This is a genomic window from Pedobacter sp. 22163, assembly GCF_052045595.1.
Classification (GTDB): domain Bacteria; phylum Bacteroidota; class Bacteroidia; order Sphingobacteriales; family Sphingobacteriaceae; genus Pedobacter.
In genome coordinates, this window is record NZ_JBQEPM010000003.1 from 402,533 (window position 1) to 517,875 (window position 115,343).

The following is a 115,343-nucleotide window of genomic DNA, read 5'->3' on the forward strand; positions in this document are numbered from 1 at the left end:
AACCACGGCCTTGTGCTTCTTTAGCATAATTAAACATCCGTTCTGGTGTTCTGTGGGCAGAAACAACCATAATTTCATAGTTTATTCCAAATTCTTTTAATACATCAGCAGCATCTTGCATAACAGGTAAATCTGATTTGCTACCCATGATAATTCCAACTAATGCCGAATTTGAATTTCCTTGACTCATATCTATTTTATTTCTTTTTTAACTTCTTTTAAACTTTTTGTATTTCAACCTTTTTAGTTTCCCCTTCAGGGGGCTAGGGGGCTTATGCTACTACCTTTAATGTTTTTTGTACAAAACGTGCTTTTTCTATAGCTTTTTCTCTATCGATATCTACAATGGTTACATGGCCCATCTTGCGGAAAGGTTTTGTGTATTTCTTTCCATATAGGTGAACAAAAACACCGTCAATCGCCAATATTTTTTCCAGATTTTCATATTTAGCCACACCTTCGAAGCCTTTTTCGCCAAGTAGATTAATCATAATGGCATTGGTAATACTCGTGGTATCGCCAAGTGGCAAATTATAAATAGAACGTAAATGTTGTTCGAACTGAGAAACATAATTACCCTCAATAGTTTGATGGCCACTATTGTGCGGACGAGGGGCCACCTCGTTAACCAGCAACTCTCCATCTTTGCAAATAAACATTTCTACCGCTAAAATCCCGGTGATGTTCATTGCTGAGGCAATATTTTTTGCAATGTTTTCTGCTTTTTGTTGTAAGCTTTCTGCAAAAGTTGAGGGCGAAATTAAAAATTCAACCAAATTGGCCTCTGGATTAAATTCCATTTCTACCATCGGGAAAGTTTTCATATCACCATTGGCATTACGGGCAACGATTACGGCTACTTCTTTTTCAAAATCGACCAGTTTCTCTATAATACAAGGTGCGTCAAAAGCTTTATCCAGATCGGCAGCATTGTTGATTTTCATCACACCCTTGCCATCGTAACCATCTTTACGCAGTTTTAAAATGTATGGAAATGGGATACTACTGTTCTGCATATCTTCCTTAGTGTTTACAATCTGGAAAGGAGAGCTTGGGATATCGTTTTCTTTAAAAAACTGTTTTTGTACGCCTTTATCCTGGATTAAACGGATCACCCTCGATTGTGGAAAAACCTTTTTGCCTTCTTTTTCAAGCTGCTCAAGCGCGTCGATATTTACTTTTTCAATTTCAATGGTAATGATATCGGCTTTCTTTCCAAAAGCGTAAACGGTGTCAAAATCGGTAATTGAGCCATTTTCGAAGTAATTAGAGATGTGTTTGCAAGGGGCATCAGGATCTGGGTCTAAAACTAATGTGGTTACATTGTAATTGATTGCTTGTTGAATGAGCATTCTGCCCAATTGTCCGCCACCTAAAATACCTAATTTTAATTCGCTAATCTGTTTTGCCATGCGCTTGAAAATAATGCTACTTTTGTGCAAAAGTAACCATAATAAATTTTATTGATGAATGCTGATGCAATAATTATTGGTGCAGGTGCTTGCGGATTGATGTGTGCGGTGCAGGCAGGCTATCTGGGCAAGAAAGTGATTGTGCTCGAAAAAAATGAAAAACCCGGTGCCAAAATTTTAATTTCGGGTGGAGGCCGCTGCAATTATACGAACCAATTTGCATCAGCTGAGCAGTTTATATCAGCAAATCCACATTTTATCAAATCTGCTTTCACGCAGTGGACAGTTGACGATACCATTAGCTTCTTTGAAACTTACGGTATAACAGGCAAAGAAAAAACTTTAGGCCAATTATTTCCTGATGATAAAAATGCCAAAGATGTTGTTGAGGTTTTTACATCCGTTTGCGAAGATTTAGGCCAGGAAATTAGGTGTAACGCAGATGTAAAGGATATTGAAATATTGCCGAAAGGCTTTAAAGTAAGTTATGAGAAAAATGGTAAAACCGTGGTTTTAACTGCCGAAAAGTTGGTGATTACTACTGGAGGTTTACCCATCCCAAAAATGGGCGCTACGGATTTTGCCCTACGCTTTGCGAGAAAAAATGATCTAAAAATCATTGAAACAGCTCCAGCTTTGGTTCCATTAACCATTACAGGTAAGGATGAAGAATGGTTTGCACAACTTTCGGGTAATTCTGTTTTTTGCGAAGTAAGCAATGATGAGATTTCGTTCGAAGAAAATATTCTTTTTACCCACTGGGGGTTAAGCGGGCCTGCCATTTTGCAGATTTCTTCTTTTTGGAGAAGGGGTGAAACAGTTAACCTGAATCTATTACCTCATCAGGATATTGTAGTATTATTGGATGAGGAAAGAAAAACGAATGGCAAAACTTTATTGTCGACGCTGTTAAACCGGATTTATACCAAGAAGTTTACCGATGCATTAGGCAAGTTTTTACCTTTAAGCAAACCTGTAGCGGCATTAACAAAATCAGAAATTGATTTAATTGAGCAAACCATTCATCACTTTAAGGTTAAACCTGCAGGTGATAAAGGTTATGATAAAGCTGAAGTAATGCGCGGTGGAATTGATACCAACGAAATATCTTCTAAAACTTTAGCATGTAAAAAGATTCCGAATCTGTTTTTTGGTGGCGAATGTCTGGATGTAACCGGCTGGTTGGGGGGGTATAATTTTCAATGGGCATGGGCAAGCGGTTTTGTAATTGCACAGCATATTTAAGATTATAGACCTGTAAGATTATTCTACCTGCTCTACTTAGATGTGCTCAGGTGACTAAGGTGGTCAATATTGTTTTGGAAATGTTTGGTAGGCGCTCTTCGGATAGTGCAGCCCTGCTATCGTTTCAAGTCCTCACTCGTTCCTCGCTCCGGTCTTTCCACTTTATCAGGTTTATTTAACCTAAAACAGCGGTTCTTAGGGGGCAAACTAAAAAAACCTTGCAGGCTTAAAACCTGCGAGGTTTGTTTTGCTACAAATAAACATTCGGCATAATTTCCCATGCCCATGGCTTTTTAAAGGTTTTGAATGTTCTGAGCTGCGAAAAATATAAAACCTCACTTGTTTTTCGGTTAGCAATATCCCTTCTGTGCAGATTACCGATAGTAGTAAATAACTCACGCGTTTTGAAATCGTAAACCCTTTCGGTCATATCGCCGCTATTCTGATTAAAGTACAGATTGATCGCACTCGTTAAAAACCAGTCTTTATTTTCGAATTTAAATGTATACCCCAGTTCCCAGCGCCATTCGGAACCACCCTGGAAACGAAGGTAGAGTTGTTGATCTTTAATGGCAATTTGCTGTAACGGATCACCCAGTTTACCACCTTCTTCCGAACGTAAAATGAAATCATTATTTTGGGTTGATAAGCTAAAAACCCCAGTCGATTTATCTTTAAAAAAGATAGCCAATATCCTGGGTTTTTGTGTTTCTTTTATGATATCTGTATTATTATCGCCATAAACACGGGTTTCGTCAATAGATTTATTAAACTCAAAAACTACCGCCAGATCGTCTGAGGTATCGTTATTTAAATCGCCGCGAACCTGATCGATAATCGTCCAGTTTGCAGGCGTAAATTGTTCAGCAGAAGCCCCACGCGCTTTAATTTTAGGGAATACAAATGTTTTTTGTGCAAAGCTGATTTGCACACAGAGCATCAGGATGTAAAAACAAAAAACTTTCATTCAGGTAGAAAACGTGTTGATGTAGGATTAAAACGTTTGACTTGATGTTTTAGTTTGCCTTGTTGCGAGGTATGAAGCAATCTAATTTAATGAAAACCAAATTCCTGCTTTTCTAATCATAAAGTCGTTTCTTACAGCGTTTACCAATAATCTTTAAAATTCCCTTACTTTTGCACAAAACAATTCCCTTTGAAAACCGAGATATTTGCCATTACACCGCCATTTACCCAACTGAATACCCCATATCCAGCAACGGCATATATAAAAGGTTTTCTTAATACCAAAAATATAAGTGCCAAACAGGCCGATCTAGGCATTGAGGTTATTTTGGAATTATTCTCTAAAAAAGGGCTGCAAGATTTATTCAATCGTACTGAGGGAAGTTTAAGTATTGATGATCCAAAAAGCGACAATGCTAAACGTATTTTTGCATTACAAGATGAATATTTAAAAACCATTGATGCTGTAATTGCATTTTTACAGGGTAAAAATCCAACTTTGGCTTTGCAGATCTGTAGTGATGATTTTCTGCCACAAGCTTCGCGTTTTTCGCAATTAGAAGAGTTGGATTGGGCTTTTGGCGCAATGGGTACGCAGGATAAAGCGAAACATTTGGCTACACTTTATCTTGAAGACATATCTGATTACATCGTAGAGTGTGTTGATGAAAATTTCGGTTTTAGCCGTTATGCAGAACGTTTAGGCAGAAGCGCTAATTCCTTTGATGAGCTGTACGATGCTTTGCATAAGGAACCAACCTACATTGACGAAATCCTGATTTCGGTTCTAAAAGAGAAAATTGAAACCGCCCAGCCTAAATTGTTCCTGATTTCTGTTCCTTTTCCAGGTAATTTGTATAGTGCTTTCCGCTGTGCACAATGGATCAAGGCCAATCACCCCGAAATCAAAATTTCTATGGGCGGTGGTTTCCCGAATACAGAGTTAAGATCATTATCGGATACAAGGGTTTTTGAATTCTTTGATTACATTACCTTAGATGACGGCGAATTACCAATTGAGCTTTTACATCAAAATATTACACATCCGATTCCTGTTGAAGCCCATTTTTATAAAAGGACTTTCCTGCTCGAAAACGATAAGGTGGTTTACCGTAACGATGCCTTTAGAAATGATTATAAGCAGGCTGATGTTGGTACGCCAGATTATACAGGTTTGTTATTAGATCAATATATTTCGGTAATTGAAATCGTTAACCCCATGCACCGCATGTGGAGTGATGGGCGATGGAACAAACTCACAATGGCACATGGCTGCTATTGGGGAAAATGTACTTTTTGCGACATTTCGCTCGATTATATCAAAGTCTACGAACCTGTTGCCGCCAAATTGATTGTAGATCGAATTGAAGATTTGTATGAAAAAACCGGGCAAAATGGCTTTCACTTTGTTGATGAGGCTGCACCGCCCGCTTTAATGCGTGAGGTAGCTTTGGAAATCATCAGAAGAAAGTTAGCGGTTACCTGGTGGACAAACATCCGTTTTGAAAAAAGCTTCACCCAAGACCTATGTTTATTGTTAAAGGCTTCGGGTTGTATTGCCGTTTCGGGCGGACTGGAAGTTGCCTCAGATCGTTTGTTAAAGCTGATTGATAAGGGCGTAACGGTAGAACAAGTGGCTAAGGTTACCCGCAATTTCACCGAAGCCGGAATTATGGTGCATGCTTATTTAATGTATGGGTATCCTACACAAACGGTACAGGAAACGATAGATAGTTTAGAGATGGTACGCCAGTTGTTTGAAGTTGGGATATTACAATCTGGCTTTTGGCACCAATTTGCCATGACGGCACATAGTCCGGTAGGGATGTATCCGGAAAAATTTGGGGTGGTAAAAGACACTGAAGTGATCGGCACTTTTGCCAATAACGATATCAATTATACCGATAAAACAGGCATCGACCATAATAAATTCAGTTTCGGGCTGAAAAAGTCACTCTTCAATTTTATGCATGGTATCTGTTTTGATTACGAACTGCAGGATTGGTTTGATTTTAAAATCCCAAGAACTAAAATTCCAGCCGATTTTATTGAAACGGCTTTAAATGATAAAGATCAGTTTAATACGAAACCTACCGCAAAAGTAGTTTGGATAGGAGGAAAGCCTTCTACCGAGTATTTTACCAAATCGAAAAAGGGTAATACCTGGGAAATGGCATCATTAACTTTTCACGATAAAAAAGAGACCTTTACAGTACAAACGAATAAAAAGGAAGGAGCCTGGCTTACTTCTGTTTTAGATAAAGTTTCTATCTCAAACGAAAAAGTTTACACTTTTCAAGAGGTTAAAGCCGATTTTGAACAAGAAATGGAAAATTTCGAGCTGTTCTGGTATTCTAAACCAATCAACACGCTTCGAGAATACGGTTTGTTGGTGCTATAATTTTTGCTTACGCTCGTTTCCAACGAGCGTAAAATATTTTGACGATTAAATCGTCATTCTATCGCTGCACTCGTTAGAAACGAGTGCAAACATTATTTTACTACATCTTCATTTTAAAATGCATCAGGAAATAAATGATGCAGATTAATATAATCGAATTTAAGATCAGTAATAACCACGAAACAATAGATTTCCGGTCTTTCATTACTGCTATAAAAGATGTGATGTAAGCCATTGCAATTAGCACCAGGAATAAGTTTACAGTCTGGATACCCAAAATAGAATATCCGTCGTATGAAAAAACGAGTGCACTTAGCGCTAAGAATACAACTGAGGCGGTAGTATAGCGTTTATTCGGTTTCATGTTCTGCGCTTTAAGATTATTTATTCTTTTCAATATCCTTTAATACCCAATCCATTTCGAGATCTCTTTTTGCCAGATAATCAACTAAAGTATAGTTAACTTTTACATCGGGCATTACCCCACGACCAATTGTTGTAGATGGCAGTGGTAAATTAAAAGGTACGAGACCAATACTGTAGGTAACTCCTGTATTTTTTAGTTTGCCGTTAAAATAAGTTCCTGCATTAATGTTATTTCTCCCACCTCCGGTTTCTTCGCCAATTAAAATCCCCCTTTGAGATAAGGCCAATGTGTTGGCAAATATACTAGCTGCTGAAAATGTTCCACCGTTTATTAATATGTAAAGCTTGTTTTTATAAGCATTGTTAAAAGGAATCAGGTTTCCATAAGCATTTTTATTAAATTCCTTAACATATTTGATTTGCTTTTTTCTGTTGCTATCCAATGTGGGTAATAACATTCCTTTAATCAATTCATGTGGAAATTGAATAGGCTTAATGGATTTATTAATGAAGAATTTTAAGAAATGGCACATTAAAAAAATATCCCCTCCTGTATTGTTCCTTAAATCAAGGATTAGGTTTTGAGTTTTAGATAACGTATTATTAAATAGGTCTACATCATACTGTTCCATCTTAGCTGTAAAAGTGTTCACTTTTAAATATGCAGTATGGGTATCCAGTTTTTTATAGTTCAAAAATTGAGATTTATTGTTTGTTTGCAGTTTACTGGTTTGTAACGCATTTTTAATATCATATGGTTTACCAATCAGATAGGCACTGTCGATATGATCGCCATTTTGAAACACCATTTTCAGGCTGTCCTTATTTTTGAAAATGCGCCAAACGTTATCCAGATTTCCATAATTCAAAAAGTAATATTTGAATGTGTTGTTATAACCATCTGAAAAAGAATTTTGTAAAGCAGTTTTAATAATATCTACTGCTTTAATATTATTGATGCTAACGATTTCTGATCCAGCGCCTAGATTTTTGTTTAAGCTCCTATTTTCTGTCAGAAAGATTTTATCTTTTATAAATTTCAAGCTCAGTTGATCAAATGGCGAGGAGTAGGGCTTGCCATATTTAAGATAATCGCTTTCAGTTAATTTTGCTGGTTCGAAAAAATCAATCTTTAAATGTCCGTCCCCAATTTGGCTCAAAACAGGTAATAGATGCTGGTATAGGGCTGCTGATGTTAAAGGTTGGTGAATAGCTGATTTAAGGCTATCGATCTTAAAATCAAGTTCTCCTTTTTTAATGTATTGATAAAGTTTGAGGTGATGTTTTGTTAAATCAGCATATAATTGATCAATGTCTTTCCTAACTTCGGAGACAGCGTGTTTTTCCTCTAATTGATGATATAAATATTGGGCTTTTGAGATATTAACCAGTAAGCAAAGAAATATTAATGTACAACAATATCTCATAACGTTAATAATCTATTTTTATATTTTCAACCACATAAGGAATGTAAGACCATTTAAGCTTATATGTACTCATATATAAGCTTAAATGGCCAAAAATGGTTTTAACAGTTACGCTATAATAGTTTAATCACAATGCGGAACAGTAAAAGTCCAGGTTTCTGATTCTCCGTTTGGAATAATATAGCCATTTCCTCTGATATTCTCGAACCACAATTTACCTCTAAGTTTTTCTCTGGTTCCTACTTCATTTAAGGTCGCACTATCATAAAGTCGACCATTGATCATTACATATTTAATTTTCTCCGAATTACGGATATCATCTAAAGGATTGGCGTCCATGATCACCATATCAGCCAGTTTTCCAACTTCTAGTGAACCGATTTCTTTGCTCATCCCTAAATAACTTGCACCGTTTAATGTTGCGGCCCTGATGGCTTGCATTGGCGTAAAGCCACCCTGAACAAACATCCAAAGTTCCCAATGTGCACCTAAACCCTGAATCTGCCCGTGTGCGCCAAGATTAACTTTTGAACCGCCATCTGCAATTTGTTTAGCAGCCTTGGCAATGTCGATATGGTTATAATCGCTGTACTCAGAGGTTGTTCTCCGTCTTGCTCTGGCATCAATAATCGAACGCGGCGTGTAGGTCATTAATTTTTCGTTCTCCCAAACATTGGTTCTGTCGTACCAATAATTTTCGCCCCATTGCCCCCCGTAAGCCACAATTAAAGTAGGTGTATAAGCCACATCGGTATTGTTCCAAAGCGTGGTAACATCTTTATAAACCGGTATAACAGGAATACTATGTTCGATTCCAGTATGTCCATCGGCAACCATATTCATGTTGGTGAAAAAAGTAGAGCCACCTTCAGGTACAACCTCCATATTTAACTGTCTGGCTGCTTCTAAAATCTGTTGACGCTGCTCTCTACGCGGTTGATTATACGATTTTACTGAAAATGCACCAACTGCCTTTAACCTGCGCAGATTAGCCAAAGCATCATCTAAGCTATTAATCACCACTTTAAAATCACCGTCAGCACCATATAAAATACCACCGGTTGAATAAACTCTCGGACCAACCATTCTACCAGCTTTAAGCATTTCGCTCTGGCTAAAAACCATTTCTGTATTGCTTGATGGATCGTGCGAAGTGGTTACACCAAAAGCCAGATTGGCCATATAACTCCAATCGCTCTGTGGTGTTATCCCATCAGGACTTGTACGCAAATGTGCGTGAACATCAACAATGCCCGGCATAATGGTTTTACCATTAACATCAATTACTTTGGCGTTGGCCGGAATGCTTACTGCATCTGTTTTTCCTATTGCCGTAATTTTATTTCCATCGGTAATGATGGTTCCATTTTCAATAACTTCGTCACCTTTCATCGAGATAATCCTTGCGCCTTTCAACGCCACTATTCCGGTAGGGATATCAGATTTTAAAACCAGATTGATGTCAATAGAAGATGCTTCGGTTTTCGGTGTACTTCCATCAAAGTTGAAAGCATTATTTACATCAACGGTAAAATATTTTGGCCCTAAGGTCCAATGTAAGCTTTTACTATCGGCGCTCCATTGAATATATGTTCCGCCATCGGTAGTCACTTTTGTAACCGGAATGGCTTTATTACCTGCCGATGCATCCTGTGCCGTACCAATATTGATCATTGGTGTGATGTAAACGTTAAATAATTCGTTAAATGCTACCCACTTGTTATCTGGGCTGATGACAAACTGATTTGCATACTGAGAAGTAAAGTGTGTTCTTTCGTTCGCCCCATTTAAATCGATACTTTTTAATGCTTTTTTGTCATTTGTATAACTCTGGAAATAAATGCGGGTATCGGTATTATTAAACTGTGGACGGATTCCATTATCTAAAATCAAAGTTTTAGCACCACCATTGGCTGGCATCATAAAAATACCTGTTCCGCGGCCATAGTTATAACCTAAAACATCGTTACCACTTCCTTTTCTGAAAACGATTTTATCGCCTTTTGTTGAGTATTGAGGAGAATAATAAAAACCTTTTTCATCAGTTAACATAATGGTTTTTCCTGATTTTACATCTGTACGCTTTATTGCCCCACGTAATTCATCGCTCCAGGTGGTATAAACAACATATTTTCCATCGGGACTAAAAGCAGGTTCAAATTCGAAATCCAATCCGTTGGTTAACCTTTCTGGTGTTCCTGCTGGTAATTCTTGTTTGTATAAGTATCCTGCGGCATTAAAGACAATTATTTTTCCATCAGGCGAAGTGGTTAATTGTCTTAACATTTTTGCCGAAAATTCGTTGCTGAAAACCTGTTGCTCAAAATGCAATGCTTTTTGTACGGTTTGAATGGTGTTCGCCTGAAAAGGAATAGTGCTGTTAATCAGTGTACCGATTTCTATTTTTCTGATCTTTCCTTTTGCATAGAAAACGATGCTTTTGCTATCTGGAGTCCAGGCAAAATTTGGATAAACACCGAAAATAGCCCAGGTTTCCTGCTGATCATGAGATAAATCTTCATTAACCGGCCATTCTTCACCAGTCTTCAGGTTCTGAACATATAAAGTAGATTTTAACCTTACACGCTTTACAAAAGCTATTAAATTTCCATCTGGAGAAACTTGCGGGCGACAGGCGCCACCTTGCTCATTGATCAAAGTGCTTAATTTTCCTGTTGTTAAATCCAGTTGACGGATGGCATAAATAGTCCCGTTAGGATCTTTGCTATATTCGAAATTAGGACCTGGACTCACATCTTCACTAAAGTAAACATATTTGCCATCTGGCGAAACGTTAGGTTCACCTGCGTCTTGCTGATCGTTTTTACGTTTGGTTAATTGCACGCCATCTCCACCGTTTATACTATACATCCACATTTCGCCGGCGCCTAAGGAGCGGCTTGCGGTAAAGTGTTTTCTGGCCACTAGGTATTCGCTATTTGGCATCCAGGTGGCATTATTCAATAACCTGAAACTCTCTTTGGTAACCTGTTTTTTGCCAGAACCATCACGGTTCATAATCCATATATTATCGCCACCACTTTTATCGCTGGTGTAAGAAATATATTTTCCGTTAGGACTAAAACGGGGTTGAACATCCCAGGCAATACCACCACTAATTAGTTTTGCAACTCCACCGCTAATCGGCATCACATAAATATCGCCAAGTAAATCAAAGGCAATTTCCTGTCCATCGGCACTTACATCGAGGTTCATCCAGGTGCCTTCATCAGTATTTAAGGTAAAGTTTTTTGTGGTGCCCTGGTATTTTTCTATATCCCATTTTTTCTCTTGGGCGTTTGAACTAAAAAATAATAGGGAAAGAGCGGATAGAAAATAGAGGTGTTTCATCAAATTTTTGATTAATTGTGGCGCAATTTAGCAATATCAACAGCTTTTTTATAGTTTTGATACCGCCGATTTATGACAGCAATAGAGATTTTACAAAAATATTGGGGACATCAAGCTTTTAGGCCTTTACAGGAAGATATTATTTCCTCGGTTTTAGAAGGAAAAGACAGTTTAGCATTATTGCCTACAGGGGGTGGTAAATCGATCTGTTTTCAGGTTCCTGCTTTGGTTAAAGAGGGGATTTGCATTGTAGTTTCGCCTTTAATCGCGCTGATGAAGGATCAGGTAGAGAACCTGAAATCGAAGGGGATTGAAGCCATTGCCATTTATGCGGGAATGGGTAAACGCGAAATCGATATCCTGCTGGATAACTGTATTTACGGAAAAATCAAATTTCTCTATTTATCTCCGGAGCGTTTGTTGTCGGATTTAGTGCGGGTTCGCATTTCGTACATGAATGTAAATTTAATTGCCGTAGATGAAGCGCATTGCATTTCGCAGTGGGGTTACGATTTTCGTCCGCCATACCAACAAATCGCAAAACTCCGCGAAATCCTTCCAGATGTTCCGGTTTTAGCACTTACAGCAACTGCTACTGAGTTTGTGCGGAAAGATATTGTAGAAAAACTGGAAATGAAAGACCCACAGGTTTTTGTTAAAAGTTTTGCCAGAGATAATTTAAGTTATGTGGTTTTTGGCAATGAAGATAAATACAAAAAGCTGATTGATATTTGCCAGAAGGTGAAAGGTACAGGTTTGGTTTATGTACGTAATCGCAGAGAGACTGCTGAAGTAGCCAATTTCATCAACCGGAACCAGATTAAAGCCGATTTTTACCACGCCGGATTAGAGCGTGATGTACGTTTTTTAAAACAAGAAGAATGGAAAAATAACAAAACCCGGATTATGGTAGCTACAAATGCTTTCGGGATGGGAATTGATAAAGCAGACGTTCGTTTTGTGGTGCATTTAGATTTACCCGAAAGTTTAGAGGCCTATTACCAGGAAGCTGGTAGGGCAGGGCGCGACGAAAAACGAAGTTACGCTGTTCTTCTAGCTAATCAATCCGATGTTTTGGGCTTAGAATCCAGGTATCTTGATAGTTTTCCTTCTCCGGATGAGATCAGGAAAACTTATCACTACCTCGGTAATTATTTTCAATTGGCATTTGGTGCAGGCGAAGGTTTAACTTTTACTTTTGATGTAGCTGATTTTTGTAAACGGTTTAATATTAGTGTTTTAAAAACAATTTCTGCTTTGAAGTTTTTAGAACACGATGGCTACCTCACCTTATCTGAAAGTGTTTTTCTACCATCAAGAATGATGTTTATTGCCAGTCATGAAGACATTTACCGTTTTCAGATTGAAAATAAAGCTTACGACGGCATTATAAAAACCATTCTGCGTTCGCATGGTGGCGCTTTCGACGGTTTTGTTAAGATTAATGAAGCCGATTTGGCCAAGAAAACAGGTTTGTCGTATAAAGAAATTGTTGCACTGCTTAATAAATTGCAGGCCATCGAGTTACTTACTTATACGCAGCAAACCGATCAGCCGCAATTGCAATACATTAGGTCGAGAGTAGATATGGACCATTTCGATCTCGACGTGAAATACCTCGAACTGAGAAAGGAAATCCTACATAAACAGATTAACGCAGTGGTAGCTTACGCTTCATCAAATTTGTGCAGGAGTATTCAGCTACTCCATTATTTCGACGAACTTCATGCTATAAAATGTGGGGTATGCGATGTTTGTCTGGCAGAGAAAAGAGCCGAAAATCAGAGTCAGATGGAAGAGGAAATTGAATTTGAGATCGTTTCTTTACTGCAACAACAACCTTTAAGCCTTGATGATCTGGTAACAAATATTAAAAATGGCGCAGAAGCTAAAAGGATTGATGCCATAAGAGAATTATTAGATGCCGGTAAGATTAAAACTGATGGGAAGAAATATTATCTTTAGATGTGAGATGTGAGATGTGAGATGTGAGATGTGAGATGTGAGATGTGAGATGTGAGATGTGAGATGTGAGATGTGAGATGTGAGATGTGAGAAAATGCCAATCAAGTTACCAATAAAATACTAGTTTTGTAATGAACTATTTAATCTGTGCAATCAAACAATCAGTATAATCTTCCGCGAAGCGAAAAAACAAATGATAACAAAAAACAATAAGAAAACCATCCGTTCGTGGGCATTTTTCGATTGGGCAAACTCTGCCTATAACTTAGTCATCACTTCTACCATTTTTCCAGCTTATTATACCATTATTACCACCACTAAAGAACATGGTGATAAAGTGGAGTTCTTTGGCCGGACCTTTGTAAATACTTCACTTTCCAATTACGCCTTATCGTTTGCTTATCTGATTATGGCCTTTGCTTTGCCAATGCTTTCATCAATTGCCGATAGAAGAGGAAATAAAAAGTCGTTTATGAAATTCTTTACCTACGTTGGTGGAGCGGCCTGTATCGGTTTATATTTCTTCAAGTTAGATACGCTCGAAATGAGTATCATTTTGTTTGCATTAGCCGCAATGGGTTATATCGGTGGGGTATTATTCAGCAACTCTTATCTGCCTGAAATCGCAACCGAAGAGCATCAGGATCGCGTGAGTGCACAAGGTTTTTCCTATGGTTACATTGGTTCGGTTTTACTTCAACTGATTTGTTTCCTATTTGTGCTAAAGCCAGAATGGTTTGGTATTATTGATGCTTCATTTCCGCCAAGGTTATCATTTTTATTAGTTGGCTTATGGTGGATCGGTTTCTCTCAGATTCCTTTTTCAGCACTTCCAAACGGAACACCTCAGCGCGATAAAGTAAAAACGAATATCCTTAAAGATGGCTTTAGCGAATTATCGAAAGTTTGGGCGCAGGTTAAACAAATGAGGATTTTAAAAGGATTTTTGGTTTCTTTCTTTTTCTATTCTATGGGCGTACAAACCATTATGCTTGCTGCTGCTGGTTTCGCTGAAAAAACGTTAAAACTAGGAACCGCAAAATTGATTGCGGTGATATTGATCATTCAGCTTGTTGCTATTCCGGGCGCCATGCTCATGTCTTATTTAGCTAAAAAAATAGGAAATATAAACGTATTGATTATGGTAGTTGTAGTATGGATAGGCTGTTGCGTTTTTGGCTATTACATCACTAGCGAATATCAATTTTACTCATTGGCCGCAATTGTAGGTTTGATTATGGGCGGAATCCAATCTCTATCACGTTCTACCTATTCTAAATATTTACCGGTTGATACAAAAGATAGCACCTCATTTTTCAGTTTTTACGATGTAACAGAAAAACTTGCGATTGTAATTGGCCTTTTCAGTTTTGCTTACATTGAAGATTTAACCGGAAATATTCGATACTCAATTATCGCTTTGGCATCATTTTTTATTGTTGGATTAGTTCTTTTAGTGCTTCTAAGAAAAAACGAACATAAAGAATCGCTAAAATTGTAAGTTTGCAGTCGTTAAGAATATTATGAAAGTAGAATTATTTGTGCCTTGTTTTGTAGATCAGTTATATCCTGAAACCGCTTTTAATACGCTAAGGTTATTAGAAAAATCGGGATGTACCGTAACCTACAATTCAAAACAAACCTGTTGTGGGCAACCTGCGTATAATGCTGGTTATTGGGATGAGGCAAAGGAAGTGGGTACAAAATTTTTAAACGATTTTACCGAAAATACTTATGTTGTAGCACCTTCAGCATCGTGTGTAGGCATGGTGAAAGGTGGGTTTAACGATCTGTTTACCAATACCATTGTACACAACAAATGCCGGAGTTTGCAATCGAATATATGGGAGCTTTCTGATTTCCTGGTAAACGTAGCCAAAAGAGATTATTTCGGTGCTGAATTGGAAGGAAAAGCCGTTTACCACGATTCGTGTAGCGCCTTACGTGAATGCAAAATCAAAGATGAACCCCGCCAGTTGCTTTCTAAAGTACACGGCTTGGAAATGATCGAAATGGAAGATACCGATATGTGCTGTGGCTTTGGTGGAACATTTGCGGTTAAATTCGATGCCATTTCATCTGCAATGGCCGAGCAGAAAGTTAATCATGCGCTGGCACAACAGGCAGATTACATCATTTCGACCGATTTATCCTGCCTTTTACATCTTCAGGGGTATATTGAGAAAAATAACCTTGCGATTAAAACCATGCACATCGCCGATGTATTGTGTAATGGCTGGCTGGAAAGTACAGAATATTAACCCCCAGCCCCTAAAGGGGAGTAATTATCCGTGGCTGGCTTGTACTGACTAGTGTAAAATAAACCAGACCGACAGCGTTATCCCGATTTAAGGATCAATATTAAATTAAGGTGTTTTTATCGGGATTAAGCAAAGGGCGGGACTGTGGTAGCCAAAGAACTACAGGCACTGCTTTTCTAATAAAAGGATTTAGGCATTGTAATATTTAAATTACTTTCATCTTAAATCTACGTTTAAAGGATCTAATCGTGATCTTTAACACAATTTAACACGCTTTACATTACAATCTACAATATCTTTGTTAAACCTTTTTAAGGCTTTCGTATCTAACAAACAAAACAAAATCGTAATGAAAAAAATATTCTTCGCTTTACTGGGCGTTTTATCAATTGCATCAATTGCAGATGCACAGCAGAAAAAAACTTCAGGAGCCATACAATTTGAAAATATTATCGATCCGGCAGCTATGGCTTCGGCAAGCGGTATCCAGCTAACCGATCAGATGAAAGCCAGAATGCCCTCATCTAGTAAAAGCAACTTCGAGTTGTTGTTTACGGCTACAAATGCAAGTTATATGCCAGTTGAAGAAACTGAAGACAGTAATGGAGCAGGTGGTGGCGGTGGCGGCATGGGGCGTATGATGATGCGTTTTGGTGGTGGCGGTGGTAACAGAGAATACTATTATACCTTTGCAGATAAAGGACTAACAGAGGTTTTTGACCTGAACGATACCACTTATTACATGCCGAGTAAATTAACTTTATCTACTTCTGGACCAATAGGTTCTATGAGAGTGGGCGGTAGAAATCCTAATGATACCACTAAAGCAAAACCAGCTCCGGCACCAACAATTGAAGTGGTTAAAACAGATTCTACTAAACAGATTATCGGTTTTACCTGTCACCAGGCGATTATAAGATCTACAAGGGCGATAAAAATCCTGGATATGGATAAAAACGTAGTAGAAGAAACCAAAATCTGGTATACAAAAGATTTGGGCTTCGACTTTTCTCCAAACCCAAATATGTGGACAGAAGGTGCTGTTTTAGCGATTGAAGGCAGAGGTAACAGCTCAATTGCCAAAAGCATCGAGTATAGAAATGTAAGCACAAAAGATGTAACCGCACCTAAAAAAGCAAAACTGATCACTGCTGAAGAGTATAAAACTAAAATGGAGAACATGATGAAACGTTTTAGACAGAACAGACCTGGTGGCGGTGGCCAGATCAGATCATTTGGTATGAATTAATTCATTCTGTGAGACTTCCGAAGTTTGTGCTTTAGGCCAGCAGCAGGCCAACTTCTGAATTCTTATAATAAAGCCCTGAAGGTATAAGCTTTCAGGGCTTTTTTTGTATCATTTTTGAAATGGTTGGCTTTAGTTTTTGCATCTAAACTGAGAATAACTATTATTGGAGTTTGAATATAACCTAGCCAAAAGTGATTACAGCCGAGAACAAAACAAATTTATTAGCAACCAAGCAACATTTCGAAATTTTAGACGGACTACGGGGCTTAGCGGCCATTGTGGTGGTAATTTATCACTTTATGGAAATCGCGATTACCGATTACAATAAGAATTTTCTTTCGCATGGTTTCCTCGCAGTCGATTTCTTTTTCTGTTTATCCGGTTTTGTAATTGCCTATGCTTATGATAGCCGTGCACCACATATAGGGATTACACAGTTCTTTAAATTAAGACTTATCCGTTTGCATCCCCTGGTTGTGATTGGCTCTATTTTGGGCTTATTAACCTTTTTGTTTGATCCTTTCAGTAATTTTTACCCAGTTTATGGCTTTGGGAAAACAGCTTTATTGTTTTTAGCTTCAGCATTTCTGATTCCTTATCCGCTTATGCCAGAGCGTTATACCAATCTGTTCTGTTTAAATGCACCAGCCTGGTCGTTATTTTGGGAATACGTTGCCAATATTTTCTATATCCTTGTGCTTTGCAGATTAAATAAAAAAGTACTACCGCTATTGGTTTTACTAGGTGCAATAGGCATTTGTTATATAGCTTTGAAAGTTCCCAACGGCAATTTAGGCGGGGGTTGGGGTGGACAAAATTTCTGGGATGGGGGCGTGAGGGTGCTTTATTCTTTCTCGGCTGGAATGTTGGTTTATCGTTTCAACTGGATCATTAAAAATAAACTTGGTTTCTTGGGTTTGAGCCTGCTCTTGCTTGTAGCCTTCCTGTTTCCTTATGCAGATGCTTATAACTGGATTACCGAACCAATAATTGTATTGTTTTATTTCCCGCTTTTGGTAGCTTTGGGGGCCGGGGCAACATTAAATCATGGCTCTAAAGATATCTGCAAACTATCTGGCGGTATATCTTACCCGTTATATATGACCCATTATCCGTTTGTATGGGTATTTCTTACCTATGTGGCAGTTGTAAAGCCAACAATGTCGACGCTATGGGTGGTTATTCCTGTTTCGGTAATAGTTTTAATAGTTTTGGCTTATCTTATTATGAGATTTATCGATATTCCATTGCGTAAATACCTGAAACAAAAATTTTTAAAAGATAACTGGATATGAAATTTTTAAAGATTGCTTTGTTCTTCTTTTCATTTGGTTTACTGTTTAGCTGCAAATCCACAGATGATTATGCATATAACGAAAAAGTAACTTCAATTTTTTTAAGTCAGATGAAGCAGATCGATGAAACAGATAGTGTTTTCAAAGATACTTCGAAGGTGTATGCAAAAGGCTTTCCTGATTCTATTTTCCTGTCGCACAAGGCTGATAATCTCATCAACAATTCAAAAATAGATCTTCTTGATGTCGCACGTCTGAAACCAACTAAAGCGGCGGCAAGATTTAACGAAGGTGTAATACAATACCTCACTGCCATAAACGATTATGGTAAAACAGCAAAGGAAATGCTGCATGTAAAAGCCATTGAAGAAAAGCGAAAACACTATAACTTGCTGGCCGTTAAATATGAAAAACTGAATACCTATCCCGATCAGTTACTGGCCATACAGAAAGTTTATCTGCAAGAAGCAGGACTACAACCAAAGTAGAATTTTAAGTAGCAGTATTAAATAGCAGGATAAATTTCGTACCTTTGCACAAAATAAAATCACATTGTAAGTGATCTTTAAAACTTTTTATTTAAAATTTAAATCATAGTTGTAGATGATTAACATTACTTTACCTGACGGTTCTGTCCGTCAGTATGAAAAGGGCACTTCTGCCCACCAAATTGCATTGTCAATTTCCGAAGGTTTAGCCCGTAACGTATTAGCCGTTGAGGTTAATGGCGAAGTTTGGGATTCAACAAGACCGATCGAATCTGATTCATCAGTGAAATTATTAACCTGGAATGATACTGCCGGAAAATCGACTTTTTGGCATTCATCAGCTCACTTAATGGCTGAGGCTTTAGAAGCACTTTATCCGGGTACCAAATTTGGTATCGGCCCAGCAATTGAAACTGGTTTTTATTATGATGTAGACTTTGGCGACCGTGAATTTTCTTCGGATGATTTCAAAGCCATCGAAACCAAAATGATCGAACTGGCTAAGCAAAAGGAAACTTTTGTACGCGAAAGTGTGAGCAAAGCTGATGCGGTAAAATACTTTACTGAAAAAGGCGACGAGTATAAACTGGATTTAATTGACGGCCTGGAAGATGGTAAAATTACTTTCTATACCCAAGGTTCATTTACCGATTTATGCCGTGGTCCACATATTCCGAATACTGGTTTTGTGAAAGCAGTAAAACTGATGAATGTGGCTGGTGCTTACTGGCGCGGCGATGAAACCAAAAAACAGTTAACCCGTATTTATGGTGTAACTTTTCCTAAGGCGAGCGAGCTTACTGAATATCTTTTAATGATTGAGGAAGCAAAAAAACGCGATCACCGTAAATTAGGGAAAGAGCTGGAGCTATTTGCTTTCTCAGAAAAAGTAGGCATGGGCTTGCCATTGTGGTTGCCTAAAGGAACTGCTTTGCGCGAGCGTTTAGTGAACTTTTTAACTAAAGCACAGGCTAAAGCGGGTTACGAGCAAGTAGTAACACCACATATCGGACACAAAAATTTATATGTAACCTCAGGTCACTGGGAAAAATACGGAAAAGATTCGTTCCAACCGATTAAAACGCCACAAGAAGGAGAGGAGTTTTTCTTAAAACCGATGAACTGCCCTCACCACTGTGAGATTTACAAAACAAAACCTCGTTCTTACAAAGATCTTCCGGTTCGTTTTGCAGAGTTTGGCACGGTTTACCGTTACGAACAAAGTGGCGAATTACATGGTTTAACCCGTGTACGTGGCTTTACTCAAGATGATGCACACTTATTCTGTATGCCAGAACAGGTGAAAGAAGAGTTTAAAAAAGTAATCGATTTAGTGCTTTATGTATTTAAATCATTAGGTTTTGATAACTATATTGCTCAGGTTTCATTAAGAGACCCGGAGAACAAATCGAAATATATTGGTTCTGACGAAAATTGGAGACTATCTGAAAATGCCATTATCGAAGCAGCTGCAGAAAAAGGCTTAAATACTGTTGTAGAATATGGCGAAGCCGCTTTCTATGGTCCTAAGCTTGATTTTATGGTGAAAGATGCTTTAGGTAGAAAATGGCAGTTAGGTACTATTCAGGTTGATTATAACCTACCAGAGCGTTTCGAATTGGAATACACCGGTAGCGATAACCAGAAGCACAGACCGGTAATGATCCACCGTGCACCATTTGGTTCATTGGAAAGATTTATTGCTGTTTTGATTGAACATTGTGCCGGAAACTTCCCATTATGGTTAAGTCCGGAGCAATTTATTGTTCTTCCTATTTCAGAAAAATATGAAGAATATGCAAAAAAAGTTTTAGATGAACTAAATAATTCCGATATTCGCGGGCTGATTGACTTTCGTGATGAGAAAATCGGTCGCAAAATACGCGATTCGGAAGTTAAAAAGATCCCATACATGCTCATTATCGGTGATAAGGAAATGGCAGAAGGAAAAGTTTCTGTCCGCAAACATGGTGAGGGAGATTTAGGCGAAATGACGTTGGAAGAGTTCAACAATTTATTAAGAAAAGAAATAACAGTTTAAATTAAATAGTACAAATTTGGCATTAGGAAGACCAGGATTTAACAGGGGACCACGTCCGCCTTTTAAGAAAAAAGAAGCAGAGCATAACATTAATCAGTATATTAAATCGCCCGAAGTGCGTTTAGCTGGCGATAATGTTGAACCGGGGATTTATCCTTTGGCGAAAGCTTTGGCACTTGCTGATGAACTGGAATTGGATTTGGTAGAAATATCTCCAAATGCCGTACCACCAGTTTGTAGAATTATTGATTACAGTAAATTTGTTTACGAGCAAAAGAAAAAGCAGAAAGAAATTAAAGCTAATGCGAAACAAACTGTAATTAAGGAGATCCGTTTTGGTCCTAACACCAACGATCACGATTTCCAGTTTAAATTGAAGCATGCAGTAAGCTTTTTAGAGAACGGTGAGAAAGTTAGAGCTTACGTGCATTTTAAAGGTAGAGCAATTGTTTACAAAGAGCAGGGAGAAATTTTATTGTTAAAATTCGCTCAGGCTTTAGAAGATGTAGGAAAAGTAGAGTTGTTACCTAAGTTAGAAGGTAAACGTATGTTCCTAACAGTTGCGCCTAAAGTAGCAAAAAAATAAAAATAGGTTTATAAATTAAAAAACAGGTTATGCCAAAAATGAAAACCAATTCCAGTGCTAAAAAGCGTTTTTCGCTTACTGGAACAGGTAAAATCAAAAGAAACAACGCATACAAAAGTCACATCTTAACAAAGATGAGTACTAAACGTAAACGTGCCTTAGGTCAAGCAAGTATCGTATCTGATGCTGATATGGGTAACGTTAAACGTATGCTTTGTATCGGAAAGTAATTTATTAATTCACCAGGTATCAGGCTTTAAGTTTCCGGTTAAACGGAACGCCGCTTGCCAAAAAACAACAACAACATGCCACGTTCGGTAAACGCAGTAGCTTCGAGAAGAAGAAGAAAAAAAATCCTTAATCTAGCCAAAGGCTATTGGGGAGCAAGAAGTAAGGTTTATACTGTTGCTAAAAACACAGTAGAAAAAGGTTTGCAATATGCATACCGTGACCGTAAAGTTAAGAAAAGAGAATTCCGCGGATTATGGATCCAACGTATTAATGCAGGTGCTCGTCAGCACGGTATTTCTTACTCTCAATTAATTGGTAAACTAGCTTCTAAAGAAATCGGTTTAAACCGTAAAGTATTGGCTGATTTAGCAATGAATCACCCAGAGGCTTTCAAAGCTGTAATTGATGCAGTAAAATAGAAATTTTCGCTTAGGCGATAATCATATTTAAAAAAGGTCCCGATGTAAATCGGGACCTTTTTTTGTTGTTTGGTTTTAAAAAAATCTAATATAAACCCAATTCTGCAAGACTGGCAAACTGTTGACCATCATGTGCAGATTTAGCAATAATTTTGTAATAAAGGAAGGTTTGTGCAGAAGCAAAATCAAAGTATTGTACTCCACTAATGTTTTTTGCTACATAGTTACCTTGTGAAGTGAAATTGACACCATCTGTACTGGTTAAGATTTCGAAATCTTTAACGGCCCTGCTTAAGCTGCTGCGTTGCAATAAACTTACGCCACTAGCTGTTTTAGAGGTGGTTCCTACTTTAATTACCACATTGTGCGGGTATGAAGTAGCCGATGTTCTCCAGCGTGAATGCCAAATGGTAGTCGCATTGCCATCAATTAAACTTGAGGCTTTGCCATCAGAGCTTTCTTCTGAGCTAAATGAAGCAATACTCCATCCTGTTTTGCTTAACTCATTTTTGGTAGAGAAGTTGAGTACAGGTAAGCCTCCTGAAAAAGTATAAGCATAAATCTGTTCGGTTACGGTTCCATTGTCGTGTACCAGTTTAACTTTTAGTTCGTATGGAATACCATCAGCTTTTTCCTGCAAATCCGCAATTGGCATTACAACCCTAAAACTATCTGTACCTATCTTTTTCGATTCCCACGTAATGGCATTATAATCCTTATTTACACCAGTACCCTCATTATTTACGTTAGGGTCGTTATAATACAGAATGCTGGTTACGTTGCCCGTAGAAGTAAATTTCCCTGATACCACTATAGAAGCCAAAGTGCTGGAGTAGCTGGCGTATATTTTATTAATGCTGCTGGTTACCGAACCGTAATAGGTGCTAGCGTTATTATTGAAAACCTGATTGGCATTTAAAATAGCCGCATCTGCAGCGGTTAAAAATGTAGGGCTTTTTCCTAAAGTTCCATTGCCGCCCCACATTAAGGCCATGCCCAGAGTTGAATTTTCAGAAACTTTCTGCCTGTTGTGCGGTAAATTTAATCCGTGGCCAAGCTCATGTACCATGCCTCCGAACCAAACACTAAAGCGATCGCCAACAGTAGTGCTTAAGCCAAGATTTGCAATGTCCATTTCTTCATAATCCAACGCGTAACACCATCTGCCTGTACCATAAAACGGACCTCCGCTTGGTGTACCATTCGAACCGATAGAATACCTTGGAATAATAATCAAAGTATGATCGCTGGTTTTATCTGCGGGGTGCGCAGCGAAATAAGCGTTTATTTCGCTTGCAACTGCCCCGCTACCTCCAGAGTATGGGTAACTCGCTTTTGGCAATGTTCCTCTAATGGTTAGGATTTTTACATTTCCTGCGCCATCATCAGCAAGGCCAAATGTTTTATTGCCATAACCATTGCGGTTCATTTCTTGTTTGTACCAATCTTGTGTCCATAATAGAAGATCGCTCAATCTTTTTCTATAACCCGCAAGGGTATCGAGGTCGTTAGGCACAAAATACACAATGTTTACATTGCGGCTTTGGGTAACAATGTTGGTTGTTGCCAGTTTTTTGTTAATGGAAAAGGTTTTTTCCGCTGGTTGTAATACTTCGGCTTTTTTACAAGATAGGGCAAACAGGCAGGCACAGAATAGACCTGTTAAAAGTAGACTGTTTTTTTTCATACGATAATTTTAGGTTTAGGGTTGATAATATTTGGAATTGGTTGTTGTTGCTTTTTATATGCTGCGCTCAGCCTCTTACCTAATCTTGTCGATTTTAATACGAAGATTATACCACCATAATTTGCCAATCTTGGCCACTGTTCCAAACCTTAAAAAGAGCGTATTGTAAATAGATTTTTACCCTATCTGGATTTAAGTTACAAACAAACTTATACAGTAGACTGAATTAAAACAGCGCAAACGTTTGTGTGGGATGAATGTAATAAGCTTGAATGATGAAGTAGAGGTGCAGTTTGGCCAGGTTCTAGGGCTATTTAATTAGTTATTTAAAATGACCTTAAAAATTTATTACGCGCAAACGTTTGATCGGCTTGTATTGAGCAAAGATGCTTGAGTAAGTTTAGGTTTACAGCTGGCAAATGTGAGGGATAGCTTTAAGAGTAAGATCAGCTATAGCCAATTACTGTAGATTAACTGCAGGTCTTATAGAACAGTTTTTAACTTAAGCTGTAGAGTGGGTGTGTATGGAGGGTATGAAAAGCGACTTGATGTGAAATCTCGGGTCGCTTTACATTTTTCTTTAACTTTGGTCATCAGTTTCTGCGTCTGGTGCATTCTTTTTAACCGATTCGATACCATTATCTCTGGCCGAAGTACTTTCGTATATTTCGCTGGAGCCAATAATCTGGCCATTTGTAGCCTTTAAACTAAAATGGTACTTGCCGTTAGTTGAGGTCTTCTTCTCAAATTTAGAATCATCCTGCGCATTCTTTTTAACAGATTCGATTCCATTTTCGCAGCTTGATTTGGCCGAATAGCCTTCACTGGTTAAAATGGTTTGACCATTGCTCGCTTTAAGATTAAACCGGAATTCACCGTTCGATCTTTTGGTAATTACAAATTTTCCCATGGGTCTGATTTTGGTTTATTTAATTTGGTTAGTATTTTACCTTATTAATAAGTAGATGGTATTCCTAAAGTTACTAAAGTCTGATTCAATTGCAATGAGCAAACAAGAGAATTAATGATAATTTAACCCAGGCTATTGGTGAATTTCATGCGGATGCCGCTCTGAAAGTTTTGGATAATTTTAAAAATTTCGATCAAGGTTACTTTTTCAATTTTGGTTAAACTATCAATTTCGATAAAGTTATTGGGTGCCGCCTGATCATTGATAATCAGATTAGCCTGATGTTTCAATCTCAAGCCCATCAAGTAATAATAAGACTGTGAAAGTTCGTTAAACTGCTCTTCGCTAAAAACACCAAGTTCTCTTAAGGCCTTTAAACGTTCACCTGTATTCTCTTTTTGGAAAATCCTGTTCTGTAAGGCATAAACTCTTGCCAGATCTACAATAGGGGTCATGGCTGTTTTAATATCGAATACCTCTTTTTTATGGATTTTTTGTGTTCTTATATTTCTAAAGTAGGTGAGCGGTGGCTCATAGAGTAAGGCATTTTTGGCCAGGTATACGTAGAATTTTTCGATAGGCTTTTGCAGTTCTTCATCAACAAAAGCCCGTAAACTTTCCATAATGGCTAAATCGCCATAAATGGCTCTGCAATCAAAAAATGCAGCAAATTTTACGGCAGCCTCGGGTAAAGCTTCTTCTATCCAGTTTTTATAATTGTATTTCCAGTGTGATAGCGAATGCGTCCAGTTTGGATTAGTGGCCATATAATCCCCATCGCAGTATACAAAGCCAACATAATTTAATTTATCCGAAACCTGAGTGGCTATGTCTAGAAAATAAGAACGTACAGCAGCTCTTTTATCTTCTCCGGTATCTTCGTAAATAATGGCATTATCCTGATCGGTTTTTAAGCTAAGCTCTTTTCTGCCTTCGCTACCTAAAACCATAAATACGAATTTTGCAGGTGGCGGACCAAGTTTAGCAATCACCTCTTCAATAATTTTAAAGGAAATGGTATCGGCAATAGTAGTTACCACCTCATTTACAATTTTCGAATGCACGCCTCTAGCCAGTAGCTGAGACACAATGCCAGGCACTTTTTGCCATTTTAATTTTAAATCGCTGGTATTTACAGCTGATTTTACTGATTGGATAAAAACTAATGGAGATTCGGCCTGCTCGCTTAAAAGGCGGTTCCTGCTTAAAAAGCCAACGTAATTGCCATTGTCGTTTACCAATAAATAGCGCGACTTTTTACTGAACATCATCAATATCGCCTCATATACATAAGCATCAGGAGTTATGGTAATAATATTGGTATCCATAACTTCGTCAATCGGCAAATTTGAATTCAGTTGTTTGGCAATTACATTATCCCTTAAAGTAATATCGGTTACGAAACCCAGATAAACATCCTGATCATTTTTAATAAAGAGGCAACTGGTTTTCTGTTCTGACATTTTAATTGCAGCTTCAAAAATAGGTGTGCCCGGGCTGCAACTTACTATCTTTTTGAAAGTAATGTCTCCAATACGAGCGGTATAAATTTGATCAGCTAGTTTATCTTCCATTAAAAAATCCCTGTAAAATTCTCTTAAACGAAAAATCTTTTGTCTTTTTCTTTTCCAGGTTAAAAGTATGTTCCTGATGGTAGGCTGAAGTTAAGCTAATTTTACCTGTTTTTAAAAGATGAAAGAAAATCTTTGCCGTGTTTAGTGTATCAGATAAAGCATTGTGCGTATTTTCGGGTGCTTCATTAAATAAAATGGTATAAAATTTATCCAGCTTTAAATGACTGATTACTGTATTGGTGATATAAGGTGCGCTTGCCTTCATCGTACAGAAAAAAGCCAGGTTTTTAAAAATGTTTTCCTTTCCGATGCGGTATAATTCTACATTCACCATATGATAATCAAGCTCAATAAAATGCCCGATGACCAAAGGCTGGTATTTTCCGATGTCTTCAGAAAACTGTAGCATAACCTTTTCTTTGCTCTCTCCATGTGTATGCAGATATTCAGGGGTAATTTTGTGGATTTTTAATGCAGCCTTATCAATAGTGAAATCGGTATTTTTGATATAATGATTTTCCCGCTTAATTTCCTGATACGATTGATCATAAATAATCCAGGCAATTTGGACAATATGAGGCCAGTTCCTTTCTTTAGAATAGGGCGCCGTCCAATTTTTAGGCAGACCTGAAGTTTCGGTATCAACAACGAGGAAGTATTCTTGCAATTTTAAAGTGGTTAGATGAACTATTTCAAAGGTAATTATTTAACAATATAAACTGTAATTATTCATATATCCTTTAATAAAGACGATTGTTAAATAAAACGTTTTTTATTTGTTAAAGTGAAAGATTAACACTTATTTGGTATTAAAATTTAATTAAAATATGCGCTCTCTTTTATTTAGCTCCTTAGCCTGTATATTGTGCCTTAGTTCTGCTTTTGCCCAGGAAAAGCTCGGAGAAAACATGCATTTCAAAAAACTTGATAATGGTTTAGAAGTGCTGGTGGTTGTAGACCGGACCGTGCCGCTGGTTACCATTGAAATGGCCTGCAGAAACGGTTCTTTTACCGAAACCGACGAATTTAACGGCTTAAGTCATCTTTACGAGCATTTATTCTTTAAGGCTAACAAAGATTATCCCGATTTCGAACGTTTAAATTCGAGAATGAACGATCTGGATATCAATTCGAATGCCACTACGCGAGAAGAAGTGGTTAATTATTTTTTTACGCTTCCTGCCGCTAATTTAAAACCCGGATTAACTTTAATGAATTCTTCTATCCGTTATCCAAAATTCATAAAAGAAGATATGGCTTTGGAAAATGAAGTTGTAAATGCCGAGTTTACAAGGCACGAATCTAGTCCGGTATTTGCTTTGATAGAGGCCAACTCACGACATATGTGGGGCGCAAATTATTCCCGTAAAAATGTAATCGGTAGCCATGAGGTAATTTTATCAGCTACTCCATCAAAAATGGATTCCATTAAAAATAAATATTACTGGCCAAATAATTCAGTTCTGGTAATTGCCGGTGATGTTAAAGTTGATGACGCTTTTAGTTATGTAAATTCTGTCTTTGGAAGCTGGAAACGATCGCCGGTTGATCCTTTTGTGAAATGGCCAATCCCTGAATTTAAACCGCTTCAAAAAAACGATTATTATTTTGTTGAATCGAATAAAAGCCCTGTTCCATTTATGCTGTTTAGTTGGCATGGTCCAGATACCAGAAATGATATTCCGGCCACATATGCAGCTGATGTTTTTTCTTTCATCGTGAATCAAAACGGTTCTAAAATGAAACAGGCGCTTATTAATTCAGGATTAGCCCAACAGGCAGATGTGAATTATTATACGCAAAAATATACCGGCCCTATTAGTTTAATGGTGAGTCCTAATCCGACAAAAATAAATGAATGTTACCAGGAGGTACTAAAGCAAATTTCGCTATGGGCCAATGAAGATTATTTATCTGATCTTCAGATTGAAAGAGCCAAAAGATTATTATCTATAGAACAGGTGGAAAGGAGAGAGGTTACTTCTGATTATGCACATTTACTTTCGTTTTGGTGGGCTTCGGCATCAATTGATTATTATACGCACTATGAAGAAAATGTAAATAAAGTAACAAGAAAGGATTTACTCGATTATGTACGTAAGTATATTAAAGATAAACCTTATTGCGCTGGCCTGATGATGGATAAAGCAGGTATGAATGAAGTGAAGCCAGAAACATTTTTTAAATCTTCCAAATAACCTAACGCTCGATGAAAAGATTCATATTTTTTATAAACTTTATCTTAGTTTTTCACATTGCCAACGCGCAAACCAAAGCCATTTCATTTGATGTGAATGGTTTAAAGGTGATTTTAAAGTCTACCCAGAAGGAAACGGTTAGTATGAGCATGTTTTTTAAAGGCGGCGTAATGAATTATAATGCCGAAAGAGCAGGGATTGAAAACCTGGCTTTGGCATCTGCGGCTACCTGTGGTACTAAAAATTACAGCGTTGTCGATTATCAGGAGCTGGCTGATGAATACGGAATTGATATTGCTGGTTCATCTACAACTGATTATGGTACCATTAGCATGGATTGTATTTCTAAATATCTTGACCAAGGCTGGAAACTTTTTTCGGATGCCGTAATTAATCCGGCTTTTGATAAAACAGAGTTTCAAACCACTAAAGAACGGATGATTACGGGTATTTATCATAGTCAGTCTGATCCTGAAACAAGGATTGAGCAATTGAGTATGGAAAGCATGTTTAAAGATTCACCTTACAGCATCAATCCATTGGGTACAAGCAAAACCGTAGGTGGTTTTACTGCCGAAATGGTGAGTAATTATTATCATAATGAATTGTTGAACAAGAATAAAATGTTCTTGGTCGTAGCCGGAAACATTACAAAGGAAGAACTTGAAAAGAAAATTCAAGCTTCTTTCAGCGACCTTAAAGGAAAAGCTTACACGCCACCAGTTTACGATCGTAAAACTTTAACAGGTGAGCATCTGGTAATCGAACAAAGAGATATTGCCACGAATTACATGAGTTGTATTATGAATGCCCCAACCATGACGAATGCCGATTATTATGCTTTTGTGCTAACCATTAACGCATTAAGTGGTAGTATGAATTATGAGCTGAGAACTAAACTGGGTTTATCATACGCGCCAGGTGCAACCGTTAAGGTACAACAGATTCCATATACTTCTATGTTTGTAAGTACTACTCAACCTAAAAAAGCTTTTAAAGCGATGATTACGGTATACAACAACATTAAAGAAGGAAAGTATGGTGAACGTTATCTTGAGGCATTAAAGAAAGAACATCGCGATAGATACTACAGGCATCAGGAAAGCGCAAGTTCGATTGTGGAAGATTTAGGTGAAGCTGAAGTACTTGGCGATTATAGTATTACCGAGAATATGGTAGCCAATTTTAACAAGGTAAGCTTGCAGAATATGAAAGATTCTTTCGGGAAATATTTGAAAGGTGCCATTTGGATATACTTAGGTGATGAACAGGTAGGTAGGGCAGCTTTTCAGTAACAGTGTTCGCCATTGCGAGGAGGAACGACGAAGCAATCTTATAAGATAGATTTAAAAGATTGCTTCGCCGGCTGAAAAAGCCTTCTGATAGTGGCGATAAAGCTGGTTCGTTCTATTGTTAGTGAGGTCAGATGTTACCATCTGACCTAATAAGGTTTGAATTTGAAATTCTTCAATTGCCATTTTTGTTCATTGAATTTAGATTTGCTCATAGTCAGATGGTAACATCTGACTACACAACTATAATCATGAAAAAGCGTTGTCAACTTTCTAGCGAAAAAGCTACTAAAAGTTGACAACACAAAATGCCATTACTTACTAATCAACAAAAAGGCCACAGCAGCTAATACCGAGCCGATTATGGGGCCAACAATAGGTACCCAGGCATAACCCCAGTCGCTACTTCCTTTCCCTTTCATTGGGATTAAAAAGTGAATAATCCTGGGGCCCAAATCTCTTGCCGGGTTAATAGCGTACCCGGTGGTTCCGCCTAAAGCCAAACCAATTACCCACACCAAAAACGCTACCGGGATGGCGCCCATTGAGCCTAATCCAATAGGAGTAACCGTTTCTTTAGTACCCATACTGGCATCAGTAAAATAAAAGATCACAAAGATTAAAACGAAAGTGCCAATAATTTCTGATATCAAATTTGACGACATATTTCTGATGGCTGGAGCGGTTGCAAAAGGAGCAGCTTTTAAACCCTGGTCATCTGTGGCATCGAAATGATCTTTGTAAATAAGCCAAACCAGGAAAGATCCTGTCATGGCGCCAGCCAGTTGTGCGATAACATAAAATGGCACCAACGCCCAGCTGAAGCCTTTTCCGATGGCAAGTCCGAGGGTTACAATTGGATTTAAATGCGCTCCACTGTACGGCCCGGCTACAACAACCCCTACAAATACGGCAAGTGCCCAAGCAGTTGTAATTACAATCCAACCACTATTGTTGCCTTTGGTACCTTTAAGTACTACGTTAGCTACTACACCATTTCCTAAAAGAATCATTAGTGCAGTACCAATAAATTCTGCGAGATATACATTCATATAATTAAATTCTTATCCGATTAAATTTGTCCAATTAGTCTTCTGCATTTACCCTGGCTGCTTTTATTGCTCTATTCCAGCCCTTTATTCTTTCCGCATTATCAATTCCTTTCTCAGCAACAAAAGTTTTGTTGATTTTCCATTGCGAGCGGATCTGATCTATACTTTTCCAGAAACCTGTGGCTAATCCGGCCAGGTATGCAGCACCAATAGCAGTAACTTCGGTTACATCGGGTCTGATTACTTTACAGTTTAACAAATCGGCCTGAAACTGCATCAATAAATCGTTAGCTGTAGCACCACCATCTACTCTTAATTCGGCAATATTTACGCCCGCATCTGCTTCCATAGCTTTTAAAACATCCATGGTTTGATAGGCAATACTTTCTAAGGCTGCCCTTGCAATATGCGATTTGTTTGTACCGCGGGTTAATCCTGTTATGGTACCACGGGCATGTTGGTCCCAATGCGGTGCACCTAAGCCTGCAAAAGCAGGAACAACATAAACCCCATCGGTATCTTTTACTTTTTTAGCCAAGGTTTCTACATCTGCTGATTTAGAAATGAGCCCCATTTCATCTCGAAGCCATTGTACAACCGCACCACCAATAAAAATACTGCCTTCTAAAGCGTAATTTACCTCACCATTAATCTGCCAGGCAATAGTAGTTAATAGATTATTGGCTGATATTTTTGGCTTCGACCCGATATTCATCAGCATAAAACAGCCAGTACCATAGGTGTTTTTTACCATCCCGATTTCGGTGCACATCTGCCCGAATAAAGCAGATTGCTGATCGCCGGCTATACCTGCAATAGGAATTTTTGCTGCCAGTATGCGTCCTGCGGTTTCTCCATAAACTTCGCTTGATGATTTTACTTCAGGGAGCATGGCTTTCGGTATCGAAAAGAGCTCAAGCAATTCGTCGTCCCAGCTTAGGGTGTGGATGTTGTAAAGCATCGTTCGTGATGCATTACTGACATCGGTTACATGTTTTTCGCCTGCTGTTAATTTCCATATTAACCAGGTATCGATGGTTCCGAAGGCAAGTTTTCCGGCTTCCGCTTTTTCCCTTGCCCCGGCAACATTTTCTAAGATCCACCTGGCTTTAGTAGCCGAGAAATAGGAGTCTATAATCAGTCCTGTTTTTTCTTGTATTTTACTGGCCAGTCCTTGTGCTTTAATTTCATCGCAATAGGCAGAAGTACGCCTGTCTTGCCAAACAATGGCATTGTAAATCGGTTGTCCGGTTTCTTTATCCCAAACCACAGTGGTTTCCCGCTGATTGGTAATGCCAATAGAATCGATATCGCCTACGGTTAAGCCTGCTTTAACAATCACTTCTGTTACAACAGCCAATTGTGTCGACCAGATTTCCATTGGATCGTGCTCTACCCAGCCGGCTTTGGGATAAATCTGTGTGAATTCTCGTTGTGCAATGGCAACAATTTCGCCATTGTGATTAAAAATAATTGCTCTCGAACTTGTGGTTCCCTGATCGATAGACAAGATGTATTTACTCATAATTAGGAATTTGGTTATTGGCTAAAGCCGATTCGATTATTTTAGGTGTTGAATGATAAATATAACCATCGGCTAATTTATTAAAAGTTTCGATTTGGTTAATTTCCCAGTTTTTATCAGCAGATAATTCTTTGGCCAAGAGCGAAGCTACTCTAGGTGCCATATCTTTGGCAGCCTGTGCATTAATAAACAGTATCCTTAATCTTCTGCTTAAAATATCTTCTACGGTTTCGGCCATTTCGTTTCGTGCAGACCAAATTACTTCAGCTTCTATATAAGGAAATGCAGGATGTAATTTATTGCCAAGACTTGGATCTTGTGCCATTAAAGCTTCAATTTTACTGCGATCCGATCCATAGATAGCCAAATGACTATCTGTAGCAGTGGTTAAACTACCATGTATACTTAAATTTTGGGTTACACATGCTTTCGATTCCAAACCAGCATGAGTAATGGCTAAATCAACGGTTTCTTCTGCCATTCGGCGATAGGTGGTCCATTTACCACCTGTAATGGTAATCAATCCTTTTGCAGAAACAATAAGTTTATGGTCTCTGCTAATTTCTTTTGTACTATTTCCATCTCCATTGGTAGGAGCGGCCAATGGGCGTAAACCTGAGAATACGCTTAAGATATCTTTTTCCATGGGTTTGCGGTTAAAATAACCCGCTGCTGTACTCATAATAAAATCTACCTCTTCTTTTAATGCCCTGGGTTCTAAGCTATGTTCGTTTAACGGAGTGTCTGTTGTGCCCACCAGTAAATGTTCATGCCATGGAACGGCAAACAAAACACGTCCATCAGAGGTTTTCGGGATCATTAAAGCCGATTCGCTGTTTAAAAAGCTTTTGTCAAGCACTACATGTACCCCCTGGCTGGGGCGTACCATTTTTTTTGAATCCGGGTTATTCATTTGAAGGATGTCATCCACAAACACGCCAGTTGCATTAATTACTATTTTGCCAATATATTTAGCTGTTATCCCGGTTATGGTGTCTTCTGTTTCAATGCCCGTAACTACGTCGCCGCTTTTTAACAAGCCGGTTACCTTTGTATAGTTCAATAATGAAGCACCGTTTTCAATAGCAGTTTGTGCAATGTTTATCGCTAAACGGGCGTCATCAAACTTTCCATCGTAATACCTGATACTTCCTTTTAACCCCTTTTCTTTAATGCCGGGAATCATGGTTAAGGTTTCTTTTTTAGAGAAAAACTTAGATTTGCCGAAGCTATATTTGCCTGCCAACCAATCGTAAAGCGTAAGTCCGGTTAAATATTTTATAACAGAGAACCAATCGTAACAGGGAATCAGAAATTCTTCTTTATTTACCAGGTGCTTTGCGTTTTGTTGTAATAAACCACGTTCTTTTAAGGCATGTTTAACTAAACCGATATCGCCCTGTGCCAGGTAGCGAACGCCACCATGTACCAGTTTAGTACTCCGGCTAGAAGTTCCTTTAGCAAAATCTGATTGTTCAACCAATAAAGTTTTAAAGCCCCGGCTCGCAGCATCCAATGCAGTACCTAAACCTGTGGCACCTCCACCAATAATAATGAAGTCCCAATTTATGTTTTCTGTTAGGTGGTGCGGGTGTAATCTTTCCATTTAGATTTATAAAAATAATAAAACGAAACAATACGCAATTATAAGAAATCATAATCGAAATAATATAATATGTGTGTTAAAAATTTATTAAATATTTGTGCAAAATATTTTAAAGAATGTTTTTATTGCTAATTTGCAGCACGCTAATTAAATATACTATGATGAATTTGGCTGAGAGGCACCAGTTTATATTAAGTCGCCTGCAACGTGATCAATACATAAATGTAGTCGATTTATGTAAGGAGTTGAAAGTTTCGTCTGTAACAATAAGAAAGGACTTAAAACTACTTGAAGATAAGAGCCTGTTGTTTAGGACTCATGGTGGGGCTACAGTAAATAATCCATACACGGTAGACCGCCCGGTTAATGAGAAAGAGAAAATACAATCTACAGAAAAGAACAAAATAGGTATTGCTGCTGCAGCATTGCTAAATGACAATGATTCTATCGTTATTGCATCGGGAACTACAGTGCTTTATTTTGCCAAGAATATTGCGCCAGCAACAAACTTAACCGTTGTAACTTCTGCATTAAATGTAGCGCTCGAATTAATGCGCGAACCTAGTATTGAAGTAATACAATTAGGTGGATTGCTTAGGAAAAGTTCTTCATCGGTAATGGGTGCTTATGCAGAACAGGTTTTGCAGGATTTTTATTTTAATAAACTATTTTTAGGTGTTGATGGGATTGATCTTGATTTTGGATTAACCACTACTAACGCCATGGAAGCACATTTAAACCGCAAAATGATCGGTGCATCACAAAAAACGATTGTACTTGCAGATTCTACTAAATTTGGGAAAAGAGGCTTCGGTAAGATATGTGGATTAGAAGAAATTGATCATATTATTACCGATAAAGGAATTTCTGAACAAATTGTTAAACATTTAGAGAGTTTGGGTGTTACTGTTACTATCGTATAGCGCATTCCACGCGAACGGTATAATCCAAACATTATAATTTGAACATGGAAAGAAAACGAATACACATTTTAGAGGATGATCAGGAGATCAGAAACGTTATTGAAATTCTATTAAAAGATGAGGGTTTCGAATTACAGCTTTCATCATCATTTGCTGAGTTAAAGAAAAATATCCAGGATGCGATGCCTGATCTTTTTTTACTTGATGTAATGTTACCAGATGGAAACGGAGCAGAAATTTGTGAAGATTTAAAGACTGATATTTTTACTAAACACATCCCAATTATCGTAATGTCTGCACAGAATAATAGCGAACAGAAAGCTATTGATGCATTTGCTGATGATTATATCAGTAAACCTTTTGATATTTATGATGTTTTGGAGCGTATTAATGCACAGCTGAAGCGAAGCGCTGAAAATAAAACGAAAGTTTAATTAAAAATTAAGCGTAATAAAAAAGGGAAACATTAACGTTTCCCTTTTTTTATGGATAGGTTTTATTAGCTCTGTTTTACATCTTGTGCTTTGTTGAACATCACAAAACGTTTAGAATCGCCAACGCGTTGAGCTACTGTTGCATTTGAAACAATGGCGTAATCTTCAGTATTCTTGTTTATAAAAACGCCTGCGCCAATAATATTATGAGTACCAATGGTTATATCTTCTTTTACCGCAGAATTGATTCCTAAAAAAGAGTTGCGACCAATAGTTACATTTCCCGCCAGGATATTGCCCGATAATAAAACATTGTTTTCTATCGTAGAGTGATGACCTATCCGCGCGCCGATAAGCATGCAATTATTGCCAATGCTTACAAAAGGCTGTATGTCGCAGCACTGGTCAATAAAAGTATTGTGTCCAAATACCAAATCAGGCCACACGTTGGCTTTCGATGAAATATAATTTGCAAAACTATAACCAGATTCGCTTACCCTTTGGTACACACTTTCCCTGGCACTGTTTCTACCAATGGCAATATGCATTTTATGGCTTTCTGGAGGAAAATCTTTAATCACCTGGGTGAGACTTAAAATGGGTAATCCTAATAGCATACTTCCTGCAGGAGGTACATACGTATCATCAACACAAAAGGCAACAACATTATAGTCGCTGTCATTCATAAAGGAGTAACAGATAAACTCGGCCATTTTTCCAGTTCCATAAATAATAACTTTCATATTTAATTCTTGTTTTTAGGTTTCTAACGAATTTATGCATAAAACAGGCTTCTAAACCTTTTTAAAGCATACTGTACATATTTTGCTAATTCCTGTTTACAGCTTCACAGTTGCGCATTTTTTTACTTTTTGCGCTGTTTTAAAGAGATATTGCATTTATATGTTAATCGTTTTATCTGATTTGATCGCCAAGAACATACCATTATTAAGGAAAGCCCGATCGTGTTAAGCAGAATGTATTTTTAGATAATTAGAAATGTGTTGTAAAACAGCTTGCACAGAATATGCGAAGTATGGCTTGATCATGGGTTGGCTAGGAAAAAATAATCAGCTGAGCAGTGAATCCAACCTCGGTAATCGGCTGCTTTTCTTTAAAATTTTATAAAAATCATTTTATACCCCTGATAAATTGTAGTATTAAATAGCTTTTTTAAATGTTAAAACATTTTCTGATGTTTTTTGAGTTTTACTGATTAAGATTTTACCAAAAAACAGGCTTTTATGAGTAAAAATACTAGCAAAATATTATACAAGTTACGCGTTGTAAAATTCACAAATGATGTGCAATTTATGAGCACTGTATTTAAAATACTGTGCATGCTGGTCATATTTTATACAATTTAAATACAACCCCAACCTGCCTATAAAACATTGACACTTAATTGCATAGCTTAGTTCTCAATAAATCAAAACAAAAAAACTAAACATTACTTAAGCTATGAAGAAAGTAATATTATTTATCGCAATATATACAAGCATTATCACCGGATGCGCTCCCAGAAGAGATCTTGTATACTTTAGTAACCTGGCTAAACAAACCAGCGAAATCAAGCTTCAAGGTCAGGAAGTTAAAATTCAGCAAAACGATCTTTTAAGCGTAAGCATAAATAGCTTAAATCAAGAGTCGAATGTTCTATTTGCTGTTAATACCAAAAATGCAGGCGCTGAAAACAATTATAAAGTAGAAGGTTACCGGGTAAGTAAAGACGGAATGATTAATCTGCCGGTTGTAGGCAACGTTCGCCTGGAAGGTTTAACCATTGAGCAGGCACAAGCTACCATATCGAAAGAATTGGATAAATATGTTAAAAAACCGGTAGTTGACGTTCAGTTGGTCAATTTTAAGGTAACAGTAATTGGCGAAGTAAACCGACCATCAACTTTTACAGTACAGGGAGATAATATTAACCTTTTAGAAGCATTAGGAATGGCGGGTGATATGACCGTTTATGGCAAAAGGGAAAATATTTTAGTGATCAGACAACAGGATGGTCAAAGAGTGATGAAAAGACTTAACCTGAACAATCAGGATGTGATGGATTCTCCATTCTTTTATCTAAAACAAAACGATGTAGTGTATGTAGAACCTGATAAATCGAAAGCGATTGAATACAGTCCCAATACACGCATTATGCCAGTGGTAATTGCTTCTATCTCAGCAGTTGCAGTATTAATCACAGCTGTTCTCCGCCGATAAACGTCTCTTAAAACATTAAATCATGCTTAAACAAAGTACAAATGGTGGCGCAAAAGATTTTGCAGAAACTATGACAAGATTCGCCAGGAACTGGCACTATTTCTTAATCAGTATCATTATTTCTATGGCCGCCGTATATGCTTTTCTATACGTTACCCCACCAAAATATAAAGTGAGCAGCACACTTTTAATCTCTGATGATAAAAATGGTGCTGCAATGTCTAATAGTACCGCTTTCAGTGATCTTAATATGTTTCAAACGGTTAAAACGGTTGATAATGAAATTGAGATATTGCGTTCGAGAGATCTGATTTTTAAAGTATTGAAAAAACTAAACCTAGAAACGGCTTACTTTAAAAAAGAGGGGATTAGAGAAAAAGAGCTTTATGGCAAAACATCGCCGCTCGTAGTTACCGCTATCAGTTTAAAAAATGGTGCTTACGGAAGAAAAATTAACGTTTCTTATCTGGATGAAATCTCTTACATCATTCAGGATAGCCTAAAAACAAATATTGTAAAGTATGGCGATACCATTAATACTAAAAGCTATGCAATTAAAATAGATAAGGGACCAGCATATAAAACCGAATTTGGTAAAATTAGACTTCAGTTTAAAAACCTGTATAAAATGACCGAGGCTTATAACCTGGTTTCATTAAAAATAGTTCCGGTTGTTAAAGATGCCAATACCATTACCATTAGCTTGAACGATGTGGTTCCGCAACGGGGAATCGATATTCTTAACGATCTGATCGAAACTTATAACATCAACAACGTTAATAATAAAAATACTATTGCCCGTAATACCATTAAATTTATAGATAACCGCCTAAAATACCTGGTTGCAGATCTTACAGGTACTGAAGAGGATGTAGAAAACTACAAACAACAAAACCGTGTTACCGATGTTAATATGGATGCACAGATGAATGCCGCACGCTCAGGAGAATACAATCAGTTACTGGAAACATCGTCGGTGCAACTGAGGTTATTGCGGTCTATTGAAAATTATTTCAGAGGCAAACAAAGTCAATATAACCTGGCTCCAAGTGCAATGGGCTTAAAAGACCCGATTTTGAATTCATTGATTTCAAAATTTAACGATCTTCAATTGGAAAGAAATAGGATGTTACGTACCGCTAATGCAGAAAATCCTTTGGTACTAAACCTCAATGAACAGATCGCAACCTTAAAAACCAATATCTTAGAAAACTTATCTAGTATTAAACAGGGTTTCGTTATTGAAAGAAACAACCTGAGCGCCAACTACTCTCAATTCGATAATAAAATTAAATCAGTGCCTACTATAGAACGCGGTTTATTAGAAAGAAGCCGTGAACAAAGCGTAAAATCGGGTTTATATAAATATTTGCTGCAAAAAAGAGAGGAAACTGCTTTATCGCTTTCTGCAACCGTTCCTACTTCGCAGGTGGTAGATAAACCGGCTTACAACACTATTCCTAATAGTCCTAAACAACCACTTTTATATCTATGTGGGTTCATTTTTGGTTTTTTTGTTCCAGCTGGAGTAATTTACGCCAAAGGATTTTTCAACAACAAGGTACAGGATGCCAGTACTATTGAGTTAACCGGTGCCAAAATGCTTGGCGAACTTTCTCATAACCTGGATAAAAGCACTATCGTTTTTCAAAAAGACAACCGTTCTACTATATCTGAGTTGTTTAGGTACATCAGAATGAATTTAGGACTGATGTCTAACAGTATCGAGAATAAGGTAATGTTGGTTACCTCGAGTATGAAAGGAGAGGGTAAAACATTCTTTAGCGTAAACCTGGCTACTACATTAGGTATGCTTGATAAAAAAGTTGTTGTACTGGAGTTCGATCTGAGAAAACCTGACCTCTTGAATAAAGTTGGTTTAAAGCAAACTAATGGGTTAACCGATTATTTAATCGGTGAGTCTGGGTTAGATGATATTATTAAACCTACCAGTGTCTCAGATAATATCTGGGTTATTGGATGTGGTCAATCGCCTCAAAATCCTGCAGAAGTAATGATGAGCCCTAAAATGGATCTATTGTTTGATGAACTGAAAGAGAGGTTCGATTACATCATTATCGATACTTCGCCGGTTGGCCAGGTGGCTGATGCCTTTAGCTTAGCAGAATATGCCGATGTAAGCATTTACCTGGTGCGGTATAATTACACCAATAAATACCAGCTCGCCATATTGAAAGATATTTGCGAAAACAATAAGCTTAAAAATCCGATGGTTGTTTTTAACGATGCCAAAAGGGAGAAAAGCCAGAAATATAGCTACGGTGGCTACGGTTATGCCATGGCAAACTAAAGCTAACTTGTTTTAAAAGAGAATACCTTACCCCTTACCAAATAAACGTCCCCAAACGATTTAATTGTTTACAAACAATAAGGCCGAGATGCTTAAACTGCGCATCGATTAAGGCATTAGCAGCTTGCAAACAACTCTTAATTAGATTGCCCATTTGCCCAAAAAGCAAAATAAGATTTAAAAATAAAATTGTCATGTAAGTGATATAGCGAAGCTGTATCCGGCCCACAGAATAAAGCCTTTTAGCTAAAAAACAGATACCTGTCATGTAAGTGATATAGCGAAGCTGTATCAAATTACCTAAAAAATAAAACTATAACCTCATCAAAAAAATGGAATCTAGAATTAACATCAAGCCCTCGTTCGCAAAAAAATGGTTTGTGATCTATACCCGCCCGCGTTGGGAGAAAAAAGTTGACCGTTTGCTGCAAGAGCAAGGTTTCGAATCTTTTTGCCCTGTACGTCATGTAGAAAATCAATGGGCCGATAGAAAGAAAATAGTTAGTCTTCCACTTTTTACCGGATATGTATTTGTGAAAATTGATGAGCGTGAAGGTTACAAAATCAGATACACCCTCGGCGTTTTAAACTTTATTAATTACATGGGTAAGCCTGCAGTGGTTCGGGATAGTGAGATTGAAAAGTTGAAACACATTATAGATACCTACAATGATGTAGATGTAGTGAGTTTAACCGGTGTTTCGAAAGGAGACCGTGTTCGGATCAGTAATGGTCTCTTCCATAACCAGGAAGGAGAGGTGATCCAGATCCAAGGCAAGCATGTTTTAATGTCGTTCGATCATTTAGATTGTGCCTTAGTTACCAGAGTGCCAATAAGCAATTTAACATTAACCGTAAATACGCAACAACATTATGTATAACGATGAAGATAATCTAAAGATGACGGTAATTGGCCTTGGCTATGTTGGCTTGCCGTTGGCAGTAGAATTTGCAAAAAAATACAAGGTATTTGGCTTTGATATTAACCAGAGCAGGATAGCAGAATTAAAAGCCGGTTACGATAATACACTAGAAGTTAATGAATCTGAATTGAATGAGGTTTTAACCTTCGAATGCACAACTTTAAAAGGCTTGTACTGTACCAATGAAATCGAAAAATTACGCAGCTCGTCGGTTTACATTGTTACAGTACCAACGCCTGTTGATAAAAACAACAGGCCAGATTTAACACCTTTAATTAAAGCGAGTGCAGTTGTGGCCAAGGTTTTAAAGAAAGGAGATATAGTGGTTTACGAATCAACTGTATATCCTGGTGTAACTGAAGACGAATGTGTACCCGTTTTAGAAAAAGGATCTGGTTTGGTTTTCAATAAAGATTTTTTTGCCGGTTATTCTCCGGAGCGTATTAATCCTGGAGATAAACAACATACCGTTGCCAATATCTTAAAAATCACATCTGGTTCTACTCCCGAAGCTGCAGAAAAAATAGATGCGCTGTATCGTTCGGTAATTACTGCCGGAACTTATAAAGCTTCGTCTATTAAAGTAGCAGAAGCAGCAAAAGTGATTGAAAACGCCCAGCGCGATATCAATATTGCTTTTGTAAATGAACTGGCCATGATCTTTAACCAGATCGGTATCGATACTTCTGAGGTTTTAGCAGCAGCCGGAACCAAATGGAATTTCCTGAATTTTAAACCGGGCTTAGTTGGTGGGCATTGTATTGGTGTAGATCCTTATTATTTGGCTCAAAAAGCACAGGAAGCTGGCTATCACCCTGAAATTATTTTGGCCGGACGACGTGTAAACGACGGAATGGGTAAATATGTGGCTGATCAGATTATCAAAAAAATGATCGCTAAAAACATCCATATTGTAGGAGCAGAAGTGCTGGTGTTGGGTTTTACCTTTAAAGAAAACTGTCCAGATGTACGCAATACTAAAGTAATTGATATCGTAAGACGGTTGGAAGAATACAAAGTTAAAGTAACCATTCACGATCCCTGGGCAAATGCCGATCAGGCCAAGCATAACTATGGCATTATCTGCGAAAATGGTTCATCAAAAACCAGAAAGTACGATGGGATTGTACTGGCAGTAGCGCACGAGGCTTTTAATAATTTAAATATCACAGCCTTGCGTAAACCAGAATGCGTGGTGTACGATATAAAAGCCGTATTGCCACAATCAATAGAAACGGTTCGACTGTAAGATCATGAGTTTAACATATAAAGCGCGATCGGGCATTATATGGTCGATTGGGCAGCAGTTAAGTGTTAAATTCATAAACCTGTTCGTTACCGTCATATTGGCCCGCTTATTAAGTCCTGCAGAATTCGGCTTAATCGCAATGCTCTCTATTTTTATAGCTGTTGGTAATTCGTTAATGGATAGTGGCTTAACATCGTCACTCATCCGGACAAGAACTGCGGGGCAAAAGGATTTTTCTACCATATTTTTTTTTAACCTGCTCGGAAGCATCATTGTATATGGTGTTTTGTTCTTTGCAGCACCGCTCATTGCTGATTTTTACAGGCAGCCCCAGCTTACCAATATTGTTAGGGTTTATGGATTAACCTTCTTAATCAATGCCTTTTTTAGTATTCAGAGTACTTTATTAACTAAGGAAATGAAATTTAAACTGCAAACGGTAATTCAAATACCTGCAGTAATACTCGGCGGTTGTTTAGGTATTTACCTGGCAAAAAACGGTTATGGAACCTGGAGTCTGGTTTGGATGAGTTTGCTGAGTGCGAGTGTTTCTACCATCTTACATTGGTTTTACTCAGATTGGCGGCCACGATTGATTTTTAATAAAAAAAGCTTTAGAAAGCACTTTCATTTTGGCTACAAGATGACGCTTTCTGGCCTGTTGGATACGATTTATCAAAATTTATATACCATTATTATAGGTCGCTTTTACGCGGCAGCCCAATTGGGCTTTTACGCCAGGGCAGATAGTTTAAGCCAGTTGCCCATTGGGATTATTTCTACGGCAATTGGTAAAGTAACCTATCCTATGTTTTCGAACATCAGCAATGATGATATAAAGCTTAAATTGGTTTACCGCAGGTTAATGCAGCAGGTGTTATTCTGGAATGCACCCATCCTGATTTTTTTAGCACTTATTGCACAACCTTTAATCTCCTTGCTTTTAACCGATAAATGGCTTCCTTCTGTACCTTATTTTCAGATTTTATGTATTGCGGGTATTCTATATCCGGTACACGCATATAACCTGAATATTTTAAAAGTTAAAGGTCACAGCGGGCAGTTCTTGAAATTAGAAATTATTAAAAAAGTGCTAAGTGTAATAGGAATTATCTGTGTTATTCCATTTGGCATTATGGGGCTTCTATATTTTCAGCTCTTCTTTACTGTTTTTGCCTATTATATCAATTCGACATATAGTGGGAAATTAATCAATTACCCAATTAAAGAACAGCTTCATGATATAGTGCCTATTTTAATGCTGTCTAGTTTGTTAGGTGTAGCTTGTTATTACCTCGATACCTGGTGTTTAACACATTATCACATCAACAATATTTTGCGCATAGCTGGCATTAGCATCATCTATGGCAGTTTTTACCTCGGCATAAGTAGCAGCATCAAACTCGCTGCACTCCTTGATTTTAAACAATTAATCCTCAAACAATGATACCTGTAACCAAACCCTTTTTGCCTAAACAGGCAGATTTTAAAAGCTATGTAAGTAGCATTTGGGCCAGACAGTGGCTCACTAATAATGGTCCTTTGGTAAATGAATTGGAGTTGAAGTTGCAACAATACTTAGAACTACCTCATTTATTATACGTAACCAATGGTACTATCGCATTACAACTGGCCATACAGGCATTAGAAGTAAAAGGCGAAATTATTACCACACCATTTTCTTTCGTGGCTACCACCAGCAGTATCGTTTGGCAAGGTTGCAAACCTGTTTTTGTTGATATAGATGAACATACGCTGAACATAGATCCCAATAAAATTGAAGCGGCCATTACGCCTAATACTTCAGCTATTTTGGCCACACACGTTTTTGGAAATCCTTGTGATATTGAAGCGATAGACCGCATTGCAAAAAAACATGGACTAAAGGTAATTTATGATGCCGCCCATTGTTTTGGCACAAAATATAAAGGTAAATCGATCTTCGCTTATGGCGATGTAAGCACAACCAGCTTCCATGCAACTAAACTGTTTCATACCATTGAAGGTGGGGCTGTTTTTACTCAAAATCCTGATACTTTAAAGAGAATGGCGCTGATGCGTAATTTCGGTTATAGTGGGGTAGATACCTTTTCAGAGATCGGAACCAATGCTAAAAACTCCGAATTTCATGCTGCAATGGGGCTTTGTAACCTAAAACATATCGATCAGATCTTAAGTAAACGCAAAGAGCTATCACAGCACTACGAAATGCGCCTGAATAAAATTGAAGCGCAGTTTCAGGTTATTCAAGCTGATACGGAATTTAATTACGCATACTATCCCGTAATATTCCGATCCGAAGAAGTTATGCTCGAATGTATGAAACAGTTAGAACTGGTTCAGGTGTATTGTAGGCGATACTTTTACCCATCGTTATCGGCCTTGCCATACCTTGCGAAGGTAAATATGCCGATCTGTGATTCTATTTCTAAACGCATTATGTGTTTGCCACTTTACCATACTTTAACCAGTGCCGATCAGGATTTAGTAGTCAGGATTATTTTGAGGACCCAGAATTACCGCAAAAAACAAGTGCTTAAACTTGCCGATTATAGCACATTGGTTAATGGCAGTATAGGCATGGTGGTTAATGGTAATTAATAGCAGCTTCTATTATGAAACAAGATGATACAGGTATAATGGTTAGCATTTTTTGCATCACTTATAACCACAGTAAATTTATTGCGAAAGCGCTGGATGGTTTTCTGATGCAGAAATGCAGTTTTAATACAGAAATTATTATTGGCGACGATTGCTCTACCGATGGAACCACGGAAATTATTGATGAATATGTTGCCAAACATCCTGATAAAATTAAGCGTTTAAAAGCGCCAAAGAATATCGGTGCTACCCAAAATGTAATTCGGGTTGCGCTAGAAACTAAAGGTAAGTATGTAGCCACATGCGATGGTGATGACTATTGGTTAGACCCATATAAGCTGCAAAAACAGGTAGATTTTTTGGAAAATAATCCAGAATATGTGATGTGCTGCCATTATACACGCGAAATAAATTTCGATGATACTGAGCTGTTTTACATGGATTTTAACCCTGTTCCTTTGCAGTATAGCTTTAGCGACCTGATTGTAAACAGGCAGGTAGAAACCTGTACCGCAACAATCGTTTACCGTAATATTGAAGCCATTAAAAATCTTTATAAAAACGATTGGTTTTTAAAGTGCAATGCCTGCGATAAACTGTTGAAACTCTATTGTACCTGGGTAACGGGAAAAAAAATATATGTTTTACCCGAAGTAATGAGTTGTTACAGGCGTCACCCAGGGGGTATTTGGAGTCCGGTTGCTTATATTCCGTTAAAGAATATGCAACTGAGCGATTTCTATATCATCATTAAAATTTTCACCTATACCGGTTTACAAAAAGTTAAACTTCTGAACTTCTACCTCAGAAAATACTTCCTTTTCGAAGTGAAATATAAAACCTTTGGAAACGCTTTCCAGACTATTAAAACCATTGTAAATTAATTCGTAATGACTACTAAATTATGCTTCGTAATCAACAGTTTAGAAGGTGGTGGAGCTGAAAGGGTAATTAGTAATCTGGCTAATCACTTTAGCGATAAAAATTGCTGTGTTACAATGATTTGCCTTAATACAGCTCAAGTTAGATATCAGATCAATAAACAGGTTAAAATTGTAAATCTTGTAGAAAGAAAAGAAAGTCAAAATCTCTTAAACAGGATTAGATATGCTTGCTTAACTTTTTACAGATTACTTTCGCTATTAAAGAAAGAAAAACCAGACTGTACCATTTGTTTTATGACATCAGCAAACATTTGGGCAGGTTTATGTTGTATGATTTTAGGTTTGCCTTATCTGGTTTCCGAAAGAACGGCCCTGAACAGCACCATACAACAATACAACAAATTACTACAGTGGTTTATATTTCATATTTATAGAAAATCAAAAGCCATTGTGCTACCAGCTTTTGAGATGTTTAAAGGATTTAAAAGGATTAAGCAATTCGAAAAACTGAATAATTTTGAAACCATCCACAATCCGATCAATCAGTTTGTAAAACCCAATAAAGATACCGTAAACGATAAAGCATTTATACTTTCTGTTGGAAGATTAAGCCGTGAAAAAGGTTTCGATCTGCTTATTAATGCTTATAGCCATTTACAGGCACCCGATGTTGATCTTTTAATCTCTGGCGAAGGACCTGAAAGAGAAAAGCTCGAAAAGCAGATTTCGGATTTAAATTTAACAGGTAAAGTTAAATTGATCGGCTTTAAATCGAACCTGCAGGATTATTATGCGCAGGCAGAGGTTTTTGTGCTCTCATCCAGAAATGAAGGTTATCCGAATGTACTGGTGGAGGCCATGGGAATGGGCTGTGCCTGCGTAGCAATGGATTGTGAGTTTGGCCCTTCAGAAATTATCGAACATGGAATTAACGGACTTCTTGTTGCTAAAGAAAATATAGTGGAACTTTCATTGTCTATAGATAAGATACTTAATAACAGTGATTTAAAAAATGAATTTTCTGCAAAAGCAAAATCGATCAATAAGACAAATTCTATTGAACTCATTTCTGCCAACTGGGAGCAACTCATCATGTCATGATTAAAAAAATAATGTTTCTTTTTTTGTTGTTCGCCTACGTTTATGCAACAACATTCAACATCTTTATGACCGGTGTTTTCAGAATTCCGGCACCAATAGTTTTCCTGGTACCGTTGATCTATTTCTACCGTACAGAAGAAACAGGTTTTCTATATGGCAAAGAATTATTTATTTTCTTTATTGCCGCCCTGTTTTTTTATCTCATAGGTCAGGCAGATGTTACCGGTTTTTTTGCCTTATTAATTGTTGCTGCCTGCTTTGCCTTGTTGTTCAACTATGTTATCGGTACAAATTTAAAACGGATGAACATCGCAATAGGATTTTTCTTCGGTATATTGCTGCTTTCCGGAATTATCATGTTTATTGATCACCAGTACAATATGGCGGCTATCCGTTCGCTTTTGGTGCAGGACGACGTATTGCAGGCACCAGCAGGTATATCAACCACTATTTTTACTTTCGGCTATCAAATGGCTGCTTTAACACCATTTTTAGTTATTAATGCTATACTGTTTAAACGAAGCTGGCTAATTAACCTTCTCTTATTTGGGTTATCGCTCTCTCTTATTTTCTTTGGTATGCAAAGGTCGGTTTTGGTTGCTTTTGCGGTTGTAACCGGATTATTTTTTTTAAGCTATTATAAAGCCAAATCCATTTTAATATTCGGTGTGTTCTGCGCCATATTTTTTATTGCGCAAAGTTCAATTGAACAATTTTCCGAGGGGAAAAAGCAACAGAATATTTTAAATAAAAGTGCCGAAAATGCGAAAGGCAAAGAGGAGCGTGGCGATTTAATGGGAGAAAACATCCAGATTATAACCGAATATCCTTTTGGGTTATTGTTTTATGGAAAAACCTGGAACGATGTAGTGCAACACAACTTTGTTTACAAAAAAGGGCCTATCGTAATTACATCCCATAATGCCTATTTAATGTTTATTACTTATTTGGGGCCTTTGCTGGGTTTTATTTTACTCATTTTATTATATCGAAAAGTAGGGAAGATCATTTTTTATGCCTTTTTGCATATTAAAGATAGGAAAAATGCGCTCCTGGTCTGTTTAAGCTGTTCTTTTCTAGCCATATCCATCAACTCATTTTTTCATAACGAATGGCTTCTGGCAACGAGTGGCCCAACATTGTTCCTATACTTTGCCATTCTACAACTCTCCAAAATCAAAATGGAAGACACCATTTTAGTTGAATACAGTTAACACAATTAAATTGACGAATATGAATATCCCATTCTCTCCGCCTTTTATCGATCAATCTGTTATTGATCAGGTATTGGAAACACTTAACGATAAATGGATTACCACGGGGCCAAAAGTTAAAGCCCTTGAATATGAAATTAAGGCGATTACTGGAACTGATGAGGTGATCTGTGTAAACTCCTGGACATCGGGTGCTATTTTAATGTTAAAGTGGTTTGGTGTTAAAGCTGGCGACGAAGTAATTGTACCGGCATATACCTATAGTGCCACAGCATTAGCTGTGCTTCATTGCGGCGCAACTCCGGTTATGGTTGATGTGCTTGATGATTTTAATATCGATCCGGAAAAAGTTCAGGCAGCAATTACTTCAAAAACCAAAGCGATAATTGCAGTAGATATTGCCGGCTGGCCGTGTGATTATACTGCGCTAAAAGAATTGATTAATCGTATTGATGTTAAGAAGAGATTTAAATGTCAGTCAGATAAACAATCCCTGCTTAATAGGATATTACTGATTTCGGACGCTGCACATTCAATTGGCAGTTTATATTACGATAAACCAGCCGCACAGATGTGCGATGTAACGATATTCTCGTTTCATGCCGTTAAAAATATTACCACAGCAGAAGGAGGCGCGATCTGCTTAAATCTTCCAGCAGCATTTGATCCTCAGGAAGAATACAGCTATTTAAAAATGTACACACTAAACGGCCAGAACAAAGATGCGCTTTCTAAATCAAGAGGTGCCGGCTGGCGGTACGATATCCTGTTTCAGGGATTAAAGATTAATATGCCTGATATCTGCGCTGCAATTGGTTTAGCACAGGTCAGGAAATATAATCATGATCTGTTACCTCAGCGTAAAAAAATTGCGCAGCACTACTGTGATGGCTTTCAGCACGAAGATTGGTTTATTGCCCCGCCTTTAGTGAGTACGCAACGCGAATCCTGTTACCATCTTTTTCCATTGAGGGTTAAAGGTTTAACCGAGATACAGCGAGATCAGATCATCGATGACCTGGCATCTTTGGGGATTGCAAGCAATGTTCATTTTATCCCGATGCCAATGCTTACGCTCTTTAAAAACCTGGGTTATAAAATTGAAGATTATCCAATGGCCTACCAGAATTATGCCTGTGAGATTTCTCTCCCCATTTATCCGCAATTAACAGATACAGAAATAGAATTTATCATCACTTCGGTAATCAGCTGTGTACATATTCAATTAAATAGCCATTTAGAAATTGAAGAAGGTGGCTTTTCAGGACATAAACAAATGGCAGTAGCATCATGAAAATAAATAAGAAAAGAATATTCGATGTGGTTTTTGCAATCCTGTGTTTAGTGTTGTTCAGTCCGATTTTAATCTTGATAGCCATTCTAATCAAGCTCGACTCGAAAGGTCCTGTTATTTTTAAACAGATCAGGGTTGGACGTAACATGAAAGATTTTCATTTGGCAAAGTTTCGAACCATGTATGTAGCACAGAGCAACAATAGCTTACTCACCATCGGGAACAGAGATAACCGCATTACAAGGATAGGTTACTGGTTACGGAAATACAAGCTAGATGAATTGCCCCAATTATTGAATGTTTTAAAAGGGCAGATGAGTTTTGTTGGACCAAGACCAGAAGTTAGAAAATACGTGAATCTCTACAATGAAGAACAACGTTACGTTTTATCGGTTAAACCGGGTATTACTGATTGGGCATCGGTTGAGTTTTGCAATGAAAATGAGCTGCTAAAACATGCCGAAGATCCTGAAACTTATTACATCGAAAGGATTATCCCCGCAAAAATTAAACAGAACATGAGGTATATCAATCACAATAATATCCTAACCGATTTCAAAATTATTTGGTTAACGATTAATAGGATTGTCATCAATTAAAACAATATGTACGCTCTGCTAGAAACTATTAAAGAGGAAGTTAAGCTTAAAAGGAAAGTTTTCTTTGTGCTTAGCTCGTTAACTTCAGGCGGTTCAGAACGGGTGTTCTGGAACTTGGCCCAGGGATTTAACAAAGATAAGTTTGATGTAACCATTGTAATTTTAGATTCGACTGTGAATTGTTTCTCAATGGATCTGGAAGGTGTACATTTTATCGATTTAAAAACCAAAAAAGCATCTAAGTCTTTTTTTGCGCTTTATAACTTGTTAAAAAAAGAAGAACCTTATGCGGTTTTTTCCACTACTGATCACATCAATATTTTAGTCTCACTGGTTGGCCGGTTCTTAAAAATTCCGATGCTTATTGCAAGGGCTTCCAATATCCCGCACGAACAAAGGTTGTTTGAAGGATTTAAGTCGAGGTTTTACGAACTTTTTGCCAGTGCAAGTTATAGGGGTTACAAACAGATCGTTTGCCAATCAGAAGAAATGAAACAATCATTGATTGATACATATAATGTTAATCAAGAGCTGATCAGGGTAATTGCCAATCCGGTATTGAAAACCAATAAGTTAAAGGAATCGAAAACACCTGATAAAATTTATAAATTATTAGTTGTGGCCCGTTTTGCATTAGAAAAAGGCTTAGAGCGGCTGGTTGATATTATGGCGCATTTGCCCGAAAATTATCATCTCGATTTCGTGGGAACAGGAGTACTAAAAGATCAGATTAACACCAAAATTAAAAACCTTGGGCTCGACCACAGACTTAAAATTTTAGGAGAGATTAAAAACATCCACGAGGTAATGGTTCAGCACGATTTAATGGTGCTGAGTTCTTATACAGAAGGTTTTCCGAATGTGGTTTTAGAAGCGCTTACCGTAGGGCTACCAGTAGTAACCTTTAGAGTGAGCGGCATTCCAGGATTAATTATCGATGGCTTTAACGGTTTTGTCTTAGAGCAGGATGATTTGGCAGGCTTTAGGCGGCGAATTATCCAGGCCTGCACGCAAGGCCAATGGAACCCGGCTGAGATTAGAAGAAATGTATACCAGAAATGTGCGCTTGATAAAATTAGCGCACAGTATGAAGAATTAATCAGTTAACAATCTAAAATATTATCGTTATGTGTGGAATATACGGCACAACCATACCTTACTCAAACGGAACTATCCGTGAGAAAATGGCAAGAATCAGTTTTCGGGGACCAGATTATACAGGTATTCAACGTTACGATCAGGTTATTTTTGCACACAATAGATTGGCCATTATCGATCTGGATGCCCGCTCCAATCAACCGTTTTCATATATGCACCTCCATATTGTTTTTAATGGAGAGATATACAATTACAAAGATATTAGAAAAGATCTGGAACGGAAAAACTACCAGTTTAACACCAGCTCCGATACCGAAGTAATATGTGCAGCTTATTTGGAATATGGCGCTGATTGCTTAACCCGCTTTAACGGGATGTTTGCTTTTGTGATTTATGATACCCATAAAAACGAACTGATTGGAGCCAGAGACCGCTTTGGTAAAAAACCTTTTTATTATGCACATGATCATCTGTCGTTCGAATTTGCAAGTCAGCCCTCACAAATCAATATAGAGCGGAATCTAAGTGTTAACGAAGAAGCCATTAATCAATATTTAATTTGGGGTTACGTGCCAGAGCCTCAGTCTATTTATGCAGAGGTAAAACAATTGCCCGCTGCTAACTATTTTAAATATGACCTCAAATCCCATAAGCTTAAAATTTCGGAATACTGGACTTTAGATTATGGCTGGAAGAACAAGTTTGATGGTAGTTACGAAGAAGCTAAAGACGCTTTAGCGCTTATTTTGGCCGATGCGGTTAAAATAAGGATGAATGCTGATGTACCCTTGGGTGTGTTTTTATCAGGCGGTATAGATTCGTCACTAATTGCAGCTTTGGCCACAAAAGAAATCGACCACGTTAAAACATTTTCAATAAAATTTAATGAAAAAGGTTTCGATGAAAGTGCTTATGCCAATCAGGTTGCTAAACACTTAGGAACCGATCATTATACCATTGAGTGTAATTATAATGATGGCATTGACTTAATTGAAAACTTTAACCGTTTTTATGACGAGCCTTTTGCCGATTCGAGTGCTATACCTACCATGTTGCTCAGTAAAAATACCAGGAAACATGTAACCGTTGCCTTAAGTGGTGATGCTGGTGACGAAGCTTTTTTAGGTTACCATCGCTACAAATGGATTAAACAGGTGAACAGCCTGTTTTATGCGCCACATGGTGTTAGAAAAGCATTGGCAGGCTTAATTAGCCAATCGCCTAGCTACCGCCATAAATTAATTGCGATGGGCATTTCTATGGAAGATGTAGAGAAACTGTATGTAAAAATGTTTGGCAATATGGAAAATTCGTGGGTAAAACAACCCGATCTGGCTAAATATAACCCATTGATGCATATTTTAACCAATCCAGCTAAACCTTTGTTAGAACGCATTTCTGATTTTGATATTAAAACCTATTTAAACGGTGATATCAATACGAAAGTAGATCGTGCTTCAATGGCCTTTTCGCTGGAATCGCGTTCTCCTTTAATGGATTACAGAGTGATAGAGTTTTCTAGAAGCCTGCCCACTGCATTTAAATACACCAATGGAAACCAAAAACGGATATTAAAAGATTTATTGTTCGATCGCGTTCCTGCGCATATGTTCTATAGGCCAAAGGCTGGCTTTACCATGCCATTCCAGCATTGGTTCAGAAATGAATTAAAAGATTATGTAATGGATAATTTATCAGTCGATAATTTGAAAAACATCCCTGGCATTCATTTGAAAAGAACACAAGAAATTATCAATGAACATATGACCGGAAAGTGGAACAGGTATCCACAGATCTGGAAATTGCTGGTACTCTCTCAATGGTTAATTAAAAATAAATCAACTGCAAATAAAGTTTCATTAGTAGCATAATAACATGAATGCAACTGTTAACCTCTTTAATAAAATATTCGCAGCTGATAAATGGAACATTGGTTTTGTTTATCAAACTCCTGAAGAGCTGATCAGCACAAAAAAGCTGAATACGGCTATAAACTGGTTGCAGGAAGATAATATTGATTATGCTGCTGATCCTTTTGTGGTGAGTATAAATGACGCCCCAAGGATCTATTACGAAGAACTGGATTTTTGGAAAGGGAAGGGCGAGATTATGATGATTGATGGGTTTGACTTCAAAAACAAGAAAAAAGTTGAAGGTATTAAGCCAGACGCAATCCATTTGTCTTATCCCTATCTTATAGCAGAAAATGATTGTTTATACTGCATTCCGGAAACATCAGAAGCGAAAGAAATAACACTCTATCAGGTTGATCAGGAAAATCCAAACCAATTAACCAAAATAAAAGTACTGGTTAGTGGAAAAGCGTTTGTAGATAGCTCGATTATTTATCATGAAAATAGATATTGGCTTTTTACCAGTGTATCCGGAGACCACAATCACCTGTACATTTACCATTCAAAAACTTTAAACGGTCAATACACCGGGCATTATCAGAACCCAATTCCAGTAGAAAAAGAATTTTGCAGGGCTGCAGGGAGTTTGTTTAAAGTTGGCAAATCGCTGTACCGACCAACACAAAACCCAATTAACCGGTACGGAGGTTCAATTATCATTAACGAAATTGAAACATTGAGCGAAAAAGCGTTTTCAACCATCAATAAATTCGAAATATTACCAGATAAACCTTACAGCAAAGGGCTTCATAACATCAGTTTCGCCAACAACATTATTGTAATAGATGGCAAGCGGAAAGTAATGAGCTTGATGATGCCATTCAAAAAAATTGTTCGAAACCTCAAAAGGAAATAAATCGCCATTCGAAATGACTACAGCAGAAAAAAGAATGATTTTTATTTCGTTAACTGATGCCCCCAATGGTGCTGAAAATGTGCTGCTGCTGATGGCTACCACTGTTAACGGCGAAATGTATTTTTTAAAGAAACACGCTTTTGCGGGGCTTAAAATTTCTGAAGGGATTTCCAAAAGATACTTATCTAAAAAAACAATTTTTTGGGGCTTTGTAAAACTGATACCGCTACTCCGAAAATATAAAAAAGATGATGTGTTAATGAGCACGCATCCCTATTTAAATGCTTTTTTAGGCTTTTTAAAACGGATAGGTTACCTCAGGTCGAAATTAATTGTACGCGAATGCACATCTGTTTTTACCCGTTTCACCGGAATTAAAAAACGCATTTATCAGATCATTTACCGCATGGGTTATCCGGCGGTAGATTTAGTGGTTTGCCAAACTGCGATAATGAAAATACAACTGCTTGATCATAATAAATTCCTATCTAAACACAAAATATTGGTTCAGCCCAATCCCGTCGATTTTAACAAGATCATTGCTAAATCTGATCAGCCTTTAATTAATGGCGATGCTAAACTCGATTTTATCTGCTCTGCGGGGAGGTTGATCCCAGAAAAAGGATTTCCGATTCTGATCAAAGCTTTTAAACTGATTCAGCAGGAGCACCCCAAACTGAAATTGCTTGTACTGGGAGAGGGAAAAGAGAGAGCATCATTAATCAATATTATTCAGGAGAATAATTTAAGCGATTCTGTTTTTTTAAAAGGACAGATAGATAACCCGGCTCCTTATTTTAAACAGGCAAAACTTTGCGTGGTATCATCCATAAAAGAAGGTTTTCCGAATGTACTGTTAGAAATGATGTCGGTAAACAGCGCAGTCGTATCTACACTTTGCGCAGGAGGCATCAGTGAAATTCCGGCGATAGCCAAAGTTGAAGTAAACAATGTAGAAGCCCTTGCTAAAGCAATGGGCGAAAAATTGAAACATAACCATAATCTGGATACTGAAACGGCGATGCAGTATTTGTACGGCCATAGGCCAGAAATATTTGCTCAATCTATTTTAAGCGCCTTGCAGCAGCCTCACTAAACCCAAAATATAAACAAACCATTACCGCATTTTCTGATGGGATGCTTTGCTATATCCTAAAAACAAACAATCAAGCCTTTTTCGAGGCTATTCTTAACTGTTTCTCAAACTCAAACTTTATGAAAATTTTAATTACCGGTACAGCCGGATTTATTGGTTTCCACCTGGCAAAACGCTTATTGGAAAGAGGAGATGTTGTTGTGGGCATTGATAACATCAACGATTATTATGATGTAAACCTAAAACATGCCCGCTTGGCTCAAACTGGTATTAACCATACCAATTTGGTTTATGGTATTCCTCAGGTAAGTGATAGATATGAAAATTATACTTTCATAAAGTTGGATATCTGCGATAAAGAAAGTTTAGAAAATTGTTTTAAAACTTATCAGTTCGATGCGGTTTGTAATTTGGCCGCGCAGGCAGGTGTACGATATAGTTTAACCAATCCAGATGCCTACATAGAAGCCAACATTAAAGGTTTTTTAAATATTCTGGAGTGCAGCCGCCATTTTAAAGTTGGCCATTTATTGTATGCCAGCTCTTCGAGCGTTTATGGATTAAATAAAAAAATGCCATTTTCTGCTCATGATAATGTAGATCATCCTGTTTCATTATATGCAGCTTCTAAAAAAAGCAACGAATTAATGGCACATGCTTATAGCCATTTATTTAATCTACCCACTACAGGTTTACGTTTCTTTACAGTTTACGGTCCTTGGGGCCGCCCGGATATGGCTTTGTTCTTGTTTACAAAAGCAATTTTGGAAGGCAAGCCCATTGAAGTTTTTAATAACGGGGAAATGAAAAGAGATTTTACTTATGTGGATGATATTATCGAGGGCATTGTGAGCGTTTTTGGTCAACCCGCACAGGCAAATCCAAACTGGAACAATCAAAACCCCGATCCAGCTACATCGGCAGCGCCTTTTGCTGTATTTAATATCGGGCGAGGAGCACCGGTTAACTTGTTAGATTTTGTTGAAGAAATTGAAAAAGAGACAGGATTAACCGCGCAAAAAATATTTATGCCCATGCAAGCTGGCGATGTGGCAGAAACATCAGCAGATATTGATGATTTAAAAAACTTATTAAATTATGAACCATCTGTTTCTGTGCACAAAGGTGTAAAGAATTTTGTAAACTGGTTTACAACATTTTATCACCCAAGTTTACAGTTAACTCCCAAAACAGCTGGTGTTACAATTTAGTTTGTCATTACTGTGTAAACTAGGTGTATAATAAATTTTATTGAACTGAATTATTAAACTGTCATTTTACTATCTGTAAGCAATTGGTTTACAGTATAAGTAATGTCGAATATTAAGCCTATTATTTAATTATCAGCGTTTTAACTGCATTTTCTTAAGTATACTCATTTATCGCATATAGCGTTAAGTTGTAAATTTAAAAAAAATAAAAAATGCAGAGAAAGACAAAATTGTTTAAAAAAGTGAGTTTAGTTGGTTTAGTGTTAACGGCAATTATCTTTTTTAGTAATTGTAAAAAAAGTGTGAATGCCGATGATAAATTGGCCGACAGTACAGAATTGTTTTCAAGCGATTCAACATCAGTATTGGCAGCTACGAGTGGCAGTACAGGTAAATTAAGCCTTATAGGCGTAAAGTCCGAAGGCGGTTATGCATATAAAATTTCACAATCCATTTCTGGCGGTGATAATGCTACTTCAAAAGAACAATCAATTTTAAGGTTATTTGAAAACGGAGTAGAACTTGGTCCTGCCCATAGTATACATGATGATATCAGGAATTTAGGTAAAGGCAGGTTTAGCCATTGGGGTACTACGGTAATATTTTCAGCATCAGACAATAGCGACCCAAGAACTAACGGCCGTTCTTATACTTATTTAATGGGCGGTACAAGTGCTGCTTTACCACCCGCAGAAACGGTAACTCCTCCTCCTACAAATACAACTATTAATGCAGCCTTGGTAGGTTATGCTTTGGTAAATGGTAAAACAACAGGTGGCCAGGGTGGTGTCGAAACTACAGTAACAACACTTGATCAATTAAAAGCAGCTGTTGGTGATAACGTTACACGTACCATTTACGTGAGCGGCACCATTAAAGGTGCTGGTAAGGATATCGTCTATGTAAAATCAAACAAATCTATTATTGGTAGATCTGGTGCTGTTATTGAAGGTGTAAATTTGTTTATTTACACAGTTAGTAACATTATAATTCAGAACATCACTTTTAAAAATTACGTAGAACAGGCTGCAGTACAAATTAAAGATGCTGCTCACCATGTTTGGGTAGATCATTGCGATTTCTCTACAGACCGTACTCATGGTTGGGAATATTGGGGTAAAGACATTACCATAACTAGAGAATCTGATTATGTAACGGTTTCCTGGAGTAAGTTTCACGATACCAACCTATCAGTGCTAATTAGCGGTGGTATCGAAGGTCATGAAGCAGATAAAGGTAAATTGCATGTTACCATGCACCATAACATGTGGTATAATGTTACCGAAAGAGAACCATCAATGAACTATGGTAGTGTACACATGTTTAACAACTATCACCTTAACAATTCAGGTTACTCGATCGGTACAAGAGCAGGTGGTATAGTAAGAACAGATAATGAGTATTTCTCAAATTGCGCTAAACCATTAACTACAAAAGTGGCAAGTGATCCGGAAGGATATTTTAGTGGTATTACCACCAATATTTACGATAAATGTGGTGCAAACAATATAACGACGGCAGTTTCTACCTGGGTTCCAGAGTATGATTACAAATCATTCCTTAACGATGCAGCGAGTGTGCCTGCAATTGTTACGGCAAATGCTGGTGCCAGGTAGGTAAACCAAAACCTTCATATTTTTTCTGCAATAAGCCACCTGGATAGGTGGCTTTGCAGTTTAAATTAAAATTTTGACATAATGAATATAACCAGGAAAAAGATTTTTATCGTTTGCGACTCTTCCAGATCCCTGCTCGATTTTAGAGGTAAGCTGATCGAAAAGATGCAGCAACATAATCAAGTGTATGTGTTTACGCCAAAAATTGAACAAGAATCTGTTCGAAGTAAACTGAAAAAACTGAATGTAATTACCTACGAAAGTAAATTAGACGGGAGTAATGTTTCTATCTTATCCGATTTAAGGTTTATCTTTTCGCTATATAAACTCATCAGGCAAATAAAACCCGATATTTTTTTCCCTTATACCTTTAAACCTGTTATTTATGGCTCTTTTTTAGCTAAGATATGCAAGGTTAAACTAATTGCCCCCATGCTTACCGGTTTGGGTTATAACTTTACCGATAACTCTTCTGGTAATAAACTAATTGTTAAAATAACAAGGTTATTACTAAAACTGAGTCTGAAACCCAATCCACATTTAAATATTATTTTTCAGAACAAAGACGATTCTCAACGTTTAATCGATCTGAAGATCCTGAATAAACAACACCAGGTTTATGTGGTAAACGGATCGGGAGTAGACTTAAGTCACTATCACTATTCTAAACCAAGTACCACACCCATAACCTTTTTAATGGTATCAAGGCTCATTAATGCAAAAGGTATTAAAGAATATTACGATGCCGCTAAATTAATTAAACAACGCTTTCCGCAAGCCGTTTTTAAACTCATTGGACCATACGATCCGAATATCGACGCTATTGCACCCGAGCTGTACGAGAAAATTGCCAATGGAGATACCATTCAATACATCGGACAGGTTGATGATGTGCGGCCAGATATTGAGCGCTCTTCGGTAATGGTGCACCCTTCTTATTATGGAGAAGGTGTTCCACGCTGTGTGCTCGAAGGAATGGCTATAGGCAGGGCAGTAATTACCTGCGACTCTGTAGGGTGCCGTGAAACCGTTAATAGCGACCCTAAGCAGGCCAATGGATTTCTTGTTCCGGTTAAAGATGCCGGTGCACTGGCCAATAAAATGGAGTATTTTATTAATAATAGTGATGATATTATTGCCTTTGGAAATAAAGGACATGAATTTGCAAAAACTAAATTTGATGTGAATATCGTTAACGCAGAACTCTTTAAGATTATGCATTTACAGGCTTAACCACCCTTTACACATCAGTAACTAACCAAATAAATAAACTAAACCTAAAATTGTGAACAATACATTTATTTATAAACGAGCCACTTTAGCCGACTTTAGGGAAGCTATTGATGAGTATGGATGGGTTGTATATGAAAAGGCAATCAATCAGAAATTAATTTCAGAAATAACCACCGGTTTCGAAACTTCTTATCTGTTAAGAAGAGAAATACAGGTTTTAAATGGAATTGAAGAAAATATGGAGGGAACATTACATCATTTGCTTGAGAAAGATAATTTCGCAATCGAGCTTTTGAGCAAGCTTTACTGCCACAGAGAAATCCGTGATTTTCTGGGCGGAAACTATATTCTTAATGGCATAAATGGAGTGATTAACACCAAAAAGAGCAAGTCGTATATCCAGAATATCCATCGGGATGTACGTACATTTTCATCAGAATCTAAGTTTATGATCCAGATGATTATTGTGCTTGATGATTTTACCATATTTAATGGCGCCACACACTTTTTGTCGGGTTCTCATAAATTAGATATTAAACCTGAAGAAAAGCACTTTAAAGCATTTGCCAAACAAGCTATTGCCAAAAAAGGAAGCATTATATTATTCGATTCTAATATCTGGCATGCAGGTGGTATCAACTTCACCCGGAAACAGCGTAGGGCCCTTACCTTAGGTTTTACCAAACCTTACATTAAACAACAATTCGATTATCCCAGATTTTTGGGATATGAATTTGGCGAAAAAATAGATAGCGATTTAAGGCAGATTATTGGTTACAATGCGAGGGTACCTGCCAGTTTACAGGAATATTACAGACCTGTAGAAGGCAGAATGTATAAAGCAGATCAAGGGTAGAGGATAAAACGATGGAAAAAGAAACGCACTCCCCCAAATCTATTGGTGGCTACATCCCGCTCGAATTATCACAAGGCGAAGTTTATTACCCTGAATTAATCGCACTTAATACAGGCAGAAATGCACTGGAGTATGTGTTAAGGACAAGAAAGTACTCCACTATATATCTTCCATACTATACCTGCGAGGTTTTGCTGGAACCGCTGCAAAAACTAAATGTACAGTATCACTTTTACCATATAGACGAAGATTTAGATCCGGTAATAGATTTTGAATTAGGCGAACATTGCTGCTTACTTTATACCAATTACTTCGGAGTTAAAACGGAAACCGTTAAAAAGCTAGCCAAAGAAATCAAGAATCTGATTATAGATAATGCCCAGGCATTTTTTTCTAAACCGATAAACAATTGTGATACCTTCTACTCATGCCGTAAGTTTTTTGGCGTACCCGATGGTGCCTATCTTAATATCTCTAACACATTGGGTTTAAATTTAAAGCAGGATCTATCTACAGATCGTTTTACTCACCTCATTAAAAGTATCGATATCAATATTGAAGAGGGCTATGCCGATTATATAGAAAACAACAAGCAGTTGTGCAATAACGAAATCAAAAAGATGTCGGTATTAACAAAAACCATTCTTTCCAGCATCGATTATAATAAGTGCGCCGATATCAGAAGAAAGAATTTTGCTTATCTGGATGAGCACCTGGGGCAAGAAAATATCTTGAGACTAAATTTTTCAGGAGAAGATGTGCCGATGGTTTATCCACTCCTGGTGGAAGATCCGTCAATTAAACAGCAGCTCATCAATCAAAAAATATTTGTAGCCACCTATTGGCCTAATGTTTACGAATGGGCACATGTAGATAGTTATGAATACTTTCTGGCTAAACATCTTGTTTCGTTACCAATTGATCACCGCTACAGTATAGCGGATATGAAAGTAATTGTTAAAGCTTTAAAACCGCTCATATGAAGACTCAAATTTACTTAAGGCCATTAGCATTAAAAGATGCTGATGTGTCGTACAGGTGGAGAAACGACCCTGAAGTATGGTCGTATACCAAATTTGTGTTAAAAGATCCAATTACCGCCGAAGTTGAAAAACAATGGCTAACAAATAAACTAAATCTGACGAACGAAAAACGTTTCGCAATCTGTGTAAAAACTACGAATGAATATATAGGCAATATTCAGTTGCTCGATATCGGAAACGATAGTGCAGAATTTCACCTCTTTATCGGCGAAAAGAAATACTGGGGAAAGGGTATTGGCTATAATGCCTCTTTAATGTTGTTAAAATATGCCTTTTATAACCTTAACCTTAAACACATTTTCTTAGAAGTACATTCAGATAACCTGGCTGCTTATTCTATTTATAAAAAGGTAGGCTTTCAACCTGTTTCGCAGGATGAAGATTTCATAAAAATGGTAATTAATTCTTCTGTTTTACTTACTGCAAACTGAACTATTTACTTAAATCTACCCTAATTTAATGGCTCAAAATGAGAAAGATTATTACAATTGATGATAAACAAGAATGGTCTGCATATGTAAAGCGCGCTTTGCATTACGATTTTTATCATACCTGGTATTATCACTCTTTAGATAAAAGTGGTTTGCCCATGCTGTTTGTGTATGAGGAAGGAGAGAATTACATTGCCTTTCCGCTTTTGAAAAGAAACATCCCCGGTTCCGATTTTTTTGATTTTACATCGGTTTATGGATATACAGGGCCCATTTCAAATATGGACTTCAATGCTTTGGAAGATGATTTTATGGAACGCTTTAAAAATACATTTATAGCGTTTCTCGAGACTGGTCAAAATGTAACCGTTTTTTCCAGATTGCATCCTTTTTTTAATCAGGAAAGGTTAATGGAAAAATTTTCTGGCGTATATGCCAATGGGAAAACAGTGGCAATTGATTTAACCACAACCATTGAAAGTCAACGGGCAGGTTACCGAAAGAGCGTAAAAGAAAAAATCAGGCGGTTGCGAAAACGCGATTATGAAGTCAGAATTTCGACCGATATTAATGATGCGAGTGTATTTTCTGAAATATATACAGAAAATATGATTCGAATTGGCGCCAAAGACCATTATCTTTTTAATAATGCCTATTTCGTGGCGCTACTTTCTTCAGATGAATTTGACAGCAAGCTTTTTTTGGTGTATAAAGATGGAATAGCCATATCAGGCGCCATTGTAGTTTGTACCAAAGAAATTATGCAGGTGCACCTTTTGGCTACAAGAACCGCTTACCTGTTCGAATCGCCAGCTAAATTATTAACTGACGAAATTACCGTAATTGGCAGGCAATTGGGTTATAAATATTTTAACCTGGGTGGTGGTGTCAATTTTAAAGAAGACAACCTTTTTGGTTGGAAGATGGGTTTTTCTAATTTATGTTTTGAATTTAATAGTTGGCGGTATATTGCCAATAACGAATTATACAATACACTTTTAAACGAAAGGTCGCTTGATCCTTTTTCGACTGTTGATTTTTTTCCGCTCTACCGTAGTCCTGTACTTGCTTCGTAATTAATTATTATTTCTTTTAATAAAATGGATATGCTGATTGAGAATAATGCTACAGGCACTACTTTGCAATTAACCTTACAACAAAAAGACGATTGGGTAAAGTATATTAGCCTGGCTGCCGATTATGATTTTTATCATACCTGGCATTACCATGCTATGGCAACCAACGGAAGGCCCATTTTGTTTGTGTATTGCGAGGTCAATAATTTTATTGCTATCCCTTTATTGGAACGTGCAATCCAGGATACACCATATTACGATCTGCATTGTGTTTACGGGTATTCAGGTCCTGTTTCTAACCTGAAATTTACCGATATGAATGATAATTTGAGAGGAAATTTTCTAAATGCTTTTTCAGCATTTTTATATAAAGGCAGCTACGTTTCTGTTTTCTCGAGGCTTCACCCTTTTTTTGATCAGAATATACTGTTACAAAAAACTGATAGCATATATGAAAATGGAAAAACTGTTGCCATTAACTTACAACAAGGTATAGAAGAACAGCGGAAACAGTATAGGCAAACAACAAGAGATAGCATTAAGAAATGTAGAAAGTTTGGTTATGTTGCTGTAGAGGCTGTCAATCAGGAAGATATCGCTGCTTTCACACAGCTTTATCAATCTAATATGAACCGTATTAGTGCTACTGATTTTTACCTTTTTACTGAAGAATACTTCACCAAACTTGTTCAGGCTACAGAATTCGATTGTAAGTTAATCCTGGTTTATTCAAACAATGATTTAGTTTGTGGCAGCATCATTATGTGTACCAAAGGCATTATCCAAGGCCACTTAATTGCCACCAACGCCAATTATCTTAAAAACTCTCCGGCTAAATTTTTGGTTGATGAAATTAGCGAGTTAGGCCGCAAATGGAAAATGAAATACTACCATTTAGGTGGCGGACTTGGTTATAAAGAAGATTCGCTATTTGAATGGAAACTGGGTTTTTCGAGTATGGTTTTAGATTATTGCAGTTGGCGTTTTATTGCCAATAAAGCTGTTTACAATCAGTTAGTAGAAAAATCGGGCAATCAGTTACATACAGATATAGACTTTTTCCCCCTCTATAGAATGATACCTCAATAAAATTTAAACAAATATTTAATGATTCTCAATTATGAAAAATTTCTTTTTTCCAGACAGGGCACACTCAAGGTGGTTAATTTTATTGATTGATCAGATGATCGTTGTATGGACATTGTTTATATCCATTGTATTAACCAATACATTAAACTACACCGACGTTTTTAACTCAGGCAATGCTGTATACGTGGCACTTTATTGTTCCATTGCTGCGGGTGTTTTCATTTCACTAAGAATACACACCGGTATTATCCGTTATTCCAATACCGAAGATATTCTGAGGGTTTTCCTTGCGGTTTTTGTAACCAGCTTACTCTTTGTTAGTGTAAATAAAATACTCTCGCAACGTTTTCAATTGCTTTGGCATCAAATGGATAAAGCATTGATATTAAACTTTTTCATCTCCTCGTCGCTGCTTATTCTCATGCGTATTTTGGTAAAAGGAGTGTTTTTGTTTTTTAAGGAACTCAAATCAGAAACAAAAGAGAATATTCTGATTTATGGATCCGAAAAAAAAGCAATCCTGATCAAAAAAGCAATAGAACAGAATGGAGATTCTAACCTGAACATCATTGGCTTTGTTGATGATAACAGGGATCGGGTTGATAAATACCTCGAACAGAAAAAAGTATACCACTCTTGTTCAGTAGCGTTATTAAAAGAAAAACATAACATAAAAAAGATACTTTTTGCAGAAGATGCACTAAACACTTTAAACAAAAAGAAAATTATCGATATCTGTGTTAACGAGGGGATGAAAGTAATTATGGTGCCACCATCAGATAAATGGTTGTACGGGAAGTTAGATTCGCACCAATTACGCGACCTGAAAATTGAAGATTTGCTGGAACGTGAACCGATTAAGCTCAATAAAAAGAATATCCTGAAAGATTTAAGTGGTAAATGTATTTTAGTTACAGGCGCTGCGGGTTCTATCGGATCGGAGATTGTTCGGCAGGCCTTACAGTATAATCCTAAATCTGTAATTCTCTGCGACCAGGCAGAAACACCGCTTCACGATTTAAAACTCGAACTTGAAGATAACTTCCAGGACGCGAATGTGAAGATATTTATGGCTAATGTGCAAAATTTAAACCGGATCAGAACATTATTCGAGCTCTATAAACCTGAAATTGTTTTCCATGCTGCAGCTTATAAACATGTTCCCATGATGGAAAATAATCCAGCTGAGGCCATTTTAACCAATGTACTGGGCACTAAAAACATGGCCGATATATCAATGGAATTTGGCGTAGAAAAGTTTGTAATGATTTCTACCGATAAAGCCGTTAAGCCAACCAATGTAATGGGGGCATCTAAACGTTTGGCCGAAATTTATATTCAGTCGCTAAACAGTCCTGAGATTATTTCAACTGGCGAAATTACCACACAAGCTTCGCGCACCCGTTTTGTAACTACCCGTTTCGGAAATGTTTTGGGCTCAAATGGATCTGTTATTCCAAGATTTAAAAGCCAGATAGAAAGAAGAGGCCCCATTACAGTAACAGATCCGGAAATTACCCGCTACTTTATGACTATTCCGGAAGCTGTTCAATTGGTAATGGAAGCCGGAGCAATGGGTAAAGGAGGAGAGATATATCTTTTCGATATGGGTAAGCCAGTTAAGATTGTCGATTTAGCTGTAAATATGATCAAATTAGCGGGTTTAACGCCTTATGTGGATATCGATATCATGTTTACCGGTTTAAGGCCTGGAGAGAAGCTGTATGAAGAACTTTTGCTTATTGATGAAGAAATTATACCCACCCATCACCCAAAAATTAAAATATCGCAAAAAGTAGCTTATAATTATTTGTTCGTTAATCAGATTATTAAAGATCTGATTGTGCTGAATAACGATGGCAACGATTTAAATATGGTGAAGAAAATGAAAGAAATTATACCTGATTACATCAGTAATAATTCAAGATTTGAAGAATTAGACCTGTTGGTTGCCAATTGATTACCGTAAAAATACCCTAATATAATTATTTTAACTTTTGTTCGTGAAATAATTATTAAATTGCATTAAATAGTAATAGTCGTCCCAGATTGTTGATCGAATTTAAATATTTTATTTTAAATTAAATTAACTGCTATGAGTTTAAATGTAGGCCAAGTTCTTGAGCGTGTTGTGCGCAGAGACAGAATGGGAATAAGTGAATTATCCCGGAAATTAAATGTAAGTAGAAGAACTATTTACAATTGGTTTGACCAGAAAAGTCTAAATCCTGAAATTATTTGGAAAGTGGGTACCGTAATCGGTCATGATTTTTCTGTTGAGTTACCCGAAACTTTTGCCAAAAACAGTAACCATATCCATGAAGCTTTTGATGCACCTACAGGGGATCAAACCAGGGGTGATGCAAATTCTGTATACTTCTGGATGAATAAATACATCAAGTTACTTGAAAAATACAACGAAATATTAAGCAATAATAACATAGAAAAAAGTGTTTCAGAAACGGTTTCACATCATACTATGCCAAGAAATAACAATCGGTCTATTTCTTAAGCTATTGCAGGTATTTTAATTTATCTTATAACCAATCTTCTTAGGGTTTGCATTCAGTAAACTCTCCCTTTTTTATAGTATCTCTCTAAATAATTCGCCATAAGTATACTTATGGTGATGGATTTCTATTCACAAAAATTTCGAAATCATGAAAACAATTAACGCATTAACTCTACTGTTACCATTGTTTGCTTTTCAAGGCGCTAAAGCACAATCGCAGGTTTACGGTGGTACAGGTATTCGGTATTCCGTTGGTATCGAAACAGGTTTGGCAACTGGCTATTTGGCCAAAAAGTACGAGGCACCACTTGGCGTTTCCGTTCAGGCAGAGTTTCCCATTACTGAAAGAATTTTATATGCTTCAGTAAATACCGGATTCAATAACATTTTTGTATCGGGCAATTACTCCCGCCTGGTTGATGATTTACAGCTTGTACCAGTTAAAGCTGGCTTAAAATATTTCTACAGAAGTAACCTTTATCTGCAGTCGGAAATAGGTTTCTCCTTCCTTTTAAATAAAACAAACTGTGTTGAAGGTAAAAAAGCTGCATTTGTATACGCGCCGCAGGCAGGAATGATATTTTATCTGCACAACAATAATTACATCGATGCAGGATTACGCTATGAAAGCAATGGCAAATTCTATCACTGCGACCATACGAACAACTTTGTAGGCTTCAGAATCGCCTGGGGCTTCAGTTTATAAAACGGGTATTCCTTAGTAATCATCTTTAATAAGCTTCATAAATGAAAGCAAGTATACAATACAATACGATGAACGGATTGTGGATCCTTTTTATTGATTGTAAATATGAGGATTCTCCGAAATACATCAGGATGATTACGAAAATTATAATCAAAATGTTATCTGGAACAATCATTCCAGGCAATCGGCGAAGGGTTAGATCCGGCAGGCATTACCTGATTCATGAGCATGTTGTAGAATTACACACCGACGAATGGTTTCCATTGGTGCTGGCAAGCGAAAGAAAAGAACTGTTAGAAGGCATTAAATCCATTTTTCTGGATATGAGCGGGAAAAAATAACCCGCCCAATTTATTTTATCGATCAAAAATACGGGAAGGTTGCTCCGAAAGGAGTAGCCTTTTCTTGTTTTACGGCTAAGCGAAAGCAATTAAGGCTGTAATATGATTTATAATCGATGTTAATTCGTCACAATAAGCCTCTCGATGAAAACCGGTCCATCAACACGCTACCACTGATGTATTCTAAAGAAAAGTCGTCATTGCGAGGAGGAACGACGAAGCAATCTTTCATGTAGTGATCCTTGCTGTAAAGATTGCTTCGTCGGCTGAAAAAGCCTTCTCGCAATGACGATTCCTCGCAACCTATAAATCCCTAATATTCGATTACAACCTTACCAATTGTTTTTCCGCTTTCCAATAAGCGGTGCGCTTCTTTTAGGTTTTCTGTTGTAAATCCACTCAATGTGGTATTTAACGTCGTTTTAAGCGTGCCATTATCAAAAAGTTCGGCAAGTTTGTTTAAAATATGGTGTTGCTCTTCCATATCATCGGCTTGATACATCGAACGGGTGTACATCAATTCCCACGAAAAAGTAACACTTTTGTTTTTTAACTTATTCAGTGCAATAGGAGTGGCTGAACCGGTAATGGAAACAATATGTCCCTGAGGTTTGATCAATTCTACTATAACATCCCAATACGCATTTAAATCGACAAAGTCCAGTATAAAGTCTACTTCCTGATAACCTGCCGTACGTATTTCTTCAACCAGGTTTTTATGGTCTACTACCAGATCGGCTCCCATAGCCAGGCACCATTCTTTCGTTTCGGTACGCGAGGCTGTGGTAATTACTTTTAGTCCGCTTATTTTTTTTGCGAGCTGTATGGCAATAGAACCTACGCCACCGGCACCTCCAATAATAAGTATGCTTTTTCCTTTATCTTTTTGCTCACTGATGCGGATACGGTCGTATAACGATTCCCATGCTGTAAGTGCAGTTAAGGGCATAGCAGCAGCTTCGGCATTGCTGAGTGTGCTTGGCTTTAAGCCTACAATACGTTCATCTATCAATTGATACTCGGCGTTACTGCCACTGCGCGTAAGGTCGCCAGCATAATAAACCGCATCGCCTGGCTTAAAAAAAGTAACTGCTTCTCCAACAGCTTCTACCGTTCCGGTAGCATCCCAGCCAATCACCTTCGGCGTTTCCAATACAGTATCTTTAGCGCTGTTCTGGCGTATTTTATAATCTACCGGATTTACACTGATTGCATTTATCTTAACCAGTATATCGCGTCCGCTGGGTTGTGGAACAGCTGTTTCAAATTCGATAAAACTTTCTTCTGCTGATATGGGTAGTGAGGTTTTAAATCCTATGGCTTTCATTGTCTCTTTATTATTAATATACAATTTTTATGATTTCTGTAAGGCAAATATAAACTGATATAGTGTTATTATTCAGTATAAATTTGCTTTTAATTGGTAAATTTGCGCTATGGTTAATACAAAATGAATAAAGAAACCCTATACGAACCTTTTGAAATTGTTTATAAAAAGCTTGATGAATGTCCGAAAGAAGGACATAAACATTTATTTTTCGAACTGGTATACATTTTATCAGGTACGGGAAAACAATGTATCAATAACAATAAATTTGATTACTCTGCCGGCCATATGTTTCTCATTACGCCTGAAGATTGCCATTCGTTTGAGATCGAAACCACTACCGAATTTTTCTTTCTCCGTTTCGGAAATGTATATATCCGGTCGAAAGCGTTCCGTACCGATGATGTACAGCGGATGGAATATATTCTGCAGAATGCCAGTCATCAGCCAGGCTGTATCCTAAAAAACTTTTCAGATAAACCTTTTATCAGGTCGCTTATTGATGCGATGATTGCCGAATATGTAAACCGCGATCTGTATAACAAAGAGCTAATTGCAAAAATGGTAGATACGATGATTGTTGTAGTAGCCAGAAATATTGCCAAATACCTGCCTGCCGCGATTAAAGAAGATGCTGAAGAGAAAACGCTGGCCTTACTAAACTATATTCAGGCGAATATTTATAACCCGGAGAAATTAAGGGCCGAAAAATTGAGCAGCCAGTTTGGTATTTCTGAGAATTATTTTGGTAAGTATTTCAAGAAACATACCAACGAAACGCTTCAGCAATATATTGCCAATTTAAGGATTAAACTGGTTGAGGCACGTTTACGTTTCAGTAACATGCGGATCAATGAAATTGCATATGAGCTGGGGTTTACGGACGAAAGTCATTTGAATAAATTTTTCAAATCGCAGAGAGGATTAAGCCTTAAAGCTTTTAGAAGTTCCTTAGTCGATTAAATATAATGCATTTTACTTAAAATCGTGTAAGATTATCATACTGGTTTTGAAGCCAGAATTTGGAGTGCAAACATGATTGGTTTTGGCGCTCATCGCTATAAATCTGAGCGAAGTAATAGGGGATTAGGGAAATTCAAAATGGGTAAAGGCTGTATTTATGTCAATAAATTATCCGGCAAAATATCGATGTACTCAAAAAAATGATGGGAGAGACCATTAAAAGTTTAAAGGAGAAATTTTCAGATTAGGCCTAAAATATAGTCGCTGACATAAAAGAGACTGTATCAGGATTATAATTTATATCATGATACAGTCCCATGTATTAGAAATAACTGCCATTAAAACGAATTAACCCTCAGGTATTTCTGGCTCTACCAATTTAATCAATTTTTCTAACGATTCCTGCCAACCCAGGTAACACATTTCGGCAGGTATGGCAGCTGGTATATTTTCCTGTAAAATTTCCAATTCTGTACCTACAGAAGTCTTCTTTAGTCTGATCGTATTTACGATGGTTCCTGGCATGTTAGGATCGTCAAATTTATCGGTGAACTTTAGCAGCTCACTCGGTTTAACCTCCAGATACTCTCCTCCGAAAGAATTGCTATTACCCGTCGTGAAATTCTGGAACGACATTTTAAAAGTACCACCCACCTTTACATCCATATGTTGCACCGTACCCAGATAACCGTAAGGTGGCATCCAGGAAGCTAACGCTACAGGCTCGATGAATGCACGATATAACTTTTCAGGAGATGCCTTAATTACTCTGTGTAAGGAAACTTGGTTGTTAGACATAATATAGATTTTTTCTGATCCTACTCATCTGGCTTTTCGGTTCGCCCGTTTTTATTGGTTACTGCTCCATTGTCTTAACAAAGATGGTAGTAAAAAATCAATCACAATAGGGGCTAATGCGACTTTATTAGGGGTTACTTGCGCTAGCTGAGTGGGTTTAACCCAAACATACAAAAAAGCTATCCTGTCTTCTGCATGTATCTTAAACATGGTACAATTCTTTATTTCCTTCTTGAATAATTCTCTCTTCAAATAACTTTTCTCATTTCAGCCCTTGCATCAAAAAAAGTTGTAAAATCCTAGCCCAAACTTCACAATTAACGATACAGTCGATCTACATCGCCTGATTTCCTTTGTGTTATCCTTATATTGAACATAAAAAAGCCTTATGAAAAAATCCATGTTAATCTTATGTACGGTGGTACTGATGCTATCGGCATGTATAAAATTCCCTGGAGAACCGGTAGTGATCATCAGGAATTATAAAATTGATTTTAAGATTGGGGGGCTCAACCATAACGTAGGAGATCCCAATGTCGGCTTCCCAACCGAGCCTATTCAAAATTTCGTCCAACAGTTAAGTATTGTGGCTTACAACACACAAACTGGCGCCGAAGTGGCACGGCAAACCCAGCTGCCTGGCACACCGAACTTTGGACAAATCAGTTTCGAACTTCCCAGTGGTACCTATAATTTTGTGGCTATTGGCTCGCAAAGCGAATTTGGTATTAATCAGTTTTATGAAGCTGATAAAAACTCGCCGGTTTATTCTCCCTATGCACAAGCAAACTTTCAGTATTGGCAACCGTCTTTCTCCTCTTTAGATAAACGTTATAAAACATCAGATACTTTTTTTGCTAAACAAATAGGCATAGTCATCAATAAAAATCAAACTTTAGAAGTAATCATGGAACGAATTGTAGGGTTACTAAATGTTATCGTAACAGATAGGTCTGATTATAGCATTGAAATTACCAGTGAGTTAAGTGGCTTCAGATTTGATACTGCAGTACCTTTTAGTACCATTGAAAATGATTTTTCATCTGCAGTGAAACATAGTAAAGATGGACCAATCAGCTTTTATATCCTTAAAAACCAAACACCTGTAAACTTACACCTGGGTGTAGGTGCTGAGCCAACTTTTCAAATTCTTGTCGCCAAAAACAAGCGTACAACTGTTAGGGTACAATGGGAGACCAAAACCTATACCACTACCGTAGAGTAAATTACTAGGCCTCTTTAGTGTGTGTTAATTCAAAAAAACCGCCCCATAATTAACTTAGGAGGCGGTTTCACGGATGATATATTATTAAAATCCGGCTTTTATTTTCCTATTTTAGTTAGTAATGCAACTACAGAATCGGGTTTTGAAAGGAATGGAGAGTGGCTTGTGTTTAGTTGGTATACCGTTTTTACACCTGCGGCACTAATCATACGGTTTTGCAGTGATGGCGATACCACGTGATCCTGTAAGGTTTTGATATACACTTTCTCAACAGAACCAAAATTAGCAGCAGTCAGTATCACCGGTGTAATAAATGGAATGGCTGGTTCGGGACGGTAATTTTTTAAAACAAGGTTTTGAACCTGAGAGGACCCATCCTGGATAAATATGCTTACAATCTGATCTTGTGCTACCTCCAGGGTTCCGTTAGCATCGTTTTGCGTAAGTATTTTTTGTCCGTTAACTGAACCTCCAAGGCTTGATCCTGCGTCGGTACCGGCCAGGTCAAAAAGCGATTGTCCGGAAGTCGGTAAGTAAGCAGCAAGATAAACAAGCTTTTCAATCTTCGAAGGATTTTGCTCGGCAACGGCTGAAATGATCATACCACCGAGGCTATGGCCTACCAGGATAACTTTGCCGTTTATTTTTGATAAAGCATCAGCCACTTTGTCCCTGTAAAGATTTAAAGTAATTGTTGAAGGAACAGTATTGTCGCTGCCGTGGCCCGGAAGTTCAACCACCGTCACATTATTGCCTTCATTGATCAGGCTTGTTTTTACCGCATCCCATACATAGGGAGCCTGCCATGCACCGTGTACTAGAACATAATTTTTGGCAGTGGGTTTCATATCATCAAGATTTTTTTTGAACAAGATGAGAACATAATAGTAGCAGTAGCTACAGAAAGTAAGGTTAATATATTTTTTTTCATGATCTGAGATGCCTAATTGTTTAGGACATCACAAACATCCGGATATAACATGCGGATAAGTTTAACCTGGGTTAAAATCGAAAATCCCCTAAAAAAAATAGCGGATCTTTGCAAGCCAGAAACCAGGGAGCGAGGTAAGTTAATGAGCCTTACTTTCCAACCATTCTTTTACGGATGCGGCTCAGTGAAGGCCCCTGGATCCCCAGATAAGAGGCAATATGGTAACCGGGTACCGAATTAAAAATATTTGGATGTTTTTCCATCATTTCCCTGTAACGATCTTCGGGGGTCTTAAATAAAAACCCTTCTGTATTGGTCATTACCTCATGAAAAGCCGTTTCGGCGACGATCCTTCCAAAGCGTTCCCACTGGTGTGATTGCCCGTAAAGCGCATTGAGGTGATCGATATGGATGTACAGGATAAGCGAATCAGCCATGGCCTCGGTATAATACTCGCAGGCGGTCTGGCTCATAAAACTTTTGTAGGATGCCACAAACTGGCGATCGGTAAAAAACAGCATGTTCTTTTCCTCACCCGTCTCACTGTTTACCCGATAGATCCTAAACACGCCATGGATCACAAAACCCAGGTGCTTGCAGACATTTTTATATTCGTTATAAAACTCCCCCTTTTTATATTGTTTCACTTTCCAGTGGGGCAGGGACAATTCAAATGCTTCCGGCTTCATACCGGCAGATCCCAAAACCGTGCGTAATAAATCTATTTCTGTTGTATGCTCTAACATGCCCTAAAATTATAGATTTTAAATGCATAGAATACTAACATACAGTATAGTGTTGGGGTAACAATATTGTTGATTGGCAGGCGCAAACATTAAAGCAACCAAATGCCTTTTCAGAATTCTAGCTCATTCTTCGATATTAACCTGGGTTAAACTTATTGCTGCGGCATCTCTCGATGTTTGTATTGTCCTAAACAATTAGGCATTAAACAAGATGAAAACAACAATATTAATGATGGCAATGAGTGTACTAGGTTTTACTGCTCAGGCCCAAAAAGCAACCCACAAAAATGCTAAAACAATTGTGCTTGTTCATGGCGCGTGGTCGGATGCATCTTCCTGGGATGCTGTAACCCCTCTGCTAAAAGCCGGGGGTGATGAAGTGATCAATGTTAATCTTGCAGGCCACGGGAAAGACAGCACCTCTTTTGCAGGCATTACTTTCAAAACCTATGTTGATCAGGTAAAGGCGGCCATCGGAAGCCGTACCAATGTGATTTTAGTAGGACACAGTTTCGCCGGTCTTGTAATCAGCCAGGTAGCGGAAGAAATTCCAGCCCAGTTTAAAGACCTGATCTTCCTTGCAGCAGCCTTACCACATAACGGCGACAGTCTTTTATCCCTGGCAAAACAGGATCCTGCTTCCCATATCGGTAAATCCCTGACCATTGACCAGGAGCACGGTGCAGCAATAATCGCAAAAGATGCCGTAGCAGACATTTTTGCCGCAGATGCACCTGCGCAGGTTAAGCAGTACCTTGCTGCCCATATTAAAGCCGAACCGTTAGCCCCACTTGCCACACCTGTACAGTTGACCGATAAAAATTTCGGAAGCATCAGAAAGGTATATATTCATACGGTTAATGATAATGCGATCAGCTATCCTGCGCAGCAATACATGGTAAAGATGGGTAAAGTGGCAAAGGTATACACCCTTCAAAGCAGCCATACCCCATTCATTTCCATGCCGGTTAAATTGGCCGATATCTTAATTACCGAAAGCAGATAATAAAAATAAATCAATAAAAATTAAACAACGTATTCTTTTTATATCATACTAAAAATTATGAAACGCACAGCAAAAGCACATTGGAACGGAACTTTACAAGAAGGTAAAGGAGAAATCAGCACACAAAGTGCCGTACTTGATCAGATCCAATATTCATTTAAAACCCGTTTTGCCGATGGCATCGGTACCAATCCAGAAGAACTAATTGCAGCAGCACATGCAGGTTGTTTTTCGATGGCCCTTAGCGCAACATTGGAACATCACAACATTACCCCAGGCGATATTTATACTGATGCAATCGTTGACCTTGACATGCAGGCATTAAGCATTACCGGCATTCATCTGGAATTAAAAGCAAGCATTATTGATGGGGTGAGTGAGGCAACATTTACAGAAATAGCGGAAGGTGCAAAGGCAAATTGCATTGTCTCCAAAGCGTTGAATGTACCCGTTACACTAGCCATTACTTATGGCGGATAATCTCTGGAACGCAGAAGCATCTCTCCTGAAGCCCATCAGATCATATCTGGTGGGCTCTTTAATTTCTTAGTTTTTAGCTCCCTGGCGGCTCTTGTATAACCACCCTGGGAGCCATCGACAAAATGAATGTGTGCGTTTTTCATATCCCTGACATAACAGGACATAATGGATGAAGTACTGATATGGCTGCCAAAGATAATCTCACCCTCAGATTCTAGTTTGTCCAGGGCTTCGATAAGCTGGATCCTTTGAGCCCTTGTACCTGAAATGACCGTATTGATCCGCCCATCAAGCACCAGGTTATCTGACATTTCCACCAGATCACTTAAGTACCGCTTACCTGAACTGGTCATGAAATAAAAATAGGCCAGTAAACCGGAAATCCCGTTCACAAGATAAAGGGAAAGCCAGCCTTTATTGTATTTCGCAAGTAGTTCACTCCGAAGCCTATTGTAGGTCGATTTAAGTTTAAGTTTTTTTGTTGAAATGGGACGGCGCTGCTTATCACTGCCATAAATGGCATCAATTCTTGCAAGTACCTTGCCTAAGATCGTCCCCTGGCTTTCGGTTTTTCCGATAACCAGTAAAGTGAGCACTTCCTCTTGGTTTACCGGTAAAGGGATCTGGTCCCAACGGCATTCCATCCCAGTTAAATCAGCTTCCACTGTAGTGGATGAAGCCTTAAATGGATCAAAGGTATTACCCTTTAACTGCTCTTCAGCATAGCTTAATCCGTTCCCAAGGATAACAGGCATTGAAAAAACAGAGGATCTGCTGTGTTTGGCAATCTGCAGCTTAAACCCGGCGGCATAAATATCCCTTACAGGAATGTTCCCAATCCTAAGATCAATATTAAAATTTGTTTTCGTGCTGGCCCTAAAGCGGCCTAACGCCCCCATAATGTCTCCACTTATCGAGGATGGGACAATGAAAGTCGCCCCATCACCCCCAAAGAAAAATGGCACATCGATTTCTTTGCCAAAAGCAATGTTAAGCACTATGACAATGGTGGAGGTAGCTATCAGATTTACTGTTTGATGCTTGCCTTCTGAAACCGCTGCCGTTGAATTTTTGATGTCTGTTAAAATAACATTCCAGTCATTTGGCACCGTACTAAAGGCCGAATCTAACGAAAACAGTTCTGCAAGCGGGAGGCTGGATTGCTCAAGCTCAGTATAGAATAAGTCTGATTTATTGTTGCTCATAACGGCTTGGTTTTTACCTTTTAAAAATCTCTTCTCTATGTTTTAATCCCCATTTATGCAGCTCGACAACCACATTATGCAGTGATTTTCCATGATCGGTAATCGAATATTCAAATCTTTTCGGGGCAGCTGGCGATACTGTCCGTCTGATCAATAGATTCGTTTCCAATTCTTTTAACTCTTTGGATAACATCCGGTCGGTAATCTGAGGGATTTCATCTGCCAACCGCCTGAAACGCATGTTTTCAAAGGTTAAGCAGATGAGAATTGCTAATTTCCACTTGCCGTTCAGCACATAAATAGCATCTGTTACGGGTTGGATCATAGTTTGTAATGTTTCCTTGGTATATAATTTTTCCATCTTGTTGCAATACCGAAATAAGGACTGAATATCCTAAAAACACTTACTTTTGTATAGTGAAATTAGGGGTTTTTAAACTGGAAACCTAACACATTTTGTTTACAACAAGTGCCAGACTGATTTGGTAAGAACTTCCGTTGTCAGATACATGATTGATCGCAATGATAAAGAGGCAGATATTCAGAAACAGACTAAACGGACAAAAGACCAGGTGAGCTTCAAGGAGAACATAATTCTTCAAGGAAAATATATCCAACTTTAAGAGTTTTTATCCCTGTATTATGCTTTCTTTTAATGTAAAGGCTGTTAAGTAGCTATCAGCCAATCTATTGTGTTGGTAGTTAAGAAATTATATTGCTTTATTGGGCATAAAAAGCGGCACCCATCCAGGTTGCCGCCTTTTTATTAACTAACTACTTCTACATATAATTAATTTACCTCTTAAGCCGTAGCGGTCTGTTTAAGGCATCATCCAAACGTACTATCAGGTCATCAAGATGAGCACGTTCAATGTTGCCCATTGGTTTCTTTAAATCGGCCTTACATGCAATAAACAACTGTTTAGCCTGTGCTTTCACCAGTGATCCGCCGTCTCCGTCTGATTTTGAAAGTAGAGAAATCAGGCCAATCAATTCGTTTACATATATTTTCTGTAAAAACCTCCGGTTTGCAGTGATCGGACCGCCTTTGATTACTTCGGAAAAAATGCCATTGTATAGGTCGTTTAAAAATGCGTTCAAAGCATAGCCTTTATTACCAACAGCATTTTCTGTTGCACGAAGTTTATCAAAAAGCTTTTCATCCAATAACAGCTGTAGAGACCTTTTTTGGATCGCTTGGATGCTACTGAAATCAGCACCGCTTAAACGATAAAGTTTATCGTCACGTAACCATTCTGGTGTGGTAAATAACTCACGGTTTAAGAACGCGACCGCCTGTTTTTGTTTGTATAATGGCTCAAAGCCATAAACAGCTGCATTATCGGTATTGCTGCTTGGTGTAAATTCCATACCGCCAATGTAGGCGATGGCATGCTTGATGTACCAATCGTACTGATCGACCAATGCCTTATAAACATCGGCAGTACGATCATAGGAAGCACCGGGAACCTGGGTCCACTTTATTAGGTTCTTTTTGATCAATTTCAAATTTCTGATTCCGTAGGTTCCGGCCATTACTGCATCATCGCTCAGATCTTCGCGCTGGTTCTGCGGATATTTTGCCGTAGCGTCATCACCAATACCAAAGCGCAGCCTTTTATTGGCACCTACCTTTTCGGTAATCCATTTATCGAGTGCTTTTTTCTCTGCATCAGGGGTTAAGCTATCTGGCATTAACCGGTAACCCCATTCAACTGCCCAGGTATCATAATCACCAATCCTTGGAAAAATGCCGCTTTGGGCGATTTGATCTTCCGGCTGAGCAACATAGTTGAAACGGGCATAATCCATAATGGAAGGGGTATGGCCGTGTGCTTCTACCCAAGCCTTATCCCGGAGCTGGGCAATGGTGGTGGTAGAGGATGATCCCCAGTTGTGGCGTAGGCCAATAGCATGACCGACTTCATGAGAAGAAACAAAACGGATTAACTGCCCCATCAACTCATCGCTAAATTGCGGTTTCTGTGCTGCGGTATCAATGGCGCCGGCCTGTACAAAATACCATTTGTAAAGTACCTCCATCACCGAATGATACCACTGGATATGCGATTCGATGATTTCGCCACTGCGTGGATCCTGTAGCGAATGCCCCATGGCATTGCCAATGGCCGAAGCCTTGTAAACCATTACATTGTGCCGCGAATCGTTGATATCGAAGGTAGAATCGGCAGGGGCTACTTCTTTAGCCATAATGGCATTTTTAAAGCCCGCCTTTTCGAAGGCTTTTTGCCAATCGTTTACCCCTGCAATTAAATAAGGTATCCATTTTTTTGGCGTTGCCGGATCGATATAAAAAACGATGGGCTGTGCGGGTTCTACCAGTTCTCCTTTAAAATAACGTTCACGGTCTTCAGGTTTTGGTTCCAGATGCCAGCGCCAAATATTGGCCTGGTTGCGGATATGGCCATCTGCATCAAAACTTTTATAATCTGCAGGGGTAATACCGAAAAAGCCTACGCGTTCGTCCAGCGCCCTGCTTTTCATCGGTATTTTGGAAAGCAGGATGATCGAACTGTTGTATTCGCCGGTTAATACGGTATTTCCTGAAGTATAAGTGCGGGCGCTGGATACCTCTATGTTTTTTGGGTAAGCCTTTACCGAACTTAAAAAAGAACGTTCAGGGACGAAGGTACCTGGCATGGCAAATAACTTTAGCCCGCTTAAATATCCAAAGATGGGATTATCACTGTTCAGGTAATCGGTAAGGTCGATTACAACTGATTTTGCTTCATTATTGTATGCTTTTATAGGAAAAATAGCATAAATAGGCTCAAAATTGTTTTCTGTAATGGCTTTTGCTAAGGCTGGGTCGTTGTCCGTTACACGATCTGTGGTACTGATCAGCTTAAGGGCGATTTTATCCTGGCCTGATTTTTCGAAACTGAACATTGCCTGTCCGATCCAATCGTTACCATAGCTGCATAATCCGCCAAGTGGGTTGCGCCAGTCTTGGGCAGATTTGGTAAGGCGGTTAACGGTAAAAATCGAACGTCCGAATAAACTATCCGGGATCTCGAAAAGATAACGGTCGCCTACCTGATGTACAAGCATAAAACCTTTACTGGTTTTGGTGCCATCGGGTATTACCTCTTTGTAGGGTTTAGGCTGATTTGCTGGAACCACTGGTGGTTTAGGAAGTGTGGCAGGGGCTACAGCAGGGGCAGCGCCTGCCTTTTTTGCATTTTTACGCTGTTGTGCCGATCCGTTAAAAGAGCAGGTAATAACGATGCTAAGCGACAAGGCTGCGGATAAAAAATAGGTTCTCATCGTAAGGTAGAAAAAGGGTTAGTATTGCTTCTTTCGGGTTGTGCAGGATTGTGCAACCCCAGGTAAAGGCGTTCGTAAAGATCGGTAAAGTGTGCTGCAGCGATTTCATTATAAGTTAAACTGGCAGCTTTGATTTTTTTCATCAGCGATGTAGCATGCATCCGCACCACAGATGAGAGATCAGAATCGCTTTTCGCCATGGCCTGCACCAGTACAACCAACTTATTCACATATGCTTTTTGTAGTTCGCGGCGGTTGTTATCCAATGGGGTTTGACGATAAAGCTCTGAGAATATTCCGTTTGATAAATCGTTGAGGTAAGCAGACGGACTGTAACCTTTTTCGCCACTGCTTTCGGCCGTTACCAGTTTAGCCAGGGTTTTACCGTCCAATAAATCGCCCAAAAGTTCTTTCTGTACTTTGCCCACCATATCAAAATCGGTTTCGGTACGTGCATAAAGTTTAGGGGAATTTAGCCATTGGGGCGTTTTGAAAGCTTCCTGTTGGATAAATCTCAAAGCTTCCTGCTGTTTTGCCAAAGATACAAACCTAAAAACATCACCTTTTTGGTCGCTGTTTTTAATGTCGATGTACACACCGCCAATCTGGTTGGCCGTATGGCGTAGGTACTGATTATACTGGGCTACCAATTGTTTATAAACATCGCCTGCTGGTTGATAGCCTTCTCCCGGGGTGATGGTCCACGATAGCAAGTTTGCTACGACTTTTTTAAGGTTTGCAATACCGAGTTTTCCTGCCTGGATGGCATCATTACTTAAATCGCCACTTTGTATCCTTGGATCTAGAATGGTCTTATTGGTACCTGCAGGGGCTTCTCCCGAATACATTTGCAAGCCCTCATTACTTCTTTCAAGGATCTGGCTATTCAATGTTTTAGTTTCAGGAAAAGGAAGTGAACGGTAGCCCCAATTGATGGTCCACAGGTCGCTTTCCGAAACCCTGGCCAATAAATTTTTAGTATCGATACCATCCTGCGGTTGGGCAAGATAATTGATCAGGCCCTGGTCGGTAATAGATCCGTTAAAGGCATGGTTATTTAGCCAGCTGTTATTTCTGATGTTGGCGATTTTGATTGTTGCAGATGCTCCTGAGTTAGATTTTAAACCAAGTGCATTTGCCATCTGCTGGCTCATGTATGCTGCAAGCAGCCGCCCCATTAGCTCAGTGGTAAACGTGGGGCGGTGTGACTGCGGATCCAGTGCACCAGCTTGTATAAGATATAGATTGTAAAGTTTGTTTAGATCCTGCAAGTAAAAGTTTAGCTGTGCCTGCAGGATTTCTCCGGTGCGGGGATCGCGGATGATATTGCCCCAACTATCGCCCAAACCTGGTTTAAAAACTACCCCGCTTAAATTAGCGTTTTCGAGATAAACCTGATTAGCATCTGCACTGGGCATCACCACTTCGATAGCATTCTGGTAACCAGCTTTTTCGAAAGCTTTGTTCCAGCTTAAAATCCCGTCCGCAATATATGGAAGCCATTTTTTAGGGATATGCGCATCAAGGTACATCTTGATCGGAGCTTTTGGCTTGCTTAATTTTCCGACGTTATAATCTGTCAAGTTTGCAGGATCCATTCTCCAGCGGTAAATATAACCCAGGTTGACCACGCCAAGTGGATTCTGATCAAAATCTATATAATCAACCTGTTGAAAAGGAACACGTTTATCAGCGGTGCGAGTGACCATTAACTGCTTTGGCAGCAGGATCATCGAACTGTTGATTTCAAAGGTAAATGGAGCCATTGCCGAACTTCCCTTAGAAATTGGCTTGTTATAAGTTCTCACCATTCGGATGAAAAGATTGTCGGGATATCCTTTAACCGATTCGATATAAGAACGATCGTTTAGCATCATGCCGAGCCCGCTGGCTGCTTTAACCTGCTGTGTGAAACCAAAAAGTAAATTATCCTGGTTAAGGTATTCGGTAAGCTCGATTACGGTGGTGTGCGTACTGTCGTTTGTTGCCTTAACGGCGAAAGATTGTAAGAGCGATTCGGAGTTGTTGCGCTCCAGCGAACGTTTCATGCCATTAAAGGTGGTATCGGTTGCCCTTTCTTTGTAACTTTTCATTTTTACAAAAAGTTTGTTGCCAGCGCCTTTTTCGAAGTGAAAAAGATTTTCGCCAATAAGATCGCCCGAATAACCGAAAGGACTATCTGCCGAGCGGAAATCAGCGGCAGCACGGCCCAAACGGTTCACGGTAAGGATTTCCCTGCCCAAAAGCGAATCGGGAATTTCGAGGTAATATTTATCATCTACCTGGTGTACTCGCACAAAACTGCTGTAGGTCTTTGCTTTGTTGGTAATGAGTGCTTTATAAACGCGCATCCGGGCACCTGCACTATTGGTTGCCGTACTGTCTTTTACCTGCGCAGCAGCAGAAAAGGAGAAATATAGGGCAATAAGGGTCGAAAAGACTTTAAAATAAAGTCGGTAAGGGATCTTTTTCATGAAAGTTTGTTAAATCGGACTACAGGAATGTAGTAGCCCGAAGGTTTTTATTGGTAATTTGGGGCCTGTGTTAAATTCGGGTTTAATTGAACATCATTTAAAGGGATTGGCCAGATCTGTTTCCAGCTTGCCCAGGTAGTGCCTTTTGCCGCTGCAGCTACAGTCATTACCGCATCAACTTTACCGGTGCGTTTCAGATCGTAAAACCGGTGACCCGATTCACTGAAAAGTTCTGTGCGTCTTTCCTTTAAAATGGCATCCATACAGGCTTCCGGCGAAATTGTTGCGGGATAATCAGGAAGAACATTGGTAGGAGTAGCCGGCCTGGCCCTTTGGCGAATAATATTAAGATCCTGCACAGCCAGGGCTACGTTGTTATTCTGTTTCAAACGGGCTTCTGAACGGATCAGGTATTGTTCTGCAAGGCGCAGCTGGATCAAAAATTCGGTTCCGTTTACTACCGATTTATATTTTGCCGGATAATAAAACTGGCCATTAACTGGCGCGGCAGTAGTGGTTTTTAAAACCGTCCAGTTGCTTATTCTTTGGTCATTGGTCTCAAAACTGTTTAAAAGTGTAGTGCTCATTGTACCCGGACTGATGTTTGCGAGGGCAACCTGTGTTGCGTTTACCGCAGGAGCCGTGGTGTACAGGTAATAATCACGTACCACGCTTCCGGTAACCGGCGCAATGGCCCATATTGTTTCACTGCTGTTGGCTAAAAATACGTTTGCAGGAGCTGGCAGCTGGTAAAGCCCGCTATTGGTGATTACTTTAGTGGCTTCAACCTCTGCTCCGGCATAATTTTCCATGTATAAATAAACACGTGCAAGTAACGCAGCGGCCGCGAATTTATTAGGACGGGTGCGGTTGGGGGTAGTTGCACTAAGGCCATCAAGGTAGGCTTCACCCAATAAACTTTCAGCCCTCAAAAGGTCAGCCGCCATTTGCGCATATACCTGTGTTTTTGGTGCCCTTGGAAGAAAATTGGTAACAGCATAATCCGAATTCAATGCCAGTGGAACATCGCCGTATAGGTTTACCAGATCGAAATAACTAAAGGCGCGCATAAACAATGCTTCACCCATCCACTGGTTATAACGGGCAAGATTGCTTTTATGCGATTCAATATTCTCTATGGTAAGGTTGCAGTTGTAAACCTGACGGTAAAGTGTAATCCACTGTGTAGAATTGGTAGAGGTAAGTCCATTGAGGTAAAACTGCGAGGTAGTGGCAGCAATAGAATTTACGCTGGCCGCCTGGATCTGTGTTAAATCATCAGCATACAAAGCTGTACGGAAACCAATGGTTTCAAACGTATTACTTGTGCCGTTATAAAGGATACTCCCTGCGGCAGTGCTGAAAATACCGGTAAGTACGGCGCCGGTCGAGTTATCATTCAGATAAGCACCTTCGGTGGCAAAACGATCGGTAGGCAATGGGATTTCCAAAAACTTTTTACAGCTGCTCAAAAAAATGCTGAAAAGAGTAAAAATGATGAATATATAGGATTGAATAGTTTTCATATCGTTGAAATTAAAGCGTAACGTTTAAACCCAGGTTAAATACTTTTAATGGTGGAAGCGAAATCAGCGAAAGATTCTCTGGATCCAGATCGCGGTATTTGGAAATCGTTAACAGGTTCTGGCCCTGCAGGGTAATGCGTAGGTTATTTACATGCAACCTTTTTAAGTATTCTTTAGGCAGCGAATAAGACAAACTCAGGTTCTGCAAACGTGCATAGGTCACCCGTTCGTAAGCACCGGAACTCTGTCTGAATGTTGCCATACCGAAGGCGCTGCTAATGAAACTGGTTGTTGCCTTTGGTACGTTTGTTTCGTCACCAGGTTTTTGCCAGCGGTCAAGCGCCCATGAAGTGGTATTTCGATCGAAATAACCAGGCAGGAAACTTAATTGTCCCTGAAAATTACTGCCCATTTTGTTTGCCAGGGCTACCGAAAAGTCTAAAGAGATACTTTTGTAAGTGAATGAGTTGGATACACTTCCGAAATAACGTGGCGCTAGATCTATATTAATATTTTTATCGCTGACGGTTAACCCGGTTAAATAGGCACCTTGTACACCTGCAGCATTAAGATAGTTGTACTCGCCGGTTTGAGGATTTACGCCAACATAATTAAACACTTTAATATTGCTGACCGATTTGCCCAATACATAATTAAAGTTTGGGGTAAGGTATTGCTCAGGCATCGAGATTACTTTGCTTTTGGGTAATGTCATTACCGCACTGGTAGACCAGCTAAAGTTTTTCCCACGGATATTGGAACTTGATAAGCTAAACTCAAGCCCGGTATTCTGAATGAGAACAGGAGAGTTTAACGTAACACTTGAGAATCCTGTTACATTGGAAAGGGGCTGGCCGATCAATTGATCTGAGACTTTGTTTTTATAATAACTTGCATCAATCAAAATGCGGTCTTTTAAAAAGCCGAGTGAAATTCCGTAATCCTGCTTTTTATTCGATTCCCAGTGCAACGTATTGTTTGCCAATGCGCTGGTAGTAAACACCGTATTGTTTAAGTATGGCGTTCCAGTTGAATAGGTAGCCAGGTAATAGTAATTTGGTATGCCATCGCCACCGGTGGTACCATAACTTGCACGCAGTTTACCAAAACTTAAAAAAGGAAGGTTTTCTTTAATGAGTTTTTCTTCGCTAAAAATCCATGTTCCGCCAACTGATCCGAACCAGCCAAAACGGTTTTCGGGCGCAAATTTGGTAGATCCATCGTATCTCGCGCTAAAGTTAACAATGTATTTATTTGCCCAGTTGTAGTTCAGGTTCCCAAAATAGCCCATATACCGGGTTAACGATTTATTGAAGTTGGTGGTTACCGTTGTCCCTGCCGATGGATTATTTAAACGGGCATCAGCCACAAAACCTGCTCCGGTAATCTGATTCTGGTAAATCATTTTATCCTGGTAGGTAGCACCTGCAATCGCGGTAATATTCCCGCGCTTGCCCAATGCGGTAATATAGCTGGCATATGGCTCGAAAGACCAGGTGCGGATGTTATATACATTACTGGCACTATTTGCCTGAGCTGTTGCAGTTATGTCAGTTGGGGCAAATACAGTTGTGGGTACCTGGCGCAGTTCGTTACCTGTAAGCAGGTTATATCCCACAAGCGCTTTAATGGTTAGGCCTTTAACAGGTTTGTAAAGTAGGGTGGTATTACCTAGCAAATTGTTGGTTACGCCACGGTAATCTGTATTGATATAAGCATATGGGTTTGCATTTGAGATCCAGTTTAAGCTGCCATCAGGTTTAAAATAAGAAGGTCCGTTTGGAGCACGCAAAGTTGCTGCATCGCCAGAAAATTCATAAGGCAGCATCGTATTTACCGTAGAATTGAACAGGGTAGATACCGTTACATTGAATTTTTTATCTTTGGTGTTTGTACTGAGATCAACCTTAAGACCACCATCTCGGTTATAGCCTTTTGAACGTAGAACATTGCCCTGATCGTTAAAGCTTCCACTTACCGAATAGCTGGTGAGTTCGCTGCCCCCGCTATAACGCAGGTTTACACGCGTACTCCAGGCCTTATAATCGGTAAGTTCTTTAGACCAATTGGTTTCTGCATCCAGGGGATAGGTGCCATTAAGATCAAGATCTGCCGGACCAACAGCCAGGCCATCATTTTTAAGGGCTTCTCGTCGGAGCATCAGGTAATCTGAGGTTCCCAGCAACTCTGGAAAAGTACCCACAACACTTAAACCGCGGTCGAGGTTAATATTTAGAGATGGATCGCCGTTTTTGTTATAGCTGCCTTTTTTAGTGGTGATCAAAATTACCCCATAAGCACCCCTCGATCCATAAATTGCGGTCGCATCAGCATCCTTTAATACGTCGATACTTTCAATATCTTCTGGATTAAGGTAATTTAAGGCATTTCCACCCTGTTGCGCAAGGGTGCCCGCATTGCGGTTATTGCCTAGCGTTGGCAACCCGCCCGATGTTCCGTTCGGGTTAAAGTTGGTTCCTCCGGCAGGGTAGGGCACACCATCAACAATATATAAAGGATCAACATTATTGAAACCATTAATACCGCGGATTTTTACATTGAACGATCCGCCAACCTGCCCTGTATTCTGTATAATCTGTAAACCGGGAACTTTGTTCTGGATCATCTGCAATACGTTGGGAACAGGGCTTTTTGCGAGTTCCTCGCTGGTAATGGTATAAGAATTACCAGTACTTAACCTTTTAGAGGTAGTGGTATAAGCCAAAACCTGTACCTGATCGAGCTGACTGTTGTTTTCTTCGAGGGTAATATCCAGTCTGCGGCTTTCTGTAATTTTAACTTCTTTACTAAGGTAGCCCAAATAGCTGAATACCAAGCTGGTATTTCCGTTGGTAAGCAGTGCCGTGTAAACCCCTTTGGTATCCGAAATCCATACCTGCTTACCGCCGGTGCCCTTTGCGGTAATGGTTACTCCAGGCAGTGCGTTGCCATCTTTTGTGGTAATTTTACCCGTAACCAGCATATTGGCTTTCATTCCAGTGGCTTCGCCAAGGGGTTTTGGCGCCGCCCTGCTGATAACGACGGTATTATTTACCACGGAAAAATCGAGATCTGCACTGGATAAAATCCTCGTCAGCGCCTCGTTTAAGGGTACATTTTTTAAGCTGACCTTAATTAGCGGGTAATTTTTGAAAAGCCCTGAATTATAGAAGAAAGTGTGGCCGCTCTGTCTTCCGATCCGGTCCAGAAGATTTTCAATACTGATGTTTTTCTCCGATATACTGATATTCTGGCTGTACACTGTGGCACTAACCTGTATACAGCATATGAGCATAATCAGTGTAAATATCTTCATTATCTTCGATAGTTTACGGTAGCATCTGTTGAGTGCATACCATGGTTGATACAAAGTAGAAATTTGCATACTTTTGTTTGGTTGGGTTGATAGTTGTAAGAAATTAGTCGATTTTTAAAAACGATGCCTGACCATATTATCCGGGATGTATTGGCGTACATTCCGGTTTTTTTGTCAAAACACCGGTAATCTTTTACTGGCCTGGCCAGTTTAAGATCAAGCTGAATTATTTTATCTAATAGACGGTTATTTTACGTTCATTTATTTTAAAGCGGATTCCCCCGCGTTTTAGGATTTCTATTACCTGCGAAAGGTTTTCTGTTCTTGATACCCTGCCGCTAAAATGTTCTTGAGGAATTTCGCCCTGATAAACTACTTCCACATCGTACCAACGCGCAACCTGGTTCATGATTTCCGGCACGGAGGCATCTTCAAACTGAAATTCGCCTTCTTTCCAGGCCACAGCCAATTCGGTATTTACATCGCTAAGCTTTTGGATTTCCTGTTTTCCATTTTCTATTCCTGCAGCCTGTCCTGGTGATAACGACACCGATTTTCCACGTGAGGAAACTTTTACAGCTCCTTCTAACAGGGTGGTTAATCGCATCGGGTCACCCTGGTAATAATGTACGTTGAAGTGTGTGCCCAATACCTCAATCTGTTCGGTGCCCGCCTTTACCACAAACGGGATTCGCAATTTTCTATCTTTCGTTTGCTGATGGGCAACTTCGAAATAAGCTTCGCCCTTCACTTCAACATTACGCTGGTTCATACTGAAAACTTCAGGATAACGGATGCTCGAAAGCGCATTGAGCCATACATGCGATCCGTCAGGTAGCACCAATTCATATTGTGCACCTTTTGGTGTGCTTAAAGTATTGTACCTGCCAGGCGAAGCATTTGCATTTGTTGGCGAATACACAATTATCCCATTCTTTTTACTGACCTGCAAACCAGTTGAGGCCATTAATTTTCCCTCAGCAGCGGTATCCAAAGAAATCTGGCGTCCATCTGCAAGGGTAAGTACCGCCTGATTGCCGCCCGGAGCAATATCGTGTCCCATTAGCGCATTACCCAATAAAGCATTACGTTCCGTTTTTTGCTGACTGTTAAAAATCAAAAAAACAACACCTGCAATCAGCAGGACTGCTGCTGCTGCGCTCAATAAGCGCCAATTAAGCCACGGGAATTTTCTAACAATGGGTTCCGCATCTATTACTTGTTTGGTTTTTGCATATATGCGCGAGCGCACCGCTTGCTGGTCTTGTCCTTGTTGTAAAGGCAGCTGTACTGAAGCGTACCAGAGTTCTACTTCCGTACGTTCTTCTTCGGTTGCTGTACCTTCAAAATATTTTTTAATGAGTTCTTGTTGCACGTTAAATTTTCTATAGGTTTTAAGGTATATCGTTTATTGGTTTAAAAAGTACCATCCATTTATTGTTTTTTTTAGAAAGTTGAAAAAAACTTAAATTATATCGGATTGATTAGAATTAACCTACTTCAACTAAAAAATAATATTGAATGAAGGTTTTTATGAGAAGCAATGGTTGTAAGGAGATGTTATGCTTTTATTCTTAAAAGCATCGAGATTGCGAGCATTAAAAGCGAAGAATCGTAAGCGATAATCCGCTGTTTTAAACGTTCAGCCGCACGGTGGCTCTGGTTTTTTACGGTTTGCTCTGATATACCCAATTGTTGGGCAATTTGCGATATAGAAAGTTTGAGTTCACGTTTGAGGTGATAAATTTCGACCATCCGTGGTGGCATCAGGGCAAGTTCATCGTCAATGATTTTTTGCAGTTCGCCCACAATCATTTGTTCATCGGCTGCCAAAGCATAGTTTTGTGGTTTTTTGGCGAAACCATCTGCGTAACGCAAACGAACTTCATCCTTTCTGTAAACGTCAAGAATTTTATGACGCAGTACTCCATAAAGATACGCCTGAAGTTCATCTTCCTTCGCTAACATCTCTCCATTGTTCCACAGTACGACAAAACATTCCTGTATCAGGTCTTCGGCCAGGTCCTGATCATTAAGCTTTCGCAGGGCATGGTGATAGAGCTGGGCCCAATATTTTTCAAAAGCCAGTTCAAAAGCCTTACCCTTAGTTTCAGGGGAGCTCGCCATTGAACCGCTTTCCGGAAGTATGGGCATGGGATGTGAAGTTAATTAGGTTATTGAATGGGCTAAAATATAAATTATTAGCCGGAATGCAATTATTTTAAGCGCTACAATGCAGTTTTTGTAAAAACCAGTTATAGTGTCGTTATTAGAATGTGTGATATTCTTACCAGTGGCGATCTGAACGAGGGAAATCAGCCGGGAGCTTATTGCCGCAGAAATCTTTATAGCCTAGTCAGTCCTGATTATCTAAATTCCAACTATTGTTATGAAATAGAATTTGCTAAGGCGCAGCAGAAATTAATCATTGTGCCGGTTATTACCCAGCCTTGTGGCTGGCATTCTTCTCCGTTTGGAAAATGAAAGCTGTGCGAAGCACGGAAAAGCTATAGCTGACCGGACCAACGAAAACGCTGCCTATCTGAATGTTATTCAGGAGCTCCATCGTCTGAAGGAGTATGGTGCTGGTGATAAAGTAAATGATAACATTCCCCCAAAACTTTCAACTGTACTTAGGTAAATATTGAATTGGTAGGCATAATGTTGCAATTGTTCCCTTGCCATCATCTCCTGCACGGATATTGAAATTTGCCAAGTTCGTTTGATTTTGAAAATTGATGATTTCTATCCGCTCCAGAATGGAATCGATGCCCATTGATTTTTCCTTGATTCCCATTTTTAGGTTTTTTTGCTGTGCAGGATGATAGCCCTTGCCGTTATCTTCTACCGTAATACAAATCTTCTCCTCGCCCTGCCTCAAACTTACTTTAAGTTTCGCACCGGGCTGATTGTCTATAATGAGGCCATGCAAAATTGCATTTTCTATTAAAGGCTGAATAAGCATTGGCGGTAACAAGAGTTTTTTGAGTTCAATATGCTTATCAAGGTCAAAATCGTAAATGAATGCATGGTTATATCGCATGGCCTCCAATTCGGTGTAGAGTTCTATGGCCTTCCACTCCCGGTCTGCCGTAACCAGACTTTTCGTTGAATTTTCGAGTATCAACCGGCTTAGCCCGGCAAATTTCTGGATCAGCCGAGATGCCATTTTTTTGTCGTTTTCCATAATGTACGACTCTATTGAATTGAGCACATTGAAAATGAAATGCGGGTTCATTTGTGCACGGACTGCCTTTAACTCGCTCTCTGACAGGCGCTGTTTAAAACTGAACTGTTTACGGATATAGCTAATGCGTCTCCGCCATAAAAAAAGAATAAGCGCCATTATGGCGATAATACATAAAATAGTAAACAGATTTGTTTCATACCAATAGGGCAAAACGGTAATAAAAAGGCTTTCTTCCGAGCTGAACACCTCGTCGTTATTGCAGCCTTTTATATAGAGTTCATACCTGCCGTTGGCCATGCTTCCCAGAGCAATGTCGCCATTCTTTACCTGCTGCCAGTGCGCATTTTTGCCTATCTTATAGAAATACCTGTTCTCTTGAGGTGCCGTAAAATTAGTAGTGGCAAAGTGGATATTAACGATTTTGGTTCCTGCCTCAAGTGTAATGTGCTTTTCTTTATCGCTTACCTGCACCGTCTTTTCATGGCCATCAGCACTTATATCCATAAAAATAACCCGTGGAATGGCCGTATTTGTTTTGACATGATAAGGATTAAAGCGGGTTACAAAACCACTGAAGCTCAACAGGAAATTGCCTGTTCTGTCAATTTCAAAAAAACCATGCCCTTCGTATTGGAAAGGAAGGCCGTTATTGATGTTAAAAAAGGTAAATGTCTTTTTCCTATCGTATTTGATGATGCCTTGTTGTGAGGGGATCCATAAATTGCCGAGCGTATCTATCAATATCCTTTTGAGGTAATTTTCCGGCAGCCCTGATCTGGTGTCGATCAGCAATCCGGTTCCACTTGTTTTGTTGATCTTGATCAGGCCAGCATCCGATACGGCCCATATCGTTTTTTCTCTGTCTTCTGTAATGTCGGTTACCCAACTGATCTCACGTTCTTTTCCATCTATACCTTTAACGGCAATTTTATTAAAAGCATCTTTTGAAGGAACATAACGGCTGATACCCTTGGTGGCACCTATCCAAAAATCACCTTCCTTATCCATTAGGCAAGAATATACTGCACCATCTATGCTTTTACCATCCGGTTTGTACTGTTTAATGAATGTTCCCTTGACAGGGTTAAAGAGGTAAATGCCATTCTGCCTGGCCCTTATCCAAAATTGGCCGTCTTTCCTTTTATAGATTTTTGATACGGCAAGGTTGTCTTTATTGCTCAGATCTATCGGCGGGAAATAGAGCTTGTACTGAGAACCCGTTTTTTTAACCAGACCTGAATCTGTGCTGAACCAAAAATTCTTTTTATCGTCCTGGTAAATACTGTTTATTGATTTGCTGAGCGCACTTTTGGCATTTTCGGGTATTTGCAAAATATGCGACAAAAAATGCCAGTTTTTATCAAATACATAAATACCTTTTGCATAGTAGCCTGTGATATAAAAACGGTCTTTGGTTTCGAGCATGTTATTGGGCAGCCCGAAAAGCTTGGGATTGTTTAATTTTAGCTGCTGGTACAAAGGGATGTTTTCAAAATTCTGAAGGTTGGGGTCGATAATACTGATCCCGTTATCTGTTGATAGCCATAACCGGTTTTGCCTGTCTTTTGCAATATGATAGATGTTAAATGCGTTTAGAGAAGCGGGATTTAAAATATCGGACACGTATTCTTTTAGCCTGTTGCTTTTAAAATCCTTTAGTACAAAGCCTCCACTGGCTGCAATACATAGCCAGTTATTCCGGTGGTTATCCGTCCACTCAATTATATCGTTTACCCTGGTATTGGGTTTGTTGAAAAAGGTCGAAACCACAGGCTTAAGCATGCGGTATTTCGGATCAAAACTTTTAAGACCGCCGTCTCCCTGCCCCAGATAGATTGTACCATTTGTAGCCTGATGGAGGGTAATACTATAATCCTTTTCATGATAAGGGATCAATTTTTGATTTTTTTCATCAATCAGGTACAGGCCATAGGCTCCCAGTGCCCATAGTCGATGTTCCCTGTCTTCTTTAATCACGTTAAATGAATTGTAGTCTTCTTGTGCCCCACTTACTGCTGGCGGGAGATAGGTCGTGAAAATATTTTTTTTATAATCAAAGAACTGCACACCGGCACCGGTCGCAACCCATAACCTATCCTTGCTATCAAAAAAGGGTATGCAGTTCCAATTGCTGGCCAAACTGTTTTTGTTATTGGCGTCATGAAAAAAATTAACAGCTTTTCCGGTCCTTGGATCAAACCGCGATAGTCCCCTTATCGTACCTAACCATAAATGCTCTTCCGGATCACCCGCGATGTAAACCAATGCATCACTACAGATGGAGGTGCTATCACTAACCAAATGCCTGAACTCTTTTATCCCTGTGCCATCATAGCGGTTTAATCCTTTGCTGGTTGCTATCCAGATAATCCCGTTTTTATCTTCATAGGTACATTTTACGGCATTGGTGCTCAATCCTTCCCTTACTGTGAGCTGGTTAAATTTTAGGTTGGGAAAAGACTGTCCGCTTACCCTCAGGCTAAATAAGATTAAAATAAGATATAGGCCAGTTCGAATTTTCATTTAATCGTATTATGTGGCGTATCGTAAGCGTTAATTGGGTCAGGCAGCCAGGTTATAGTTTGGCAGACAAAGTATTGCAACGGTTCCCTTTCCGGCTTCCTCAGATTGTCTAAAAAAATGGCAGTGCCGTTTTGATTCTGCAAGTTAATCATTTCTATTCTTTCCCGGATAGACTGTATACCTATCGATTTTCCTCGATCCCTCTAATTTCTGTGCTGAAGCCAGCGCTTTTTTTGATTTTTTATGGCTTCGCCGTTTTTGCCGACGTCTAACGTTTAATTGTATGGTGGCAATATCATTGATGCATAACATCACTCCGTGTTTATACCCGATTTTAGAGGCTAACTCTTTATTTTTTCATGGGCAAGACCTTTTCCCTTTGCGGAACAAAGAAAAAGGGAACAAAGGATAAATTTTACCGAGCTGTCCACCATCGTTATCATATCTGTTCAAAATAACTGATAATGGCACATATTTCTTTTATCGTTCGCTAAATGAAAAGACCTATTCGCTCATTTAAAAGGCATGTTCGCATAACACGGGTTTAAAAGCGCCCTTAATCGGGCATTCCTTTCATGTATATCAGCTTTTGAGCCAACATGATCTGTGAGGCACCCAAGCTCCCTCATCATAAAAGATCTCCCGCTCATTGAGAGTTGTCCTCCAATCATTCCCGAAAAATAACACTGTAGGTTCTTCTAATATTGTACCGGCAAAACGATAATCTAATTATATCCATGTAAATTAAAACCATGAAAAAAATCAGTTTAATGATAGCCTGTTTCCTCCTGATTGTTTTCTTCTGTAAAAAAGATAAAACAACTGAAGAAAAGGAAGTAGTTAAAGGCAACCTGAAAGAGGTGGTAGAAACAGTCAATGGCATTACCTATAAAATTTTTACAGAAAAAAATGCTACAACCTTTAAAGGTATTTTTGGTAATGGGTAGTGGTAATGATGAGAACAATCCCATGGAAGGAGGCTTAACCGGTGGGGCTGAAACTGAAATCTGCGAAAAGGCAGCCGCCAATGGATATGCTGCCGCAATATTAAAGTACCCGGCACTATCGATTGGAACAATAGCGCCAAAGTGGTTGGCGAAGATTTCGATAAATGTATTGTGGCCATAGCAGGCAAATATAATATAGACGAAAATAAATCGGTTTCTTGCCGCCAGGCAATAAGGGTTTCACAAAAGCTGTCGGATAAACCTGACCGCTTCTGCAATAAAAAAGAGTTTGCCCGGGAACAATTAAAAGGCGAAATTAGCTATAGATATTTACACCATGTTAAAAGCGGTAATTTTAGACGACGAAATCAGGGGCAGCAAATTGCTGGGCCATAAACTAGAATCTTTTGAAGATGAGCTTCAGGTTGTAGGCGTTTTTAACGAGCCTGCGAAAGCCCTGGCTGCTATTACCCAGCTTTCTCCGGATGTTCTGTTTTTGGATGTGGAAATGCCGGGTATGAATGGCTTTCAGTTTTTAGAACGCCTGGGAACCTTTAATTTCGAAGTTATTTTTACGACCGCTTATGACAGCTATACTTTAGAGGCACTGCGTTTAAGTGCGGTTGACTATCTACTTAAACCAATTGATGAGGAAGAGCTGAAAACCGCGATCGTTAGGTTAAGAAAGCGGGTAATCGAAAAATCCAACTACAGATCGTCAAAAAAAGAGAAAGTTAATAGCAATAGATTAGCATTAACTACCGCCGAAGGCGTTTATATTGTCGATAAAACCAATATTATCAGGGTTGAAGCGATGAGTAACTACAGCGTATTCATATTGGCCGACAACAAAAAGATTGTGGTCTCTAAAACCCTTAAGGAGTTTGAAGCGATATTGGACGACGAGTTCTTTACCAGAATTAACCGCTCAGTAATTATCAATTTAAGCTATGTGGTCAAATATCGCAAAGGTGACGGTGGAACCATTGAACTATCTGATGGTACTGAAATAGAAGTATCTATACAAAAAAAGGAAATATTACTTCAAAAATTGTTTTAACAGGTACTTTATCCAGCCCGTACATGTATGCGGAAATATCCGTTATTTTGAATTACAGATCTGCAGATGAGACAATCTATAATCTGAAGTCATTTTTAATTAGTCCCGCTGTCCATATCTGAAAATGGGCGTTCAGTCATATTTCTGGAACGTTAACCCGGTCATCCGATATATCTCCAATTTAAAATCGAAAGCGGTTACGCAGTTCATTGAACGCTGACCTGCATAAAGCGCAATCTCTACCTTAAAACTTAAAATTACAAGTTTCATTCTTGTCTATAACCGTAGTTCCGCTGAGCGCGGATATTAAGCTGTGGATTAACCAGGAAAATACCCAGGTCCTTTAAATTGATATTGAATTCTGAAAATTTAGCTGCAATGCCCCAGATTTTTCTGATCATATTTTTTGAAATGAGAAGGGTTTTATGGGCATTTGATCATTAACTAAGTAAAACACGTAGTTCACCAGACCATAGTCCCTGTTCGCTCATTAGCCGGCCAATTGCGTTATTGAGGTCGTAAATTTATTGATGTAGCAGGTTCTTTTATCCAAAAAGGGCCCCCATAACAGTAATTTATAAACTAAAGCAATACGTAGTGATAAAGCTGGTAAACATATTTTTTGCATTTATGTTGGCGCCGATACTGGTTGGTGCCCAAAATTTAAATGATATCAAAAATCAGAAACCTTTCACATTTAACGGTGCATTGGAGGTACGGACCATAGGCTACCAGATGAGCGGTGCAGCCGATCGGCGTAACCCTTTTGCGCTGATAGTAAGTGGTAGCCCAACCGTAAGTATCTATGGCTGGGACGTACCTTTTAGTATCAGTTATACCGATAAACATACCAGCTTTCAACAGCCCTTCAACCAATTCGGTTTAAGTCCAACTTATAAATGGATCACCCTGCATGCGGGCTATCGCAATGTAAGCTTTTCGCCATATACCCTGGGCGGCCATACCATGCTTGGAGCAGGAGTAGAACTCACGCCAAAAAAGTTTAGACTTGGTTTTATGTATGGCAGGTTAAACAAGGCCACAGCAATAGATACACTGACCCAGGCGCTGGTACCGCAATCTTTCACCCGTAAAGGTTATGCCATAAAAGTAGGCTATGGTACAGAAAAAAGCTATTTCGATATTAATTACCTAAAAGCAAAAGATGACAGTACCGGTTTTGACAGGAGTAGGCAGATAACAAGTTTTAATACCGCACCTGCCGGGAATACCGTTTTGGGCTATAGAGGGCAGCTTACATTTTTAAAATATTTTTTGATCGAAAGTGAGGCGGCGGCAAGTTTATATACCCGGAATTTATATACAACTATACCTATCGATTCTTTGAATGATCCGATACTAAAAACACTGAAAAAATTTGCGCCTATAAATGCTACCAGCGAACTGTATACCGCATTTAGTGTTGGGGTCGGGTATCGGGATAAAAAGTACGGACTGAAAGTAAACTATAAACGCATCGATCCTGAATTTAAATCGATGGGCGCGTACTTTATTACCTCTGATATTGAGGCGTGGACGATAACACCATCATTTATTGCATGGAAAAACAGGCTGAACTTTTCCGGTAGCATTGGCCTGCAAAAAGATAATTTACAAAATCAAAAAAATGCAACCAACAAAAGGTTTATCGGAGCGGGGAATGCCAGTTTGCAACTGAACGATAAACTGGGTTTCGATTTAAGCTACAGCAACTACGCCAATAACCAAAGCCCTAACACGGTCCGCTTTGCCGATTCCCTTAGAATTGTGCAGACCACACAAATGTATAGCATTATGCCAAGGTATGTGCTTACCACCGATAAATATAGCCATACACTTTCTGCCGCTGCGACACTGAGCAACCTGAACGATTTTAACCAGTTTTTTGCTGATGCAGCCATTAGTAGAAATATGGATACACAGCAGTTTTTCTTTAATTATAATATTGGTTTTTTAAAAGATGGTTTTAACCTGAATACCAGCCTCAATGCCACACGGTTGAAGGGTATGGGTACCGACCAGACCTATACTGGTATTTCGTTCGGTGGAGATGTGGTTTTGCTTAAATCTATGCTGAGGGCCTATACCAACCATTCGATCACTTTCGGTAAACAGCCTGAGGGCAGAAGTTTGATTTTTAACAGTTCTATAAATGCAAAATACACGGTTTATAGACGGCATACACTTGATTTTGGGCTGTACCTATTACGCAACGACCCAAAAAATACAACTGGCCTACAACAAAAATATACAGAGATGCGCGGTGAACTGGCTTACCAATTAAAATTTTAACGTTATGAAACCATCATGATTTTTCAAACCCCACAGGGGATGAATAAATCTGATAGCTTCATCACAATTGAAACTAAATTATATACTGATGAAAAAATTATATTTCCTTTTACATGCATCCTTGATCTTGCTATTTTCCTTAAGCCGGGTAAATGCTCAGGTAAGTATATCGATAAGGATATTGCCACCTTATCCAACCCGTATTACCGATTACGAGAGTAAACCACAGCAGGTTTTAATTACACTGGTTAACCAATCAACGGCTACACAGAATGTACAGTTAAGGGCGTCTGTTGTCGGCGATAATGGGATAAGGTTGGAGGTAGGTCAAAATTATAAAAGTCCATCGGCAATAACGTTAACCCCGGGGCAGGTAAGAAATTTAAATGGGGCCGATCTGGTTACCCTGTTCGATTATAACCAGCTTACCTATACCGGCATTACCAAAGGCGAGTTTATACGTGGAAACGGTTTGCCGGAGGGTAGTTACCAGGTTTGTATGCGTGCCTACGATTATAATACCAATTTGCCAATAAGCGGGGAGGAACCTACGGGCTGTAGCAACCGTTTTACGATAAGTAGCATAGAACCACCACTAATTATACGTCCTGCCGATGGCGATGAATTAAACAATGTAAACGGAAAAGTTTTTACCATAAATTGGACAACTCCTCCAGGCGCACCACCATCGGTAAAGTATAAAATACGGATGATAGAAGTGATTGGCAACCGCAATCCCAACGATGCGGTGATGACCGCCCTGCCACCTTATTTCTTCGAAAAAGAGGTTATGGGAAACGTTTATGTATATAATCCTGCCGACCCGCAATTTACCCCGGGTAGGCGTTATGCCTTGGTTATCAGTGCTTTCGATCCAAATAATAGCTATACTTTCAGGAACAATGGCAACAGCCAGGTTGTAGCCTTTTCTTTTGTTGGCGATCTGGTTAAAAACGGCCCGGGAAAAAAAACGGCAGATACTGCTTCGAAACCGAAAAAACCGCTTACTACAAATTCTATAAAGGGCAGAGCACTATGGGCATTTAAGGCAAGCGAAGAAAGCTACAAAAGCGGCTCCATGCTGGGCAGTATTGGTGCCGCAAACGTTACAATTCCCAGTTTTAATGCCACTTTAAGTAATAATAGTGCATACAACAGTAATTTGACCCCGGTTTTGGGGAATACAGCCGTGCAAACGGGCAATAAAACGGTAGCTGGCGGCAGTAATAATGGAGTTCCCATGGGCGGATTAGTCTATGGTGCAGCAAACCCGCTAACGGATAATAAAAATAACCTCTTAAATGCAATGTCCACTGATGGAACCCTATTTGCCCGGGTGGTTACCGATAATAAGGGCAATACAATGAGTGCGGTGCAAAAAGTTGCCGAAGAAAAAACGGCAAGCTCATTTATCTTCGCATCGGGCTATCAAAAATACGATTATTCAATTGATGCCACATCTGCAATCTCTGCAAACAATAAAATCCCACTGGCCAATGCTGTAGTAAAAATCATAGGCATTCCCGTTGAAACCGTTAGGATCTTAAATCCGCACCAAACAGAAGTTCAAAAAGAGAAAAATGAAAAGCAGGAACAAAGCAACTCGCAATTTGGTATTGTGCCCAAACCGCAAAATAATAAGCCCGGGAATAATTTAAATCAATCCAAAGAAAATAATGCAGCAGCCAACAGCGGAAAGGACAACACCGCACCTGCAAAAGCATCTGGTGCAAGCCCTATAATTGCTTACCCGAAAGAGAAAGATTTAATCGCTTCCGGCCGTACCGATGCAAATGGAAATTTCGATATTAACTTTGCCGATTTAAACTATACCGGAGGGAACAACTATAAACAGATAAAAGTAGTGGTTACGCAGGGCGATTTAGAGGAAACTAAAATTTTACCGGCCGATTCGCTTAAAAACCCTGATCTGGATTTGGGCGAGATAATTTGTCTGGCCAATACCTACCGCTATACGCCCACCATAGAAATGCCAGAAATAAATGCTGGCGACAATAAAAATCTGAAAGTTAAAATCTATCGTGAAGAATCAGCCTCAATGGCTAATCCATATTTAGCTTTTGATGGCAACCTTGCCCCGGAGGCAAAACAGAAAATAACCATCAATGGCAAGAAAATGGTATTGGTGGCTACTGATAGTGTAAATGTAAAAACTGCCGGTCTGATAAAATTTTCGCGTTTATTCTATGATGCCCAATATATGGTAGAAATTAGCGCAAACGGGCAGATTGATAAAAAAACCGGTAGTTTAAAGGTAGCGCATTATGATTTAAGCCCAGATAAAGTTTTAAATGTGAAGCCAACATATACTTTAACGGCATCGCCACCATCTGTAATAGGTAGTGTACAGCTTTCTTTGGATAATGGTTTTGCATCGGTGAAAAATGCCATAGTCCGGGTCGAGTTTAAAAAAGAAGATATATTGGTCGGCGCAACCAACCAAACCGGGTTGAGTGCAGTTTTAGGAAACCAGCAGCCGTACAGCGCCCAGCTAAATACGCAGTTCGCGGCATATAATAACATGGTTGTACAGGCACAATCGCCATCAACAAGCTCGGCAAACACCGCTTTGTCATCTAATTCCCCGTCTTTTTATTCCTCAAATGTTTTAAACTCTGCCCTTGGTGGAGGTGTTAAAGCCAGCGCCACTTTTATCGGTAATGCACTGACCAATTTTGAAGAGCAAACCCAATTGGCACCATATAGTGCCCGCACAGATAGCGCAGGCAATTATGTGATCAGCAACCTGCCAAAATTAAAAGAAGGCGCAACTTTTACGGTACGGTTAATTAAAGTGCCCAATCAATTTAAATATTTAAAAGTAGATCCTGCCGATACCATTGTGGTGGCCAGATTGGTAGACGGGGAACAAAAAGACGTATCGTTTAGGATAAAACCAGAACTGGTACAGATTGTAGGCCGAGTGGTTGATGCAGATAAAAAACCTTTAAACAATGCACGGCTTTATTTCAAAGGCTCCACCAATATTATTTTAACAGGGCAAACGGGACTTTTTACAGCTACCTATTTTCCCGGAGATCATCAGCTTGTTATTGAGAAAGAGGGTTATGTAGGTAAAACCATAGCCGTAAATATACCTGCTGAAATAACGAAAAAACCAACCATCGATCAGGGGAACCTTGCGGTAACCGAATTGCCAAATAATGTTTTAACAGGTAATCATATTGTGGATACCAAAAACATCTTTGGCGATAACCGAAATACACAAAATACGGTAGCAAATACAATAGACCTGACTGCACAGCTGGTCAATACCCCTACTGTGCAACAGTCAATAGCCAGTAATGGCGGCAATTTTTCGCCTGCATTGTTTGGTGTTGCCGGCGCGCAGAGCAATACGGCGGTCAGTGCATCAGGTATTGGCGGTTTAAAACTTGATGGCGTAAAGATGCAGGCCAAAAGCAGCCCGGCAGGGGGTACAACATTCGATTTTTCAGGAGCCAAAACCAGTGGGAATAATATGGTTAAACAGACCAGCTTCGACATAAGCGATGCAATGGCGGATGTTTTTAACAGCCCATTAACCAGTTCTAACTATGGATCAAACAGCAAAAAGACAATTGATCTGGGTGATATTGGCTTTTTGGAAAGAAAAGTCGGTAAAATAAGGTTTAAAGTTGTTGATGAGGCAAACACCGCTATTGCCAATGCCAGCATTGCACTTTTTGATACCATAGGTATAACCGATAGTAAAGGCGAATGGTTTTATAAGGGCTTTGGCGGCAATGCAACAGTAAGGGTCACACCACAGGCAGGTACTGCTTTTATTATAACCGAACAAAGTGTACTCGTAAATGAAGATGGTGTAGAAAATGTTAAAACCATAAAACTGCAAAAAGGAACGGCAATAAGTGGGTTTGTAAGAAGCGGCAATGCAGCTGTAAACGGAGCTATCGTAAAAGTAGAAGATAGGCCATACCTGCAGGCCACAACCGATGCTAGCGGGGCATATACGTTGTATGTACCTAAGGGTGCGCTGCAGGTTAAGGCATCAAAATCCGGTTATATTGCACAGAGCAAAAGTGTAACCATAGGCACTACACCACAACAGTTGAATTTCGAACTGGGCAGTGGTGGCGAGCGGAATATCGCCAAAATACTGGGGTTTGATGTAGAATTAGATAAAATGGATGCTGAGGGGGCTTCCTACCGGGTAAGCGGAACTTTTGTAAACTTAAACCCATCCTTAAGCGATTTAAAAAGCAGTAGTAAAACGCAATTGCGGTTTAGTAATATCAAGATCAGTTTCGATGCGCAGAATAATGCCATCCCGGAGGGAAACAAAATAGTAACCGATGAGCTTTCTATTCCTTTTAAACTGTTAAATTATTTACCGGTTACCTTAAAAGCCGCCAACGGCATAGCTGTAGAAAGCGATGGGAATAATGGTGGTAAGATTACCGGACAATTGGCGCTCAATATGGGCGCAATACAGGGCAGTAGGGGATGGACTTTACAAACTGCCGATGTTTTTCTCGTTCCGGACAATTCAGCATCACAGCAGGTTGTCGTATTTACATCTAATAACACCGCTGCAAGTTCACCAAAATATAAAATTTCATCAACAGCAGGTAATTGGCAAGGCGATATTTACGGCTTTAAACTCTCGGTAGAAACATCCGCAGCCTTTATCGATAATAATGGACTACACTTAAAAGGCAAGCTGAATACACCAGATCTGGGTCCCATTAAATCTGCATCTTTTACCATAGAAGAATTTAATATCGGAGCAGATTTATCAGTGAAAACAGTAAAACTGGGCCAAACCAACCTGCCATCTATTAAAATAATGGATTGGAGTGCCAGTATTGCATCGTTACTCTTTAATGAGGATGGGTTTAAACTGGGTGGCAATATGGTAATAAAAGTACCTGCTTCAGGCACCTCAAACGTATCATTTTCGAACATTTCCCTGGCAAAGGATATGATGTTTGGGGGGACTTTTACCATCCCTACCGAGGGCATCAATATTTTTAATGTTGTTCGGTTGAAGAAAGGCAATACACCGATTTCATTTGGGCAGGTGCCTAACCAATCTGGGGTATATAAATTAGGCGGCTCTGGCAAAATACAGTTCGAAAAATTTCTTACCTCGGTAATCAATATCCCGGTTTTTGAAGTGCATACCAGTGGCAAATTTTTAGTTGATGCACCTGTTGATTTCGAAGCCAGTTTAGCTTTTGCCAAAATTAAGGTACAGGCTATACAGTTTAATAGTGTGAGCAGCACGCCTTACATAGGTGTGCAGGGTGCTATCTCGGTTGATGTACCGATATTAAAATTTACGGCCGCCGATATTACTTTTAAAGCGGTTAGCGGTGGAGTAAATGTATCGGTAGGTAAAATTAAAGCCTCATTAGATGTTCCGGTTTTAAAAACCGATATAGAAGTTGAGTTAAAAGATAATGGCTTCGCAGGTGCAGGTAAATTAAGTATACCCGGTACGCCGATAAATGCCGGTATCGATTTCCATTACTTTAAAGTTCAGGGTGGGATAGATTTTGGTGCAAGTTTCAGTGCTGGTGTAGTGATCCCGATAGGTTTTGTAACCATTGAACGTGTTGGCGGAGGTTTTGCCTATAATACCGCTACCAAAGATTTTATGATCAATATTAATGGTGCAGTCTCCATTGCCAATTTAGGCTCGGCCATAAAATTAGATCCTATTGGCCTTACCGTAAGCAGCGGTCCGGTAATAGAAGGTTATGCCCATTTAATTGTAGGTACCGCCCTGGATGTGGCCGATGCCAGTATTAAACTTGATATCCCACAATCTACCTTTAGTATAACTGTTGATGCACAGATAGAACCGATAAAAGGTGTGGCAAGCGCAAAACTACAGGGCGATTTGATCATCAGTCTAAAAGATGATGATAAATACCTCTTTATAGGCGCAGCTATGGATATAAATTTATTGGGTTTAATTAAATCAAACGGTGAGTTCGCAATGGGAATAGGTGTACGTAATCCATCAACCCGGGCCGATAGGATCAGCTATTATTTTCGAAACGTTGATACCCGTTACGTGGGCGATATGTTTTCGGGAGTATATATAAACACTACGGCAAAAATGGGTATTCCTAAAGAGCGGCCCATTGGCTTCGATTTTAAAATTGCCAGCGCGAAACTCTGGTGTTACACAGAATCAAATGCCAAGTTAATCTTAAATTTTGCCGAAGGCAATTATCTGTTCGGACTGAGCGGAAGATTTGGTGGCGGTTTTGAATTCTGTGTATTTAGTATTGCCTGTGCCGGTTTTGGATACGATGCCTGTTACGAGTTTATGGGAGGCCGCAACGACAGCGATGGCTGGTTTATAAACGGCAAAGCTGCAGGTAGTGTATACCTAAAAGTAGGTGGTTGCAACCCGGATTGTAACGACTGGACGATAAAACCGTTTTGTGCAGGGTTTAAACTTTGTGCCAAAGGCGGTGCCGAAGTTGGTTTTTCTCAAAGACGGGGTCTGAAATTGAGCGCTTTTGTTGGTGGTACTCCATTTTGCCCATAATTTATAACAATATGAAAACTATATTTTTAATTATTTTTCTGGCCTTTATTATGCAGGTTAAGGCACAACAAGCTAAGTTGGCCCCTACCGGTGTACCCTTTGGCAACGTAATGCCCGGGCCAAATAGTGTTAGTGGAGTTTTGATGGGGCAGACAGAAAACTCATACAATGCTTATTTGCCGGCAATAAAACAGTACGATATTTACAAGGATGCAAGTGGTAAGGGCAATTTTAAAAAAATTATCACGGTAACTTTTCCCAGTTCTTATGCCGGTTTTGCCCAACGCGTTGGTGAGGCTACCGCCACCGAGGTAAAAAACCTGTTAAGTGCTAAAACCGATGATGAAGCATATCAGCTTCTTCGGGCCGGCGATCCTAAAAAAATAGGTTTTGCCTTTTTATCTAAGTCTTTTTTAAGTGGGATCGGTATGGCCTGGGAGGATAAAGAAATAAAGGATAATACCGCGGAAACGGTTTACCGTGTAATGAAGATTTATAATGACGGTAAAGAAGAGGTTTTGTTTACCCAAAAAACAGCTGATATCGCCAGGATACCCATGCCTAAATATCAACTCCAAAATTTAAGTACGACCGATAGTCTGGTACAGGCAAGTTGGATGAGCAAAACATTGAACAGTCCGGTTTATTATGCAAAGGTTTACAGAAAAGCGAACAACGAACAGAAGTACCAGTCAATAAATACCAGCTTTGTTTTTAGTTCTGGCGATACCTCTAAAACTAGTTTTTCCGAAAGGGTAAATCCGGGTAATCTTTTTAATTATTTTATTATCCCCGAAGATTTTGCCGGCAACCAGGGCTTACCATCTGATACCGCTTTTGCCATCAGCAAATCGTTTAGCTCGGTAAAGGGTATCACAGATTTTAAGGCAAAAGATTCGTTAAAGGGTGCGTGGCTATCGTGGCGTGCGTTACCCAATGAGGGTGTTTACACCGGTATCCAGATTTTAAAATCGAGAAAAAACAATAACGCATTTATAGAAGTCGCCACTATTTCGCCAACCGATAGTGTTTATTACGATAAAGCGGTGCTGCCCAATGTAATCTATTACTACCAGATAAGGCCTTTAATCATCCAGCCAAAAGGATGGAAGCTGCTGCCATCGGCAACTACAAATGTGGCTATCAAAAACAAAGGCGATATTCCGTTTGCCCCACAGGGCTTAAAAGTTTACCAGGATAGCACCGCGCAGGTAAAACTGATCTGGGAACTTAACCCCGAAATAGACCAGTTTGCCTATTATGTATTGCGTGGAACCAATAAAAATAACATGCAGATCGTCTCCCCGGCGTTACGCAGTAACCGGTATACCGATTCGCTTAAAAATTTAGATGGTGAAAGTACCTATCTGTATACCGTAAAACTGATGAACCTTTCGCAAAAAATGAGCGATGAATCTAATATCGCAATGATAAAACCCCTAAAACTCGTATTTGTGCAATATCCATCAGGTATCAGTGCTCGCTTTGCCGAATCTATTGTGAAACTGCAATGGGAGAATATGATCGAAAAATACGACGACATTGTTGGCTACCGCATTTACAGAAAGGCCAAGGGTGATAAAACTTTCACTTTGCTTAATAAACAAGCCTTAAACCTGCCATTTTATAACGACACAACTGCTAGGCCAGGTGCTGATTACGAATATGGTGTTACCTCGGTAAACGGTTCAGATGTGCAAAGCGTTTTATCGCCTTTAACGCAACTCACTGTACCAACTTCGGCAAGTTTGGCTCCTCCGGCCAATTTATACCTTACCAATAAGGCCGAGGGTGTTTTTATCTCCTGGCCACAGGGTGATGATAGCAAGGTTATTAATGTGATTTATCGTAAAGCCCTAACAGATGTAGGCTTTAAAAAAATTACCGAAGTAAATCAGTATACTTTTTATACCGATTCCACAGCCCAAAAAGGCATTTTGTATACCTATCATATCGTGGCAAAAACCAGGAACGGCGAAAGTAAACCAGGGATCGAAAAATCGATAAGAAGAAATTAATGGCAAAGAATAAACTAAAAGCTATGGTACAGGTAAATTTTAAAAATTGTTTCCTGGTGTTTTTATTGGGATGTTTTTTTTCGCAGTGTGCAAAAAAATACGAATTTAACCCAACCGGTATTGCTGTGGTAATTGACAGTATAAGTCCAACCCGCGGAACAGAAAATACCGAAGTGCGTATTTACGGGAAAAACTTTCCGGCTGATACGGCAAAATTAAGAGCTTTTTTTAATACAAAGGCCGGCCTGATCATAGAAAGATCAACCAATAATGTTGTTTTGGTCAGGGTACCTGCCGAAGCTGGAACAGGTACCGTAACCTTACTGGCTAATGGAGAGAATATCGCCGGTCCTGTTTTTACCTATGATTATGATGCACCCGTAATACTCGACGTTGCCCCGCTAACCGGGATTGCTGGTACAGAAATTACCATTAACGGTCGGAAGTTTAGTGCCATCTCGGCAAATAATACCGTAAATGTTAATGGTGCCCCGGCTTTAGTCAACTCATCTACCGCTACGCAGATAAGAGCCACAATTCCCGAGGCGAAAAACGGACGCATTACGGTTGTGTCAAATAATATAAGTTCGCAGGGCCCGGTTTTTAAATTTATCCCTCAGATAATCAGCTTAAATAAAACCAGTGGTTATGTAGATGATACCATAATCCTTACCGGTAAATATTTTGATGGCGCACCAAATCCTTTGGTTACATTCAATGGTGTAACGGCACCAGTTATATCGGTTACGGCTACCAGTATGGAGGTAAAAGTACCAGCATCAACCAGTGGTAATGTGCTGGTGAATGTTGATGGCATAAACAGTAACCCGCTTGCTTTTACCTATAAGTTTTCTCCGGTTATTACCGGTCTAAGCAAAACGTCGGCCTTTGCCAACGATACCTTAACCATAAATGGCACTAACTTTAATGGTACAAATGCACCGACAGTAGCGTTTAACGGCGTACCGGCAACCGTGTTAAATTATACCAATACCAACGTTAAAGTGAGGATCCCTTCTTCTACCACAGGTAATATTACGGTTAATGTAGACGGGGTGGTTAGCAACGGCATAATGTTTACCTATGCACAAAATATTATTGCCAGGAGCCTAACACAGGAAAATCCTGTAGTTAAAAATGTATCAGGTATTGATGGTACTCAGGTCGTGTTGAAAGGTGCAAATTTCGGCACAGATGCCAGCCGCGTAAAAGTAGTTGTGGGTACTTTTAATGCAGCTGTTACCGCGATAGATAACGGAAGTATAACTTTTAATGCACCATCGTTCAGCGGTACCGAAAACTTATTGCGCATCCGTATCTATTTAGACAACGTAGAGGCCACATACCCTAATGGCAACTTAACATTTACCTACGTAGAACCTACAATTTTAACATCCACATTTACAGCTGCGCCTATAGCCAACGGGCAGTATAATTTCACCTTTACCGTTGATGGACAGTTTTACAATGCCACAGCGCCAAATGCCAGCCTACAATTTACAATTGATGGTACCGCGTACAATACAACTGTTTCGGGTAACAGGGCAACGATTACCACAAGCGGACCATTTACGTTCTTTAAAAATACATACGTTATCCTGGTGAGAAATAAATGGGGCAGTTTTGCGTCGGCTTTCCATAGGGAAGTAGTAATTAACGATTTTACAGTGAGCAGGGGAATTAGGGCTGTAACGATAACAGGCTCGGGCTTTGGAAGAAATACTGAAGATAGGCGCTCGGTAAGGATGTACCGTATCATTAATGGAGCTAAAACTTATTTTGCAGATCCAACACTTACTTCCTGGCAAGACAATCAGATTATTGCAACATTTCCCGAAAGTGTAGATGGAAATGCGGTATATGGTGTGGAAGTTAGGGTAGAAACGAAAACAGAAGTTAAAGAAAAAGCAGTTAATACGAATCCGGTAAATTAATTCTTGGATCTGTACTTAGGCTAAAAAAGGGGTAGTTTAGTTGATCGTTAAGGGCTTTCGTTAATTCGGAGGCTCTTTTCGTAAATATGAAAACCCGAAGTGCCTCCATATTGAATCTAATGTCGATTATGAATTTCAACAGCCCTCAGATCTTAAATCAAACAGCGTTTCTTGTTTTTTATAGTTTATAAGGGGTTGAAATATATTAGTTCCCCAATAGGCTGTTGGTGCGAAATTAAAAAGTCAAATCCCGAATTATAAAAAAGCTTTTTGTTCTATCCTTTTAGTGCGTATTCCTGGATAAGCATATCTGTGGTATATGCAGGTTAGTACTAAACTCTCTGATCATCGTAAGAGATAAGGGCTGTTAATAATTTTAGGACTTTCCTTATTTAACTGGCACGCTGGCTATTTAAAACCCTGGCACCTGGAGAACTTTCTATTATCGGGATGATCCAATCTGTTTTTTCTACATGCGCTTAAAAACGCTGTGTTTTTAGTTGCATCTTAATGTCTTCTGCTGAAATCTTACAACTTCCTTAAATAAACAATTCTCATCTGGAGGAACTTTTAGGTACTGACAAAGATTAATGAAGGCCATTTTACCTGGCTAGGATTTTTAAATCCAGCGTTTTTGAAGCACATTTTGCTTTATTCGGGTCTATTCCTCCTGGTAATTCTGCGTCTCAGTTGAAGTGATCATATTGTCCATGTTTTGGTGATGATTATCCATTTACCCTGTTTTATTTTCATTGTAAATTTAACCACACTAATCAAATATCTTTTTTATGTTAATTTATATTGTAAAATCCTTGCCCAAAATGGCGTCTTTACTGATGTTTTTGGCGTTAATACAAGGTAGCCAGCTTTTGGCCCAGGAGCAGGTAATAGCATCAGGGAAAGTTACGGGTAAAGATGATGGAATGTCCATCCCAGGTGTTTCTATCAAAGTAAAAGGCACTACGACAGCGACCTCTACTGATCCGGATGGCAAGTTCAGTTTCAAAGTTCCAACAGGTGCTATCCTTATTTTTTCTTCCCTTGGTTATGGTAGTACTGAACGATCTGCAGCCGCGGGCATGAATATCGTTTTGGTTGCTACAACAAGCGAACTTCAGGAAGTTACCGTAGTGGGCGCAACGATTAAAAAGGGTGATCTGACAGGTTCGGTAAGCAGTGTTGGTGAAAAGGTAATTAAAGAAATGCCCGTAACTAATATCAATCAGGCCATTCAGGGGCGTGTTGCCGGTGTGCTGGTGCAAAGTAATGATCCCAGGCCCGGTGGTGCTGTATCCATTAAGGTGCGCGGAAACAATTCCATACAATATGGTTCAAACCCGATTTATGTTGTAGATGGTCTGGTGATCGAAGAAGCATTCAATACCATCAACCCTGATGATATTTCAAGTATCGACATTTTAAAAGATGCATCTGCAACTGCAATATATGGTTCAAGAGGTGCGAACGGTGTGGTACTGATCACTACTAAAAGGGCCAAGAATGGCGATGGGAAAATAGAATACAATGGGTGGTATGGCGTACAGTCGTTCAACAAAAACATTCCATACCTAAATGCCCAGCAGATTGCCGATTTACGTATCGATGCTTATGCCAACAAATATATGGACGATAATCCGACTGCAGACCGTCAGACCTATATCAATTCATTGGTGGGTACAAATTCTATAGCATTCAGTCAGGATGAACTGAATGTGTACCGTAGCGGCCAATCGTACAACTGGCTCGATGAAATTACCCGCACGGCTATACAACAAAACCATACGGCAACATTTTCTAAAGGTGGTCCTGATGGTGCAGTCTATGTGAGTTTTAATTACACTGATCAAATGGGGCTATTGAAAACTTCCAACTATAAACGTTATGGCGGACAAATTAATCTCGATCAGAAAATAAAACCCTGGTTAAAAATCGGTACCAATACCAATTTCTCGCGTACTGAGGAATCCTATATCGATGGAGGTGTGTTCGGTATCGCTGCCAATGCGAATCCGCTTTTACCCATCAATGACCAGATTACCTACTTGAGCTGGAAGGGTATTCAAAGTACCGATCTATACAATCCTATCAGAAGTTTAAATATTGATGGAAAAGGCAATTTAAACCGTTTATTAACCAATAACTATGTTGTGGCTACCCTCATCCCGGGATTAAATGTACGTTCGAGTATAGCCCTTGATGTGAGGAATCAAAATTATTACAACTACATTCCCAAAAGTTTAGGCCAGTCGCTTAGAAATTCGACCAACGGTAGTGCCACACAGAAAAAAGAAAGTTGGGTAAACTGGCAGTGGGATAATTCGATTTCATACGATAAAACCATTGGCAAAAATAGCTTTTCGGGTATCCTGAGTTTTGGATTGAGCCAGAACAACTACAATTATAACCAGGTAAATGCATCAGGCTTTGCTACCGACGATTTTTCTTACAAATACCTTGGCGGGGCTTACCTGAAAGATCAATTCCAGTTATCTTCTGATTTTGTAACCAACTCATTGATCAGCTACGTGGCCAGGTTCAATTACAGTTACGACAACAAATATTTTGCAACCCTTACCGGAAGGTATGATGGTTCCTCAAAATTTGGAAATGGCAACAAATGGGGGCTTTTTCCTTCACTTTCACTAGCATGGAATGTTGCAAACGAAGATTTTTTCAAGGACATAAAGGGAATCAACATGCTTAAAATCCGTGCGGGTTATGGTATTGCCGGAAACCAGAAGATCGATGATTTTGCCTACCGTTCCCTTTACCGACCGGTATTTACCAACGGATCTGTTACCCATGTGTCAGATGGTCGTTTAGGGAATCCTGATCTTGTTTGGGAAAAGCAAAAACAACTTAACCTGGGACTGGATATCGCAGTTTTGGATAATAGACTAACTTTTAATGCCGATTATTTTCTGATTCACAACAACGACCTGTTGATGAGAAGAACGCTGTCAACCACATCAGGATTCAATAATACCATTGCCAATGTAGGCTCATTGCTTAATCAGGGGTTCGATTTTAATATCAACGGTGTCATACTAAAAGGCGATGATTTAAAATGGAATATGGGTGCCAATATTTCTGCCTATAAAAGTAAAATTACCAAGCTTTATGGTAATGTAGATGCCATTTATAATTATGGCGGATTTACCGGAGTGGAGATTCAAAGAGAAGGTAACTTCTTCCTCAACCAACCGCTTAATTCTATTTATACCTATAAGTTCGAAAAAATTGCGCAACAATCCGATATGACACGTATCCAGAGTATTGATTATGGAGGCCGCACCATTCGTCCGGGGGATATTGTTCCGGTTGATGTAAATGGCGATAAAAAGATTGATGATGCCGACCGTATTGTTGTAGGGAGAAAAGATCCCAAATTTTACGGAGGGTTCTTTACTGATGTGACCTATAAAAATCTTACACTGAACGCGGTTTTTAATTATAGTTATGGCGGCAAGGCCATCAGCGGACTTTATGAAGGCTTACTAAACGGTACAGGTGAATATTCGGGCCATGAAGATGAACTTAACCGCTGGACACCGGCCAACACTGAATCCAACATCCCGAGAGCTTATACCGGAAGTGGCCGTTATAGTGTTGGAGAAACCGACTATGCTGTACAGAATTCATCTTATTTAAGGATGTCGGCCTTAACGCTGGCCTATAATTTTACGCAGGACTTTATGAAAAAGGCAAAATTAAGCAACCTACGTGTTTATGTTACCGGTAGGAACCTGTTAACCGTAACCAAATATAAAGGTTATGATCCTGAAGGAGGTGATGGTTATCCAACTTCAAAAATGTTTGTTTTTGGTGTTAATATTGGACTTTAAGAGAAATTACAATGAAAAAGAAATACAGTTTGATCATGCTTGCCTTATTGGTAATACTAAGCGGGTCTTGTAAAAAATTTATAATAGAAGAACCACAGACGGCCCTTACCGAAGAGCAGGTTTTTAAAAGCCTTGATAATATCGAACCTTTGGTTTTGGGCCTGTATACCAGCTGGCGCAATACCAAAAAAGACAGGGGAGGTTTTGTCTTCACCTTGGGCACTGATGAAGCACAACAAGGGGCTTACCAGGTTAGAACCGACGACCGGCAGGCAGGACTTGACCGTTATAATGGCTTCTTAACCGCGAGCAATACAGCGCTTGCCGAGCAATGGAATAGCCGCTGGCCTGTGATTTCTGCTGCGGCTAAGGTAATTTATGCCTTAAGCCTGAATACGGAAGACCCCGAACGCAAAAACAGGATTTTGGGTGATGCTTCTTTTATCAGGGCGGCGCTTAATTTTGAAATGAGTCAGTATTGGGGCGAAATACCGCTAATAGATCAGGCGAAATTTGCTGAATATGGAACTAAACGCCAACCTTTAACATTAGTCTACAATAGCATCGTTTCAGATCTCGAAAACGCAGTAAAATACCTGCCTACATCTCAAACCGACAAGCGTAAAGCCACTAGGGGTGCGGCACTGGCGCTATTGGGCAAAGTATACATGTATGCACCTGTTAGTTCAGGAGTACGCGATTTTGTTAAAGCGAGAGATACTTTTAAACAGATCGTAGATGCAGGTACATACCAGCTGGTAGCCAATTACGCCGACCTTTGGAATCCTGCAAAACCCAACAGCAGTGAATCTATCTACGAGTTTCAGTTCAACAATGTTTACCCGGACAATAACCAAACCCAATGGCAAATGGGATCGAGATCGTTGGCCGAAATCGATCAATATGCTTATTTTGGCGGTTATGACCTGATGGTGCCAACGCAATATTGCTATCAAGATGCAACTGCAGGAGGACTCTGGGAAGCTGGAGATGTTAGGAAAAGCGAAAGCATCCGTTACGATTTTAACTATAAAGGAAAAACACCTGTGTTAAACCCAGCCTTTGGCGGGGATGAACTCGATCCACATGTTAAAAAATATGAAGATATAAGAACAGATGGCACTTTGAGTTTTTGGCTTTCGGGCAAGAATATTTTTTACCTGCGCTATTCGGATGTGCTTTTATGTTATGCAGAAGCTTTGAATGAAACCGGGGCGACCGCACAAGCTGTTGATCTTGTGAATACAACCGTAAGAAGAAGGGCCTGGAACAATAATCTGCCCGATGAAAAAAAATGGAGCGTAGCAATGTCACAGCAGGATTTCAGAACGGCTATTATGGACGAACGTATGCGCGAACTTTGCTTTGAGGGATGGAGAAGGATGGATCTGATCAGAACAGGGAAGCTGGTAGACCTTGTGAAAACCCGTAACAAATGGACAAAAGAGAGCGGCTCTGTTCAGCCTTTCCACAACCGTTACCCAATTCCGCTACAGGAAATTAAACAGAATGACGATATATCCGAAGCAGATCAAAACCCAGGATATTCCAATAATTAAACCAGCTAAAAATCGACGGGCTCCAGCCTTTTGAAGCCTATTATAAATAATTCAATTTACAGATAACAATATGATTTTTTACAAACACCAACTTTCCCGCCTGGTTTATGCTATGGGACTTTTATTGATTACAGTAGCCGCTGGCTGCAGGGTTATCGGTGTTACCACGACCGCTACAACGGGGTACCAGGAAAAACGCCTGGGCTGGAAATTGGGAACACAGGCATTTACTTTTAACAGATTCAGTTTTATGGAGGCCGCGGCCAAGACGGATAGCTGTAAATTGAGTTATATTGAAGCCTTTCCCGGACAGGAAATAGGGGGAGGGATTCCTGGGAAAATGGACTACCGTATGGAGCCGGCCAAGAGGATCCTTATTCTGGAACAGCTTAAAAAATACCATGTAAAAATGGCCTCCTTTGGTGTTATCGGAGCAGACAATAAAGCAGATTGGATTAAAATATTCGAGTTTGGGAAGGCAATGGGCTTAGAGACGATAACAGCAGGGCCGGAAGAGAAAGATATGCAACTGCTCTCAGACCTCTGTGATCAATATAAAATAAATGTTGCGATCCACAATCATGCTAAACCTTCCAGATATTGGAACCCTGATATCATTCTGAATGCCATTAAAGGAAAAAGCAAACGCCTTGGGCTGTGTGCAGACCTCGGACATTGGGTCCACTCAGGCCTTGCCCCACTTGATTGTATAAAAAAGGCTGAAGGCCATGTACTCCACCTGCACATGAAAGATATGAACGGAAAGGATGAAAATGCACACGATGTGCACTGGGGAACCGGCGCCACTAACGTTGATGCGATCATTAAAGAATTAAAAAGACAAAAATTTAAAGGCATCATATCTGCAGAATATGAGTATAATTGGGATAATAATACTGCTGATGTTGCAAAAAGCGTCGCCTATTTTCGCGAATCTGTTCAAAAACCTTAATGCATATAAATAATGACCACATTTTTTTTGAGAGGATTTCTCCTTTTACTTTTTTTTAGCGTATCTGTTCAATGTTTTGTCAGTGCCCAAAAAGTAAATAAACCCGAAATAAATAGATTTACTAAGATAGTGCTGGCCCAAAAGCTGGAAGAGCCGATGCAGTTTCAGGTTTTGAAAGATGGGAGGGTTCTTTACGCCGAGCGAAAAGGAAAGCTAAAGGTATACAGCCCGGTTACCAAGAATCTTGATATTATTGCAGAAATTCCTGTTAGTACCGAATATGTTGATAAGAACGGTAAAAGGGAAGAAGGTGAAGATGGCCTTCAGGGCGTGATATTGGATCCGGATTTTGAAAAGAATCATTGGATCTATACCTACTACTCTGTAAAGGGTAGTGAAGCTGTTAACAGTTTGGTAAGGTATACCTGGAAAGGAGCCAAAGTTGACCAATTATCTGCGAAAGTACTGTTGAAAGTGCCAGTACAGCGTGAAGAATGTTGCCATGTGGGAGGAGGGATGTTGTTCGACAAGGATAAAAATTTATTGCTGAGTACAGGCGATAATACTTTTTCGAGATCATCAGACGGTTTTACACCAATAGATGAGCGTCCTGGCGAAAGTGCACGCGATGCACAGAAATCTTCATCAAACACAAATGATCTAAGAGGCAAAATCCTACGGATCCATCCGGAACCGGACGGGACGTATACAATTCCGGAAGGCAACCTATTTTCAAAGGGAACAGCGAAGACCAGGCCTGAGATTTACACTATGGGCAACAGGAACCCCTGGCGGATGAGCCTGGACAGCAAAACAAACTGGCTGTATTGGGGTGAGGTTGGCCCCGACGGCTCCAATGCATCAGAATCCAGAGGGCCTGCCTCATACGATGAGTTTAACCGGGCCAAAAAAGCCGGAAACTTTGGCTGGCCCTATTTTATTGGGAACAACCTGCCTTACCGATATTATGATTTTGCTACAAAAAAATCCGGGGAACTTTATGATCCGCGCCGTCCGGTTAATAATTCTCCAAACAATACGGGCTTAAATGTCCTGCCGCCTACGGAAACTCCGTTGATATGGTATCCTTATGGGGCAAGTGAGTATTTTCCATTGATGGGAAGTGGAGGGCGAAGTGCAGTTGGGGGGGCGATATTTCATCAGGCTGACTTTTCTGCTACTCCAAATGTTTTTCCTTCCTATTATGAAGGCAAATGGTTTATTACAGACTGGGTGCGGGGATGGATACTCACTGTAGAAATGAATGAGGAAGGGAACTATAAATCTATGGAGCGCTTTATGCCAGATCTCACCTTAAGGGGTCCGATTGATATGAAATTTGGTCCGGACGGAAGCCTGTACATTCTTGAATATGGTAACGGCTATTTTAAAGACAATCCCGAAGCAGAACTTATTAAAATAGAATATAACGGCGGTAATCGGAAGCCCATGGTTCAAGTGCAAGCGGATAAGGTTTCAGGAGCACTGCCCCTGAAGGTAAAGCTCTCATCAGTAGGAACAATCGATTATGACGGTGATCAATTGAAATTTGAATGGCGTATTACTAAAGACAGGGTACTCAAATCTGTTTACAGAACACCAAATCCCGAAATACTGCTATCTGCTCCTGGAATCTACAAAGCAACACTTACCGTTACCGATCCATCAGGTGCAAAAAACAGTAAAGCAGTCGAAATATCAGCCGGTAATGCATCTCCGGTAGTAAAATTCAATTTTATCAAGGGAAATTCCAGTTTTTACTTTCCAGGAAAGACCATTACCTATAGTGTAAAGGTAAGCGATAAGGAAGACGGAAGCTTGGCGGATAGAAGAATTAAGCCCTCGCAGGTTTCTGTATCGATCAACTATCTCTCTGAAGGTTATGATATGACGACCATTGCACAGAATCAGCAACGCTTCGATGCATCTGCACAATTTGAAATTGGTAAGGCGCTCATGAAAAAAAGCACCTGTAAAGCTTGTCATGACCTAACGGCTAAATCATTAGGCCCTGCTTTCACCCTTGTTGCCCAAAAATACAAAGGCGATAAAACTGCCCGGGAACGTTTGGTCAAAAAAGTAATCAATGGCGGTTCAGGTGTTTGGGGTGATGCGATGATGCCCGCACATTCTTCCCTGCCAGCGGCCGAGGTTGATGCCATTGTAAAATACATTCTTAGCCTCGGCGATAAACAGACTGCCCAAAAGAATCTTCCGGTGAATGGTACCTACACCACTGGTATTCAGCCTGGCCAGACAAACCATGGAAGTTTTATTTTTAGGGCAGCATATAGAGACAAAGGAGCTAAAAATTTAGCCTCACAGTTATCTGAGGATGTTGTGATCCTTAGGAACTCTTACCTTTCGGTTAATGAATCGGGTAGTAATAAAGGCCTAAGTTTCAGTAAAGACAGGTTAATTGCTACAGTTTCGGAGAAGGGAGCTTATCTAATGTTCCCGAAAACAGACCTTACCGATCTAAAAGCGATTGAGATAATCGGTGATAAAGCAGTCCCAGGTCAGGTAGAGGTTCATTTGGGCTCTCCTTTCGGAAGGATTATAGGCCGAACAGGCCTTAGCATCGGAAATAAAGCGCTTGCTGAAATTGAAAATATTAAAGGCGTATTTGATGTTTATCTCGTTTTTTTACAGATGGGAGTAGATGTTAAGGGTATAAATGTTGTACCACGGTGAATTTTATCGGTACAAAGGGTTATCCCCTAATCAGCCTTCTATAGAATAATTTTTTAAGTCGTCGCCATTTTTTAGGAGAAGAGGCAGTTTCCGGGAATGGAAATTGCCTTTTCCATT

At 39.2% G+C, this 115,343-nt stretch carries 86 protein-coding genes (1 of these 86 cut by a window edge); 58 read left to right on the plus strand and 28 right to left on the minus strand.

From position 1 onward, the window contains the following. Positions 1-190, minus strand: partial view of a 5-(carboxyamino)imidazole ribonucleotide mutase gene (gene purE, locus ACTJKN_RS10085; RefSeq protein ID WP_440824600.1) — the 5' end (the start) only. It extends 317 nt beyond the left edge of the window; only the first 190 of its 507 coding nucleotides appear in the window; the start codon lies at positions 188-190; its stop codon lies off the left edge, out of view. A gap of 82 nt (positions 191-272) precedes the next feature. After that, complete coding sequence (locus ACTJKN_RS10090) at positions 273-1,412, minus strand: 5-(carboxyamino)imidazole ribonucleotide synthase (protein WP_440824602.1); 1,140 nt, start codon at positions 1,410-1,412, stop codon at positions 273-275. Positions 1,413-1,466: 54 nt separating this feature from the next. Between ACTJKN_RS10090 and ACTJKN_RS10095 the strand changes: the two genes are divergently transcribed. Beyond that, the gene (locus tag ACTJKN_RS10095; RefSeq protein ID WP_440824603.1) at positions 1,467-2,657 is read left to right on the plus strand and encodes an NAD(P)/FAD-dependent oxidoreductase; all 1,191 of its coding nucleotides are present in this window, start codon (positions 1,467-1,469) and stop codon (positions 2,655-2,657) included. Positions 2,658-2,907: 250 nt separating this feature from the next. On the opposite strand, the gene ACTJKN_RS10100 is transcribed toward ACTJKN_RS10095, so the two are convergent. Continuing rightward, positions 2,908-3,624 carry a hypothetical protein gene (locus ACTJKN_RS10100; protein WP_440824604.1) on the minus strand — a complete coding sequence of 239 codons (717 nt, stop codon included), beginning with the start codon at positions 3,622-3,624 and terminating at the stop codon, positions 2,908-2,910. Between the two features lie 189 nt (positions 3,625-3,813). Between ACTJKN_RS10100 and ACTJKN_RS10105 the strand changes: the two genes are divergently transcribed. Next, positions 3,814-6,024, plus strand: a complete 2,211-nt coding sequence (locus ACTJKN_RS10105) for a B12-binding domain-containing radical SAM protein (RefSeq protein WP_440824606.1) — start codon at positions 3,814-3,816, stop codon at positions 6,022-6,024. Between the two features lie 100 nt (positions 6,025-6,124). Here ACTJKN_RS10105 and ACTJKN_RS10110 read toward each other — a convergent pair whose 3' ends face one another. The 3 genes from ACTJKN_RS10110 to ACTJKN_RS10120 all read right to left on the minus strand — a co-directional run bounded on the left by ACTJKN_RS10110 (position 6,125) and on the right by ACTJKN_RS10120 (position 11,168). Next, on the minus strand, positions 6,125-6,388 hold the full coding sequence (locus ACTJKN_RS10110) for a hypothetical protein (RefSeq protein WP_440824607.1): 264 nt from the start codon (positions 6,386-6,388) through the stop codon (positions 6,125-6,127). A 16-nt stretch (positions 6,389-6,404) separates the two neighbouring features. Then, entirely contained in the window at positions 6,405-7,817 is a 1,413-nt protein-coding gene (locus ACTJKN_RS10115) for a S41 family peptidase (protein WP_440824609.1), read from the minus strand. A gap of 123 nt (positions 7,818-7,940) precedes the next feature. Beyond that, on the minus strand, positions 7,941-11,168 hold the full coding sequence (locus ACTJKN_RS10120; RefSeq protein WP_440824611.1) for an amidohydrolase family protein: 3,228 nt from the start codon (positions 11,166-11,168) through the stop codon (positions 7,941-7,943). 72 nt (positions 11,169-11,240) lie between these two features. Here ACTJKN_RS10120 and ACTJKN_RS10125 point away from each other — a divergent pair, with 72 nt between their 5' ends. The 10 genes from ACTJKN_RS10125 (at position 11,241) to rplT (ending at position 21,703) form a co-directional block, all read left to right on the plus strand. Then, positions 11,241-13,133: a RecQ family ATP-dependent DNA helicase gene (locus ACTJKN_RS10125; RefSeq protein ID WP_440824614.1), complete on the plus strand. Its 1,893-nt coding sequence runs from the start codon at positions 11,241-11,243 to the stop codon at positions 13,131-13,133. A gap of 193 nt (positions 13,134-13,326) precedes the next feature. Further along, a complete protein-coding gene (locus tag ACTJKN_RS10130; protein WP_440824615.1) occupies positions 13,327-14,634 on the plus strand; it encodes an MFS transporter in 1,308 nt (435 codons plus the stop codon). 22 nt (positions 14,635-14,656) lie between these two features. Further along, positions 14,657-15,394, plus strand: coding sequence for a (Fe-S)-binding protein (locus ACTJKN_RS10135; RefSeq protein ID WP_440824617.1), 738 nt, complete (start codon positions 14,657-14,659; stop codon positions 15,392-15,394). 349 nt (positions 15,395-15,743) lie between these two features. Beyond that, complete coding sequence (locus ACTJKN_RS10140; RefSeq protein ID WP_440824619.1) at positions 15,744-16,643, plus strand: hypothetical protein; 900 nt, start codon at positions 15,744-15,746, stop codon at positions 16,641-16,643. Between the two features lie 191 nt (positions 16,644-16,834). Beyond that, the gene (locus tag ACTJKN_RS10145; protein ID WP_440824621.1) at positions 16,835-17,938 is read left to right on the plus strand and encodes an acyltransferase family protein; all 1,104 of its coding nucleotides are present in this window, start codon (positions 16,835-16,837) and stop codon (positions 17,936-17,938) included. Next, on the plus strand, positions 17,935-18,426 hold the full coding sequence (locus tag ACTJKN_RS10150) for a hypothetical protein (protein WP_440824623.1): 492 nt from the start codon (positions 17,935-17,937) through the stop codon (positions 18,424-18,426). Before ACTJKN_RS10145 ends, ACTJKN_RS10150 begins: the two co-directional genes overlap by 4 nt. A gap of 115 nt (positions 18,427-18,541) precedes the next feature. Continuing rightward, positions 18,542-20,467 (plus strand): threonine--tRNA ligase, encoded by a 1,926-nt coding sequence (gene thrS, locus ACTJKN_RS10155; RefSeq protein ID WP_440824625.1) that lies wholly within the window; start codon positions 18,542-18,544, stop codon positions 20,465-20,467. A 16-nt stretch (positions 20,468-20,483) separates the two neighbouring features. Further along, positions 20,484-21,053, plus strand: coding sequence for a translation initiation factor IF-3 (gene infC, locus ACTJKN_RS10160; RefSeq protein WP_051691975.1), 570 nt, complete (start codon positions 20,484-20,486; stop codon positions 21,051-21,053). Positions 21,054-21,082: 29 nt separating this feature from the next. Beyond that, on the plus strand, positions 21,083-21,283 hold the full coding sequence (gene rpmI, locus ACTJKN_RS10165; protein ID WP_029279105.1) for a 50S ribosomal protein L35: 201 nt from the start codon (positions 21,083-21,085) through the stop codon (positions 21,281-21,283). Positions 21,284-21,358: 75 nt separating this feature from the next. Continuing rightward, complete coding sequence (gene rplT / locus ACTJKN_RS10170; protein ID WP_025144714.1) at positions 21,359-21,703, plus strand: 50S ribosomal protein L20; 345 nt, start codon at positions 21,359-21,361, stop codon at positions 21,701-21,703. Positions 21,704-21,788: 85 nt separating this feature from the next. On the opposite strand, the gene ACTJKN_RS10175 is transcribed toward rplT, so the two are convergent. From ACTJKN_RS10175 to ACTJKN_RS10190, 4 genes are all read right to left on the minus strand, one after another. After that, complete coding sequence (locus tag ACTJKN_RS10175) at positions 21,789-23,390, minus strand: discoidin domain-containing protein (RefSeq protein ID WP_440824628.1); 1,602 nt, start codon at positions 23,388-23,390, stop codon at positions 21,789-21,791. A 580-nt stretch (positions 23,391-23,970) separates the two neighbouring features. Further along, on the minus strand, positions 23,971-24,300 hold the full coding sequence (locus ACTJKN_RS10180) for a YegP family protein (protein WP_440824629.1): 330 nt from the start codon (positions 24,298-24,300) through the stop codon (positions 23,971-23,973). Positions 24,301-24,422: 122 nt separating this feature from the next. Next, positions 24,423-25,874: a DUF294 nucleotidyltransferase-like domain-containing protein gene (locus ACTJKN_RS10185; protein ID WP_440824631.1), complete on the minus strand. Its 1,452-nt coding sequence runs from the start codon at positions 25,872-25,874 to the stop codon at positions 24,423-24,425. Continuing rightward, complete coding sequence (locus tag ACTJKN_RS10190; protein ID WP_440824633.1) at positions 25,864-26,541, minus strand: 3'-5' exonuclease; 678 nt, start codon at positions 26,539-26,541, stop codon at positions 25,864-25,866. The genes ACTJKN_RS10185 and ACTJKN_RS10190 overlap by 11 nt, the downstream gene beginning before the upstream one ends. Positions 26,542-26,782: 241 nt before the next feature. On the opposite strand from ACTJKN_RS10190, the gene ACTJKN_RS10195 reads away from it, so the two are divergent. Further along, complete coding sequence (locus ACTJKN_RS10195) at positions 26,783-28,072, plus strand: M16 family metallopeptidase (protein WP_440824635.1); 1,290 nt, start codon at positions 26,783-26,785, stop codon at positions 28,070-28,072. An 11-nt stretch (positions 28,073-28,083) separates the two neighbouring features. Continuing rightward, positions 28,084-29,367, plus strand: coding sequence for a M16 family metallopeptidase (locus tag ACTJKN_RS10200; protein ID WP_440824637.1), 1,284 nt, complete (start codon positions 28,084-28,086; stop codon positions 29,365-29,367). Positions 29,368-29,678: 311 nt separating this feature from the next. Here ACTJKN_RS10200 and ACTJKN_RS10205 read toward each other — a convergent pair whose 3' ends face one another. The 3 genes from ACTJKN_RS10205 to ACTJKN_RS10215 are packed head-to-tail and all read right to left on the minus strand — an operon-like array spanning position 29,679 to position 33,547. Next, positions 29,679-30,416 carry an MIP/aquaporin family protein gene (locus ACTJKN_RS10205; RefSeq protein ID WP_440824639.1) on the minus strand — a complete coding sequence of 246 codons (738 nt, stop codon included), beginning with the start codon at positions 30,414-30,416 and terminating at the stop codon, positions 29,679-29,681. A gap of 34 nt (positions 30,417-30,450) precedes the next feature. Beyond that, positions 30,451-31,941 carry a glycerol kinase GlpK gene (gene glpK, locus ACTJKN_RS10210; protein ID WP_440824641.1) on the minus strand — a complete coding sequence of 497 codons (1,491 nt, stop codon included), beginning with the start codon at positions 31,939-31,941 and terminating at the stop codon, positions 30,451-30,453. Further along, positions 31,934-33,547, minus strand: coding sequence for a glycerol-3-phosphate dehydrogenase/oxidase (locus ACTJKN_RS10215; RefSeq protein ID WP_440824643.1), 1,614 nt, complete (start codon positions 33,545-33,547; stop codon positions 31,934-31,936). Before ACTJKN_RS10215 ends, glpK begins: the two co-directional genes overlap by 8 nt. A 158-nt stretch (positions 33,548-33,705) precedes the next feature. Here ACTJKN_RS10215 and ACTJKN_RS10220 point away from each other — a divergent pair, with 158 nt between their 5' ends. After that, positions 33,706-34,470 (plus strand): DeoR/GlpR family DNA-binding transcription regulator, encoded by a 765-nt coding sequence (locus ACTJKN_RS10220; protein WP_108198946.1) that lies wholly within the window; start codon positions 33,706-33,708, stop codon positions 34,468-34,470. Between the two features lie 44 nt (positions 34,471-34,514). Continuing rightward, positions 34,515-34,904, plus strand: a complete 390-nt coding sequence (locus tag ACTJKN_RS10225) for a response regulator transcription factor (protein WP_215127449.1) — start codon at positions 34,515-34,517, stop codon at positions 34,902-34,904. A 65-nt stretch (positions 34,905-34,969) separates the two neighbouring features. Here ACTJKN_RS10225 and ACTJKN_RS10230 read toward each other — a convergent pair whose 3' ends face one another. Further along, positions 34,970-35,647 carry an acetyltransferase gene (locus ACTJKN_RS10230; RefSeq protein ID WP_440824646.1) on the minus strand — a complete coding sequence of 226 codons (678 nt, stop codon included), beginning with the start codon at positions 35,645-35,647 and terminating at the stop codon, positions 34,970-34,972. Between the two features lie 718 nt (positions 35,648-36,365). On the opposite strand from ACTJKN_RS10230, the gene ACTJKN_RS10235 reads away from it, so the two are divergent. From ACTJKN_RS10235 to ACTJKN_RS10365, 27 genes are all read left to right on the plus strand, one after another. Beyond that, entirely contained in the window at positions 36,366-37,124 is a 759-nt protein-coding gene (locus tag ACTJKN_RS10235; protein ID WP_440824647.1) for a polysaccharide biosynthesis/export family protein, read from the plus strand. A 22-nt stretch (positions 37,125-37,146) separates the two neighbouring features. Continuing rightward, complete coding sequence (locus ACTJKN_RS10240; RefSeq protein WP_440824649.1) at positions 37,147-39,435, plus strand: GumC family protein; 2,289 nt, start codon at positions 37,147-37,149, stop codon at positions 39,433-39,435. A 332-nt stretch (positions 39,436-39,767) separates the two neighbouring features. After that, positions 39,768-40,316 carry a UpxY family transcription antiterminator gene (locus tag ACTJKN_RS10245; protein WP_440824651.1) on the plus strand — a complete coding sequence of 183 codons (549 nt, stop codon included), beginning with the start codon at positions 39,768-39,770 and terminating at the stop codon, positions 40,314-40,316. Further along, complete coding sequence (locus ACTJKN_RS10250) at positions 40,309-41,607, plus strand: nucleotide sugar dehydrogenase (RefSeq protein ID WP_440824652.1); 1,299 nt, start codon at positions 40,309-40,311, stop codon at positions 41,605-41,607. Before ACTJKN_RS10245 ends, ACTJKN_RS10250 begins: the two co-directional genes overlap by 8 nt. Before the next feature lie 4 nt (positions 41,608-41,611). Further along, entirely contained in the window at positions 41,612-43,054 is a 1,443-nt protein-coding gene (locus ACTJKN_RS10255; RefSeq protein ID WP_440824654.1) for a lipopolysaccharide biosynthesis protein, read from the plus strand. Further along, on the plus strand, positions 43,051-44,208 hold the full coding sequence (locus tag ACTJKN_RS10260) for a DegT/DnrJ/EryC1/StrS family aminotransferase (RefSeq protein ID WP_440824656.1): 1,158 nt from the start codon (positions 43,051-43,053) through the stop codon (positions 44,206-44,208). The genes ACTJKN_RS10255 and ACTJKN_RS10260 overlap by 4 nt, the downstream gene beginning before the upstream one ends. Positions 44,209-44,222: 14 nt before the next feature. Then, positions 44,223-45,092, plus strand: a complete 870-nt coding sequence (locus ACTJKN_RS10265; protein ID WP_440824658.1) for a glycosyltransferase — start codon at positions 44,223-44,225, stop codon at positions 45,090-45,092. 6 nt (positions 45,093-45,098) lie between these two features. Further along, positions 45,099-46,193 (plus strand): glycosyltransferase family 4 protein, encoded by a 1,095-nt coding sequence (locus ACTJKN_RS10270; RefSeq protein ID WP_440824660.1) that lies wholly within the window; start codon positions 45,099-45,101, stop codon positions 46,191-46,193. A gap of 11 nt (positions 46,194-46,204) precedes the next feature. Continuing rightward, positions 46,205-47,407 carry a hypothetical protein gene (locus ACTJKN_RS10275; RefSeq protein ID WP_440824662.1) on the plus strand — a complete coding sequence of 401 codons (1,203 nt, stop codon included), beginning with the start codon at positions 46,205-46,207 and terminating at the stop codon, positions 47,405-47,407. Positions 47,408-47,426: 19 nt separating this feature from the next. Then, positions 47,427-48,701 carry a DegT/DnrJ/EryC1/StrS family aminotransferase gene (locus ACTJKN_RS10280; RefSeq protein WP_440824664.1) on the plus strand — a complete coding sequence of 425 codons (1,275 nt, stop codon included), beginning with the start codon at positions 47,427-47,429 and terminating at the stop codon, positions 48,699-48,701. Beyond that, positions 48,698-49,300 (plus strand): sugar transferase, encoded by a 603-nt coding sequence (locus tag ACTJKN_RS10285; RefSeq protein WP_440824666.1) that lies wholly within the window; start codon positions 48,698-48,700, stop codon positions 49,298-49,300. Before ACTJKN_RS10280 ends, ACTJKN_RS10285 begins: the two co-directional genes overlap by 4 nt. 6 nt (positions 49,301-49,306) lie before the next feature. Beyond that, positions 49,307-50,407, plus strand: a complete 1,101-nt coding sequence (locus ACTJKN_RS10290; RefSeq protein WP_440824668.1) for a glycosyltransferase — start codon at positions 49,307-49,309, stop codon at positions 50,405-50,407. Between the two features lie 20 nt (positions 50,408-50,427). Continuing rightward, entirely contained in the window at positions 50,428-52,269 is a 1,842-nt protein-coding gene (gene asnB / locus ACTJKN_RS10295) for an asparagine synthase (glutamine-hydrolyzing) (protein ID WP_440824670.1), read from the plus strand. A gap of 4 nt (positions 52,270-52,273) precedes the next feature. Continuing rightward, the gene (locus ACTJKN_RS10300) at positions 52,274-53,167 is read left to right on the plus strand and encodes a glucosamine inositolphosphorylceramide transferase family protein (RefSeq protein WP_440824672.1); all 894 of its coding nucleotides are present in this window, start codon (positions 52,274-52,276) and stop codon (positions 53,165-53,167) included. Continuing rightward, positions 53,142-54,263 (plus strand): glycosyltransferase, encoded by a 1,122-nt coding sequence (locus tag ACTJKN_RS10305; RefSeq protein ID WP_440824674.1) that lies wholly within the window; start codon positions 53,142-53,144, stop codon positions 54,261-54,263. Before ACTJKN_RS10300 ends, ACTJKN_RS10305 begins: the two co-directional genes overlap by 26 nt. Before the next feature lie 119 nt (positions 54,264-54,382). Further along, positions 54,383-55,474: an NAD-dependent epimerase gene (locus ACTJKN_RS10310; RefSeq protein WP_440824675.1), complete on the plus strand. Its 1,092-nt coding sequence runs from the start codon at positions 54,383-54,385 to the stop codon at positions 55,472-55,474. 212 nt (positions 55,475-55,686) lie between these two features. Continuing rightward, a complete protein-coding gene (locus ACTJKN_RS10315; RefSeq protein ID WP_440824677.1) occupies positions 55,687-57,090 on the plus strand; it encodes a pectate lyase family protein in 1,404 nt (467 codons plus the stop codon). 81 nt (positions 57,091-57,171) lie between these two features. Next, a complete protein-coding gene (locus ACTJKN_RS10320) occupies positions 57,172-58,323 on the plus strand; it encodes a glycosyltransferase family 4 protein (RefSeq protein WP_440824679.1) in 1,152 nt (383 codons plus the stop codon). 52 nt (positions 58,324-58,375) lie between these two features. Then, a complete protein-coding gene (locus ACTJKN_RS10325; RefSeq protein ID WP_440824681.1) occupies positions 58,376-59,179 on the plus strand; it encodes a phytanoyl-CoA dioxygenase family protein in 804 nt (267 codons plus the stop codon). Between the two features lie 11 nt (positions 59,180-59,190). After that, complete coding sequence (locus ACTJKN_RS10330) at positions 59,191-60,162, plus strand: hypothetical protein (RefSeq protein WP_440824683.1); 972 nt, start codon at positions 59,191-59,193, stop codon at positions 60,160-60,162. After that, positions 60,159-60,653, plus strand: a complete 495-nt coding sequence (locus tag ACTJKN_RS10335; protein ID WP_440824685.1) for a GNAT family N-acetyltransferase — start codon at positions 60,159-60,161, stop codon at positions 60,651-60,653. The genes ACTJKN_RS10330 and ACTJKN_RS10335 overlap by 4 nt, the downstream gene beginning before the upstream one ends. 38 nt (positions 60,654-60,691) lie before the next feature. Then, complete coding sequence (locus tag ACTJKN_RS10340) at positions 60,692-61,729, plus strand: GNAT family N-acetyltransferase (RefSeq protein ID WP_440824687.1); 1,038 nt, start codon at positions 60,692-60,694, stop codon at positions 61,727-61,729. Positions 61,730-61,759: 30 nt separating this feature from the next. Further along, the gene (locus ACTJKN_RS10345) at positions 61,760-62,818 is read left to right on the plus strand and encodes a GNAT family N-acetyltransferase (protein ID WP_440824689.1); all 1,059 of its coding nucleotides are present in this window, start codon (positions 61,760-61,762) and stop codon (positions 62,816-62,818) included. Positions 62,819-62,849: 31 nt separating this feature from the next. Next, entirely contained in the window at positions 62,850-64,778 is a 1,929-nt protein-coding gene (locus tag ACTJKN_RS10350) for a polysaccharide biosynthesis protein (protein WP_440824691.1), read from the plus strand. Positions 64,779-64,913: 135 nt separating this feature from the next. Then, positions 64,914-65,330 (plus strand): helix-turn-helix domain-containing protein, encoded by a 417-nt coding sequence (locus ACTJKN_RS10355; protein WP_440824693.1) that lies wholly within the window; start codon positions 64,914-64,916, stop codon positions 65,328-65,330. A gap of 148 nt (positions 65,331-65,478) precedes the next feature. Continuing rightward, entirely contained in the window at positions 65,479-66,036 is a 558-nt protein-coding gene (locus tag ACTJKN_RS10360) for a hypothetical protein (RefSeq protein ID WP_440824695.1), read from the plus strand. A gap of 41 nt (positions 66,037-66,077) precedes the next feature. Then, positions 66,078-66,377 carry a hypothetical protein gene (locus ACTJKN_RS10365; protein WP_440824697.1) on the plus strand — a complete coding sequence of 100 codons (300 nt, stop codon included), beginning with the start codon at positions 66,078-66,080 and terminating at the stop codon, positions 66,375-66,377. A gap of 313 nt (positions 66,378-66,690) precedes the next feature. Here the strand turns inward: ACTJKN_RS10365 and ACTJKN_RS10370 are convergent, their stop codons facing one another. Next, positions 66,691-67,704, minus strand: a complete 1,014-nt coding sequence (locus tag ACTJKN_RS10370) for a zinc-binding alcohol dehydrogenase family protein (protein WP_440824699.1) — start codon at positions 67,702-67,704, stop codon at positions 66,691-66,693. A gap of 123 nt (positions 67,705-67,827) precedes the next feature. On the opposite strand from ACTJKN_RS10370, the gene ACTJKN_RS10375 reads away from it, so the two are divergent. Beyond that, entirely contained in the window at positions 67,828-68,667 is an 840-nt protein-coding gene (locus ACTJKN_RS10375) for an AraC family transcriptional regulator (protein WP_440824701.1), read from the plus strand. Positions 68,668-69,015: 348 nt separating this feature from the next. On the opposite strand, the gene ACTJKN_RS10380 is transcribed toward ACTJKN_RS10375, so the two are convergent. Next, positions 69,016-69,465 (minus strand): SRPBCC family protein, encoded by a 450-nt coding sequence (locus ACTJKN_RS10380; RefSeq protein WP_440824704.1) that lies wholly within the window; start codon positions 69,463-69,465, stop codon positions 69,016-69,018. A gap of 388 nt (positions 69,466-69,853) precedes the next feature. Between ACTJKN_RS10380 and ACTJKN_RS10385 the strand changes: the two genes are divergently transcribed. Then, entirely contained in the window at positions 69,854-70,690 is an 837-nt protein-coding gene (locus tag ACTJKN_RS10385; RefSeq protein WP_440824706.1) for a FimB/Mfa2 family fimbrial subunit, read from the plus strand. A 98-nt stretch (positions 70,691-70,788) separates the two neighbouring features. On the opposite strand, the gene ACTJKN_RS10390 is transcribed toward ACTJKN_RS10385, so the two are convergent. After that, positions 70,789-71,538, minus strand: a complete 750-nt coding sequence (locus ACTJKN_RS10390; protein ID WP_440824708.1) for an alpha/beta fold hydrolase — start codon at positions 71,536-71,538, stop codon at positions 70,789-70,791. Between the two features lie 232 nt (positions 71,539-71,770). Beyond that, on the minus strand, positions 71,771-72,367 hold the full coding sequence (locus ACTJKN_RS10395; RefSeq protein ID WP_440824710.1) for a Crp/Fnr family transcriptional regulator: 597 nt from the start codon (positions 72,365-72,367) through the stop codon (positions 71,771-71,773). A gap of 211 nt (positions 72,368-72,578) precedes the next feature. On the opposite strand from ACTJKN_RS10395, the gene ACTJKN_RS10400 reads away from it, so the two are divergent. Both ACTJKN_RS10400 and ACTJKN_RS10405 read left to right on the plus strand, forming a co-directional pair. Further along, positions 72,579-73,373 (plus strand): alpha/beta fold hydrolase, encoded by a 795-nt coding sequence (locus ACTJKN_RS10400; RefSeq protein ID WP_440824712.1) that lies wholly within the window; start codon positions 72,579-72,581, stop codon positions 73,371-73,373. 57 nt (positions 73,374-73,430) lie between these two features. Next, the gene (locus ACTJKN_RS10405) at positions 73,431-73,853 is read left to right on the plus strand and encodes an OsmC family protein (RefSeq protein WP_440824714.1); all 423 of its coding nucleotides are present in this window, start codon (positions 73,431-73,433) and stop codon (positions 73,851-73,853) included. 35 nt (positions 73,854-73,888) lie between these two features. On the opposite strand, the gene ACTJKN_RS10410 is transcribed toward ACTJKN_RS10405, so the two are convergent. From ACTJKN_RS10410 to ACTJKN_RS10450, 9 genes are all read right to left on the minus strand, one after another. Beyond that, positions 73,889-75,058 carry a DUF3095 family protein gene (locus ACTJKN_RS10410; RefSeq protein WP_440824716.1) on the minus strand — a complete coding sequence of 390 codons (1,170 nt, stop codon included), beginning with the start codon at positions 75,056-75,058 and terminating at the stop codon, positions 73,889-73,891. Between the two features lie 13 nt (positions 75,059-75,071). Next, positions 75,072-75,419, minus strand: coding sequence for a winged helix-turn-helix transcriptional regulator (locus ACTJKN_RS10415; RefSeq protein ID WP_440824718.1), 348 nt, complete (start codon positions 75,417-75,419; stop codon positions 75,072-75,074). A gap of 434 nt (positions 75,420-75,853) precedes the next feature. Beyond that, a complete protein-coding gene (locus ACTJKN_RS10420; RefSeq protein WP_440824720.1) occupies positions 75,854-78,346 on the minus strand; it encodes a zinc-dependent metalloprotease in 2,493 nt (830 codons plus the stop codon). Further along, positions 78,343-80,820, minus strand: a complete 2,478-nt coding sequence (locus tag ACTJKN_RS10425; protein ID WP_440824722.1) for a zinc-dependent metalloprotease — start codon at positions 80,818-80,820, stop codon at positions 78,343-78,345. Before ACTJKN_RS10425 ends, ACTJKN_RS10420 begins: the two co-directional genes overlap by 4 nt. Positions 80,821-80,867: 47 nt before the next feature. After that, positions 80,868-82,346 (minus strand): RagB/SusD family nutrient uptake outer membrane protein, encoded by a 1,479-nt coding sequence (locus tag ACTJKN_RS10430; RefSeq protein WP_440824724.1) that lies wholly within the window; start codon positions 82,344-82,346, stop codon positions 80,868-80,870. 10 nt (positions 82,347-82,356) lie between these two features. Beyond that, positions 82,357-85,662 carry a SusC/RagA family TonB-linked outer membrane protein gene (locus ACTJKN_RS10435; protein ID WP_440824726.1) on the minus strand — a complete coding sequence of 1,102 codons (3,306 nt, stop codon included), beginning with the start codon at positions 85,660-85,662 and terminating at the stop codon, positions 82,357-82,359. A 235-nt stretch (positions 85,663-85,897) separates the two neighbouring features. Continuing rightward, positions 85,898-87,037, minus strand: a complete 1,140-nt coding sequence (locus ACTJKN_RS10440) for a FecR family protein (RefSeq protein WP_440824728.1) — start codon at positions 87,035-87,037, stop codon at positions 85,898-85,900. A gap of 185 nt (positions 87,038-87,222) precedes the next feature. Beyond that, the gene (locus ACTJKN_RS10445; RefSeq protein WP_440824730.1) at positions 87,223-87,816 is read right to left on the minus strand and encodes an RNA polymerase sigma factor; all 594 of its coding nucleotides are present in this window, start codon (positions 87,814-87,816) and stop codon (positions 87,223-87,225) included. Positions 87,817-88,285: 469 nt separating this feature from the next. Beyond that, positions 88,286-91,375 carry a ligand-binding sensor domain-containing protein gene (locus ACTJKN_RS10450; protein ID WP_440824733.1) on the minus strand — a complete coding sequence of 1,030 codons (3,090 nt, stop codon included), beginning with the start codon at positions 91,373-91,375 and terminating at the stop codon, positions 88,286-88,288. Positions 91,376-92,127: 752 nt separating this feature from the next. Between ACTJKN_RS10450 and ACTJKN_RS10455 the strand changes: the two genes are divergently transcribed. The 3 genes from ACTJKN_RS10455 to ACTJKN_RS10465 all read left to right on the plus strand — a co-directional run bounded on the left by ACTJKN_RS10455 (position 92,128) and on the right by ACTJKN_RS10465 (position 93,382). Then, entirely contained in the window at positions 92,128-92,322 is a 195-nt protein-coding gene (locus ACTJKN_RS10455; protein WP_440824735.1) for a hypothetical protein, read from the plus strand. Continuing rightward, positions 92,285-92,503 (plus strand): hypothetical protein, encoded by a 219-nt coding sequence (locus ACTJKN_RS10460; RefSeq protein ID WP_440824736.1) that lies wholly within the window; start codon positions 92,285-92,287, stop codon positions 92,501-92,503. The genes ACTJKN_RS10455 and ACTJKN_RS10460 overlap by 38 nt, the downstream gene beginning before the upstream one ends. 156 nt (positions 92,504-92,659) lie before the next feature. Continuing rightward, positions 92,660-93,382 carry a LytR/AlgR family response regulator transcription factor gene (locus ACTJKN_RS10465; protein WP_057935275.1) on the plus strand — a complete coding sequence of 241 codons (723 nt, stop codon included), beginning with the start codon at positions 92,660-92,662 and terminating at the stop codon, positions 93,380-93,382. A gap of 266 nt (positions 93,383-93,648) precedes the next feature. Here ACTJKN_RS10465 and ACTJKN_RS10470 read toward each other — a convergent pair whose 3' ends face one another. Further along, positions 93,649-93,783, minus strand: a complete 135-nt coding sequence (locus ACTJKN_RS10470; protein WP_440824739.1) for a hypothetical protein — start codon at positions 93,781-93,783, stop codon at positions 93,649-93,651. A 229-nt stretch (positions 93,784-94,012) separates the two neighbouring features. On the opposite strand from ACTJKN_RS10470, the gene ACTJKN_RS10475 reads away from it, so the two are divergent. The 8 genes from ACTJKN_RS10475 to ACTJKN_RS10510 all read left to right on the plus strand — a co-directional run bounded on the left by ACTJKN_RS10475 (position 94,013) and on the right by ACTJKN_RS10510 (position 115,226). Further along, on the plus strand, positions 94,013-95,674 hold the full coding sequence (locus ACTJKN_RS10475) for a hypothetical protein (protein WP_440824741.1): 1,662 nt from the start codon (positions 94,013-94,015) through the stop codon (positions 95,672-95,674). Positions 95,675-95,762: 88 nt separating this feature from the next. Beyond that, complete coding sequence (locus ACTJKN_RS10480; protein ID WP_440824743.1) at positions 95,763-102,224, plus strand: carboxypeptidase regulatory-like domain-containing protein; 6,462 nt, start codon at positions 95,763-95,765, stop codon at positions 102,222-102,224. 11 nt (positions 102,225-102,235) lie between these two features. Beyond that, positions 102,236-104,242, plus strand: a complete 2,007-nt coding sequence (locus ACTJKN_RS10485; protein WP_440824744.1) for a fibronectin type III domain-containing protein — start codon at positions 102,236-102,238, stop codon at positions 104,240-104,242. Continuing rightward, a complete protein-coding gene (locus ACTJKN_RS10490; RefSeq protein ID WP_440824746.1) occupies positions 104,242-106,176 on the plus strand; it encodes an IPT/TIG domain-containing protein in 1,935 nt (644 codons plus the stop codon). The genes ACTJKN_RS10485 and ACTJKN_RS10490 overlap by 1 nt, the downstream gene beginning before the upstream one ends. Before the next feature lie 821 nt (positions 106,177-106,997). Then, positions 106,998-110,021, plus strand: a complete 3,024-nt coding sequence (locus ACTJKN_RS10495; RefSeq protein ID WP_440824748.1) for a SusC/RagA family TonB-linked outer membrane protein — start codon at positions 106,998-107,000, stop codon at positions 110,019-110,021. A gap of 11 nt (positions 110,022-110,032) precedes the next feature. Continuing rightward, positions 110,033-111,580: a RagB/SusD family nutrient uptake outer membrane protein gene (locus tag ACTJKN_RS10500; RefSeq protein WP_440824750.1), complete on the plus strand. Its 1,548-nt coding sequence runs from the start codon at positions 110,033-110,035 to the stop codon at positions 111,578-111,580. Positions 111,581-111,650: 70 nt separating this feature from the next. Next, positions 111,651-112,532 carry a sugar phosphate isomerase/epimerase family protein gene (locus tag ACTJKN_RS10505; protein ID WP_440824752.1) on the plus strand — a complete coding sequence of 294 codons (882 nt, stop codon included), beginning with the start codon at positions 111,651-111,653 and terminating at the stop codon, positions 112,530-112,532. 12 nt (positions 112,533-112,544) lie between these two features. Continuing rightward, positions 112,545-115,226 (plus strand): PQQ-dependent sugar dehydrogenase, encoded by a 2,682-nt coding sequence (locus tag ACTJKN_RS10510; protein ID WP_440824754.1) that lies wholly within the window; start codon positions 112,545-112,547, stop codon positions 115,224-115,226. Positions 115,227-115,343 lie beyond the last annotated feature (117 nt).

Bases quoted from the DNA above. Each gene is read 5' to 3' on its own strand.
- ACTJKN_RS10090 (WP_440824602.1), bottom strand. From the start codon at position 1,412: ATGGCAAAACAGATTAGCGAATTAAAATTAGGTATTTTAGGTGGCGGA.
- ACTJKN_RS10095 (WP_440824603.1), top strand. From the start codon at position 1,467: ATGAATGCTGATGCAATAATTATTGGTGCAGGTGCTTGCGGATTGATG.
- ACTJKN_RS10100 (WP_440824604.1), bottom strand. From the start codon at position 3,624: ATGAAAGTTTTTTGTTTTTACATCCTGATGCTCTGTGTGCAAATCAGC.
- ACTJKN_RS10110 (WP_440824607.1), bottom strand. From the start codon at position 6,388: ATGAAACCGAATAAACGCTATACTACCGCCTCAGTTGTATTCTTAGCG.
- ACTJKN_RS10115 (WP_440824609.1), bottom strand. From the start codon at position 7,817: ATGAGATATTGTTGTACATTAATATTTCTTTGCTTACTGGTTAATATC.
- ACTJKN_RS10120 (WP_440824611.1), bottom strand. From the start codon at position 11,168: ATGAAACACCTCTATTTTCTATCCGCTCTTTCCCTATTATTTTTTAGT.
- ACTJKN_RS10125 (WP_440824614.1), top strand. From the start codon at position 11,241: ATGACAGCAATAGAGATTTTACAAAAATATTGGGGACATCAAGCTTTT.
- ACTJKN_RS10130 (WP_440824615.1), top strand. From the start codon at position 13,327: ATGATAACAAAAAACAATAAGAAAACCATCCGTTCGTGGGCATTTTTC.
- ACTJKN_RS10135 (WP_440824617.1), top strand. From the start codon at position 14,657: ATGAAAGTAGAATTATTTGTGCCTTGTTTTGTAGATCAGTTATATCCT.
- ACTJKN_RS10140 (WP_440824619.1), top strand. From the start codon at position 15,744: ATGAAAAAAATATTCTTCGCTTTACTGGGCGTTTTATCAATTGCATCA.
- ACTJKN_RS10150 (WP_440824623.1), top strand. From the start codon at position 17,935: ATGAAATTTTTAAAGATTGCTTTGTTCTTCTTTTCATTTGGTTTACTG.
- thrS (WP_440824625.1), top strand. From the start codon at position 18,542: ATGATTAACATTACTTTACCTGACGGTTCTGTCCGTCAGTATGAAAAG.
- rpmI (WP_029279105.1), top strand. From the start codon at position 21,083: ATGCCAAAAATGAAAACCAATTCCAGTGCTAAAAAGCGTTTTTCGCTT.
- rplT (WP_025144714.1), top strand. From the start codon at position 21,359: ATGCCACGTTCGGTAAACGCAGTAGCTTCGAGAAGAAGAAGAAAAAAA.
- ACTJKN_RS10175 (WP_440824628.1), bottom strand. From the start codon at position 23,390: ATGAAAAAAAACAGTCTACTTTTAACAGGTCTATTCTGTGCCTGCCTG.
- ACTJKN_RS10180 (WP_440824629.1), bottom strand. From the start codon at position 24,300: ATGGGAAAATTTGTAATTACCAAAAGATCGAACGGTGAATTCCGGTTT.
- ACTJKN_RS10185 (WP_440824631.1), bottom strand. From the start codon at position 25,874: ATGGAAGATAAACTAGCTGATCAAATTTATACCGCTCGTATTGGAGAC.
- ACTJKN_RS10195 (WP_440824635.1), top strand. From the start codon at position 26,783: ATGCATTTCAAAAAACTTGATAATGGTTTAGAAGTGCTGGTGGTTGTA.
- ACTJKN_RS10200 (WP_440824637.1), top strand. From the start codon at position 28,084: ATGAAAAGATTCATATTTTTTATAAACTTTATCTTAGTTTTTCACATT.
- ACTJKN_RS10205 (WP_440824639.1), bottom strand. From the start codon at position 30,416: ATGAATGTATATCTCGCAGAATTTATTGGTACTGCACTAATGATTCTT.
- glpK (WP_440824641.1), bottom strand. From the start codon at position 31,941: ATGAGTAAATACATCTTGTCTATCGATCAGGGAACCACAAGTTCGAGA.
- ACTJKN_RS10215 (WP_440824643.1), bottom strand. From the start codon at position 33,547: ATGGAAAGATTACACCCGCACCACCTAACAGAAAACATAAATTGGGAC.
- ACTJKN_RS10220 (WP_108198946.1), top strand. From the start codon at position 33,706: ATGATGAATTTGGCTGAGAGGCACCAGTTTATATTAAGTCGCCTGCAA.
- ACTJKN_RS10225 (WP_215127449.1), top strand. From the start codon at position 34,515: ATGGAAAGAAAACGAATACACATTTTAGAGGATGATCAGGAGATCAGA.
- ACTJKN_RS10230 (WP_440824646.1), bottom strand. From the start codon at position 35,647: ATGAAAGTTATTATTTATGGAACTGGAAAAATGGCCGAGTTTATCTGT.
- ACTJKN_RS10235 (WP_440824647.1), top strand. From the start codon at position 36,366: ATGAAGAAAGTAATATTATTTATCGCAATATATACAAGCATTATCACC.
- ACTJKN_RS10240 (WP_440824649.1), top strand. From the start codon at position 37,147: ATGCTTAAACAAAGTACAAATGGTGGCGCAAAAGATTTTGCAGAAACT.
- ACTJKN_RS10245 (WP_440824651.1), top strand. From the start codon at position 39,768: ATGGAATCTAGAATTAACATCAAGCCCTCGTTCGCAAAAAAATGGTTT.
- ACTJKN_RS10250 (WP_440824652.1), top strand. From the start codon at position 40,309: ATGTATAACGATGAAGATAATCTAAAGATGACGGTAATTGGCCTTGGC.
- ACTJKN_RS10255 (WP_440824654.1), top strand. From the start codon at position 41,612: ATGAGTTTAACATATAAAGCGCGATCGGGCATTATATGGTCGATTGGG.
- ACTJKN_RS10260 (WP_440824656.1), top strand. From the start codon at position 43,051: ATGATACCTGTAACCAAACCCTTTTTGCCTAAACAGGCAGATTTTAAA.
- ACTJKN_RS10265 (WP_440824658.1), top strand. From the start codon at position 44,223: ATGAAACAAGATGATACAGGTATAATGGTTAGCATTTTTTGCATCACT.
- ACTJKN_RS10270 (WP_440824660.1), top strand. From the start codon at position 45,099: ATGACTACTAAATTATGCTTCGTAATCAACAGTTTAGAAGGTGGTGGA.
- ACTJKN_RS10275 (WP_440824662.1), top strand. From the start codon at position 46,205: ATGTTTCTTTTTTTGTTGTTCGCCTACGTTTATGCAACAACATTCAAC.
- ACTJKN_RS10280 (WP_440824664.1), top strand. From the start codon at position 47,427: ATGAATATCCCATTCTCTCCGCCTTTTATCGATCAATCTGTTATTGAT.
- ACTJKN_RS10285 (WP_440824666.1), top strand. From the start codon at position 48,698: ATGAAAATAAATAAGAAAAGAATATTCGATGTGGTTTTTGCAATCCTG.
- ACTJKN_RS10290 (WP_440824668.1), top strand. From the start codon at position 49,307: ATGTACGCTCTGCTAGAAACTATTAAAGAGGAAGTTAAGCTTAAAAGG.
- asnB (WP_440824670.1), top strand. From the start codon at position 50,428: ATGTGTGGAATATACGGCACAACCATACCTTACTCAAACGGAACTATC.
- ACTJKN_RS10300 (WP_440824672.1), top strand. From the start codon at position 52,274: ATGAATGCAACTGTTAACCTCTTTAATAAAATATTCGCAGCTGATAAA.
- ACTJKN_RS10310 (WP_440824675.1), top strand. From the start codon at position 54,383: ATGAAAATTTTAATTACCGGTACAGCCGGATTTATTGGTTTCCACCTG.
- ACTJKN_RS10315 (WP_440824677.1), top strand. From the start codon at position 55,687: ATGCAGAGAAAGACAAAATTGTTTAAAAAAGTGAGTTTAGTTGGTTTA.
- ACTJKN_RS10320 (WP_440824679.1), top strand. From the start codon at position 57,172: ATGAATATAACCAGGAAAAAGATTTTTATCGTTTGCGACTCTTCCAGA.
- ACTJKN_RS10330 (WP_440824683.1), top strand. From the start codon at position 59,191: ATGGAAAAAGAAACGCACTCCCCCAAATCTATTGGTGGCTACATCCCG.
- ACTJKN_RS10335 (WP_440824685.1), top strand. From the start codon at position 60,159: ATGAAGACTCAAATTTACTTAAGGCCATTAGCATTAAAAGATGCTGAT.
- ACTJKN_RS10340 (WP_440824687.1), top strand. From the start codon at position 60,692: ATGAGAAAGATTATTACAATTGATGATAAACAAGAATGGTCTGCATAT.
- ACTJKN_RS10345 (WP_440824689.1), top strand. From the start codon at position 61,760: ATGCTGATTGAGAATAATGCTACAGGCACTACTTTGCAATTAACCTTA.
- ACTJKN_RS10350 (WP_440824691.1), top strand. From the start codon at position 62,850: ATGAAAAATTTCTTTTTTCCAGACAGGGCACACTCAAGGTGGTTAATT.
- ACTJKN_RS10355 (WP_440824693.1), top strand. From the start codon at position 64,914: ATGAGTTTAAATGTAGGCCAAGTTCTTGAGCGTGTTGTGCGCAGAGAC.
- ACTJKN_RS10360 (WP_440824695.1), top strand. From the start codon at position 65,479: ATGAAAACAATTAACGCATTAACTCTACTGTTACCATTGTTTGCTTTT.
- ACTJKN_RS10365 (WP_440824697.1), top strand. From the start codon at position 66,078: ATGAAAGCAAGTATACAATACAATACGATGAACGGATTGTGGATCCTT.
- ACTJKN_RS10370 (WP_440824699.1), bottom strand. From the start codon at position 67,704: ATGAAAGCCATAGGATTTAAAACCTCACTACCCATATCAGCAGAAGAA.
- ACTJKN_RS10375 (WP_440824701.1), top strand. From the start codon at position 67,828: ATGAATAAAGAAACCCTATACGAACCTTTTGAAATTGTTTATAAAAAG.
- ACTJKN_RS10380 (WP_440824704.1), bottom strand. From the start codon at position 69,465: ATGTCTAACAACCAAGTTTCCTTACACAGAGTAATTAAGGCATCTCCT.
- ACTJKN_RS10385 (WP_440824706.1), top strand. From the start codon at position 69,854: ATGAAAAAATCCATGTTAATCTTATGTACGGTGGTACTGATGCTATCG.
- ACTJKN_RS10390 (WP_440824708.1), bottom strand. From the start codon at position 71,538: ATGAAACCCACTGCCAAAAATTATGTTCTAGTACACGGTGCATGGCAG.
- ACTJKN_RS10395 (WP_440824710.1), bottom strand. From the start codon at position 72,367: ATGTTAGAGCATACAACAGAAATAGATTTATTACGCACGGTTTTGGGA.
- ACTJKN_RS10400 (WP_440824712.1), top strand. From the start codon at position 72,579: ATGAAAACAACAATATTAATGATGGCAATGAGTGTACTAGGTTTTACT.
- ACTJKN_RS10405 (WP_440824714.1), top strand. From the start codon at position 73,431: ATGAAACGCACAGCAAAAGCACATTGGAACGGAACTTTACAAGAAGGT.
- ACTJKN_RS10410 (WP_440824716.1), bottom strand. From the start codon at position 75,058: ATGAGCAACAATAAATCAGACTTATTCTATACTGAGCTTGAGCAATCC.
- ACTJKN_RS10415 (WP_440824718.1), bottom strand. From the start codon at position 75,419: ATGGAAAAATTATATACCAAGGAAACATTACAAACTATGATCCAACCC.
- ACTJKN_RS10420 (WP_440824720.1), bottom strand. From the start codon at position 78,346: ATGAGAACCTATTTTTTATCCGCAGCCTTGTCGCTTAGCATCGTTATT.
- ACTJKN_RS10425 (WP_440824722.1), bottom strand. From the start codon at position 80,820: ATGAAAAAGATCCCTTACCGACTTTATTTTAAAGTCTTTTCGACCCTT.
- ACTJKN_RS10430 (WP_440824724.1), bottom strand. From the start codon at position 82,346: ATGAAAACTATTCAATCCTATATATTCATCATTTTTACTCTTTTCAGC.
- ACTJKN_RS10435 (WP_440824726.1), bottom strand. From the start codon at position 85,662: ATGAAGATATTTACACTGATTATGCTCATATGCTGTATACAGGTTAGT.
- ACTJKN_RS10445 (WP_440824730.1), bottom strand. From the start codon at position 87,816: ATGCCCATACTTCCGGAAAGCGGTTCAATGGCGAGCTCCCCTGAAACT.
- ACTJKN_RS10450 (WP_440824733.1), bottom strand. From the start codon at position 91,375: ATGAAAATTCGAACTGGCCTATATCTTATTTTAATCTTATTTAGCCTG.
- ACTJKN_RS10455 (WP_440824735.1), top strand. From the start codon at position 92,128: ATGAAAAAAATCAGTTTAATGATAGCCTGTTTCCTCCTGATTGTTTTC.
- ACTJKN_RS10460 (WP_440824736.1), top strand. From the start codon at position 92,285: ATGCTACAACCTTTAAAGGTATTTTTGGTAATGGGTAGTGGTAATGAT.
- ACTJKN_RS10465 (WP_057935275.1), top strand. From the start codon at position 92,660: ATGTTAAAAGCGGTAATTTTAGACGACGAAATCAGGGGCAGCAAATTG.
- ACTJKN_RS10470 (WP_440824739.1), bottom strand. From the start codon at position 93,783: ATGATCAGAAAAATCTGGGGCATTGCAGCTAAATTTTCAGAATTCAAT.
- ACTJKN_RS10475 (WP_440824741.1), top strand. From the start codon at position 94,013: ATGTTGGCGCCGATACTGGTTGGTGCCCAAAATTTAAATGATATCAAA.
- ACTJKN_RS10480 (WP_440824743.1), top strand. From the start codon at position 95,763: ATGAAAAAATTATATTTCCTTTTACATGCATCCTTGATCTTGCTATTT.
- ACTJKN_RS10485 (WP_440824744.1), top strand. From the start codon at position 102,236: ATGAAAACTATATTTTTAATTATTTTTCTGGCCTTTATTATGCAGGTT.
- ACTJKN_RS10490 (WP_440824746.1), top strand. From the start codon at position 104,242: ATGGCAAAGAATAAACTAAAAGCTATGGTACAGGTAAATTTTAAAAAT.
- ACTJKN_RS10495 (WP_440824748.1), top strand. From the start codon at position 106,998: ATGGCGTCTTTACTGATGTTTTTGGCGTTAATACAAGGTAGCCAGCTT.
- ACTJKN_RS10500 (WP_440824750.1), top strand. From the start codon at position 110,033: ATGAAAAAGAAATACAGTTTGATCATGCTTGCCTTATTGGTAATACTA.
- ACTJKN_RS10505 (WP_440824752.1), top strand. From the start codon at position 111,651: ATGATTTTTTACAAACACCAACTTTCCCGCCTGGTTTATGCTATGGGA.
- ACTJKN_RS10510 (WP_440824754.1), top strand. From the start codon at position 112,545: ATGACCACATTTTTTTTGAGAGGATTTCTCCTTTTACTTTTTTTTAGC.